Origin of the sequence: Ramlibacter algicola, assembly GCF_016641735.1 — a bacterium.
Taxonomy (GTDB): domain Bacteria; phylum Pseudomonadota; class Gammaproteobacteria; order Burkholderiales; family Burkholderiaceae_C; genus Ramlibacter; species Ramlibacter algicola.
This window is the reverse complement of the sequence record NZ_JAEDAO010000001.1, coordinates 4,098,792-4,198,519: the sequence shown is the minus strand read 5'-3', so window position 1 is coordinate 4,198,519 and position 99,728 is coordinate 4,098,792. Positions and strand designations below refer to the sequence as shown.

The 99,728-nt window shown below is 69.9% G+C and carries 73 protein-coding genes (1 of these 73 only partly in view); 54 read left to right on the top strand and 19 right to left on the bottom strand.

Translation table 11 applies throughout. From position 1 onward, the window contains the following. Positions 1–48 precede the first annotated feature (48 nt). A complete protein-coding gene (locus I8E28_RS20510; RefSeq protein WP_200790146.1) occupies positions 49–861 on the bottom strand; it encodes a hypothetical protein in 813 nt (270 codons plus the stop codon). Positions 862–1,132: 271 nt separating this feature from the next. Here I8E28_RS20510 and I8E28_RS20505 point away from each other — a divergent pair, with 271 nt between their 5' ends. The 8 genes from I8E28_RS20505 to I8E28_RS20470 are packed head-to-tail and all read left to right on the top strand — an operon-like array spanning position 1,133 to position 39,527. Continuing rightward, positions 1,133–29,350 (top strand): LEPR-XLL domain-containing protein, encoded by a 28,218-nt coding sequence (locus tag I8E28_RS20505; protein ID WP_200790143.1) that lies wholly within the window; start codon positions 1,133–1,135, stop codon positions 29,348–29,350. Between the two features lie 26 nt (positions 29,351–29,376). Next, positions 29,377–30,252: a SapC family protein gene (locus I8E28_RS20500; protein ID WP_200790141.1), complete on the top strand. Its 876-nt coding sequence runs from the start codon at positions 29,377–29,379 to the stop codon at positions 30,250–30,252. A 57-nt stretch (positions 30,253–30,309) separates the two neighbouring features. After that, on the top strand, positions 30,310–32,160 hold the full coding sequence (locus tag I8E28_RS20495) for a GAF domain-containing protein (protein WP_200790138.1): 1,851 nt from the start codon (positions 30,310–30,312) through the stop codon (positions 32,158–32,160). Positions 32,161–32,174: 14 nt separating this feature from the next. Next, complete coding sequence (locus I8E28_RS20490; RefSeq protein WP_200790135.1) at positions 32,175–34,328, top strand: zinc metalloprotease; 2,154 nt, start codon at positions 32,175–32,177, stop codon at positions 34,326–34,328. Then, on the top strand, positions 34,321–36,333 hold the full coding sequence (locus I8E28_RS20485; RefSeq protein WP_200790132.1) for a preprotein translocase subunit SecA: 2,013 nt from the start codon (positions 34,321–34,323) through the stop codon (positions 36,331–36,333). Before I8E28_RS20490 ends, I8E28_RS20485 begins: the two co-directional genes overlap by 8 nt. 5 nt (positions 36,334–36,338) lie before the next feature. Further along, a complete protein-coding gene (locus I8E28_RS20480; RefSeq protein ID WP_200790129.1) occupies positions 36,339–37,196 on the top strand; it encodes an efflux RND transporter periplasmic adaptor subunit in 858 nt (285 codons plus the stop codon). A gap of 2 nt (positions 37,197–37,198) precedes the next feature. Next, a complete protein-coding gene (locus I8E28_RS20475; protein ID WP_200790127.1) occupies positions 37,199–38,095 on the top strand; it encodes a methyltransferase domain-containing protein in 897 nt (298 codons plus the stop codon). Position 38,096: 1 nt separating this feature from the next. Beyond that, positions 38,097–39,527: a tetratricopeptide repeat protein gene (locus I8E28_RS20470; protein WP_200790124.1), complete on the top strand. Its 1,431-nt coding sequence runs from the start codon at positions 38,097–38,099 to the stop codon at positions 39,525–39,527. A gap of 10 nt (positions 39,528–39,537) precedes the next feature. Here the strand turns inward: I8E28_RS20470 and I8E28_RS20465 are convergent, their stop codons facing one another. Next, a complete protein-coding gene (locus I8E28_RS20465) occupies positions 39,538–41,223 on the bottom strand; it encodes an AMP-binding protein (RefSeq protein WP_200790122.1) in 1,686 nt (561 codons plus the stop codon). 49 nt (positions 41,224–41,272) lie between these two features. Next, the gene (locus I8E28_RS20460; protein ID WP_200790119.1) at positions 41,273–42,007 is read right to left on the bottom strand and encodes an FFLEELY motif protein; all 735 of its coding nucleotides are present in this window, start codon (positions 42,005–42,007) and stop codon (positions 41,273–41,275) included. Between the two features lie 67 nt (positions 42,008–42,074). On the opposite strand from I8E28_RS20460, the gene I8E28_RS20455 reads away from it, so the two are divergent. From I8E28_RS20455 to I8E28_RS20435, 5 genes are all read left to right on the top strand, one after another. Beyond that, on the top strand, positions 42,075–42,581 hold the full coding sequence (locus tag I8E28_RS20455; protein ID WP_200790116.1) for a hypothetical protein: 507 nt from the start codon (positions 42,075–42,077) through the stop codon (positions 42,579–42,581). Next, positions 42,582–44,177 carry a GMC family oxidoreductase gene (locus I8E28_RS20450; RefSeq protein WP_200790113.1) on the top strand — a complete coding sequence of 532 codons (1,596 nt, stop codon included), beginning with the start codon at positions 42,582–42,584 and terminating at the stop codon, positions 44,175–44,177. Further along, positions 44,177–45,082 carry an alpha/beta fold hydrolase gene (locus I8E28_RS20445; protein WP_200790110.1) on the top strand — a complete coding sequence of 302 codons (906 nt, stop codon included), beginning with the start codon at positions 44,177–44,179 and terminating at the stop codon, positions 45,080–45,082. The genes I8E28_RS20450 and I8E28_RS20445 overlap by 1 nt, the downstream gene beginning before the upstream one ends. A gap of 145 nt (positions 45,083–45,227) precedes the next feature. Continuing rightward, positions 45,228–45,878, top strand: coding sequence for a helix-turn-helix transcriptional regulator (locus tag I8E28_RS20440; RefSeq protein WP_239027278.1), 651 nt, complete (start codon positions 45,228–45,230; stop codon positions 45,876–45,878). A gap of 73 nt (positions 45,879–45,951) precedes the next feature. Further along, entirely contained in the window at positions 45,952–46,608 is a 657-nt protein-coding gene (locus I8E28_RS20435) for a Crp/Fnr family transcriptional regulator (protein WP_200790107.1), read from the top strand. 15 nt (positions 46,609–46,623) lie between these two features. Here the strand turns inward: I8E28_RS20435 and hppD are convergent, their stop codons facing one another. Then, the gene (hppD, locus tag I8E28_RS20430; RefSeq protein WP_200790104.1) at positions 46,624–47,760 is read right to left on the bottom strand and encodes a 4-hydroxyphenylpyruvate dioxygenase; all 1,137 of its coding nucleotides are present in this window, start codon (positions 47,758–47,760) and stop codon (positions 46,624–46,626) included. A 107-nt stretch (positions 47,761–47,867) separates the two neighbouring features. Between hppD and I8E28_RS20425 the strand changes: the two genes are divergently transcribed. The 9 genes from I8E28_RS20425 (at position 47,868) to I8E28_RS20385 (ending at position 57,119) form a co-directional block, all read left to right on the top strand. Beyond that, positions 47,868–48,350 carry an Lrp/AsnC family transcriptional regulator gene (locus I8E28_RS20425; RefSeq protein ID WP_200790102.1) on the top strand — a complete coding sequence of 161 codons (483 nt, stop codon included), beginning with the start codon at positions 47,868–47,870 and terminating at the stop codon, positions 48,348–48,350. A gap of 87 nt (positions 48,351–48,437) precedes the next feature. Continuing rightward, positions 48,438–49,094, top strand: coding sequence for a GNAT family N-acetyltransferase (locus tag I8E28_RS20420; protein WP_200790100.1), 657 nt, complete (start codon positions 48,438–48,440; stop codon positions 49,092–49,094). A gap of 89 nt (positions 49,095–49,183) precedes the next feature. Next, on the top strand, positions 49,184–50,068 hold the full coding sequence (locus tag I8E28_RS20415) for a CBS domain-containing protein (RefSeq protein ID WP_200790098.1): 885 nt from the start codon (positions 49,184–49,186) through the stop codon (positions 50,066–50,068). A gap of 35 nt (positions 50,069–50,103) precedes the next feature. Continuing rightward, positions 50,104–51,603: an apolipoprotein N-acyltransferase gene (gene lnt / locus I8E28_RS20410; RefSeq protein WP_200790468.1), complete on the top strand. Its 1,500-nt coding sequence runs from the start codon at positions 50,104–50,106 to the stop codon at positions 51,601–51,603. A gap of 10 nt (positions 51,604–51,613) precedes the next feature. After that, entirely contained in the window at positions 51,614–52,519 is a 906-nt protein-coding gene (gene glyQ / locus I8E28_RS20405; protein ID WP_200790095.1) for a glycine--tRNA ligase subunit alpha, read from the top strand. Positions 52,520–52,521: 2 nt separating this feature from the next. Next, positions 52,522–54,633: a glycine--tRNA ligase subunit beta gene (gene glyS, locus I8E28_RS20400; protein WP_200790094.1), complete on the top strand. Its 2,112-nt coding sequence runs from the start codon at positions 52,522–52,524 to the stop codon at positions 54,631–54,633. A gap of 7 nt (positions 54,634–54,640) precedes the next feature. Then, a complete protein-coding gene (gene gmhB / locus I8E28_RS20395) occupies positions 54,641–55,219 on the top strand; it encodes a D-glycero-beta-D-manno-heptose 1,7-bisphosphate 7-phosphatase (protein ID WP_200790093.1) in 579 nt (192 codons plus the stop codon). 4 nt (positions 55,220–55,223) lie between these two features. Continuing rightward, positions 55,224–55,958 carry a lysophospholipid acyltransferase family protein gene (locus I8E28_RS20390; protein ID WP_200790091.1) on the top strand — a complete coding sequence of 245 codons (735 nt, stop codon included), beginning with the start codon at positions 55,224–55,226 and terminating at the stop codon, positions 55,956–55,958. Positions 55,959–56,237: 279 nt separating this feature from the next. Continuing rightward, entirely contained in the window at positions 56,238–57,119 is an 882-nt protein-coding gene (locus I8E28_RS20385) for a M48 family metallopeptidase (protein WP_200790089.1), read from the top strand. Between the two features lie 97 nt (positions 57,120–57,216). On the opposite strand, the gene I8E28_RS20380 is transcribed toward I8E28_RS20385, so the two are convergent. Then, complete coding sequence (locus tag I8E28_RS20380) at positions 57,217–58,284, bottom strand: MBL fold metallo-hydrolase (protein ID WP_200790087.1); 1,068 nt, start codon at positions 58,282–58,284, stop codon at positions 57,217–57,219. 97 nt (positions 58,285–58,381) lie between these two features. Between I8E28_RS20380 and I8E28_RS20375 the strand changes: the two genes are divergently transcribed. The 12 genes from I8E28_RS20375 (at position 58,382) to I8E28_RS20320 (ending at position 68,653) form a co-directional block, all read left to right on the top strand. Then, entirely contained in the window at positions 58,382–58,804 is a 423-nt protein-coding gene (locus I8E28_RS20375) for a MerR family transcriptional regulator (RefSeq protein ID WP_200790085.1), read from the top strand. A 34-nt stretch (positions 58,805–58,838) separates the two neighbouring features. After that, on the top strand, positions 58,839–59,300 hold the full coding sequence (locus I8E28_RS20370; protein WP_200790083.1) for a PaaI family thioesterase: 462 nt from the start codon (positions 58,839–58,841) through the stop codon (positions 59,298–59,300). Positions 59,301–59,322: 22 nt separating this feature from the next. Continuing rightward, on the top strand, positions 59,323–60,501 hold the full coding sequence (locus I8E28_RS20365; RefSeq protein WP_200790081.1) for an isovaleryl-CoA dehydrogenase: 1,179 nt from the start codon (positions 59,323–59,325) through the stop codon (positions 60,499–60,501). A gap of 269 nt (positions 60,502–60,770) precedes the next feature. Then, entirely contained in the window at positions 60,771–61,424 is a 654-nt protein-coding gene (can, locus tag I8E28_RS20360; protein WP_200790079.1) for a carbonate dehydratase, read from the top strand. A gap of 16 nt (positions 61,425–61,440) precedes the next feature. After that, positions 61,441–63,270: a bifunctional isocitrate dehydrogenase kinase/phosphatase gene (gene aceK / locus I8E28_RS20355; RefSeq protein WP_200790077.1), complete on the top strand. Its 1,830-nt coding sequence runs from the start codon at positions 61,441–61,443 to the stop codon at positions 63,268–63,270. Next, positions 63,267–63,782, top strand: coding sequence for a hypothetical protein (locus I8E28_RS20350; protein ID WP_200790076.1), 516 nt, complete (start codon positions 63,267–63,269; stop codon positions 63,780–63,782). The genes aceK and I8E28_RS20350 overlap by 4 nt, the downstream gene beginning before the upstream one ends. Then, complete coding sequence (locus tag I8E28_RS20345; RefSeq protein WP_200790074.1) at positions 63,775–64,959, top strand: acetyl-CoA C-acyltransferase; 1,185 nt, start codon at positions 63,775–63,777, stop codon at positions 64,957–64,959. The genes I8E28_RS20350 and I8E28_RS20345 overlap by 8 nt, the downstream gene beginning before the upstream one ends. Before the next feature lie 134 nt (positions 64,960–65,093). Further along, positions 65,094–65,762, top strand: coding sequence for an SDR family oxidoreductase (locus I8E28_RS20340; protein WP_200790072.1), 669 nt, complete (start codon positions 65,094–65,096; stop codon positions 65,760–65,762). Between the two features lie 18 nt (positions 65,763–65,780). Next, on the top strand, positions 65,781–66,911 hold the full coding sequence (locus tag I8E28_RS20335) for an acyl-CoA dehydrogenase family protein (protein ID WP_200790070.1): 1,131 nt from the start codon (positions 65,781–65,783) through the stop codon (positions 66,909–66,911). Further along, positions 66,908–67,840 carry a glutaredoxin family protein gene (locus I8E28_RS20330; RefSeq protein WP_200790068.1) on the top strand — a complete coding sequence of 311 codons (933 nt, stop codon included), beginning with the start codon at positions 66,908–66,910 and terminating at the stop codon, positions 67,838–67,840. The genes I8E28_RS20335 and I8E28_RS20330 overlap by 4 nt, the downstream gene beginning before the upstream one ends. After that, positions 67,837–68,235 (top strand): YchJ family protein, encoded by a 399-nt coding sequence (locus tag I8E28_RS20325; RefSeq protein WP_200790066.1) that lies wholly within the window; start codon positions 67,837–67,839, stop codon positions 68,233–68,235. The genes I8E28_RS20330 and I8E28_RS20325 overlap by 4 nt, the downstream gene beginning before the upstream one ends. A 118-nt stretch (positions 68,236–68,353) precedes the next feature. Next, positions 68,354–68,653: a KTSC domain-containing protein gene (locus tag I8E28_RS20320; RefSeq protein ID WP_200790065.1), complete on the top strand. Its 300-nt coding sequence runs from the start codon at positions 68,354–68,356 to the stop codon at positions 68,651–68,653. Here the strand turns inward: I8E28_RS20320 and I8E28_RS20315 are convergent. Continuing rightward, entirely contained in the window at positions 68,650–69,216 is a 567-nt protein-coding gene (locus I8E28_RS20315; protein WP_200790063.1) for an adenylate/guanylate cyclase domain-containing protein, read from the bottom strand. The genes I8E28_RS20320 and I8E28_RS20315 overlap by 4 nt on opposite strands. A gap of 83 nt (positions 69,217–69,299) precedes the next feature. On the opposite strand from I8E28_RS20315, the gene I8E28_RS20310 reads away from it, so the two are divergent. Beyond that, positions 69,300–69,977: an HAD family hydrolase gene (locus I8E28_RS20310; RefSeq protein WP_200790061.1), complete on the top strand. Its 678-nt coding sequence runs from the start codon at positions 69,300–69,302 to the stop codon at positions 69,975–69,977. Positions 69,978–69,980: 3 nt separating this feature from the next. On the opposite strand, the gene I8E28_RS20305 is transcribed toward I8E28_RS20310, so the two are convergent. Then, positions 69,981–71,381, bottom strand: coding sequence for a sensor histidine kinase (locus I8E28_RS20305; RefSeq protein ID WP_200790059.1), 1,401 nt, complete (start codon positions 71,379–71,381; stop codon positions 69,981–69,983). After that, the gene (locus tag I8E28_RS20300; protein WP_200790057.1) at positions 71,378–72,067 is read right to left on the bottom strand and encodes a response regulator transcription factor; all 690 of its coding nucleotides are present in this window, start codon (positions 72,065–72,067) and stop codon (positions 71,378–71,380) included. The genes I8E28_RS20305 and I8E28_RS20300 overlap by 4 nt, the downstream gene beginning before the upstream one ends. 146 nt (positions 72,068–72,213) lie before the next feature. Between I8E28_RS20300 and I8E28_RS20295 the strand changes: the two genes are divergently transcribed. The 6 genes from I8E28_RS20295 (at position 72,214) to I8E28_RS20270 (ending at position 77,606) form a co-directional block, all read left to right on the top strand. After that, a complete protein-coding gene (locus tag I8E28_RS20295) occupies positions 72,214–72,702 on the top strand; it encodes a tripartite tricarboxylate transporter TctB family protein (RefSeq protein WP_200790055.1) in 489 nt (162 codons plus the stop codon). 16 nt (positions 72,703–72,718) lie between these two features. Continuing rightward, on the top strand, positions 72,719–74,230 hold the full coding sequence (locus I8E28_RS20290; protein ID WP_200790053.1) for a tripartite tricarboxylate transporter permease: 1,512 nt from the start codon (positions 72,719–72,721) through the stop codon (positions 74,228–74,230). Positions 74,231–74,294: 64 nt separating this feature from the next. Beyond that, the gene (locus tag I8E28_RS20285; protein WP_200790051.1) at positions 74,295–74,972 is read left to right on the top strand and encodes a response regulator; all 678 of its coding nucleotides are present in this window, start codon (positions 74,295–74,297) and stop codon (positions 74,970–74,972) included. Further along, the gene (locus tag I8E28_RS20280; protein ID WP_200790049.1) at positions 74,959–76,368 is read left to right on the top strand and encodes a sensor histidine kinase N-terminal domain-containing protein; all 1,410 of its coding nucleotides are present in this window, start codon (positions 74,959–74,961) and stop codon (positions 76,366–76,368) included. Before I8E28_RS20285 ends, I8E28_RS20280 begins: the two co-directional genes overlap by 14 nt. A gap of 94 nt (positions 76,369–76,462) precedes the next feature. Next, positions 76,463–77,167, top strand: a complete 705-nt coding sequence (locus I8E28_RS20275; protein ID WP_200790047.1) for a TerC family protein — start codon at positions 76,463–76,465, stop codon at positions 77,165–77,167. 10 nt (positions 77,168–77,177) lie between these two features. After that, positions 77,178–77,606, top strand: a complete 429-nt coding sequence (locus I8E28_RS20270; RefSeq protein WP_338050812.1) for a universal stress protein — start codon at positions 77,178–77,180, stop codon at positions 77,604–77,606. Positions 77,607–77,622: 16 nt separating this feature from the next. On the opposite strand, the gene I8E28_RS20265 is transcribed toward I8E28_RS20270, so the two are convergent. The 5 genes from I8E28_RS20265 to I8E28_RS20245 form a co-directional block, all read right to left on the bottom strand. Further along, complete coding sequence (locus tag I8E28_RS20265) at positions 77,623–78,900, bottom strand: hypothetical protein (protein ID WP_200790045.1); 1,278 nt, start codon at positions 78,898–78,900, stop codon at positions 77,623–77,625. 88 nt (positions 78,901–78,988) lie between these two features. Continuing rightward, positions 78,989–79,285 (bottom strand): Mut7-C RNAse domain-containing protein, encoded by a 297-nt coding sequence (locus I8E28_RS20260; protein WP_200790043.1) that lies wholly within the window; start codon positions 79,283–79,285, stop codon positions 78,989–78,991. Between the two features lie 9 nt (positions 79,286–79,294). Further along, positions 79,295–80,245 carry a tripartite tricarboxylate transporter substrate binding protein gene (locus tag I8E28_RS20255; RefSeq protein ID WP_200790041.1) on the bottom strand — a complete coding sequence of 317 codons (951 nt, stop codon included), beginning with the start codon at positions 80,243–80,245 and terminating at the stop codon, positions 79,295–79,297. 49 nt (positions 80,246–80,294) lie between these two features. Next, a complete protein-coding gene (locus I8E28_RS20250; protein ID WP_200790039.1) occupies positions 80,295–81,365 on the bottom strand; it encodes a tartrate dehydrogenase in 1,071 nt (356 codons plus the stop codon). A gap of 174 nt (positions 81,366–81,539) precedes the next feature. Beyond that, positions 81,540–82,634 carry a hypothetical protein gene (locus I8E28_RS20245; protein WP_200790037.1) on the bottom strand — a complete coding sequence of 365 codons (1,095 nt, stop codon included), beginning with the start codon at positions 82,632–82,634 and terminating at the stop codon, positions 81,540–81,542. A gap of 77 nt (positions 82,635–82,711) precedes the next feature. Here I8E28_RS20245 and I8E28_RS20240 point away from each other — a divergent pair, with 77 nt between their 5' ends. Then, positions 82,712–83,617 carry a LysR family transcriptional regulator gene (locus I8E28_RS20240; protein ID WP_200790035.1) on the top strand — a complete coding sequence of 302 codons (906 nt, stop codon included), beginning with the start codon at positions 82,712–82,714 and terminating at the stop codon, positions 83,615–83,617. A 105-nt stretch (positions 83,618–83,722) separates the two neighbouring features. Here I8E28_RS20240 and I8E28_RS20235 read toward each other — a convergent pair whose 3' ends face one another. Then, positions 83,723–84,604 carry a LysR substrate-binding domain-containing protein gene (locus I8E28_RS20235; RefSeq protein WP_200790033.1) on the bottom strand — a complete coding sequence of 294 codons (882 nt, stop codon included), beginning with the start codon at positions 84,602–84,604 and terminating at the stop codon, positions 83,723–83,725. A gap of 95 nt (positions 84,605–84,699) precedes the next feature. Between I8E28_RS20235 and I8E28_RS20230 the strand changes: the two genes are divergently transcribed. The 6 genes from I8E28_RS20230 to I8E28_RS20205 all read left to right on the top strand — a co-directional run bounded on the left by I8E28_RS20230 (position 84,700) and on the right by I8E28_RS20205 (position 88,942). Next, positions 84,700–85,863 carry a mandelate racemase/muconate lactonizing enzyme family protein gene (locus I8E28_RS20230; protein WP_200790031.1) on the top strand — a complete coding sequence of 388 codons (1,164 nt, stop codon included), beginning with the start codon at positions 84,700–84,702 and terminating at the stop codon, positions 85,861–85,863. A 183-nt stretch (positions 85,864–86,046) separates the two neighbouring features. Next, on the top strand, positions 86,047–86,781 hold the full coding sequence (locus I8E28_RS20225; RefSeq protein WP_200790029.1) for a CAP domain-containing protein: 735 nt from the start codon (positions 86,047–86,049) through the stop codon (positions 86,779–86,781). A 60-nt stretch (positions 86,782–86,841) separates the two neighbouring features. Beyond that, a complete protein-coding gene (locus tag I8E28_RS20220) occupies positions 86,842–87,180 on the top strand; it encodes a four-helix bundle copper-binding protein (protein WP_200790027.1) in 339 nt (112 codons plus the stop codon). Continuing rightward, positions 87,177–87,458, top strand: coding sequence for a hypothetical protein (locus tag I8E28_RS20215; RefSeq protein WP_200790025.1), 282 nt, complete (start codon positions 87,177–87,179; stop codon positions 87,456–87,458). Before I8E28_RS20220 ends, I8E28_RS20215 begins: the two co-directional genes overlap by 4 nt. Before the next feature lie 63 nt (positions 87,459–87,521). Beyond that, on the top strand, positions 87,522–87,785 hold the full coding sequence (locus tag I8E28_RS20210; RefSeq protein WP_200790023.1) for a YkvA family protein: 264 nt from the start codon (positions 87,522–87,524) through the stop codon (positions 87,783–87,785). 80 nt (positions 87,786–87,865) lie between these two features. Next, positions 87,866–88,942 (top strand): flavodoxin family protein, encoded by a 1,077-nt coding sequence (locus I8E28_RS20205; RefSeq protein ID WP_200790021.1) that lies wholly within the window; start codon positions 87,866–87,868, stop codon positions 88,940–88,942. 9 nt (positions 88,943–88,951) lie between these two features. Here I8E28_RS20205 and I8E28_RS20200 read toward each other — a convergent pair whose 3' ends face one another. The 5 genes from I8E28_RS20200 to I8E28_RS20180 are packed head-to-tail and all read right to left on the bottom strand — an operon-like array spanning position 88,952 to position 93,557. Then, entirely contained in the window at positions 88,952–89,968 is a 1,017-nt protein-coding gene (locus I8E28_RS20200; RefSeq protein WP_200790019.1) for a 2Fe-2S iron-sulfur cluster-binding protein, read from the bottom strand. Further along, on the bottom strand, positions 89,965–90,924 hold the full coding sequence (locus I8E28_RS20195) for a PdxA family dehydrogenase (protein ID WP_338050811.1): 960 nt from the start codon (positions 90,922–90,924) through the stop codon (positions 89,965–89,967). The genes I8E28_RS20200 and I8E28_RS20195 overlap by 4 nt, the downstream gene beginning before the upstream one ends. Next, positions 90,921–91,385: an aromatic-ring-hydroxylating dioxygenase subunit beta gene (locus I8E28_RS20190; protein WP_200790017.1), complete on the bottom strand. Its 465-nt coding sequence runs from the start codon at positions 91,383–91,385 to the stop codon at positions 90,921–90,923. Before I8E28_RS20190 ends, I8E28_RS20195 begins: the two co-directional genes overlap by 4 nt. Further along, positions 91,382–92,626, bottom strand: a complete 1,245-nt coding sequence (locus tag I8E28_RS20185; RefSeq protein WP_200790015.1) for an aromatic ring-hydroxylating dioxygenase subunit alpha — start codon at positions 92,624–92,626, stop codon at positions 91,382–91,384. The genes I8E28_RS20190 and I8E28_RS20185 overlap by 4 nt, the downstream gene beginning before the upstream one ends. A gap of 10 nt (positions 92,627–92,636) precedes the next feature. Next, the gene (locus I8E28_RS20180; RefSeq protein WP_239027277.1) at positions 92,637–93,557 is read right to left on the bottom strand and encodes a Bug family tripartite tricarboxylate transporter substrate binding protein; all 921 of its coding nucleotides are present in this window, start codon (positions 93,555–93,557) and stop codon (positions 92,637–92,639) included. Between the two features lie 199 nt (positions 93,558–93,756). Between I8E28_RS20180 and I8E28_RS20175 the strand changes: the two genes are divergently transcribed. From I8E28_RS20175 to I8E28_RS20150, 6 genes are all read left to right on the top strand, one after another. Continuing rightward, entirely contained in the window at positions 93,757–94,554 is a 798-nt protein-coding gene (locus I8E28_RS20175; protein WP_200790012.1) for an IclR family transcriptional regulator domain-containing protein, read from the top strand. Positions 94,555–94,679: 125 nt separating this feature from the next. Beyond that, positions 94,680–96,158, top strand: a complete 1,479-nt coding sequence (locus tag I8E28_RS20170) for an ATPase domain-containing protein (RefSeq protein WP_200790010.1) — start codon at positions 94,680–94,682, stop codon at positions 96,156–96,158. Beyond that, the gene (locus I8E28_RS20165; RefSeq protein WP_200790009.1) at positions 96,158–97,645 is read left to right on the top strand and encodes a hybrid sensor histidine kinase/response regulator; all 1,488 of its coding nucleotides are present in this window, start codon (positions 96,158–96,160) and stop codon (positions 97,643–97,645) included. The genes I8E28_RS20170 and I8E28_RS20165 overlap by 1 nt, the downstream gene beginning before the upstream one ends. Further along, positions 97,642–98,541, top strand: coding sequence for a YhjD/YihY/BrkB family envelope integrity protein (locus I8E28_RS20160; RefSeq protein ID WP_200790008.1), 900 nt, complete (start codon positions 97,642–97,644; stop codon positions 98,539–98,541). Before I8E28_RS20165 ends, I8E28_RS20160 begins: the two co-directional genes overlap by 4 nt. A gap of 37 nt (positions 98,542–98,578) precedes the next feature. After that, positions 98,579–99,178: a MarC family protein gene (locus I8E28_RS20155; protein ID WP_200790007.1), complete on the top strand. Its 600-nt coding sequence runs from the start codon at positions 98,579–98,581 to the stop codon at positions 99,176–99,178. A 323-nt stretch (positions 99,179–99,501) separates the two neighbouring features. Next, positions 99,502–99,728: the 5' end (the start) of a DUF4396 domain-containing protein gene (locus I8E28_RS20150; RefSeq protein WP_200790006.1), read on the top strand. 262 nt of this gene lie beyond the right edge of the window; the window shows 227 of its 489 coding nt (coding positions 1–227); the start codon lies at positions 99,502–99,504; the stop codon falls past the right edge of the window.

The window sequence follows — 99,728 nt, the reverse complement described above, 5'->3', positions numbered from 1 at the left end:
CGAAACCCCGCTCCAATGATTTGGAGCGGGGTTTTTGCTTTTTAGGGTTCAGGTCGTAGAGGGTCCGGGCATCGGTGCCAGTTCGGCGTAGATGCTCAGGAATTCCTGGCCCGTCCGGTCGAGGCCGCCGGAGAGGTGCCCGAGCGGAAGTCGGCCGTACCGGTCCAGCAGCGACCCAATGTCCGAGGACGAAACGCCGAGACGCAGGGCAGCGTCCAGCAATTGCTTTTCCACCGCGGCAACGTGGAGCGCAGCGGGGTACAGGTTGATGTCGAATGAGCGCCGCGGGTTGCCCTCTTCGTCGACCAGCTCGAACAGGAAGGCGGCATCCGGTGCCGCGTGCCACGCGGTCCGTACGATCGACGTCGAAGGCGCCGAAGCTGCGGCATCGCCGTAGATCTCCGTGATCCGCCGCAACGCATCTCGCGTCGATAGCAGCGGAAGCACTTGGTATCGCGCGAGTTCCCATCGACTTCCGGTGTTCCGCCACTTCACGCCCAAGTGGAGCAGCTGCGGCTCGCGAGTTCCGGTGCGCCGCACGGCAGCGCGCACGTCGTCCCAGAATTCCAGGTACACCTTGCGCACCTCGCCGCCTGGGCGCGGCTCAACGCCGAACAGAAGTGCGCTCGCCCGCTGGGCGTGACAATCGAGGAGCTGCCGGCCGTCCGGTGGCATTCCCCACGCGCTGGCAAGATCCAGCAGCGAAATTGCGAGGCCCTGAAGAGGCACTCCGAGCAGAGCCCTGTCTCGGAACAGCGCGCCAGAAGCGCCGAGCTTGAACGACACCTCCGCGCCGAATCCGATCTGGTGGCTCCGCAACGAGGCGACCACGTCGTCACAGGCGCTAGGCAACAGTTCCAACAGCTGACTCGGCAGTCTGTCAACAGGGATCGATCGGATCTCACACCCCCTTCGTGGACCAAGTTGTGCCCAAATGTAGTCGAGTGAACTCGACCAGTGTTTGGAGGTAGACGGAGCCTCGAGCATTGCCTATAACGCGCTTGGATACAAATCGAAGCAGGACGGCGAGTCTCGTTACTCGCGATCGATCACCGCCCCGCGCCGAAGCGGCGGGGACTCCAGTCAACGCAGTAATGCAGGGGGCTCGTGCACGAGCCTTCTGGAGGCGGTCATGCAAGCACTTCGTTCCATGGGCAAGTTCTTCGTGCCCACGTCGCTGTCCAAGACGATCACCGACGCCTTCCGGGCCAAGCCCGCCGCGGCACCGGGCCCGTGTCCTTCACCCAAACGTGCGTCCGCGGCCGACTACTCGCTGGAGGCGATCGAGCCGCGTCTCCTGTTGTCGGCGGACGTGCACTACCCGGCACCGACACTCGTCACGAACCTGACGATGAAGGTGGTCGACGCCGGCAGTGGCAACTTCAAGGTGCAGCTGGCACAGACATCCAACCCGTCGAACGTCGTCTACGAAACGGCGATTTCCCAGACCGAAAACCACATCGACATTGCGCGTGGAATCGACGGATCGCTTTTCGCGGACACGATCACGATCGACATGCAGAGCCTCGAGCTGCTGGATCCGGCAGGCGACGCGTTGAAGATCACGTTCTCCGGCGGCCTGCAGGACGTGCAGGAGGACAAGCTGATCCTCGCCGGAACGGCGGACCTGGATTTCAGCCTGGACGTGCAGTCGCAAGCGGACCTGCAGGTCACCGGCTCCATCACCCTGACGGACGCCGACGACGACATCAGCCTGTCGGTCGCAACCATCGACTCGGGGCTGCCGCCCGACAGCGTCGATCCGCGCAAGTTCTACGCCGACTCGGATGCCGACCTGGACATCAATGGCGTGCTGTCGGCGCAGGACATCACCCTGATGGCAACGTCCACCGTGCTGGTGGACAACTCCAGCCTCAGCCTGGGCGGCCTGCAGTTCGCGTTCCTCTACGTCAATTCGAAGGCCGATCTCTCCATCGGCAACGGCGCCCACGTCGTGGCGTCCGGCAATTTGACGGCGAGCGCGAGCTCGCGCGTGCAGGCGGTGGCGTCGATGGCGTCATCGGCGTCCAAGACGGACACCAGCACCGACGCCGCGATCGCCAGTGTGATCGTCACCAGCGAATCGTTCGCACGCGTCGAAGGCAGCGCCGATCTCGACGTCACCGGTGCAGTGCAACTGACCGCCGACAACGTCGTCGTTGCGGCCGCACTCGCGGATGGAACGACCGGCGGCGCGGGCGCGACGCTGGGCGTCGCGGTGCTCACGGGACGCACCGAAGCATCCATCGGCGGCGGAGCGCAGGTGGACGCCGCCGCGATCGCGCTCGACGCCAACTCGCAGCACACCGTCACGGCGCTAGCCAAGTCGACCACGGGCGGGGCGACCGACGATGGCAACGAAGCGACGCAGACCGATTCGCAGAGCGCACTCGCGAGCAACGGCGCGGCCACCGGCAATGGCGCCTCCGACAGCGTGAAGCTGGCGGGCGCGGTGGCCGTGGGCACCCTGACGTCGACCACCGAAGCATTCGTCGACACATCGGGGCACGTGACCAGCAGCGGCCAGTTGGCCGTGAATGCCAAGGCGGTGAACCAGGCCACGACGATGGCCGACGGCGGCAACACTGTCATCACGTCCGGCAATGCCACGGCCGTCGGCGTCGCCGTGGCCATCGGCGTGGACGTGCTGGACAACCACGCGTACATCGGCGGCTCCGGCGTGCAGGCCGGTGCGCTGGAGGTCGGTGCCACGATGGCCGACCGCGACCTGCTGGTCCAACCCGGCAATGTCGACAGTGCGCAGGATGCGATCACGCTCGCCGGCGGTGGGCACGGGCTCGCCAGCGGCGACCAGGTCACGTACCACAAGGATCCCGCGGCGACCGCCCTCGGCGGTCTCGTGGACGGCCAGGCGTACTTCGTGCACGTCCTGCCGGACGGCCGCATCAAGCTGTACGCAACGACGAAGGCGGACGCGATCGCGGGCACCGCGACCGGCCTCGTGAACCTCACGGGTGGCGGCTCCGCCAGTGGGCACCGCTTCACGGATGAAGGCAAGGTGAACCGCTTCGCCGTGACCGCCACAGCGGGCGCCAGCGGCGGCGGGACCGGCGTGGCAGGCGCCTTGGCATTGGGTGTGGTCCTCAGTGACACCAGTGCCACCATCCACGAGGACACCGTCGTGGCGCTCACGGGCTCCGGTGGCGTCACGCTGACGTCGCAGAACCAGGTCTCCAGCAGCGTCAATGCCACTGGAAAGCAGTCGGGCGGCGGCGACGTCGGGGTCGGCGGCAGCTTTGCCCTCAACATCGCCGAAACGGACACCGACGCGCGCCTCGCAAACGGCGCCAACATCACCGGCGCGAGCTCGCTGGCGTTGGCTGCCTCGTCCCGCAACGACGTGGTGACGACTGCCGAGGGTGGTGCCGCAGGCGGCTCGACCGCGGTCACACCAGTCCTCGCCATCACCGTCGCGAACAACGAAACGCTCGCGACCTTCGGCACGTCCGCTTCGGCGCTCTCGGCCAGCGGGCAGATCGGCGCGCAGGCGCAGCACCAAGGCTCCGTGAGCACCGTGGCGGAGGGCTCCACCGAGTCGGACGGCACGGGCGTGGGCATCTCGCTCGCCCTGGGCATCGGCACCGACCTGGTCGGCGCGGCCACCGAGCGCAGCCTGTCCGCGGGCGGCGCGATCACGCTGGCAGCACGCAACGTCAGCGGCAACACCGGCAAGGCCAAGGCCAGCGTCGCTGGTGGTGACGCCAGCGAGGAACCGACCACCGACGAAGGCAAGCAGGAAGGCGGCGTCAACAAGAAGACCAAGGACGCTCGCGACTTCGCCGCCGGCAAGGCCACCGCCAATGGCTCCGACTCGACCACGCCGACCACTGAAGGCGCATCGGCCGAAGGCCAGGGCGGCAGCAAGGTGCAGGTGGCCGGCGCGGCGGCCATCACGATCACCAGCGCGACCTCACGCGCCACGATCGGTGACAGCCTGACCATCACCGCGGGCACATCGACCAGCGACGGCATCGTCACCCTCAAGTCGGAGAACAACGCGGGCAGCGAAGCGATTGCCGACGCCAGCACGGTCCTCGAGAACGGCGCCGGCGGAGGCAGCAGCACCGGCGTCGGCGTGGCAGTGGCCGTCAACGTCGCGCAGGTCGTCAACGAAGCGACCGTGGGTGCGTCCACCGTGACCGCCGACGGCCTCGTCGTGCAAGCCCTGGTGCCAGCCTCTGGCGACGACCAGGTGCACGGGTTCAAGGCCGAAGCCAAGTCGGGCGCCAGTGGCGCGGAAACCGGCGTGGCCGGTGCCCTGGCGATCAACGTCGGCATCAGCCGTTCGCAGGCGAAGATCGACGAAGGTGCCGTGGTCACGCTGACCGGCAGTACGGCCGACGTCGACTTGAAGGCGCAGAACTTCGTCTCCAACGACGTGAAGGCGACGGCCAAGCAGGAAGGCGGCGGCAGCATTGGCGTGGGCGCCTCCATCGCGCTGAACATCGGAGAGACCGACACGGACGCCTTGGTGGCCGACACCGCCAGCGTCAGCGGCGCGCACGACCTCACCATCGCCGCCGAGTCGAAGAACACCATGGTCACCGCTGCAGAGGGCGGCTCGGCGGGCGAGACCGCCGTCACGCCGGTCGTGGCCATCTCGATCTCCGACAACGAGACCCTGTCGACCATCGGTTCCGGGTCCGCATTGGCGACGGCTGGCTCGATCACCGCGAGCGCCGCACACCTGGGCTCGGTGGCTACCAACGCGGAAGGCGCCACCGAAGCTGGCGACACCGGCGTCGGCATCTCGCTGGCGCTCAGCATCGGCACCGACCTGGCGGCTGCCTCCGTGGCTCGCGATCTGTCCGCGGGCGGTGCCATCACGCTGACCGCGCGCAACGTCAGCAGCAACAGCGGCAAGGCGAAGGCCAGTGTCGCGGGGGGCGACGCCGACGACGCGCCGACCACGGACGAGGGCAAGGAGGAGGGGGGGGTCAACAAGAAGACCAAGGAAAGCCGCGACTTCGCGTCCAGCCGGAAGCAGGCCAACGGTGGAGATTCGGCGACGCCGACGACCGAAGCCGCCTCGGCCGAAGGGCAGGGCGGCAGCAAGGTGCAGGTCGCCGGCGCTGCGGCCATCACGATCACCAGCGCGACGTCGCGCGCCACCATCGGTGACGGGCTCACCATCACCGCGGGCACGTCGACCGCTGATGGCATCGTCACCCTGAAATCCGAGAACAACGCGGGCAGCTCGGCGATTGCCGACGCCAGCACGGTGCTCGAGGACGGGGCCGGTGGCAGCAGTACCGGTGTCGGCGTCGCCGTCGCCGTCAACGTCGCGCAGGTCGCCAACGAAGCGATCGTGGGCGACTCCGTCGTGAACGCCGATGGCCTCGTGGTGCAGGCGCTGGTGCCGGCCGACGGCGACGACCAGGCGCACGGATTCAAGGCCGAAGCCAAGTCGGGCGCCAGCGGCGCAGAAACAGGCGTCGCGGGTGCGCTGGCCATCAACGTCGCGATCAGCCGCGCGCAAGCGCAGATCGGCGAAGGTGCCCAGGTGGCGCTGACCGGCAGCACGGGCGACGTGCAACTGAAGGCGCAGAACTTCGTCGCCAACGACGTGAAGGCGACGGCCAAACAGGAAGGCGGCGGCAGCGTCGGTGTCGGCGCTTCGATCGCACTGAACATCGGCGAGACGGACACGGAAGCGTTGGTGGCGGATACCGCCGCGCTCACCGGCGCGCGCAACCTGACGCTGGCAGCCGAGTCGAAGAACGCCATGACCACCACCGCGGACGGCGGCTCGGCGGGCGAGACCGCAGTCACGCCGGTCATCGCGATCTCGGTCTCCGACAACGACACGCGCGCCGCGCTGCTCGGTGCGGGCACCGTCAGCATCACGGGTGCACTGCAGGCAGGCGCTTCGCACGAAGGCGGGGTGCTCACCGATGCGGCCGGCGATACGGAATCGGGAAAGACCGGCGTCGGCATCACCATCGCCCTGGGCATCGTCACGGACTCGGCCCTGGCGACGACGGAGCGCAACCTGTCGGCGGGCGGCGCGATCGAATTCGATGCGCACGCCGTGGGCAACAACCGCACGACCGCCCGGGCGAGCGTCGCCGGTGGGCAGTCGGAGGAGGAAGACGGCAGCGCGTCCGAAGCTCCGGACGAGCAGGTGGGCCAGCAGGAGGACTACGCCAACCAGCGGTCCACCGCGGCCGGCGGCACGCCCAACTCCGGCCAGCGCCGCACCCAGGGCGCTTCGTCGTCGACGTCCAGCGGGTCGGTCAGCGTGGCTGGCGCGGTCGCGGTCACGGTGGCGAGTTCCACCTCGCGTGCGTGGATCCCGGAAGCCAGGACCGTCACGGCCGGCACCAGCGGTGCGGGCTCGCTGATCCTGAAAGCGGACAACCTGACGGAAGCAGTCACCACCGCCGACGGAAGCGCCGTGACGCAGGCGGGAGGCACAGGGGTGGGCGTCGCCGTGGCAGTCAACGTGGCGACGGTGCACAACGAGGCCTACATCGGTGCCGGATCGAACGTCAGTGCAGGGGGGCTGGTCGTCGAAGCCGGCATGGCGGAACGCGAGATCAAGCCCACCGTCCAGCAAAAGGACGTGGTCGACACGACCGCGGACACGATCCTGCTGGGCAAGGGCCACGGCATCAAGACCGGCGACAAGGTCACGTACGACAAAGGCGCGGGCACGGCGATCGGCGGGCTGACGGACGACACCGACTATTACGCGCGGGTGGGCGACGGCGGCACGATCTCGCTGTACGACACGGAGCAACACGCCAAGGACGGGGGTGCTCCCGGGCGCGTGGACCTGACCAGCGCGGGCAGTGGCACCGGGCACAAGTTCAAGTTCGGCGGCATCCTCGGGTTCGAGCAGGACGAAGCCGTCTTCGACACCGGCACGCGGCGCGAGCTCGAACTGGAAGCCGGGCACAACCTGCACACGGGGGACGCCGTGCGCTATGACGCCGGCGGCGGCGCGGCGATGGGCGGCCTGGCCGATGGCACCACGTATTACGTCATCGTGGTCGAGGGCGACCGCGCCGAGCTCGCGGCATCGCGCGAGGACGCCCTGGCGGGCAAGGCGATCAAGCTCACCGGCGACGGCAGCGCCAGCCAGTCCCTGGTCGACGCGACCAACACGCTCCGCGCATCGGCGCTGTCCGGCGCTTCCGGCGGCGACATCGGTGTCGCCGGCTCGGTGGCCATCAGCATCGGCAACGTGGACTCGCGCGCCGTCGTCGGCCTCGACGAAGACGCGCAGGCCCATCCCACATCCGCGCCGGTCGTGCTCACCCTGGGCGGCGGAGACGTCGACCTGCATGCGACCGCGCGCACCGAAAGCCTGGTCGACGCGGCCCCGTCCGGCGTCACCGGCGGAGCGGAAGGCAAGAGCGTGGGCGTCGGGGCGTCGTTCGCCCTGAACGTCCTGCTGTCCGACACCATCGCCGAGATCGAGGACGGCGAAACCGTGTCCGGCTCGGCGGGCCACTTCCTCGTCTCCGCAGACACGACGACCGCGGCCGTGACGCGCGCCGAAAACGGCGCCAGTGGCCCGGGCACCAACGTCGGCGGCTCCATCGCCATCGCCGTGGTGGAGAACACGACCAACGCCCATGTGGGCAGTGGTGCCGGTGGCTCGATCGGCTTGGACGGGGATCTCGGTGCGACGGCCTCGCTCACCAGCGCGGTGCTGACGGACGCCAATGGCGAGACCGCAGGCAAGGGCGCGGGCATCGGGGTGTCGGTGGCCCTGAGCATCACGACGAACGACACCCAAGCAGAGGTGGAGCGCAGTTTCAGCGACGCGCACGACGTGGACGTCACCGCGACGGCAACTCACGACACGCACGCGATCGCGAAGGCCAGCGCCAGCGGCGGTTCGACCAAGGACAAGGACGGCGAGGACACGGATTCGGAAAAGGAGACCAACGAGCAGTCGGCCTTCGCCACCAACCGCGCCGGCACGACGAACAAGCCGGCCACCGACGCGCAGAGCAGCAGCTCCAGCACGGCGAACAGCAACAGCACCAGCCAGAGCGGCCAGAGCGCGAGCAACGGCCCCAAGGTCGCCGCCTCCGTCGGCGTCAACTTCCTCGACGCGGACACGGTCGCGAAGGTTGCATCCAACGCCGTGATCACGGCCAGTGGCGACCTGACCGTCAGTGCAACCAGCACGGTCGCGATGGTCGCGCAGGGCGTGTCCACCGCGGTCGACACCTCGGCCGACACCGGCGTCGGTGCGGGCGTCGCCCTCAACATCGGCCTGCTCGACACCCATGCCAGCGTTGGCGCGGCAGCAAACCTCATGGCGGGCAACATCACGCTCACGGCCGGCACGGCCGAAGGCGAGGCCAACCTGTTCCAGAGCCGGGCACTGGCCGGCGCCGCGACGGGCAGCACGGCGGTGGGCGGTGCGGTGTCGATCAACATCGTCGACCAGGACACGGATGCGGCGGCTGGCAACGGCGCGGGCTTGCACGCCACTGCAGGTGACGTCGACGTTGCCGCGCGAAGCGACAACGAGATTCAGAACCTCGCCGGTGGCGCGGCGCTCAGCACCAAGAGCGGCGGGACCGGGGTTGGCCTGGCCGTCGCGCTGAACATCGTCTCCGGCCTGGACACCGACGCCACCGTCGGTGCCAACGCCGACGTGTCCGCCACCGGCTCGGTGGACGTGAGCGCGCACGCGCAAGTCACGCCCAAGAGCGAGACGCTGCCCGTGGTGGGCACCGTGGGAGTGACCAGCTTTGCTGCGGGCGCGGCCGGTTCCAGCAGCGGCAACGCAGTCGGCGGGTCCTCCAGCGTCAACGTGTTCCTGGTGAACACCGGCGCATCGATCGGCGCGAATGCGCAGGTGAGCGCTGGCGACCACATCGCGGCCACCGCGGACGACAGCATCGAGATCTTCAGTGCTGCAGGGGGACTGGCAGCTTCCACCGGCAACGCCGGCGTCGGCATCGGCATCGATGTGGGGGTGCTCACGCGGCACACCGTCGCCACCGTCGGCGCCGGCGCCGACCTGCAGGCGGGCGACGACGTGTCCGTCACGGCCACGTCGCATGACGACATCACCTCGATCGCCGGGACCTTCGGGCTCTCGACCAGCGGAGTGGGGGTGGCGGGCTCCATCGCCGTGCAGGTCGTCACGACCGAGACGCGCGCCGAGCTGCTCGATTCCGGTTCGACCAGCGTGACCGCGGGCGGCGACGTCCACGTCGCTGCCACGGGGACGTTCGAGTCGCTCATGGTCGGTGGTGCCATCGGCGGCGGCAGCAGTGCCGGCGTGGGCGTCGCCAACACCACCATGGTCCACACGGACACCGTCAAGGCGCACATCGGCAGCGGCAACGTGGTCAACGCCGCCGGCACCGGTGGAATCGAGGTGCTGGCCACCTCCAGCGAGGACCTGGTCGCCATCACCGCCGCGGGCGCCGCGGCGAGCTCGGTGGGCGTGGGCGTCGCGCCCACCATCAACGTGCTATCGGAGACCACCGAGGCGTCCGTCGGCCGCGGCGCCACGGTGAACGCCGGCAACGGCGTCACCGCGGGCCAGCCCGACCTGGTCGTCAAGGCATCGGACGCCACCAGCATCGTGTCGGTGGCCGGGTCCATCGGTGCGGCCGGCTCCGTCGGCGTGGCGGTCGGCGCGGACGTGCTGACCCTCGACAAATCGACCCAGGCGTTCATCGACTCGGGCGTGTCGTCGCAGGTCGAAGGCGACGTTGACGTCGGCGCCAGCTCCGACGAGGACATCACGTCGGTGGCAGCCGGCATCGCCGTGGGCGGCTCGGCGGGCGTCGGCGTCAACGCCAGCGTCCACGTCCTGGGGCTGAGCACCCGCGCGTTCATCGGCGACGACCCGACCGCGGGGCCGGCCTCGCTCGGCGCGGGGAATGTCCATGCAGGCGGCACCGTGCGGATCGCCGCCGATGACCGCACCGAGATGGACAAGGTGGTGGCCACCGTCGCCGTCGGCGGTTCTGCCGGCGTCGGCGCCGCGGCCACCGTGAGCGTGGTGACCAAGACCACCGAGGCCTTCGTCGGCGCCGGCGCGTCCGTCACGGGCGACGGCAACAGTGCGGGGCTGCAGGGCAGCACGGGCCGGTTCGGCGAGTCGTTCGTCACCGAAGCCGCGGTGCAGGACACCTTCAACGGCAGCGGCGTGGACCTGGTGAACGACCAGGTCAACGTGGGCAGCACTCCGCTGGCCACGGGCGATGCCGTCACCTATCGCAAGGGCGCCGACGAGGACAACGTCGCCGTGGGCGGGCTGCAGGACGGCGGACGCTACTACGTGCGCGTGGACGGTGGCCAGGCGAGCTTCTACCAGACCAAGGCGAACGCGCTCGCCGGCGACGTGCACGTCAATCCCGCCGGCAAGGTGGATGCGGCCGAGGACACGCTCGCGCTCGGCGCGGGCCACGGCCTGGACACCGGCGACCGCGTCGTCTACCGGCACGGTCCCGCGGGCAGCGACATCGGGGGCCTCACCGAAGGCGCTGCGTACTTCGTCCGGGTGCAAGGCAACCTGGTGACGTTCTACGACACCAAGGACCACGCGCGTGCCGGCGGTGCGACCGGCCGCGTGAACCTCACCGGCAGCGCAGGCGCGGGCACGGACCACCGGCTCGTGACGCGCGTCGACCTCACGGCTGGCCCGTCTGCATTCGGCGACGGCCACGTCCTCACCCGCTCCGACGTGCTGGAAGCGCAGGACGCGCGCAACGCCGACATTGGCTCGCTCAAGAGCAGCGGCGAAGTCAAGTCGCCGAACGTCGAGGCCGTCGACACCAACGGTGACGACGCCGGCGGCAGCAAGGCCATCCCGGGCGAGCGCGTCCTCACCCCGCAGTCCGTCAACGTGCAGGGCGTAGTGGTCTCGGCCACCAACCGCGACGACATCGAGACCTACTCCGCCGGCATCGGCGGCGGCACGGTGGGCGTAGCGGTCGCTGCGGCCGTGAACGTCATGGACGTCGACACCCGCGCGTTCATCGGCACCGGTGCGCAGGTCAATGCGGACACCAGCGGGGCTGCGAGCGGCCAGACCGTCGCGGTCTCGGCGGGCAGCGACTTCCACCACGTGGCCCTGGCTGCCGGCGCGGGCTTCGGCGCCGTCGGCGTGGCGCCGGGCGTCGACGTCACCGTGCTCGGCATGGACACCAGCGCGGCGATCGCAAGCGGCGCGGTGGTCAACGCCCGTGACGACGTCCGCGTCGACGCCCACGCGTCGGAGGACCTGCTCATGATCGGCATGGGCATCGCGGCGGGCTCGGTCGGCGTCGGCGGCGGCGTCGGCGTGCTGTCTGTCAGCAATACCACCACGGCGTCTCTGGGCGGCACGGTGGTCGCCGGCGGCGACGTCGTCGTGCGCTCGTCCGACGACACCCGGATGATGATGGTCAGCGGCGCTCTGGGCGCCGGATTCGTCGGTGTCGGTGCGTCCGTCGGCGTCGGCGTCGTCAACAAGGACACGAAGGCCTACGTCGCCGACGGCGCGTCCGTCAGCGCCAAGGGCACGGCCGGCAGTGCCACCGACGACGTGCTCACGGGCAGCCTGTCCGGCGGCGACGCTGCCAACGGCTTCAGCACGGCATCCCGCCGCGGCCTGGTCGTCCAGGCACAGTCCAGCGAAGACATCGTGCACATCGGCGTGGCAGCGGGCGCCGGCTTCGTCGGCGTGTCCGGCGCGGTCACGGTCACCGTCGTCGACTCCGACACCCAGGCCTGGATCGGGTCGGCGCAGGTCAACCAGGACGCCAAGGCGTTCAACGCGGGCGGGACGGTCGACACCTTCAACGACACGATCACGTTGGGCACCTCCATCGGCCTGTCGACCGGCGACGCGGTCATGTACCGCAAGGGGGCGGCAGGCAACACCGCCATCGGCGGCCTGCAGGAGGACGGCGTCTATTTCGTCCGTGACCTGGGGGCTGGCAAGTTCGCCTTCTACGACACGGCCGCGCATGCGATCGCCGGTGGGGCCACCGGCCGCATCAATCTCTCCAGCGCCGGCTCCGGCAACAACCACCAGCTGGTCAATCCGCGCGGCGGTGCGTCGCAGGGCGTGTACGTCAACGCCGCCAATTCGGCGCGCGCCACCACCTTCGCGGGCGCCGTGGCCGGCGGCTTCGTCGGCGTGGGCGCGGCGGTCAGCGTCGGCGTGTTGAACAACGACACCAGCGCGCAAATCCTGGACGGCGCCAACATCGCCGCGACTGGCGACGTCGAGGTGAACGCCGCCGGTATCAAGGACGTCGACGGCTTCGTCCTGGCAGGCGCTGGCGGCTTCGTCGGTGTCGCCGCATCGGTGTCGGTGTGGTCCGTGGGCTCGCCGCTGAGCCAGAACTACACCAACGACCATCCGGACAACCCGGATCCGGACAGCGAGGAAAGCGCCCCGGGCAGTGCCAACGCGCTGCAGATTGGCGACGCCCCGAAGACCGCGGACCAGGACGCCGCCGACCAGGGCGAAGCGGCGTCCAACCAGGTGAGTGGGCAGCTCGATGGAGCCTTCGGCGCGACGCCCAGCCCGACGGCCGACAAGACCAGCGACGGCCGCGTGGCGGGCATCGTCAACCGCGGCGCGGGCTCGGTCGGCTCCAGCAAGGTGACCGCCAGCAGCGTTGCCGGCGCGTTGACCGCCGGGCCGGCCGACATCAAGGGCACGGCTGCCCGGATCGGCAACGCCAAGGTGGCCGCCGGCGCTGCGCTGCGCGTGCAGGCCATCGACGACCTCGAGGTGGACCTCGTCGCCGGCGGTGTCGCCGGCGGCGTCGTCGGAGCCGGCGCGGGCATCAGCGTCGTCACCATCGCGGACAACGTCAGCGCCACCGCGGGCGGCACGCTCAGCAGCGGCGGTGTGCTGCAGGTGACGGCGACGCTGGACGAAGACATCGACGTGCTCGCGCTGGCGGGTGGCGCCGGCTTCGTCGGCCTGGGCGCGGCCGTGGCCGTCGTCAGCGATGCGAGCACCGTGAGTGCCGGCATCTCGGATGGCGCCGTCGTGCGCCGCGCCGCGGGTGGCATCGACATCGACGCCGTGACCCGCCAGAGCTACGAGGTGCTCACGCCCACCGTCACCGCCGGTGCGGCAGCGGTCGGCGCGTCCTTCGCCAAGCTGTCGGTGGACAACAAGGCGGGCGGCGTGAAGGAAACCTGGGCCTACATCGGCGCCGATGCGCAGGTGGGCCAGGGCACCGGCACGGTCGGCAGCGTGGCTGTCACGGCCGACTCGACCATCGACACCGACGTCACGGCCTTCGGGCTGAGCGTGGGCGCGATCGCGGGCAGCATCAACTTTTCGTTCGTCGACGTCACGCCCACGGTGCACGCGGAGATTGGCGCGGGCGCGGACATCCGCGCGACGGGCGACATCACCGTCGACGCCGACACGCACATGACCGCCGAGGCGACGACGCAGGGGTACTCGGGCGGCGCGGGCGCGCTGGCCGGCTCCTTCGCCTTCGCGACCCTCGCGCCGGACCTGGTCGGCAAGGTGGGCGCCGGTGCGACCGTCAACTCCACGAACGGCAAGGTCCGCGTACGGGCCCGCCACAACGACCCGCTGGGCGCCGGGGATGGCGCCGTGGCCACGGCCGTGGCCGGCTCCGGCGGGGCGCTCGTCGGCGGCGCCGGCGCGATCGCCATCGTGAAGTCGCAGGCCGACGTGACCGTCGCCGTCGACGGCACCATCACGGCTGCAGGCGAGGTCCGGGCGGAAGGCAACGCGAACAACGAGGCCACGGGCGACACCCTCGGCGTGGGCGTGGGCACCGTCGGCGTCGGCCTGAGCATCACCGACGCGCACTCGGGCGGCACCGTCGACGTGTCGGTGAACGGCACCGTGAACGCCGGCTCGCTGACCGTGCAGGCACAGGGCGACACGGTCGCGGACAGCGAGACGTATGCGTTGGCCGGCGGCCTCATCGGGGTTGGCATCAACTCGGCCACCTCCACGCTGGACGGCGCCGTGAAGGCGCACCTGGGCGGCAGCGCCACCGTCGCCACCAGCGGCGACGTCGCGGTCACGGCGACCGCCAACAACACGGGCTTCGCGACGGGCCATGGGGTGACGGTCGGCGGCATCGCCGTCGGCGGCATGAACACCAGCGTGGACATCGGCCGGGGCACGGGGACGATCGAGGTGATCGCATCGCTCGACGACGGCGCCGACATCACCACGGCGCGCTTCGTCACCCTCACCGCCACCAGTTCCGACACCGGCATTGCCAAGGGACAGGCCGCCGGCGGCGGGGCGATCACGATCACCGGCGCGCGCGCGGACACGTCAAGCGACCAGAGCACCAAGGTCAACGTCGGCGCGGGGTCCACGATCAACGCGCAGTCGGTCACGTTGCGGTCGATCAATGCCGAGGCGCTGGACACGCAGTCGGAGGCGCTGGCGTTCGGCCTGGCCACCGGCGGCGGTGCCCTGGCCTCGAACAAGGCGACCGGCGACGCGCTGGTGAGCATCGGCGCGAACGCGCAGGTCACCGCCGTGAACATCACCGTCTCGGCCAAGAACGCTTTCGAGAAAACGTACTTCCAGGACCTGGGCGAAGCCAACCTGTCATCGGCCTCCGTGTCCGTGGGCAGCGTGACCGCCCTGCTCAGCGACACCGTGATCGGCACCGAGGGCGACGAGTTCACGGCGCGCATCGACGTGGCCAGCGGCGCGAAGCTCACCTCGAACGGCACGAACGCCAACCCGGGCCAGCTCAAGCTGGAAACGCTCACCGACATCAACGCCCTGGACGGCGTCGAGACGCAGGCCTACGGGCTGGCGGGCATCTCCCTGGGCAAGTCGCAGATCGAATCGAACGCGCGGTCGAAAGTGAACGTCGACGGCGCATCGCTTCGCAGCGTGGCCGGCAACGTCGAGATCACGGCGCGTTCCAATTCCTACGCGCGCACCGACGTGGACACGACCATCGCGGTCGCGATCACCGGCGCCGGCGGCTCGGTTGCCATCACGGACCTCGAGACGCACAACGACATCGTCCTGAACAACGCCACGGTCAAGGGCCAGGACGTCAAGCTGTACGCCGGTCGCGACTCCGTCGGCCAGGTCAACGTCACCGACGGGTATGCCAACGCCAACGTGCAGGCCTATTCGCTCCTCCCGGCCATCGGCGTTCCGATCGCGGACGTGACGATCGACGAGAACAACACGATCCAGCTGAACGGCTCCACCAAGGTGCAGGCGCTGCAGAACGCGTACCTGGTCGCCCTGGAGGGTCTCGGCGGCGCGGCTCGCGGCCACGAGAGCGGCGACGTGCTGTCGCTGTCGCTCGTTCCCTACGGCGTGTCGGTCGACGACGACGCCAGCACCAGCAGCCACAACACGGTGACGCTGGGTGCCTCCGCCCGCGTGGAAGCCGGCATCAACAACCAGAGCCTGGTCTACATCAAGCCGCTGACGCTCAACAACGTCCAGCAACTCGATCCGGACCGGCTCGACACGCAACTCACGCAGGACGAAAAGGAAGACCTCGGCATCGATGCCGACATCGCCTACGAGTACGCGCGCCTGAACCTCGACGCGATCCCGTTCAACCTGAACACCGGCACCGTGATCCAGCTGGTGAACGGCTACTTCCCGGCCGGCAAGGGCATCGGGGGCGACTACTACCAGTTCATCCCGCAGTCGACGCTGTCGACGCAGGTGATCCTGGAGCAGGAGGACTACACCGACAGCACGCGCTGGCGCCACCTGAGCGGGCTGACCGACGCCCGCTCGGCGGACGGCACGACGCTGCTCAACCCCGCGAACATCGTCAAGTACAACAGCGACGTGACCAGCCTGGTGCGCAACGCGCTCCAGGACAAGTTCTACGTGATCAAGCCGGTGGAGCTGGACGCGCCGAAGCTGGTCTACAAGAACCTGGGCAACGTGCTGCTGGAGCAGCGCGAACTGGTGCTGGACTGGATCACCAGCCACGGCAACAACGCCGAGGCGGTGGCCCGCTACCAGGTACAGCTGGAGCTGATCGACGAGGCGCTCGAGCAGCTGGGCCTGCTGGAAGATGGCGACCCCGTCACCCCCGGCGTGCAGCCCACCGTCAAGCGGGAACTCGACATCATCATGATCGAGCTGCCCAACATCTACGCCGCGCCGGGCTCGGTGTTCGTCGAGGGCGACGCAGCGTCCAAGGCCGCCATCCAGTCGGCCACCGCCGCGGGCCGGGTCACGGCGCGCGCCGGCGCCAAGATCGACATCGTGAACAACACGCCGTTCACGATGACGGTCAATGACGTGGTGATCAAGGACAGCCGCGTCGTCACCTCCATCAACGGGCAGTACACGGTGCTCAGCCCGGGCAACGTCTACTACAACTACCAGGCGCTGACGAACAACGCCAACGATGCGGCCAAGACGATCTCGATCGTCCAGAACAAGCTGACGTCCAGCCCCACGGGGTACGACCTGGGCGGCCTGCCCGCGAGCAATCTCGACCAGGACCTGTACATCGTCGGCGACGTGATCAACGAGACCGGCAAGGTCACCATCAAGAACCTGGAAGACAGCATCACCGTCTCCGGCGAGGTGCGCGGCAACCCGGTGGAGATCTTCGCCAACAAGGACTTCACGCTGAACAGCGATGACTGGGTGCACACGGGCAAGGACCCGCGCCAGCTGATCGCGTATGACGCGTTGCGAGCCGCGGTCTACAACCAGGCCGGCTCACCGTCGTCCCTGTCCTTCCTGACGCCGCAGTCGGTGTCGGCGGGTGGGACCGACCTCGACCTCGACGGGGCCATCGCGGCTCCCGGGGCGCGCGTGGTCGCGCAAGGCACCGTCGCCATCACGGCGCGCTACCTGAACATCAACGGCCTGATCCAGAGCGGCGCGCAGAACGTCGAACTGCACATCGGCAGCAACTTCAAGCCGGGCCAGACCGAGGAGCTGGTCGACGCCAACGGCAACCCGCTGGCCGGCGTCAACTTCGGCAGCGAAGGCATCCCGGTGAAGGCGTACTTCGACGCCGCGCAGCAGGCGATCGTGGTCGACGACCTGGTGCCCGAGGGCGGCCGCGTCATCCTCGCCGGCCAGATCCTGAGCACCGGCGGCGGCGAGATCAAGGCCGCCTACGGCTACGCCAACGTCGACATCACCAACGACAGCAAGTACAAGCTGATCGTCAACCGGATCGACACCACGCGCAACCGCGAAGGCAAGATCACGCTGATCGACACCGGCCGCATCGTCGACGGCGTCGCCACCGGCAGCGCCAGCGACGGCGCGAAGACCGAGTACACGATCAGCGCGGACGGCATCACGCGCAAGATCTACGACGCCGACTTGGTCGCGGCCGTGGAGGCCGGCGCCGACGGCCTGAGCAAGATCGTCTACACGCTCACGTCCACCGACAACCCCGGCAACGACGTCAAGTTCTCGCCGCGCGCGGGCCTGTACTACGTCTGGACCGAGGGCCAGGAGTTCACGCAGACGACCGTCACCAAGTACGAGCGCAACACCTTCAACCTGTTCGGCGGCAGTACCGGGTTCGAGGACTGGCTGTCGGGCGACAACTCCTACGTGTGGCGCACCATCCAGTTCAAGGACGCGGCGCCGCTGCTGGAATCGGAATCGCTCTCCGGCCCGGGCACCGGCTCGGCGGTCCCGAGCTCGGCCGCCGGTGGCGGCGCGTACTCCATCGAGTACAAGCGTGTCGCGGACACCATGGTCGACGTGGTGCCGGGCGACATCATCTTCTTCGTGTTCGGCGACGGGTCGACCGGCGACCAGTTCCACGCCTACCAGGCGAAGTTCACGGCCGACGTGTTCCTGCCGTCCGAGAACTACAAGGACGCGGACCGCTGGACCGACCTCGGGAACAAGGGCCCGCTGTACCAGGCCTACACGCACAAGAGCGACTTCCAGAACCGCGAGGTCACGCCCAAGCAGTGGGAGACCGGTGGCGGCTGGCTGCGCACCAAGACCTACCACACCGAGATCACCGAGGTGCTGGGGCAGAAGGACTACTACACGCACGCGCTGCGCGCCGACTACGACATCAAGATCAGCTTCGCGGGCAACGCCAGTTCGACCATCAACCTCAGCTCGCGCAAGGACCTGCTGGTCCAGGGCAACGTGACGGTCGTCAACGGCGGCTCGATCATCCTGAAGTCGACCGAGCAGTCCGTGCTGGGCAGCGACACCGCCGCCATCTTCAATGACGCGCCGACCGTCACGGCCGGCCTGGACGTCAAGCTGGTCGTCGAAGGCGGTGTCGACACGCTGGAGGTGCACGCGGGCCGCGACATCAAGGTCACCGGCGTCGCCGACCTCGCCACGTCGCCCAAGGCGGTGGGCCAGTCCGAGAACACCAGCGCCCTGCGGCTCGGCCAGATCATCAGCTACTCGGGTGACGTGGTCCTGGTCGCCAGCGATGGCCTGCACACCGCGGCCGACCCGGCGCAGACGCTCGTCAAGGGCAACCGGGTCGAATTGCTGGCTGGCGCGGCAGGTGCCGACATCGGCGGGGCGAACGCCCTGCGCGTGGATTCGAACACCAAGGGCACCGGCGGCCTGGCGGCCAAGGCAGGCGACGCGATCAACATCGTCGAGACGTCCGGCGACCTCAAGCTGATCCGCGCAGCGGCGTTCACGACCACCGCCTCCGTCGAAGGTGGCGGCAACGTCACGCTGGTGGCCAGCAGCGGCGCCATCCTGGACGGCACCCTCGAACTGAAGCTGCTGGGCAGCGACAAGCCGCTGACGGCGGCGCAGCAGCAGCTGATCACGGACCTGGCCAACGACGCGGACCCGACCAACAACATCGACGCGAGCTTCTTCCAGTACCCGGTGTCCCCGGGCCTGTATGCGTCGCTGTTCCCGCACGCCGAGTTCAAGGGACTCAACCCGGTCCAGGGCGCCGTCGAGACGCCCAACGTCGTAGGCGCCAACGTGACGCTGGTCGCCGACGGCGGAGGCATCGGTCGTTCGGGCGCTCCGCAGGTCGTCTCGCTGGCCGGCGGCTTCAACGCGCTGGGCGTCGAGCAGAAGCAGTTGCTGTCGGTCGCCAACGCGAGCGACGTGTACGGCAAGCAGTACGCCACCTACAGATACATCGGCGCCAGCGGCGCGGACGGCACCGACCTGAAGTCGCAGAACTTCGCCGATGCGTCCAAGTGGGAAAGGGTCGGCTACGTCGCCACGGGCGTCGACAAGGGCGCCGCCCCGACGCAGCTGATCGCCAAGGACAGCTACGTGCTGGTCGAATTCACGGCAGGCAGCTACGGCCTCTACCGCTACAACGGGACCAGCGGCGTGCTGAGCCTGGGATCCGAGAACTTCGCCAACGGGTCGCGCTGGATCAAGGTCACCGCGCAGCGCGCGACGGACGACATCGGCACGGCGCCGCTGCAGAACGGGCAGATCGTCCTGAACAAATACGTGGTCGAGCGCGTCGCGCTGCAGTTGCAGGACGACATCGACGTCAAGGTGTCCGGCGAGCTCGATGCCCAGGCCCGCACCACGATCGCGCTCGAGAGCCCCGTCAACCTGGCCCTGGGCACCGTGCGCGCCAAGGGCGACGTGGTGCTGAAGGTGGCCGGCAACCTGACCGACGCCCACAGCGACTCCTTTGCCGCGATCGGCACGTTCGGCGACCTGACCATCTCGGCCAACGGGTTGGTGCGCGGCGTCACGGCGGCCGACGACATGCGCATCGCGGTCGGCGGCTCCGGCAAGCTGTACGTGAACGCGGGCGGCGACATCCAGCTGCAGCAGGCGCACGGCAGCATGGCCGTGTACGACACGACGCAGTCCATCGGCGGCCTGTACGTCGCCGAAGTCCGCACGCCGGCGCACGCCAACATCCAGGTCACCTCGGGCGACATGGTGGTCGAGCTGGTCGACGCCGGCCAGGGCGCCCGGCTCGTCGCGCAGGGCGCGATCAAGGACGCGTTCCTGGACGACTCCGGCCCGATCGTCAACGTCGACACGGGCGACCTGTACCTGCAGGCCGGCACCACCATCGGCGAGGCGGGCAACTTCTTCGACGTGCGCGTGGCCGGCGACCTGTCCGGCCTGGCGGGCGGCGACGTGTTCCTCAACAGCCCCGCGACGCTCAACATCACCACCTTGGCCTCGACCGCCGGCAACGTGACGTTGACCGTGCAGGGCGACACCAACGTAGGCCTCATCGACGCCAAGCAGGGGACGGTGAAGATCACCACCAGCGACAGCATCGTCGACCGCTACGCCGACGTGGCGGCGGACATCGTGGCGCGCAGCGTCGACCTGGAGGCGGTCGGCGGGACCATCGGCACCACGGCCAACCCGTTCGACATCGACACTTCGTTCGCGTCGCTGGGCACGGTGAATGCGATGGCCCTGTCCACCGTGTACCTGATCGAGACGGCGGGTGCACTGCGCATCGACAAGATCCGCAGCCGCAACGACGACGTCACGCTCAAGGCGTCCAACGGCTCGCTGCTCGATGCCAACGCGGACCTGGACAACAACGTCACCGGCCACACGATCAACCTGGTCGCCACCAACGGCAGCATCGGCACAGCGACCGACGCGGTGGAGATCGACTCCTCCAATCCGGGCAAGGGCGTGCTCAACGCGTCGGCGACGGCCAGCGTCAACGTGACGGAAACGGCCGGCACGCTGTACGTGGGCACGGTCACCGCAGGCACGGGCAACGTCATCCTGTCCGTGCGCGACGGTGCCGGCAGCGGCGACCACCTGGTGATGGAATCGGGCAGCTCCGTGGCCGCCAACGCCACCACGGCCGGCAATGGCGACGTGCTGCTGCAGGCGGGCGACAACGTGCACCTGCAGGCGGGCAGCACCGTCACGTCCGGGCGCCACCTCGTGGTGCACACCGGCTTCGGCGACACCGGGAACGTCGACCACGTCGGCACGCTCCTGCTGGTCGAAGGCAACCTCGCCTCCAACGAGATCGAACTCGCCGGCCAGCGCGAAAACGACGTCATCACGTTGCGCCTGCAGTCGCTGGCCGGGCACACCCGCGTGCTGGGTGCCACGGACACGCTGGCGGGTGGCGACGACGTGATCGTGGTCGACCGGCTGCCGACCCTGCAGGGCCTGCGCGACCGGCTCGACGACGGGGTCGTCGGCCTGGTGCGCGACAGCGTGGACCTGGATGGACGCGGCGGCACCGATACCTACGCGGTGTTCACGCATGGCAGCCAGGCTGCCGGGACGCACGACTACATCGTCAATGTGCTGGATTCGGGCGGCAAGGCCGACGGACTGGACACGCTCACCATCGACGGCAGCGAGCAGGCCGACGTGTTCCTGCTGCGCCGCGTCGACGCCCTCACCGAAGGCCTCTCGGCACTGGTGTCGGCCAACACACCGGCGTTCGTCGCGCTGCTGCACGGCAGCCTCGACGACGTGCGCAACCAGGTGCGCCAGGACGTCGAGCGGATCAACTACGACGAGAACATCAACTCCCGCCTCGTCGTTCGCAGCCTCGGCGGCGACGACTTTTTCGGCGTCGACGACAACGCCACGCTCACGACCCTCGACATGGGATCCGGCGACGACGAGGTCCAGGTCGGCCAGATGTACGGCGCCGCCCGCGTCTCCATCCCGGCGCCCGGCACGGTCGCGGCGGGCGACGCGTTCGACACCATCGAGACCACGGCCGGCTTCCTCAGCCGCGGCAACACCTTCGCGCTGACGGTCTACGGCGGCACCGGTGCCGACCAGTTCGCCGTCTACAGCAACAAGGCCGAAACCCGGCTGGAAGGCAACGACGGCGACGACGTGTTCGTCATCCGCGCGTTCGCGCTGAAGGACCAGCCGGGCCTGTCGACCGAGGGCACCAACCAGGCCATCGGCGGCGAGGGCTCGGACACGATCCTCTACAACATCAACGCGCCGGTCGACCTGGACGGCGGTGCCGGCTTCGACAAGGTGGTCGTCATCGGCACCGAGTTCGACGACAGCTTCACCATCACCAGCGACGGCGTGTTCGGCGCCGGGCTGAACGTCCGCTACAACAACATGGAGGCGGTGGACGTCGACGGCCTGGAGGGCAACGACCACTTCTTCATCCAGAGCACGCGCGCGGGCGTGGTCACCACCATCATCGGCGGCAAGGGCGACGACACGTTCGACGTCGCCGGCGACGTCACCGAGCCGATCGTCAGCCTGGACCTCGAAGGCCGCAGCGGCGCGGTCAACCACGCCGTCGCTTCCGGCGACACCGCGTACGACGGGCTGCTGGCCGAAGGCGTCGGCGTCAACGTCGCGGACGCCCAGAGCGGACAGGTGGTCATCGAGCAGACCGACGGCAGCACGTTCGTCAACGAGCAGGGCGAGACGGTCGACACGTACACGATCCGCCTGGCGGCAGTGCCCGAACCCGGCAAGCCGGTCTTCATCAACGTGTCCGCCGCGCGCACCACGCAGGAGGAAGAGGACGGCTTCCCGGCCGGCGACTCCGTCCTGGTGTCGACCGACGGTGTCCACTTCAGCCGCTATCTCACGCTGACGGTCACCGACACCTCGGTCCGGAAGATCTGGGTCAAGGCCGTCGACGACGGGCGCCTCGAAGGCGAGCGGGTCTACGCCATCAGCCACAGCGCGCAGAGCGAGGACGGCCGCTTCAACCACGCCGCGATCAAGAACGTGCGCGTGACGGTGCAGGACAACGACAAGCCCGAAGTCATCGTCACCGGCACCGGCAGCGGCAACCGGGTGCTCGAGGGCGACGCCACCATGCGCATCACGGACACCTACACCGTGCAGCTGGGCCAGGCAGTGACGTCCGGCACCGTGGTCGTGTCCGTCGCCACCGACTCGCAAGTGACGGTGTCCAGCGCGGACGCTCGGTACGACGCCGCGAACCACACGATCACCTTCGACAGCAGCAACTGGAACGTGGCGGTCGCGATGACCGTGACCGCGGTCGACGACGGCCTGGCGGAGAACACCCTGCTGTCCAGCATCGTCCACACCGCCGCCGGTTACGCGGCCGGCCGCATGGACATGCAGGTGGTCGACAACGACAGCGCCGGCATCCTGATCGAGCAGTCGGATGGCATCACGCTCGTCGTCGCCGACAACCCCGCGACGCCTGCCAACGAGGCGACGACCGACGGCTACACGGTCCGCCTGACCAAGGCGCCTACGTCGACGGTCACCGTCAACCTGCTGCCGTCGGACATCGTCGGCACGGCCCCGGCCGCGCTGACCTTCACCGCGGACAACTGGTGGATCCCGCAGACGGTCACTGTCAGTGCGGCGGACCCGATGCCGCCGGCACCTGTGCAGCCGCTGAAGTCGTTCCCGATCGACCCGCACGTGGTGACGGGCATCGCCGGGCCGCTGTTCATCGAAGGCTACGTCGATGCCGCGGCCGACCGCTCGATCCACACGGCGATCAAGCTGCCGCGCGAGACCGACACGGCCCTGCCCAGCCTGGGCGGCGCCAACGCGCTGGAAAGCACGTCCGTCGACACGCTGACCATCCACAACGATTCCAGCGTGGCCAACGACACCGGCGTCATGCGGGCGGGCCAGTGGTTCGACGGCGACACGGAGCACAGCACCAACATCTCCGGCCTGGGGCTGGCGGGTGACTTGACCTTCGGCACGAACGTCTTCCCGGCCGGTGCCAGGACCTTCGCCGGTGGCATCACCTACCGCAACGTCGAGGTCGCCGAAGTCCTGCTGGGGCAGGGCGACGACACCTTCACGGTCAGCTCGACGCTGACGACGACGTCCAGCCACGGCGGCGTGACCGTGATCCATGGCGGCGGCAACACGAGCGCCACCGCAGGCGACACCATCACGGTGACCGCGAACCAGTCGCCCCTGGTGATCTACGGCGATACGTCGCAGGACGGCGCCCGCTACAGCGGCACGTCGGGTGTCGCATCGATCAACGGCATCGCCTTCGACCACGCGGGCAGCGACACCATCGATGCGTCCGCCTCCGCGTACGGCGTCACCATCTACGGCGGCGCGGGCAACGACCGCATCACCGGCAGCCAGGCCGGCGACCACCTGTTCGGCGGGTCCGGCGACGACACCATCGACGGCCAGGCGGGCGACGACCACATCTACGGCGATTCGGGCCTCAACGTCGACCTCCCCACGCGCGTGATGACGGTGGTGACCAGCAATGCCGGTGGCCTCCCCAACCATGACGGCCTGCTGGCGGGCAGCGACGCCATCACAGGTGGCCTGGGCGACGACATCGTCTTCGGCGACCACGGCACGATCGACCAGGCGGCCGGCACGCTGCGGCTGCTGACCACCGGCTCGGTGACGCGCATCGCCACGGTGCAGCCCGGCAACGGTGCGACGGACACCATCCACGGCAACGAAGGCGCCGATCGCCTGCTCGGCGGCGCGGGTGCGGATGTGGTGACCGGGGATGCCGGCAACGACGTCATCCTGGGCGACCACGGCGTGATCGACTACGCGCTGGACGGCGTGCTGGCCACGCTCGACCAGGTCGCGACCAACGACCCGGACGACGGCGGCGGCGATGACACGCTGCGCGGCAACGACGGCGACGACATCATCCTGGCGGGCAGCGGCAGCGACAACGTCGGCGGCGATGCCGGCAACGACGTGGTCCTCGGCGACCACGGCGTCGTGCGGTTCGTGGGCGGCTCGCTGGTCGAGGTGAGCTCGGCGCAAGGGAACGTCGGCGGTGCCGACACGATCAACGGCAACGCCGGCAACGACATCGTGATCGGCGGCGCCCAGGGTGACTCCATCACGGGCGACACCGGCCACGACGTGCTGTTGGGAGACCACGGCTCGGTGCTGGTCAGCGGCGGCCTGCGCGTGCAGGTGCGCAGCACGCAATCGGGCATCGGCGGAGCGGACACCATCTCCGGCGGCGACGGCGACGATCTCATCGTCGGCGGCGCGGCGGGCGACCAGCTGGCCGGCAACGCCGACAACGACCAGGTGCTGGGCGACGAGGGCCAGATCGACTACCTGGGCGGCGTGGTGTCGACCATCGCCAGCACGAACTCCGGTGTCGGCGGCTCGGACACCATCACCGCGGACGCGGGCAACGACATCGTCCTGGGCGGAGCGGCTGGCGACCAGATCGCAGGCAATGCCGGCCACGACCTCGTCCTGGGTGACGAAGGTCGCATCGACTTCACCGCGGCGGGCGTGCTGTCAGTCGCCCGGTCCACCGGCAGTGGCGTCGGCGGCGCCGACACCATGAGCGGCGGCGATGGCGACGACCTGATCCTCGGCGGCGCGTTCGGCGACACGGTGACGGCCGATGCGGGCAACGACATCGTCCTGGGCGACGAGGGTCGGGTCGACTTCGACGCCACCGGCGCGATCCTGCGCGTGCAGACGCAGCAGGACACGGTGGGCGGCGCCGACACCTTGCGCGGCAATGCGGGCGAGGACGTGCTGATCGGCGGCGCCTTCGGCGATCGCATCGACGGCGGCAGCGAGCGCGACCTGATCTTCGGCGACAACGTCCTGCTGGACCGTTCCGTCGGCGACCAGTTCGCGAACGCCCGGTACCGCACGCTCGACGGCACGCAAGGGGGCCAGATCTACAGCACGGCCGCGGGCAGCGCAGGCAGCGTGCTGGTGACGGGCACTGCACGCGTGATCCCCGGCGGCGCACCGGTGTGGGAGAACTTCGACATCCAGTTGCTGGACCATGACGGCGCGACGGAAGCGGCCCGCCTGAGCAACTTCGGCGATGACTCCATCGCCGGCGGCGCAGGCAACGACCAGATCTTCGGCCAGCTGGGCGACGACACCATCCAGGGCGACGGCTCCATCGACATCGCGGTTGGCGCCACCCGGCTGCCGGACGGCACGTTGTCGGTGCAGGCGTCCATCGAGAACCTCGCCACCGACGGTGACGACTACATCGAGGGCAACGGCGGCAACGACGTCATCTTCGGCAACCTGGGCCAGGACGACATCATCGGCGGCAGTTCCAGCCTGTTCTCGCTGGCCACCCGCGACCGTCGCACCGACGCGTCCGGCCGCGACATGCTGTTCGGCGGCGCAGGCACCGACATCGGCCGCAACGATGCCGGCGACACCAGCGCGTCGGGCCATGCCAACGACGCCGACATGATCCTCGGCGACAACGGCAACATCTACCGCCTGGTGGGCACCAACGGCACGCCGGGGCAGGGTGCCGGCGCCAACGGCTACCTGCAATTCGGCTACGACCAGTCATCCGCCTTCGAGAACCGGGGCAGCGTGCGCATCGTCGTGCGGGCCGCCGACCTGCTCGACTACACGCCTGGCGGCGTCGACGTGAACGCCGCCTCGGCGGCGCTGGACGTGGGCAACGTGGACGAGATCCACGGCGAGTCGGGCGACGACTTCATCTACGGCATGAAAGGCGACGACGTCCTGTTCGGTGACGGCCAGGACGACGACATCGTTGCCGGCACCGGCAACGACTGGGTGTCCGGCGGCACGGGCCAGGACGGCGTGCTGGGCGACGACGGCCGCATCTTCACCAGCCGCAACGGCACGGCCGATCCGCTCGGTGGCGTGCTCACCGCCACCACCCAGGGCTTCATCAGCACGCCTGGCAACGCGCAGCAGGCCGACCTGGACGTGATCGGCCAGCTGAAGAAGGCGGTCGACATGTCGCCGTTCAGCACCGACACGGGCTTCACGGGAGACGCCGATGAATTCGGCGGTGTCTCGCGCCGCAACAGCAACGACATCATCTACGGCGGCCTGGGCGGCGACTGGCTGCACGGCGGCAGCGGCGACGACGCGATCTCGGGCGCCGAAGCGCTGGCGCCGTTCTTCGCCGCGCCGGCCAACAACGGCAATGCCCTGGCCTACGACCCGGTCACGACGGAATTCGCGCTGTACGACGAATACAACCCGCGCGCGCAGATCCCGAACTTCCTGCTGAACTTCGACCCCACCGAAGGCACGGCCGTCACCAGCCCCACGTACGGCATCGTGGTCTCCGACGGCGACGACAAGATCTTCGGCGACAACGGCAACGACTGGCTCGTCGGCGGCACCGGCCGGGACAACATGTACGGCGGCTGGGGCGACGACCTGATCAACGCCGACGACGACCTGCGCACCAACGGCGGCGCCAACGACGCCCCCGACACCCATCCGAGCTACGAGGACCGTGCCTTCGGCGGCGCCGGCCGCGACGTGCTGATCGCCAACACGGGTGGTGATCGCCTCATCGACTGGGCGGGCGAGTTCAACAGCTACATCGTGCCGTTCGCGCCCTTCGGCATGGGCACGGTCTCGCGAACGCTGCAGCCGCAACTCGCCGAGTTCCTCTACGCGCTGTCCGCGTCCGATGGCGCCGACTTCACTCGTGCGCAGACGGGCAGCAGTGCGACCCGCAACGGCGAGCCGGCGGGGGAGCTGGCCCTGATCCGGCAGCAGGACTTCGCCTGGCAGGACCAGACCGGCGGCCCGCGCGATCCGCAGCCGGGCAACATCGGGGGCGGCAAGCGCGACGTGCTGCGCAGCGCCTCGTTCGACGACCCGTCGGCGCCCCTCAGCGGCTTCGCGGCCGACAGCGGGAAGTTCACCGCGACCAACGGCGTGCTGAAGGTCTCGGCGGACTCGCCCCTGGGCGATGCGGTCAGCGTCTTCCAGATCGGGGACGCGTTGCCGACGTACTTCGAGCTGCAGGCGACCGTCTCGGCCGACAAGCCGACCGCGGGCTGGAAGGCCAACGCCTACCTCATCTTCGACTACATCAGCAAGGACGACTTCAAGTACGCCGGCCTCGACCTCTCGACCAACAAGCTGGTCATCGGGCAGCACACGGCCAGCGGCTGGCAGACCCTGGTGCAGACCCCGTTCTCGACCAAGGCGGGCCAGCAATACAACGTGCTGGTCGCGGTCAACGGGCTGTCCGTGACCGTGACGGTCGACAACAAGACCAGCCTGTCGCGCACCTTCTCCGCCCGCGTGGTCGACGGCTACTCCTACGGCCTCAACTGGGGCCTCACCGGCGTCGGCTCCGACAGCTCCCGCGGCACCTTCGACAACGTCGCGGTGAAGGTGATCGCGCCGGAGGCGACCACGGTCCGCACGGACAGCTTCAGCGCGCCGGGCGGCAGCCTGCTGGCTGGCCAGCCCTCGACGGGCGCCTGGTCCGTCGCCAGCGGCCGCCTGGACGGCGTCGTCGCGGCGGGGCAGGACACGGCGATGCAGATGCTCACGCTGGGCGTGCCGGCGCTGCAGTCCGGCTCGCTGCTGGAACTGCAGACGACGCTGCGCACGTCCGGCCAGGCCGGCTTCGTGTTCGACCAGTACGACGCCCAGACCTACAAGTTCGTGCTCGTCGACGCGGCCACCGACCGGGTGCTGATCGGGCACAGCACGAACAAGGGCATCGTCATCGACGCGTCCACGCCGCGCAGGATCGACGCCGGCGTGGACTACGCGGTCAGCGTGACGCTGAAGGCGTCCACCGTGTCGGTCGCGGTCGGCGGGCAGACGGTGCTGTCGCACGCGTTCAATGCGCTCACGGTCGACGGCCGCTTCGGGCTGCTCACGCGCGGGAGCGGGAGCAGCTTCGACGCGGTCACCGTCAAGACCAACGATGCGCAGGTCGCCACGGTGGCAGCCAACCTGGAGGCCCGCACCGTGCCGGTGCGGTCCGTCGCGGCGCCCCTGCAGGCGCAGGACGTCGCACCGGTGCTGGAGGAGGCGGTGCGCCGTTGGGGCGCAAGCGCGGGTGGTGAACTGGCCGCCTGGCTGCAGCAGGTCGACGTCACGATCGTCGACCTGCCCGGGGCGGAACTGGCGGCCTATGCCGACGGCCACATCCTGGTCGACGTCGATGCCGCCGGCGATGGCTGGTTCGTCGACGCGTCGCCGCAGGACGATCGCGAATTCGCCCAGGCCGCGGGCGGCCTGCTGGCACGCGGTGGCCAGGCAGGCGATGGCATCGACCTCCTGAGCGTGCTGGTGCACGAACTCGGGCACGCGGCCGGGTACGGGCATGACGAAGGCGGCGTGATGGCCGAGACGCTCGGCGTCGGCGAGCGCACCACGACGGCCCCGGCAGTCACCGTCACAGTGTCCGTGGCCCCGGCGCATGGCCGCGATGCGGCGCCCTCGCCAGCGCCTGCGCCGCGCGCGCAGGCGGCGGCGTTCGACCCGGGGTGGGGCTGGGCCGGCATCCCGATGCCGGCGGCGCCCAGCCCGCAGGCGCCGCTCATCGACTGGACAGCCTCACCTGCCACCATCGACGCACCCACTTCCCCCGTTGCGGCAGCCGCTGCCAACTGGCAGGATGAGTTCGTGAACCACATGGCCAAGACCGAAGCGCAGCGCAAGCCGAATGCCGCGATGCGCGTGCAGGTCGACGTCTCGCCGAAGCTGGGCGCCGCACGCGCGCCCGTCCTGTAAACGCCAAAGCACGAGAGGTCCTTCGCATGTCCACGCAGTTGCTGATCTACGAAACCGCGGTGCCCGTCTCCAGCGGCCGGCATGGCAAGGCCTGCATCGAGCCGGGGCGGGGCCACGCCTTCGCACGCAAGGCGAACTCCGTGCCGCTGATGGCGGTCGAGTTCCCGCAGGCGGCGGCGGAATACGCGATCGTGTTCGCGCAGGCCGGCGACGACGTGGTGCCGGTGGTGATCCTCGGTGCACGCCAGGGGGAGAACCTGTACCTGGGCACCGACGACGCCTGGTCGGCGAAGTACCTGCCCGCGTTCGTGCGCCGCTACCCGTTCGTGTTCTCGGGCTCGGCCGACGGCAAGACCTTCACGCTGTGCGTCGACGAGGCCTACCAGGGCCTCAACTACCAGGGCCGCGGGCAGCCGCTGTTCACCGAGGACGGCAAGCAGACGCCCTTCGTGGACAACGTGCTGAAGTTCCTGCAGGAATACCGCACCCAGTTCCTGCGCACCAAGGCCTTCGCGCGCAAGCTCGCGGAGCACCAGCTGCTGGAGCCGATGCAGGCGCAGTTCACCGTCACGGGCGGCACCAAGCTGTCGCTCGGGGGCTTCATGGCCGTCAACCGGCAGAAGCTCAAGCAACTGCCGGCCGACGTGCTCGCGCAACTCGCCGCCACCGACGAACTCGAGCTGATCTACCTGCACCTGCAGTCCATGCGCAACTTCGACGTGGTCAAGGACCGCCTGGTCTCGGCGCTGGCCCCCACCGACACGGCGCCCGCGACCGCGGTCACCGACCCCGGCAATGCCTTGGGCGAAGGCGCGGCGGACGGCAAGGCATCCGACGACAAGCCGGCGGCCAAGGCTGGCAAGAAGGCCACCCGCAGCGACCAGGGTGCGACGGCCAACTGAGATGCCGTTGCTGTTGCATGACCCGGGCCGGGCTCGCGCGCCGGCCCGGTCCGTTCCGTGACCGCCGCTTCGATCTACTCGCTCACCGAAGGCAGCCATGCCAAGGTGGAGGCGGCGGCCTGGGCCCGCTTCGCGGCGCCGGGCGACGCATCCGAGTTCTGCGCGAGCTGGCTGTCCATCCTGTGCTCCCAGGTCGACCGCGTCACCGGCGCGGTCGTGCTGCTGGAAGCCGCGGAAGCGGGCAGCTTCGTGCCGGCGGCGACGTGGCCGGACGCCAGCCACAGCGTGGTGCACCTGGGCCTCGTCGCGGAAGCCACGCTGAAGGAACGGCGCGGCATCGTGCATCCCGCCGAGGGGGCGCTCGCCACCCACGTCGGCTATCCGATCGAAGTCGATGGCCGCCTGCACGGGGCGGTGGTGCTCGACATCAAGCCGCGGCCCGATCCCGACGTGCAGCGCGTGCTGCGCCAGGTGCACTGGGGCAGCGCCTGGCTGCTGGACCAGTTCCGGCGCCAGGCGCAACACCAGGAGCGTGAACGTTCGACGCGCCTGGCCGCCGCCAACGAGGTGCTCGCCACCGCGCTGCAGGAGGACGAGGCCAAGGCGTGCGCGCTCGCCGTCGCCAACGACCTGGCCACGCGCCTGGGATGCGAGCGCGTCGCCCTCGGCTTCACGCGCAACGAGAGCTGCCATGTCGCCGCGATCTCGCACACCTCCAGCTTCGACGAGCGCAGCGACTTCGTGCGCCAGCTCGCCGAGGCGATGGACGAAGTGCTCGACCTCGAGCAGGCCATGGTCCATCCGCCGCTGCAGCAGGACGCCATCGGCGGGCTGGCGCACGCGGCCCTGTCGTCCGCGCGCGGTGACACCGGCGTGCTGTCGGTCGCCCTGGCCGACGACCGCGTGCCGGTGGGCGTGCTCACGCTCGAGCGCACGCGCGACCGCCCGTTCGGCGCCGCGGACCTCGCGCTGTGCGAGGCCATCGGCCTGCTGCTCGGCCCGGTCCTCGCGCTCAAGCTGCGCCAGGATCGCCCGTGGTGGCAGCGCTGGCTGGACGCGGGGCGCACCGGCGCGACAGCCTTGTTCGGTCCGCGCCATCCCGGCCTCAAGCTCGTGGCCGCCACGCTCGCCGCGGTCGTGGTCCTGCTGGCCGTCGTGGACGCGCCGTACCGCGTGACGGCCAAGGTCGTCATCGAAGGCACGGTGCAGCGGTCGATCGTCGCGCCGTTCCAGGGCTACGTGGCCGACAGCGCCGTGCGCGCCGGCGACAAGGTGCGGCAAGGCCAGGTGCTGGCCCGCCTGGACGATCGCGACCTCCGCCTCGAGCGCACTCGCTGGGCGTCCGAAGCCGAGCAGATGCAGCGCCGCTACCGGGCCGCCGCGGCCGCCCAGGATCGCGCGGCGATGACGGTTGCCGCCGCGCAGGAGGAGCAGGCCAATGCGCAGCTCGCGCTGGTCGAGGAGCGCCTGGCCCGTGCACGCCTGGTGGCGCCGTTCGACGGGCAGGTCGTCGCCGGTGACCTCAGCCAGATGCTGGGCTCGCCCGTGGAGCAGGGCAAGGTGCTGTTCGAGATCGCGCCGCTGGATTCCTATCGCGTGATCCTGAACGTCGACGAGCGGGACGTCGGCGACGTGGCACCGGGCCAGCACGGCGAGATCGTGCTGGCCGGCATGCCGTTCGACCGGCTGCCGTTCACCGTCAACCAGCTCACGCCGATCTCCAGCGCCCAGGACGGCCGCAACCTGTTCCGGGTGGAGGCACGCCTCGACGCAAAGGCCTCGGTGCGCCTGCGTCCGGGCATGGAAGGCGTGGGCAAGGTCGAGGCCGGCGAGCGCCGGCTGGCCTGGATCTGGACCCACAGCTTCGTGGAGTGGCTCCAGCTCGCTCTCTGGCGCTGGATGTACTGAGCCCGGGGCCGGCCGTGGGCGAATCGCTGCTGTCCAATTCCTGGTACCGGGTCGCGCATCTGCAGCCGCGCCTGCGCAGCCACGCGCGGCTGCACCGCATGCGCTACCGCGGTGCGCTGTGGTACCTGCTGCAGGACCCGGTGTCCAACCGCGTGCACCGGTTCACGCCGGCCGCCCGCTTCCTCATCGCGGCCATGGACGGCCGGCGCACGGTGCAGCAACTGTGGGAGCTGGCGAACCGGCAACTGGGTGAGAACGCGCCCACGCAGGACGATGTCATCCACCTGCTCGGGCAGCTGCACGCAGCCGACCTGCTGCAGAGCGACGCGATGCCGGACGTCACTGAATTGTTCGAGCGCGGCCGCCAGCAGGAGCGCGCGATGCGCCGGCGCTCGTACCTGAACCCGATGGCGCTGCGAGTGCACCTGTGGGACCCGGATGCGCTGCTCAACCGGCTCAAGCCGGCCATCGACGTGCTCTGGAGCCGGTGGGGCGCGCTGGCATGGCTCGCCGTGGTGCTGCCGGCGCTGCTGCTGGTCGCGCCGCACTGGGACCAGCTGACCAACAACTTCTCCGACCGGGTGCTGGCCACCGACAACCTGCTGATGCTGTGGGTCGTGTTCCCGCTGATCAAGGCCCTGCACGAGTTCGGCCACGGCGCGGCCACCAAGCGCGGTGGCGGCGAGGTGCACGACCTGGGCGTGGTCATGCTGGTGATGATCCCGGTGCCGTACGTGGAAGCGTCGGCGGCCACCGTGTTCCGGTCCAAGCTGCACCGCGCCATCGTCGCCGCGTCCGGCATGGGCGTCGAACTGTTCATCGCGGCGCTGTCGTTCTACCTGTGGCTGCTGGTGGAGCCGTCCGCGTTCCGTGCGGCGCTGTTCAACGTGATGCTGGTGGCCGGCGTGTCGACGCTGGTGTTCAACGGCAACCCGCTGCTGCGGTACGACGCGTACTACATCCTGTCGGACCTGCTGGAGATGCCCAACCTGGCGCAACGTGCGGCCCGGTACTGGGGCTACCTGGTGCAGCGACACGCCTTCGGGGCGACCGAAGTCACCACCGCCGAAGCACACTGGCGCGACAAGGCGTGGCTGATTGCCTATGGCCTGCTGTCGACCATCTACCGCGTGATGGTCACGATGGCCATCGCGGTCTTCATCGCCAACGAGTTCTTCTTCATCGGCGTCGTGCTCGCGCTGTGGGCGGTGGCGTCGATGGTGGTGCTGCCGGTGGTCAAGGCCATCCGCCACGTGGCCGCCAACCCGCAGTTGCGCACGCGCCGGCGACGCGTGATGACGGTCACGGGCGGCGCGCTGGCCGCCGCCGTGCTGCTGCTCTTCGTGGTTCCCGCACCGTTCCGCACCGTCGTGGAAGGCGTGGCGTGGCTGCCGGAAACGTCCATGGTGCGCACCGGCCAGGACGGCTTCGTCGAGCGCCTGGTCGCCCAACCCGGCGCGCGCGTGCGCACCGGCGACGTGCTGGTCGAGGTCCGCAACCCGGTGCTCGAGGCGCAGCACCGCGTCACGCGCGCCAAGGTGGCCGAGCTCGAGGCCACTTACCTGTCGCTGCTGCAGTCCGACCGCGCGCAGGCCGCCATCGCCCGCGACCAGCTCGCCGCCGAAGAGGCCGCGCTGGCGGCGGCCAGCCAGAAGCTCGGGCAACTCACGCTGCGTGCGCAGGCCGACGGCGTCTTCATGGCCAACAAGCCGCAGGACTTGCCCGGCCGCCACTTCCGCCAGGGTGACCTGGTGGCCTATGTCGTCGCCAGGCCCCAGCTCGTGGCGCGCGTGGTCGCCACGCAGGACTCAGTCGATGCCGTCCGCGAGTCGCGCAAGGACGTGCAGGTGCGCCTGGCCCACCTGCCCAACGTCGTGTGGCACGGCAAGCTCGAGCGCGAGGTGCCGGGCGGCGAGGAATACCTGCCCAGCAAGGTGCTGTCGGTCGAGGGTGGCGGCAAGCTGGCCGTCGACGCCCGGGACGCCAAGGGCCCCAAGACGCTGGAACGCACGTTCCAGTTCGACGTTGCCGTCGCCGCGGGCCAGAACCCGCCGCCCTTCTTCTTCGGCGAACGCGTGCACGCGCGCTTCGAGCACGCCCCCGAGCCGATCGGCCTGCAGTGGCTGCGCCAGGCGCGGCGTCTCTTCCTGTCGCAGTTCCATGTCTAGCCAGGCCGCGCTGTTCCGATCCATCCCGCTCGCGGGCGGCCGCCCCTACGTCGAGCGCGCCGACGAGGAGCCGGGCTGGCACGACCGCCTGGCGCTGTCGCTGGACGGCGCTGTGCTGTCGCCGCTGCGCACGCGCGTGGCCGGCTGGCGCGGCGAACTGCAGCGCGTGGTCGAAGCCACCGATCGTGCGGAGCAGGCCCTGCGCACGCTGCCCGACGAGCAGCTGCGCGAGCACGCTCGCGGGCTGCGCGCCAGGCTGCGTCGACAGGGGCTCACGCTCGCCAACGTGGCCGACAGCTTCGCCGTCGTGCGCTGCGCGGCCGAGCGCACGCTCGGCCAACGCCACTACGACAGCCAGCTGATGGCCGGCTACACCCTGCTGCGCGGGCGGCTGGCGGAGATGGCCACCGGCGAGGGCAAGACCTTCGCCGCAACGCTGCCGGCGTGCACCATGGCCCTGGCTGGCTACCCGGTGCACGTCATCACCGTCAACGACTACCTCGCGCAGCGAGACGCCGACAAGATGCGGCCGCTGTACGCGTTCTTCGGCCTCGACGTGGGCGTGGTGGTGCAGGGCATGGAGCGCCCCGACCGCCGGCGCGCGTACGCGCTGCCCATCACCTACGCCACCAACAAGGAGCTGGCGTTCGACTACCTGCGCGATCGCGTCGCGGTGCAGGGGCGCGGGAGCCGGCTGCACCACACGCTACAGCGCCTGGCGGGCCAGCCGGATTCGGGCGAGGGCACCGTGCTGCGCGGCCTGTACTTCGCCATCGTCGACGAGGCCGACAGCGTGTTCGTCGACGAGGCGCGCACGCCGCTGATCCTGTCGGCCAGCACCGACGGCGCCGAGGATGCGAAGCACGGCGCACTGGCGCTGGAGATCGCGCGCACCCTCGACGAGGGCGAGCACTACCGCGTGCGCGCGGACGAGCGCGCCGTCACGCTCACCGAGCTGGGCCGCGCGCGCGTCGAGTTGGCCGCGCGCGAGCGCACCGGCCCGTGGACGTCGGTGCGCGGGCGCGAGGAGATGGTGCGGCAGGCGCTCAGCGCGCTGCATCTGTACGTGCGCGACCAGCAGTACGTGGTGCTGGACGGGAAGGTGCAGATCGTCGACGAATCCACCGGCCGCCTGATGCCCGACCGGTCCTGGGAGCGCGGCCTGCACCAGATGATCGAATTGAAGGAAAGCGTGCCGCCCACCGCGCGGCGCGAGACGCTGGCGCGCCTGACGTACCAGCGCCTCTTCCGCCGCTACCTGCATCTGTCGGGCATGACCGGCACCGCCGCCGAGGCGGCTGAGGAGATGCGATCCGTCTACGGCCTGGACATGGCGCGCATCCCGTTGCACCGCCCCTCGCGCCGCATCGAGCTGCCCGCGGTGCTGTGCGCCACGCTGGCGCAGAAGTGGCGGTGCGTGGCCGACCAGGCACAGCAGCTTGCGGCGCAAGGGCGCGCCGTGCTGATCGGCACACGGTCGGTGCAGGCGTCGGAGGAGATCAGCGCCTTGCTGCGCGAGCGAGGCCTGGACCACGCGCTGCTCAACGCGAAGCAGGACGCCGACGAGGCGGCTGTGATCGCCGCCGCGGGACAGGCCGGCCGCATCACGGTGGCCACCAACATGGCGGGCCGTGGCACCGACATCGAACTCGATCCGGACGTCGAGCAGCGCGGCGGCCTGCACGTCATCCTCACCGAGTACCACGACACGGCCCGCGTCGACCGGCAACTGGTCGGCCGCTGCGCACGCCAGGGCGACCCGGGCAGTTGCATTGCCATCGTGTCGCTGGAGGACGAGATCTTCCAGGTGCAGGCGCCCTGGGCCACGGCGCTCGTCCAGCGCTGCGCCGCCACCGGCCACCGCGTGCCTGCCGTGGTCCACCACGCCCTGCGCGCGCTGGCGCAGTGGTCGTCCGAACGGCGGCAGGCGGCCATCCGCGTGCAGAACCTCAAGCAGGACCGCCAGCTCCACAAGGTGCTGGCCTTCTCCGGGAAAGGCGAATGACCTCCATGTCCCCACGCTCCGTGTCGCGCGGCCTCGCCGCCGCGTTCGCCGCCGCCGCCTGCGGCGCGCAAGCGAACCCGTACGACTGCCTGATCATGCCGAGCCAGACGGTCGAACTGCGCAGCGCGGTCGAAGGCGTGATCGAGAAAATCCACGTGCAGCGCGGCGATCGCGTCAAGGCCGGCCAGGTGCTGGTGCAGCTGGAATCCGCCGCCGAGCGGTCCGCGGTGCAGTTGGCCCGCTCGCGGTCGGAAGCGCAGGGGCGCCTGGCCTCGGCGCAGAACCGCCTCGACTACGCCAGCAAGAAGGTCGAGCGCACGCGCCAGCTGCAGGCCAACGCGTTCCTCAGCGCGCAGGCCAGCGACGAGGCCGAGGCGGAGCGGCGCATCACCGAAGCCGAACTGCGCGACGCGCGCGAGACGCGCGAGCAGGCGGCGTACGAGTACCAGCACGCGCAGAACCTGCTCGAGCGCCGCATCCTGCGCAGCCCGTTCGACGGCCTCGTGCTGGACCGCATGCTCAATCCCGGCGACCTGGCCGAGGCGGGCACCGGCCGCAAGCCGATCCTCAAGCTGGTGCAGGTCGAGCCCTTGCGCGTGGAGGCGGTGCTTCCGCTCGCCGCCTACGGCCGCATCAAGCTGCGCAGCACGGCCGACGTCGTGCCCGAGGGCCTCGGCGGCAAGCACCAGGCCGTGGTGACGGTCATCGACCAGGTGTTCGATTCGGCCAGCGGCACCTTCGGCGTGCGGCTGGACCTGCCCAACGCGTCCGGCAAGCTGCCGGCGGGCATCCGCTGCAAGGTGGACTTCCCCGGGCTGCGCGAGCAGGCCGCGCGCGCGGCGCGAGCGGCGGCCGACAAGTGAGCGTGGCGGCCGACACCGGGGCGGCGCGCCCCGATCCGGCCGACGTGGCTGGCAGGGTGCGCGCCGCGCCGCGTGCGGACGCCCACCTGGTCAACCAGTACTACACGCTCTGCATCCCGTTCTACCGCGAGTTCCTCGGCGACCACTGGCACACCGGCTGGTACGACGCGCAGGCGCCCATCGGGCCGAACGACCAGCTGCGCATGGAGGCCGTCATCGCGCGCAGCGCGCGCCTGGGCCCGGGCTCCGAGGTGCTGGACGTCGGCTGCGGCGTCGGCGGTCCCGCCTGCCACCTGGCGGCCACCACCGGCGCGCGCGTTCGCGGGCTCACGCCCAACGACGACCAGCTGGCCATCGCGCGCGCCTCCGCCGCCCGCCGGCAGTTGCAGGATCGCGTGCAGTTCGACCTCGGCGACGCCGGCCGGCTGCCGTACCCGGACGCGTCCTTCGACGCCGTGCTGTTCTTCGAATCGGCCTGCCATTTCCCCGATCGCGAACGCTTCTTCGCCGAGGCCTGGCGGGTGCTGCGTCCGGGCGGCCGGCTGGCGGGCGAGGACTGGGTCGCCGGCACCGCAGTCCCCGTGCCGCAGCAGAAGCACTGGAACCGCCTGATCGCCACGACCTGGGCGATCCCGGAACTGGACACCATCCACGGTTACGTGCAGGGCATGCAACGCGCGGGCTTCGCCGACGTTGCCGGGCGCGACCTGCGCGAGGAGACGGCGCTGTTGCGCGGCTTCCTGGTCGATCCGCAGGTACGCCGGCAGGTCGAGGCGGAGCGCGCGGCCGAGCCCGATCCGGTGCGCGCGCTCATCATGGAAGGCCTGCTGGTGCTGGGCGAGGCCGCTTCGTTGGGCGCGTTCACGGTCGGACGCTTCCTGGCCCACAAGCCGGCCTGACATGGGCGTCGCCACCGTCTTCGAGGAGCACGCGTCGGTGCTGCCGCACTGGCTGGCCCAGGGCGCTCAGGGCGCCACGCTCGTGTCGCTCGACGCCCACCTGGACCTGCAGTTCGTCGAGCCGGCGCGCATCGATCGCCTGCGCCACGCCCGAACGCCCGAAGCCTGGCGCGCGCTGCAGGCCGCGCATCCGCTCGACCCGGACCGCAGGGCCTGCTTCGGCATCGAGGACTTCCTGCATCCCGCCGCGCAACTCGGCCTCGTGCGGCACCTGGTGTGGGTGGCGCCGCCCCACGTGTTGCGTGATGGCGCGATGGGTGCGCTGGGTGCGCTCGCGCAGATGGAAGGCGTCACGCCGGAGCAGCTTGAATCGTTCTCGATGGGCCGCGGCGGCTGGCTGCAGGGCAGGCTGCTGGGGCTGGACATCGTCGCCGGCACGCTGGCCCAGCTGCAGGGGCTGCCGATCGAAGGCCCGCTGCTGCTCGACATCGACGCCGACTACTTCGTGGCGGTGCCGGGCGACACGCTGTGGTGCGATCCCCTGGCGGCCTGCCGGCAACTGCGCGACTGGCTCGGCCCGGCGCGGCCGCTCACCGTGGCGCGGTCGGTGGGCACCGGCTTCCTGCCGCTGCGGCATCGCTTCATCGCCGACCTGGTCGCGGCCGCGTGGGACGAACGCGCCGACCTGCCGCACTGGAGCCGCCTGGCCGCGGCCGAACGCGACCCTGCGCAGCGTGAAGCGCTGCTGCGCGCCGAACTCGCAGGCCATCCCGACTGCGCCGCGACACTGCACGCGCTGTCGCTGGCCTGCGGCGACCCGGCGGAGGCGCAGCGCCTGCAGGTTGCGGCCGCCGGGCGCGACGCTGCGTACGCGGACGATCCGCTGCGCACGCTGGGCGCAGCCCGTGCCCGCGGTGTGCGCGTGCCTGCAGCCGAACGCGTCGCCCTCGAGCGTATCGTCGCTGCGCAGCCGCCTTCGCCCGAGCGCCGCGCGGCCTGGGTGGCCCTCGGCCTGCTGCAGGCCGGCGAGGGCCGGCTGCAGGACGCCCTGCACTGCGACCAGCAGTCACGCCAGGGACCGGCTGGCCATCCCGACCTCGCCCTTGCCATCGCGCGCTTGTGCCTGGCCACCGGCGATGCGCCGCGTGCGGCGCCGTGGCTCGCGCGCGCCGCGGAAGATGACGAGACGCGCGTGCAGGCCTGGCTGCTCCTGTGCGGAGCTGCACTGCAGAAGGGCGACGCGGTGGCGGCGCTCGCGTGGGCCGAACGGGCGCACCAAGCGGCGCCCGCATGGCCGTTGCCCTTGCAATGGATGGAACAGGCCGCGCGGCGGGCGGGGCGCGCGGCTGCCGCCCATCAGGCGCAGGCGGACCGCTCGCAGCTGCTGCATCGCCTGGACGCCGTCGCGAGGCGCCTGGCGATCCCGGCCTAGCCAGCCGGCGTCACTTCCCGTTGCGCAGCTCGCGGCGCAGGATCTTGCCCACGTTCGACTTGGGCAGGTCCTCGCGGAACTCGATGTGCTTGGGCACCTTGTAGCCCGTGAGGTGCTGGCGGCAGTACTTCATGACGTCGTCCTCGGTGAGGATCGGGTCGTTCTTCACCACGTACACCTTGATCGCCTCGCCCGTCTTCTCGTCGGTGATGCCGACCGCGGCGCACTCCACGACACCCGGGCACAAGGAGATCACGTTTTCCAGCTCGTTCGGGAACACGTTGAACCCGCTCACCAGGATCATGTCCTTCTTGCGATCGATGATGCGCGTGTAGCCGCGCTCGTCCATCACGCCGATGTCGCCGGTGCGCATGAAGCCGTCTGGCGTGAATGCCTTCGCCGTTTCGTCCGCCTGGTTGTAGTAACCCGGCATGACGTTCGGGCCCTTGATGCAGATCTCGCCGGATTCACCCAGGGCGAGGCTGCTGCCGGCGTCGTCCTTGATCGCGACCTCGATCGAAGGAAGCGGCAGCCCGATCGTTCCGGAGAACTCGCGCGCCATCACCGGGTTGTTGGTCCCGATGGCGCAGGTCTCGCTCATGCCCCACCCCTCGACCATCGCGCAGCCCGTGACCTTCTGCCATTGCCGCGCCGTTCCTTCGGACGCGGCCATGCCGCCGGCCTGCGACACGCACAACTGCGAGAAGTCGACCGAGCGGAACTGCGGATGCTGCAACAGCGCGTTGAACAAGGTGTTCACCGCGGGAAGGATGTGGAACGGGCGCCGCTTGAGCACCTCGACGAACTTGCCGATGTCCCGCGGGTTGGGAATGAGCGTCAGATGCGCGCCCCACCGGATGCCGAGCAGGCACAGCGTCAGCGCGAAGATGTGGTACAGCGGCAGGGCCGCGACCAGGTTGCACTTGCCGACGTCGCCCACCTTGCCCAGCGCCGGCGTGAACCAGGCTTCCGCCTGCAGGATCGCCGCCACGATGTTGCGATGCGTGAGCACCGCCCCCTTCGACAAGCCGGTCGTGCCGCCGGTGTATTGCAGGAAAGCGACCGAGTCGAGCGTCTGCTGCGTCGGCTTCATCCCGAGCTGCCGGCCTTCGGAGACCGCCCGCATGAAGGGGACGACCTGGCGGCCTTGCGACAGCGGCAGCTTGTACGCCGGGACCATCTTGGCCAGGTGGCGGACGGCGAACGTGATCCAGCGGCCGTACCAGAACCCGAGCAGGTCACCCATCGACGCCAGCACGACGTGGCGCACCTGCGTGCGCTCGATCACTTCTTCCAGCGTGTGGGCGAAGTTCTCGAGGATGACGATGGCCGAGGCGCCCGAATCCTTCAGCTGGTGCTCGAGCTCGCGCGCCGTGTACAGCGGGTTCACGTTCACGCAGGTGTAGCCCGCGCGCAGGATGGCCGCCATCGTCACCGCGAACTGCGGCACGTTGGGCAGCATGATGGCCACCCGCGCTCCCGGCTCGAGCCCTTGCGCCTGCAACCAGCCGCCCAGGGCCGTCGACAGCTCGTCGAGCTGGCCGTACGTCATCCAGGATTCCATGCAGACCGAGAACGGCCGGCTGGCGTTCTTGCGGAACGACTCCTCCAGCAGCTGCGTCAGCGAGCGGTACTGGCCGACGTCGATGTCGTGCGGCACGCCATCGGGATAACTTCGCAGCCAGGGACGATCCATGCATGCTCTCCTTTTGAGAGCTATTGTGTGCATGCCGCCCGGCCGGCAGCTACGGGGCTTGTCCTAGGATGCGTGCGAGCTCGGTCTCGGCGGCGACAGGGTCGCCGGACCCCAGGGCACGCAGCAGGGCGCCTTCCCGCTCCTCGACGGTCGACAGGAACGCTTCGACCGCCCCACGCTGGCGAGCCATGGCCGCGAACGTGTCAAAGCCGGTCTCGAGGAACCGCTGCAACTCGCCCAGGCCGGCGGCACCGGCCGCGCCGCGCATCATGCGCAGCATCGTGCGCAGTCCTGGGGCACGCGTGAGCCGCGCCAATTCGCGCCCGAGCTCGACGACCGATCCCAACTGCCTTTCACGATCCACCGCCCGATCGATCGCCTTCCACGCCGCGGCATACCGGTGCACGTCGCTGCCGTCGATTCGCAGCCACTCCCGGGCCATCGCAAGATCGAGATCCTCCGTCAGCGCATGCAGCGCGGCCAGGTCCGCGGCGGTGCGCGCGACCTGCGCCGGGAAGAACCTGTCGATCGCGCCGGCGATGCGCGCGAACTGCGCATCGCGGTCCGAATAGTCACGGTCGCCGTAGAGTTCCTCGAGGAAGAAGCCCGCCGCTGCGGCGAACGTGCCGCCTTGCAGCAGGTCGGCGTAGGTGCCCGAGAAGCGCCGCGATTGCAGCCGCTTCACGGCGAGCAGCGCTGCATGCAACCGGGGATCGGCGGCCGCGAGTTCGCGCAGGCGCGCGACCTGCTGGACCGAATCACGGATCGTGCGAGCGGCTTCCATGCAAACCCGCAGTCTAACTAGGCGGCACCCTCTACCGGCTCCCACGCGCCCCCGGCATCATCGGTGCATGCGCAGGCGAAGCTGGCTCAAGCTCGGACTGGGAGCCGCGGTCGTCCTCGCCGTCGGTGGCGGCGCCGCCGCGCTCGTCACCCCGGGCTTGCGCGATGGGAAACTGGCGGCCGAATCCAAGCCGATGATGGCCGCCATCGGCGCGGCCATCCTCGATGGGGTCCTGCCGCAAGCACCTGCCGAGCGCGCAACCGCCTTGTCCGGCCTGCTCGCGCGCACCGACGCCGTCATCGCCACGCTGCCGCCGCACGCGCAGGCCGAGCTCTCGCAATTGCTCGCCTTGCTCGGCACGGCCGCGGGTCGCCGCGCCCTCGTCGGCCTCGACGCACCGTGGCCGGATGCCGCGGTGCAGGACGTGCAGGCCGCGCTCCAGGACATGCGCGTGTCATCGCTGTTGTTGCGCCGCCAGGCGTACCAGGGCCTGCACGACCTGGTCGGCGGCGCGTACTTCTCCGACGCCGGCACCTGGCAGGTGCTCGGCTACCCCGGGCCGGTGGCGGTGTAGATGCCTGTGCCCGATCCCATTCGCGAAGGACTCGCGCGCGGCTGGCGCGTGAGCGGCGGCCCGCACGGCCAACCGCCGCGGCGCATCGCGTGCGACATCGCCATCGTCGGCAGCGGGGCGGGTGCCGGCGTCACCGCCGACATCCTGTCGCGTGCCGGACTGCAGGTGCTGCTGGTCGAAGAAGGGCCGCTTCGCAGCAGCAGCGACTTCCGCCAGCTGGAGTCCGAGGCGTATCCGGCGCTGTACCAGGAGAGCGCCGCGCGCAAGACGCGCGACAAGGCCATCACCATCCTGCAGGGCCGCTGCGTGGGTGGATCGACCACCGTCAACTGGACCAGCTCCTTCCGCACGCCGCCCGCCACGCTCACGCACTGGCAGCAGCACTTCGGCCTGGCGGGCTTCGGCAACGACGATCTCGCGCCGTATTTCGAGCAGGCCGAGCGCCGGCTCTCCATCGGTCCGTGGCTCGCGGCGCCCAACGAGAACAACGACCTGCTGCGGCGCGGCGCCGCCAAGCTGGGCATCGCCGCCGCGGCGATCCCGCGCAACGTCAAGGGCTGCTGGAACCTCGGCTCCTGCGGCATGGGCTGCCCGACGAATGCGAAGCAGTCGATGCTCGTCACGACGATCCCGGCCGCATTGGACCGAGGCGCATCACTGCTGGTCGAAACGCGCGCCGAGCGCTTCGAGTTCGCGAACGGCCGCGTGCGTGCGCTGCTGTGCCGTGGCACCGGTCCGGACGGCGCCGAAATCCGCATCGAGGCGCGCCACTACGTGCTGGCCGGCGGCGCCATCAATTCCCCCGCGTTGCTGCTGCGCTCGCAAGCCCCGGATCCGCATGGCCGCCTGGGACGGCGCACGTTCCTGCACCCCGTCGTCATCTCGGCCTCGGTGATGCCGCAGCAGGTCGAAGGCTGGAAAGGCGCGCCGCAGTCGATCTACAGCGATCACTTCCTCGAGACGCAGCCTGTCGACGGCCCGATCGGCTACAAGCTCGAAGCGCCGCCGCTGCATCCGCTGATCTTCGCGTCGACCACCACCGGCATGGGGCAGCAGCAGGCGCAGGCCTTGCGCGATTTCCCGTTCACCCACGCGTTGCTGGCCTTGCTGCGTGACGGCTTCCACCCGCAATCGGAAGGCGGCACCGTGCACCTGCGCAGCGACGGCTCGCCCGAACTCGACTACCCCCTGAACGACTTCGTGCTGGACGGCTGCCGGCGCGCGCTGCTGAGCATGGCCGAACTCCAGTTCGCCGCCGGCGCCCGCCACGTGCTGCCGGTGCACGAGCTAGCGCAGCCGTACACCAGCTGGGCTGCGGCCCGCCAGGCCTTGCACGCCATGCCGATGCAGCCGTTGCTGACCAAGGTCGTCAGCGCGCACGTGATGGGCGGCTGCGGCCTGGGCGGGACTGCATCTCTGGGCGTCACCCGGCCTGACGGCATCCACTGGCAGGTCGACAATCTGTCCGTGCACGACGGATCGCTCTTTCCCACCAGCATCGGCGCCAATCCGCAACTGTCGGTCTACGGCATCGTCAACCGGCTGGCCCAGGGCCTGGCCAAGTCGCTGTCCGGCCGCGACATCTCCCTGGCTTGATGGCGCCGAACTCCAGCCTGGCGCGCCTGCTGCAGGGCGTGGTGCTGGCGATCGCGCTGGCCGCGGTCGCCTGGCTCCTGGCCTGGTGGCCCGATCGACCGGTGCTCGCCATCCTGGGCGCGGTTGCGATCGGCTCGATCCACAGCTTCTTCCTCGCCACCGAGTTCGTCCTGCTGGCCGCCACGCACGGCAATGATCCGGCGCCCCGCGCGTCGATCGGGCAGCTCGTCGCAGCCTGGTGGCGTGAAACGCTGCAAGGCTTCCGCGTCTTCGGATGGCGCCAGCCATTCGCCTGGCGCGCGGTGCCCGACGCCGTCCATGCCGGCGACAAGCGCGGCATCGTCTTCGTGCACGGCTTCATGTGCAATCGCGGCTTCTGGGCGCCCTGGATGCGGGAGGCGGCGCGGCGCGGCCATCCCTGCATCGCGGTGAACCTGGAGCCGGTGCACGGCTCGATCGATGGCTACGCCGACGTGATCGACGCCGCCGTCCGGCAACTCACCGACGCGACCGGCCGTGCGCCCGTCCTGGTCTGCCACAGCATGGGTGGCCTGGCAGCGCGCGCCTGGCTGCGCAAGGCCGGCACCGAGCCACGCGTCGCGCACGTGGTCACCATCGGCAGTCCGCACCACGGAACATTGCTCGCCCGCTTCGCGCGCCGCACCAACACCAGGCAGATGCGCGCCGGCAGCGCATGGCTGCAGCACCTGGCGAATGCGGCGACAGCGCCCGTGCCCTTCACCTGCTGGTACGCGAACTGCGACAACATCGTCTTTCCGCCCTCGACCGCCACGCTCGCAGGGGCGGACAACCGGCTGGTGCGCGGCGCCGCCCACGTCGATCTCGCGTTCCAGCCCGAAGTCATCGAGGGCACGTTCGCTCTCATCGCGCGGCGGCCAACGTAGGAGCGTTCGCATCGGCTGACTGGGCCCCATCGTCCATGCAGCCGATCCTTTGTGACGCAGGTCACAAGCGCGACGGTGGATAGTTCACTTCCTCCGCCGCCACCCGCTGCCTACCCTTGCTTCCTCACGAACAAGGGAGGCTTCCATGGAAGACACGAGACAGTTCGCCGGCGCCGCCGGCGCGGGCACCGACATGCGCTGGATGCCGGCGCCCGGCCTGGACCTGGTGCTGGACGAACTCGCCTACGGCATCGCGATCGCCAAGGCCGACGGGGAAGTCGTGCACGCCAACCAGGTCGCGCGCCATGAGCTGGCGAGCCAGCGCGTGCTGTGGGTGCAGCAGGGGCGCCTGCAGACGCACATGGTGGCCGATGGCCGCGTGCTGGCCGACGCGCTCGTGCGCGCCGCTTCGGGCAAGCGCAGCCTCGTCACGATCAGCGCGCCCAAGGGCACCCCGTTGACCCTCGCGCTGGTGCCGGTCGGCCGCGGCAACGGCGCGCAGCCGGTGCAGGCGGGCCTGCTGTTCGCGCGCGCCAGCGTCTGCGAATCGCTGATGCTGTGCTTCTTCGCCCGCACGCACTCGCTCACCCCGGCCGAGGAAACCGTGCTGTCCATCCTGTGCCAGGGCTACTCGGCGCCGCAGACCGCGCGCCAGCTGAAGGTGGCCGTCTCCACCGTCCGCAGCCATGTGCGCAGCCTGTGCGCCAAGACCCGCTCCAGCGGCGTGCGCGAACTGGTCAGCCGGGTGGCCATGCTGCCGCCCATCGCCCCGGCGGTCTTCGACAGCGTGCACTGACAGCACGGCGCTTGCGCCCGCGGGGCACCCGGTGCTACGGTGCCCGCAGAACAAGAATCCAGGGGGACGCGACATGAGATCGCTCATCGACGTGGGTCCGGACCGCCTCTACGAGGCCTTGGCCGAACCGGTACGCGCCCTCGCGCGCCGCGGCACCTACCGCCGCTACACCCGCAGCACCATCCTCGCCAACGAAGGCGAGCCGGGCGAGTCGCTGTTCATCGTCGTCGAGGGGCGGGTCAAGCTGTACTCGAACGACGCCGCGGGGCACGAGATCACGTACGAGACGGTCGGCCCCGGCGAGTGCTTCGGCGAGTCCTGCCTCGATGCCGGCCCGCGCCTGACCTCCGCACTGACGCTGGAACCGGTCGCGTGCTCGGTCGTCGGCCGCGCGGCGCTGCGCCAGCACCTGCTCGACGACCCCGCGCACGCGCTGGACTTCATCCTGCGCCTGCTGCACCGTGGCCGCAGGCTCACCGCGAAGGCGCGCGAGCTGGCGCTCAAGGACGTCTACGGGCGCGTCGTGAGCACGCTGGAAGGCCGCCATGGTCCCGCGCGGCCGGAAGCGCCGATCACCCTGTCACCCATCACGCACCAGACCATCGCCAGCCGCATCGGCGCGTCGCGCGAGATGGTCAGCCGCCTTCTGAAGGACCTCGAACGCGGTGGCTACGTGGAGCTCGGCGTGCGGCAGATCACGCTGATGCGCAAGCTGCCCGCGCGCTGGTGAACCGCCGTGGCCCGCTCACGCGGGCTGCTTGGCCGGCAGCACGCCGCGGCGCATCTGGTCCAGCTCCATGGTCTCGAACAGCGCCTTGAAGTTGCCTTCGCCGAAGCCGTCGTTGCCCTTGCGCTGGATGAACTCGAAGAAGATCGGCCCGAGCTGGTTCTCGCTGAAGATCTGCAGCAGCAGCTCGCCCGGCTGGCCGTCGACCAGGATGTTGCGCTGCTGCAGCGCCTCGACATCCTCCTGCAGGTTCGGGATCCGCTTGGGCAGCAACTCGTAGTACGTCTCGCTGGTCGACAGCAGCTTCACGCCGGCCATCTGCAGCGAGTCGACGGTGTCGTACAGGTTGATCGATCCCAGCGCGATGTGCTGGATGCCCTCGCCGCGGTACTTGTCCAGGTACTCCTGGATCTGCCCGGACTTCTCGTTGCCTTCCTCGTTGATCGGGATGCGGATCTTTCCGCAGGGGCTGGTCATCGCCTTGCTCTTGACGCCGGTGGCCTGGCCCTCGATGTCGAAGTAGCGGATCTCGCGGAAGTTGAACAGGCGCTCGTAGAACTCCGACCATTCCGCCATGCGGCCGCGGTGCACGTTGTGCGTCAGGTGGTCGATGTAGGTGAGGCCGTAGCCCATGGGATCCAGCGCGCCGGCGCCGGCGACGCCGGGCAGGGGCTCGAAATCGACGTCGTAGAAGCCGATGTTGCCGATGTCGCCTTCGTTCGCCCCGTTCTTGCCGCGCCAGCGGTCCACCAGGTAGATCAGGCTGTCGCCGATGCCCTTGATCGCCGGGATGTTCAATTCACCGGGGCCGGCCTGGCCCGCATAGCCCCACGCGCCCAGCGAGATCGCGCGTTCGTAAGCCGCCTTCGCGTCCTGCACGCGGAACGCGATCGCGCAGATGCTCGGGCCGTGCAGGCGTGCGAAACGCTGCGCGAACGAATCCGGTTCGGCGTTGATGATGAAGTTGATGCCGCCTTGCCGGTACAGCACCACGTCCTTGTGCCGGTGCTTGGCGATCGGCTTGAACCCCATGCGCTCGAACAGCTCGCCCATCGCCTTCGGGTCCGGCGCCGCGTATTCGATGAACTCGAAGCCGTCGGTCCCCATCGGGTTGTCCCAGGTGCGTTCGACGGTCTTGGTTTCGGGGGCGGTCATCGTGGGTCTCCTGCGGCAAGCGAATCGGGCACTGTAGCGTCGTGCGCGCGCAGTTTTCCGCCTGAGATCGGCTTGGAATTCAGCAATTGCTCAATAAACTTGCGTCCATGCCCGATGCCGCCGCACTCGACAAGCTCGACCGGGCGATCCTGCGCGCGCTGCAGGGCAACGGCCGGGAGACCTACGACGTGGTCGGCGGCCAGGTGGGCCTGTCCCCCAGCGCCGTGCTGCGCCGGGTCAAGCGGATGGAGGAGGCCGGCATCATCGACCGCTACGTGGCGCTGGTGCGGCCGGAGTCGGTGGGCCTGGGGCTGACGGCCTACATCAATGTCCGGCTGGAGAAGCACACCGAGCACCACAAGCGCACCCCGATGGACGCCTTCCGCACCAGCGTGCAGAGCTGGCCGGAGGTGGTCGAGTGCGACGCGCTGACCGGCGAGATGGACTTCCTGCTGCGCGTGGTCGTCGAGGACATGGCCCACTACAGCCGCTTCGTCATGGACACGCTGCTCAAGCACCCCAGCGTGCAGGACTGCAAGACCAGCTTCGTGCTCGACCGTGTGAAGGCGACCACGGCCATGCCGGTGTGAGCGCGTGAGCAAGCACTCACCCGGCGGCCGATGGTGCCGGCGCTCCGCTGGAGCGTCCTCCCTGGCGAAAACCCATACATTGCCGGCATGACTGCCGACCGCGACACCCGCGCGCCACCCGTCCTGGTGCCGATCCGCTCGCTGGGGCCGGCCCACCGCGGCCGCATCCTGCGGCACCTGGAGGCGCTCGACGCGGACGACCGGTACCTGCGCTTTGGCTACAACGCCACCGACGAGCAGATCGAGCGCTACGTCGGCGAGCTCGACTTCGAGCACGACGATATCTTCGGCATCTACAACCGCAAGCTCGAGCTGATCGCCATGGCGCACCTGGCGTACTCGCGCGATCCCAACGCCAGCCAGTGCGCGGAGTTCGGCGTCTCGGTGCTGGCCAAGGCGCGCGGGCGGGGCTACGGCTCGCGGCTGTTCGAGCGCGCCGTGGTCCACGCCCGCAACGAAGGCGTGGAGCTGCTGTTCATCCACGCGCTGTCCGAGAACACGGCGATGCTGAAGATCGCGCGCCGCGCCGGTGCCACGACGGAGCGCTTCGGCAGCGAAACCGAAGCGCACCTGCGCCTGCCGCCGGCGACGTTGGACACGCGGATGAGCGAGCTCGTCGTCGAGCGTTTCGCGCGTACGGACTACCAGCTCAAGCAGCAGGTCAAGAGCTTCTGGGACTTCCTCGCGGCGGTGCAGGAAACGCGGCAGGGCGTCCGCGAGGGCCGCCACAAGTCGGGCAGCTGAACCGCACGAGGGACGGCCCCCGGGGCCGCGCCATGCGATTCCGCTATCCTTGACGTCCCCCAACCACCGCACGTCCTGCTAACAAGGCTGTGTCCGACCCCCACCCTGCGCGCGAGAAGGAAGACCGCCGCACGTTCCTGCAGAAGGTCGCCGAGTTCATCCATCCAGGACCGGATTCGCGCGACGAGCTGATCGAGACCCTGGCCGAGGCCGAAGACAACGACATCATCGGGGCCGACTCCCGCGTGATGCTCGAGGGCGTGATCCGCATGGCGGACCTCAGCGCCGGCGACGTGATGGTGGCCGCGCCGCGGATGGACCTGATCGACATCGAGGCGCCCTACGACGAGATCCTGCACGTCGTCATCCAGACCGCGCACTCGCGTTTCCCCGTCTACGAGGGCGATCGCGAGAACATCATCGGCATGCTGATGGCCAAGGACCTGCTGAAGCTGCAGCGGGCGCCGGAGCTGAACATCCGCGCGCTGCTGCGGCCGGCGGTGTTCGTCCCCGAGAGCAAGGGACTGAACGACCTGCTGCGCGACTTCCGCGGCACCCGCAACCACCTGGCGATGGTGGTCGACGAATTCGGCCGCATCGCTGGCCTGATCACCATCGAGGACGTGCTGGAGCAGATCGTCGGCGAGATCGAGGATGAATTCGACATCGCCGAGGAGGAGGGCGACATCTTCGCCCTGGCAGACCGCACCTACCGCGTGAGCGGCGACACCAGCGTCGAGCGCGTCGACGAGTTCTTCCATGTCCGCCTTGCGCCGGACCTGGCCTCCGGCAATGACGGCGACCATCGCTTCGAAACCATCGGCGGCCTGATCGCGCATGCGATGGGCCACGTGCCCAAGCGCGGCGAGCGCCTGACGCTCGCCGGCCTGGACTTCGTCGTGCTGCACACCAAGGGTGGCGCGGTGCGCTGGTTCAAGGTCTCGTCCACGCCCAGCGACGACAACACCGGGTGAAGCGCCGCCCGCTCGCGTCGCTGGTCCCGTTCGCGATGGCCGCCGTGGCGGGGCTCGCGCATGCGGCGTCGCTCGCACTGCCCGGCAGCGGGCAGCCGGCCTGGTGGCTGCAACTCGCCGCGTTGGCGGTCCTCGCCGGGCTCGTGCAGCGGGCGCCGACCTGGCGGCGCGCGGCCCTCGCCGGCTGGGTGTTCACCACCGCGTGGCTGTGCGGCACCTTCTGGTGGCTCTACATCTCCATGCACTCCTACGGCGGCCTGCCGGCGCCGCTGGCCGCCTTGGCGGTGTTCGCGCTGGCGGCATTCCTCGCCTGCTACTACGCCGTGGCCGCCGGTTTGCAGCGCTGGCTGGCGCCGCAAGGCGCGTGGTGGGGCGCGCTGTCGTTCGCGGCGCTGTGGACGCTGGCCGAGCTGCTGCGGGCCCGCTGGTTCACCGGCTTCCCGTGGGGCGCGGCCGGCTACGCGCACGTCGACGGCCCTCTTGCCGGGCTCGCCCCTTGGGTGGGGTCGTTCGGCATCGGCTTCGTGGCGGCGCTGGTGTGCGCGCAGGTCGTGGTCGCGATCACGCGTGCCGGCGCGAGGGCAGGCTGGATCGGCCCCGTCGTGGCGCTGGCGCTGGCCGGCTTCGCGGCCGCGAAGCCGCCGGGCGGGCAGGACGAAGGCCGCCCGCTGTCGATCGCGCTCCTGCAGGGCAACATCCCGCAGGAGGAGAAGTTCCAGGGCAACACGGGGATCCCGCTCGCGCTGTCCTGGTATGCCGAGCAGCTCACCGCCAGCCGGGCCAGTCTCACCGTGGCGCCGGAAACGGCGATCCCGCTGCTGCCGCAGCAACTGCCACCCGGCTACCTCGAGCCGCTCGTGCGCCACTTCCAGTCGGGCGAACAAGCGGCGCTGGTCGGCATGCCGCTGGGCAGCTACGAGCAGGGCTACACGAATTCGGTCGTGGGGCTCAAGCCGGGCGCCCGGGACGCGTACCGCTTCGACAAGCACCACCTGGTGCCCTTCGGCGAGTTCATCCCGCCGCTGTTCCGCTGGTTCACCGACCTGATGAACATCCCGCTGGGCGACTTCAACCGCGGAGCCGTTGGGCAGCCGTCCTTCGAGTGGCAGGGCCAACGGCTCGCGCCCAACGTCTGCTACGAGGACCTGTTCGGGGAAGAGCTGGCGGCGCGCTTTGTCGATGCGAATCGCGCGCCGACGGTGTTCGTCAACGTGAGCAACATCGGCTGGTTCGGCGACTCGGTGGCGATCGACCAGCACCTGCACATCAGCCGCATGCGCGCGCTGGAGTTCGACCGCCCCGTCGTCCGCGCCACCAACACGGGCGCGACGGCCATCGTCGACCACCGGGCCAGGGTCGCCCAGGTGCTGCCGCGCTTCACGCGCGCCGTGCTCACCGGCGAGGTGCAGGGCCGCAGCGGCACGACGCCTTTCGCCTGGTGGGCGTCGCGCTTCGGCCTGTGGCCGCTGTGGGCGATCGGCCTTGCTCCTGTTTTGGGAGCGCTGTGGCGCTGGCGGCGAGGGGCGCGCCCGTAAAATCGGGCCAATGCTCTCCTTCCAGCAAATCATCCTCAAGCTGCAGGCGTACTGGGACGCCCAGGGCTGCGCCCTGCTGCAGCCGTACGACATGGAAGTGGGCGCCGGCACGTCGCACACCGCCACCTTCCTGCGCGCCATCGGCCCCGAGCCCTGGAAGGCGGCGTACGTGCAACCGAGCCGCCGCCCCAAGGACGGCCGCTACGGCGAGAACCCGAACCGCCTGCAGCACTACTACCAGTACCAGGTGGTGCTCAAGCCCGCGCCGGCCAACATCCTGGAGCTGTACCTCGGCTCGCTGGAAGCCCTGGGCTTCGACCTGAAGAAGAACGACATCCGCTTCGTCGAGGACGACTGGGAGAACCCGACGCTCGGCGCGTGGGGCCTGGGCTGGGAGGTCTGGCTCAACGGCATGGAAGTGACGCAGTTCACCTACTTCCAGCAGGTCGGCGGCATCGACTGCAAGCCGATCACCGGCGAGATCACGTACGGCCTCGAGCGGCTGGCCATGTACCTGCAGGGCGTGGACAACGTCTACGACCTGACCTGGACCGAAGGCCTGTCCTATGGCGACGTCTACAAGCAGAACGAAGTCGAACAGTCCACGTACAACTTCGAGCACAGCGACGCAGACTTCCTGTTCACCGCGTTCTCGGCGCACGAGAAGCAGGCCAGGCACCTGATGGAGCAGCAGCTCGCGCTGCCCGCGTACGAGCAGGTGCTCAAGGCGGCGCACACGTTCAACCTGCTGGACGCGCGCGGCGCGATCAGCGTCACCGAGCGGGCGGCGTACATCGGCCGCATCCGCAACCTGGCCCGCAGCGTGGCCCAGAGTTATTTCGACAGCCGCGAACGCCTCGGCTTCCCCATGGCGCCCCGGGAGTGGGTCGCGCAACTGCAGAAGAAGGCGGCGTGAGCATGGCCAGCAAAAACCTGCTCGTCGAACTCTTCGTCGAGGAACTGCCGCCCAAGGCATTGAAGAAGCTGGGCGAGGCTTTCGCCGGTGGCGTCGCGTCTTCCCTCGCGGCCCAAGGGCTGGCCGAACCGGCCACGGCGTTCGAAGCCTTCGCGTCGCCGCGCCGCCTGGGCGTGCTCGTGCAGGCCGTGCGCGCCCAAGCCGCCGACAAGGCGGTGTCGCACAAGCTGATGCCCGCCACCGTGGGCCTGGGCGCCGACGGCCAGCCGACGCCCGCGCTGTTGAAGAAGCTGCAGGCATTGGGCGCCGATGCGTCCGTGGTGCCGCAATTGCGCCGCGCCATGGACGGCAAGGCCGAAGCGCTGTTCCTGGACAGCACGCAGCAAGGCGTCACCCTCGCGGACGGCCTGCAGAAGGCGTTCGCCGACGCCATCGCCAAGCTGCCGATCCCCAAGGTCATGACCTACCAGCTGGCCGACGGCTGGACCGACGTGAAGTTCGTGCGCCCCGCGCACGGCTTGGTGGCGCTGCACGGCAATGACATCGTGCCGCTGCAGGCGCTGGGGCTGCAGGCCGGGCGCACCACGCACGGCCACCGCTTCGAAGCGAAGTCGCCGACGGTGGAGATTCCCGATGCCGACAGCTACGCCGCGACGCTGCGCGAGCAAGGCGCGGTCATCGCCAGCTTCGCCGAGCGTCGCGCCGACATCCAGCGCCAGCTGCAGGCGGCGGCGCAGGCCGTCGGCGGTGGCGCGACGCCGATCGAGGACGACGCCCTGCTCGACGAAGTCACCGCGCTGGTCGAGCGCCCGAACGTGCTCACGTGCACCTTCGAAGCCGAGTTCCTCGAGGTGCCGCAGGAATGCCTCATCCTCACGATGAAGGCCAACCAGAAGTACTTCCCGCTGCTGGACACCGCCGGCAAGCTGACCAACAAGTTCCTGGTGGTCAGCAACATCCGCCCGCAGGACCCGAGTGCGGTGATCGGTGGCAACGAGCGCGTGGTGCGCCCGCGGCTGGCCGACGCCAAGTTCTTCTTCGACCAGGACCGCAAGAAGCCGCTCGAGTCGCGCGTCGCCGGCCTGGCGAAGGTCGTGTACCACAACAAGCTGGGCACGCAGGGCGAGCGCATCGAGCGCGTGCGCGCTTTGGCGAAGGTCATCGGCGCCCAGCTGGGCAGCGACCAGCTCGCGCACCAGGCCGACTTGGCGGCCCGCCTGGCGAAAGCCGACCTGCTGACCGACATGGTCGGCGAGTTCCCCGAACTGCAAGGCGTGATGGGCGGCTACTACGCGCGCCACGACGGCCTGGGCGAGGACGTCGCGATCGCGATCGAGGACCACTACCGTCCCCGCTTCGCCGGCGACGCGCTCCCGCGCAACGACCTCGGCATCGCCGTGGCCCTGGCCGACAAGCTGGAGACGCTGGCGGGCCTGTTCGCCATCGGCCAGCTGCCCACCGGCGACAAGGACCCGTTCGCGCTGCGCCGCCATGCGCTGGGCGTCGTGCGCATGCTGATGGAAAAGCAGCTGCCGCTGGCGCTGAACGAGCTTGCCGCGCAGGCGCTCGCGCTGTTCCCGCAAGCCGGGCCCGAGACCACGGCGCAGCTCGCCGACTTCATCGACGACCGCCTGGCCGGCCTGCTGCGCGAGCAGGGCTACAGCGCGCAGGAAGTGGACGCCGTGCTGGCGCTCAAGCCGCAGCAACTGGGCGACGTCGCCGACCGGCTCGCCGCCGTCCGCGCATTCGCCAGCCTGCCGGAAGCGCCGGCGCTCGCCGCCGCCAACAAGCGCATCGGCAACATCCTGAAGAAGGCCGAGGGCGTGCAGCCCCAGGTGCAGGACGCGCTGCTGCGCGAACCCGCCGAGCAGGCGCTGTATGCCGCGATGCGCGACGTCACGCCGCGCGCGGGCCAGCAGTTCGATGCCGGCGATTACGCAGCGTCGCTGCAGACGCTGGCAGCCCTGCGCACACCGGTCGACAAATTCTTCGACGACGTGATGGTCAACGCGGAAGACGCCGACCTGCGCGCCAACCGCCTGGGCCTGCTCGCGTCGCTGCACGGCGCGATGAACCGCGTGGCCGACCTGTCGCGCCTGGCCGTCGAGAAGTGAGCGCGCGATGAAGCTCGTCATCCTCGACCGCGACGGCACGATCAATGCCGACAGCGACGACTACATCAAGTCCCCGCAGGAGTGGCAGCCGCTGCCGGGTGCGCTGGAAGCCATCGCGCGCCTGAACCACGCCGGCTACCACGTGGTGATCGCGTCCAACCAGTCGGGCCTGGGCCGCGGCCTGTTCGACGTCGCCTCGCTCAACGCCATGCACGCCAAGATGCACAAGCTGCTGTCCGCGCACGGCGGCCGCATCGACGCGGTGTTCTATTGCCCCCACACCGACGACGACAAGTGCAACTGCCGCAAGCCGCTGCCGGGCCTGTTCGAGCAGATCGGCGAGCGCTTCGGCATCGAGCTCAAGGGCGTGCCGGTCGTGGGCGACAGCGTGCGGGACCTGCGGGCCGGCGCCGCCGCCGGCTGCGAGCCGCACCTGGTGCTCACCGGCAAGGGCGCCGCGCTGCGCGGGCAGCCGCTGCCCGACGACTTCCCGCCCGGCACCCAGGTGCACGAGGACCTCGCCGCCTTCGCGGACGCCGTCGTCGGCCGCGCCGCGCCGCGGCCGCAGCATCAGCAGCAGGCCTGACCCGATGGCCATGCTGCGCTCGATCCTGCACGGGCTGTGGATGCTCGTGACGGTGGTGCCCTGGGGCATCTGGATGGTGACGTCCTCGCTGTGGTCCAACGGCGAGCAGATGTACTGGAAGGCCGCCCGCTGGCTGGGCTGGCAGATCGACGCGCTCAAGCTGCTGTGCGGCGTCGAGGTGCGCGTGCACGGCATGGAAAACCTGCCGGAGGGCAAGACCAGCCCGGCGATCCTGCTGGTCAAGCACCAGTCGACGCTGGAGACCTTCCTCATGCCCACGCTGATGCCGCACCCGCTGGCGTACGTGTTCAAGCGCGAGCTGATCTACATCCCGTTCTTCGGCTGGGCGATGGGCCGCATGGACATGATCCACATCGACCGCCGCCAGCGCGCGCAGGCCTTCAACAAGGTCGTGGAGCAGGGCAAGCGGCTGCTCGCGCAGGGCATCTGGGTGATCATGTTCCCCGAAGGCACGCGCATCCCGCGCGGCCAGAAGGGCAACTACAAGTCCGGCGGCACGCGGCTCGCGGTCGCGACGGGCGCGCCGGTGATCCCCATCGCCGTCAGTTCGGCCAAGGTCTGGCCGCGCAAGGCGTTCGTCAAACGGCCCGGCGTCGTCGACGTCGTGATCGGCAAACCGATCCCCAGCGTCGGCCGCGATGCGGAAGAATTGATGCGCGAGGTGGAAACTTTCATCGAAGCCGAGATGCGGCGCCTCGATCCCGAGGCTTATCGTTAGGGCCTGCGCGCCTCATTTTTGTCGGATGCGTTGCGAGTCAAAAAGGCCCAGTGCTAGGCACGCCGTTGCAGCCGCACTCACGTGCGGCAAGGCGGCGTAACGACGCAATGGGCCTTTTTGGCCGCAACCCGAAGGGAACGTGCTGAAAACCGCGCCACTCCGCGTTGTGCTCCTAGCCAAGGCGTCAAGCCTTGGCGTCGTCCCACGCCTTGATTGGCGCGGTTTTCAGCGCGTTCGCATCGACAAAAATGGGGCGCGCAGGCCCTAAACTCGGCCTCGATGTTCAAGCTGATTCAGCTGACGCTGGACCTGTTCGATGCGCCGGCCCCGCCGGCACCCCCGCCACCGGCCCCTGCGCCGGTCGCTGCACCGCCCGCCGAACCGCTCGATGCGGTTCTCGCCCCCGCCACCTTCCACCACCCGCGCGCCAACCGCAGCGCGCTGCTGGGCACCACGTTCGTCGCCTACGAGTTCAAGCGGGCGCGGCGCAAGAGCATCGGCTTCGTCGTCGGCCAGGAGGGCCTGACGGTCAGCGCGCCGCGCTGGGTGCCGCTGGGCGAAGTCGATGCCGCCGTGCAGTCCAAGGGCGCCTGGATCCTGTCCAAGCTCGATGGCGCGCGCCAGCGGCAGGAGAAGATCGAATCGGCCCGCATCGAGTGGAAGGACGGCGCCAGCTTCCCGTTCCTGGGCGAGACGGTCATCGTGGTGCTCGACTCGCGCAATGGCAGCGCCGTGCTGAACACCGATGCTGACGCCTTGCCGGGCGTGCCGCGCCTGACCTTGCACGTGCCGCTGCCGCAGCACGCGACCGCCGACCAGATCCGCGATGCCGTGCAGGCGTGGCTGATGCGGCAGGCCAAGCGCCTGTTCACCGAGCGCCTCGATCACTACGCCGGGCCGCTCGGCGTGCAGTGGCGCAAGCTGGTCCTGAGCAACGCGGGCACGCGCTGGGGCACCGCGCATTCGGACGGCACGATTCGCCTGAACTGGCGCCTGGTCCACTTCCGCCTGTCCGTGATCGACTACGTCGTCGCCCACGAACTGTCACACCTGCGCGTGATGGACCACAGCCCGCGCTTCTGGGACACGGTCGCGACTGTGGTGCCGGACTATGCGCAGCTGCGTGGGCAGTTGCGCGACGAGGCGCTGCCGCCCTGGTGATCACGACTCGCGGTTTGTCATTGCGGGGTTGACCCGCAATCCACACCAAGGGGCAGCGCCCCGCATGGATCCCGACTTTCACCGGGATGACAAACGTTCAGGCGCTGAACCGATACACCCCGTCGGCGCCTTGCGCGCGCCGCAACTTCCCCCGGAACCACAGCGCATGCAGGTGCGCCACCGCCTCGCCCATGGCGAAGGTGGTCTGGTGCAGGTCCAGCGTGCGCTTGAACAGCACCGGCAGCATCTCGGCCGCGGTGGAGGGGCGTTGCTTGCACGCTTCCAGCACGTCGGCCAGCCGGTCGCGGTGGTGCTCGTGCAGCTGCTCGATGCGCCGGTGCACGCCGCGGAACGGCTTGCCGTGCGAGGGCAGCACCAGCGTGTCGGCCGGCAGCGGGCGGAACTTGTCGATCGACGCCAGGAACAGCGCGAGCGGGTCCGACTCCGGCTCGATGTCGTAGACGCTGATGTTGGTCGAGATGCGCGGCAGCACCATGTCGCCGCTGATCGCGACGCCCAGGGCCGGGCACCACAGCGAGATGTGCTCGGGCGCATGCCCGTGGCCGCTGATGCAGGTCCAGTCGTGCTCGCCGATGCGCACCTGCATCCCGTCCATCAGGCGCCGGAACGTGCGCGGCACCGCCGGCACCATGCTCGGGTAGTAGCTCGCGCGGCCGCGGATCTTCTCCAGCGATGCTTCGTCGACCAGCCCGTGCGAGCGGAAGAACGCCGCCGCCGCCTCGCCGCCGAAGCCGGTCGTGCTCTGCGACGCCATGCGCGCGGCGTTGTAGTCGGTCGCGCTGATCCACAGCCGGCACGGATGCTCGGGCGTGCTCCAGCGCTCGCACAGCCAGTGCGCCAGGCCGATGTGGTCCGGGTGCATGTGGGTGACGAGCACGCGCAGGATGGGCAGGCCGTCGAGCGCCGAGGCGAACACCTGCTCCCACTGCGCCTTGGCTTCGTCGCGGGTGATGCAGCAATCGACCACCGTCCAGCCCTCGCGGCCGTCGAGGCGGTCGCGCAGCAGCCAGAGGTTGATGTGGTCGAGGGCGAAGGGCAGCGCCATGCGCACCCAGCGCACGCCGGGAGCGATCTCGAGGGCGGTGCCGGCGGCCGGGAGCGTGTCGCCGAGGGGGTACTGCAGTTCGGCTTCTTGCGGATTCATGCGGGGGTTCTCGCGCAATTGACGTTGACGTCAACGTCAACTCTAATCGGGTCATTCTAGGCAGGTCCGCCGCAGGGCCTGTCTCCCCCGCGTCCTCATGGCCACCACCTACACCATCAGCGACCTCGCGCGCGAATTCGACCTCACCACCCGGGCGATCCGGTTCTACGAGGACATGGGGCTGCTGCAGCCCGAGCGCAGCGGCCCCGGCGGCCGCAATCGCGTCTACAGCCCGCGCGACCGCACCCGGCTCAAGCTCACGCTGCGCGCCAAGCGCCTGGGCCTGTCGCTGTCGGAGGCCAGGGACATCATCGACATGTACGACAGCCCGCGCGACACCGGGCCGCAGCTGAAGAAGTTCCTGGCCGTGCTGGCGCAGCACCGCAAGCAGCTCGAAGAGCAGATGGCCGACCTGCAGGCCAACCTCGACGAGGTCAAGGTGCACGAGCGCGAAGCGCGCGCGCTGCTGGGCAAGTCGGAGAAGGACAAGGAAGGCGGGCGGCGGGCACGGCAGGCATAATTGACGTTAACGTAAACGTCAATCGAGCCCAGCCATGCCGCCGACCGAGTTCCAGCCTGCCGACCCGCGGTTCGCCGAGCGCGTGCGGGCCAGTTTCGCGCGGCAGACCGCGATGGCCACGCTGGGCTGCACCCTGGCGGAAGTGGAGCCGGGCCACGTCGTCATCGACCTGCCCTGGGCCGCGCACCTCACGCAGCAGCACGGCTTCCTGCACGGCGGCGTCATCGGCGCGGCGCTGGATTCCGCCTGCGGCTACTCCGCCTCCAGCCTGATGGCCGCCGACGTCGGCGTGCTGAGCATCGAATACAAGGTGAGCTTCGTCGCTCCCGCGAAGGGCCAGCGCTTCCGCGTCGTCGGTCGCGTGGTGAAACCGGGGCGCACCATCACCTTTTCCGAGGCGCACGCCTATGCCCTCGACGACGGCCGCGAGAAGCTGGTCGCCACCATGACGTCGACGCTGATGGCCATCGCCGGCCGCGACGACGTCAAGCACTGAACACGAGACACAGGAGACAGCCATGGACCTGCCGGGCCTGAACTTCCAGCTGGGCGAAGACATCGACGCGCTGCGCGACGCCGTGCGTTCGTTCGCCGAAGCCGAGATCGCGCCGCGCGCCGCCGAGATCGACCGCAGCGACCAGTTCCCGATGGACCTGTGGCGCAAGATGGGCGACGTCGGCGTGCTGGGCATCACCGTCGAGGAGGAGTACGGCGGCGCGGCCATGGGCTACCTGGCCCACATGATCGCGATGGAGGAGATCTCCCGCGCGTCCGCCTCGGTCGGCCTGTCCTACGGCGCGCACTCCAACCTGTGCGTCAACCAGATCCGCCGCAACGGCAATGCCGCGCAGAAGCAGAAGTACCTGCCCAAGCTGATCTCGGGCGAACACGTCGGCGCGCTGGCGATGTCGGAACCCGGTGCCGGCAGCGACGTCATCTCGATGAAGCTCAAGGCCGAGGACAAGGGCGGTTACTACGTCCTCAACGGCAACAAGATGTGGATCACCAACGGCCCGGACGCCGACACGCTGGTGGTCTACGCGAAGACCGAGCCCGAACTGGGGGCGCGCGGCGTCACCGCGTTCCTGGTCGAGAAGGGCATGAAGGGCTTCTCGATCGCCCAGAAGCTCGACAAGCTGGGCATGCGCGGCTCGCACACGGGCGAACTGGTGTTCCAGAACGTCGAAGTTCCGGCGGAGAACGTGCTGGGCACGCTCAACGGTGGCGCCAAGGTGCTGATGTCCGGCCTCGACTACGAGCGCGCCGTGCTCGCCGCCGGACCCATCGGGATCATGCAGGCGGTGATGGACAACGTCGTGCCGTACATCCACGACCGCAAGCAGTTCGGCCAGAGCATTGGCGAGTTCCAGCTGATCCAGGGCAAGGTCGCCGACATGTACACCATCCTGCAGGCGGCGCGCGCCTACTGCTACACGGTGGGCAAGAACCTGGACATGCTCGGCACCGAGCACGTGCGCCAGGTGCGCAAGGACTGCGCGTCCGTCATCCTGTACTGCGCCGAGAAGGCGACCTGGATGGCGGGCGAGGGCATCCAGGTGTTCGGCGGCAATGGCTACATCAACGAATACCCGCTGGGCCGCCTGTGGCGCGACGCCAAGCTGTACGAGATCGGCGCGGGCACGAGCGAAATCCGCCGCATGCTGATCGGGCGGGAGCTGTTCGCGGAGACGATGTGACCGTTGCGGCGCTGCCCACGCTCGCCGGCACGCGCTGGCCGACGCGCAGGCGTGGTGCGGTGGCGGTTGGCGCGAACGGGTCCCGTTCGCCTGGGGCATCGCCGTCGCCGATGAGGTCGTCGGTTTGCATCAGCGTCCGGACTCGATCAAGGCGGGACGCGTGATCGACCGAGTGCAGTACGCGCTCTACCGCAGGGGCGAGCTCCGTCCCATCCCGTAGGTAATTCGCCGGACCGCTTCCCGGAGGAGGTCCGCAGGAGAATGCAAGCATGACCACCATCCGCGATCTCTTCGAGCACAACCGCGCGTGGGCCGAGCAGATGGAACGCGACCGGCCCGGCTTCTTCAGCGGCCTGGTGCAGCAGCAGCGTCCCAAGTTCATGTGGATCGGCTGCAGCGACAGCCGCGTGCCGGCCAACCAGATCACCGGCCTGGAGCCGGGCGAGGTGTTCGTGCACCGCAACGTGGCCAACGTCGTCGTGCACTCGGACCTCAACGCGCTGTCGGCGATCCAGTTCGCGGTCGACATGCTCAAGGTCGAGCACATCATGGTCGTCGGCCACTACGGCTGCGGCGGCGTGATGGCGGCCCTGAACAACACGCGCGTGGGGCTGGCCGACAACTGGATCCGCCACATCCAGGACGTGCGCGACCGGCATCGCTCGCAGCTCGAGGAAGTGCCCGAAGCGGCGCGCGGCGACTTGCTGGTCGACCTGAACGTGATCGAGCAGGTGGTGAACATCGGCGTGAGCACCGTGATGACCGACGCGTGGGCCAAGGGCCAGAAGGTCACGGTGCACGGCTGGGCCTTCGGCGTGCACGACGGCCTGCTGCAGGACCTGGGCATGTCGGTGTCGTCGGGCGACGACCTGGAGCCGCGCTACCACGACGCGATCGACAAGGCGCTGGCCAAGCGCCGCTGAGCGGGACCGCAGCGCCATGTTCCCGCAGCGCCTGGACTCGCCGGTGGCCTACGCCATCGCGCAGGCGATGCTGGACGGCTTCGACCTGCACTACCGGCTGTTCCGGCAGGAATCGGCCGCGGCCAAACAGCGGTTCGAACAGGCGGACTGGCACGCGCAGCAACGCGCGCAACGTGAGCGCATCGCGTTCTACGACAAGCGGGTGCGCGAAGCGGTGGTGCGCCTGGAGCAGGAGTTCCAGGCCGGCAAGCAGCCGATGGAGGTGTGGCACCAGGCCAAGCTGCACTACATCGGCCTCCTGATCAACCACCACCAGCCGGAACTGGCGGAGACCTTCTTCAATTCGGTCACCACCAAAATCCTGCACCGCACCTACTTCAACAACGACTTCATCTTCGTGCGTCCCGCGGTGAGCACCGAGTTCATCGAGAACGAGGAGCCGGCCGCGGCGCCCACGTACCGCGCCTACTACCCGACGCGCGACACGCTGCTGGAGAACATCGAGCGGATCGTCACCAACTTCCAGCTGCGCCGCGAGTTCGACGACCTGCGGCGCGACGCGCAGGCGGTGCTGGAGGCGATGAGCGCGCGGCTGGTGGGCGTGAAGCTGCGCGCGAACTTCCAGGTCCAGGTGCTGTCGTCCCTGTTCTTCCGCAACAAGGGCGCTTACGTCGTCGGCAAGTTGATCAACGGCTTCAACGAAGTGCCGTTCGCGCTGCCGATCCTGCACGACGACCAGGGCAAGCTGGTCATCGACGCCTGCCTGTTCGGCGAGGACGACCTGCAGATGCTGTTCTCGTTCGCGCGCGCCTACTTCATGGTCGACATGGAGATCCCGGCGGCGTACGTGCAGTTCCTGCGCTCGCTGATGCCGCGCAAGCCGCGCGGCGAGATCTACACCGCGCTGGGGCTGGCCAAGCAGGGCAAGACGCTGTTCTACCGCGACTTCCTGTACCACCTGAAGCACTCGAGCGACCGCTTCCGCGTCGCGCCCGGCATCCCCGGCATGGTGATGCTGGTGTTCGACCTGCCGTCGTTCCCGTACGTGTTCAAGGTCATCAAGGACCACTTCCCGCCGCAGAAGGACACCACGCGCGAGCAGGTGCAGGCCAAGTACCTGCTGGTCAAGCAGCACGACCGCGTGGGCCGCATGGCCGACACGCTGGAGTACAGCGTGGTCGCCTTCGCGCGCAGCCGGTTCGACGACGCGCTGCTCGACGCGCTGCAGCGCGAGGCGCCCAGCCAGCTGGAGATCGGCGACCTCGACGGCGACGGCCACGAGGAAGTGGTGATCAAGCACCTGTACATCGAGCGGCGGATGATCCCGCTCAACATCTACCTGGCCGAGGCGTTCGACGCCATCGAGCACGGCGATCCGGCCATCGCCGCCGCGGCGCGCGAGCAGGTGGAGCACGCGGTGGTCGAATACGGCAACGCCATCAAGGACCTGGTGGCCGCCAACATCTTCCCGGGCGACATGCTGTGGAAGAACTTCGGCGTCACGCGCAACGGCAAGGTCGTGTTCTACGACTACGACGAGATCGAGTACCTCACCGATTGCAACTTCCGCGCGGTGCCCAAGGCGCGCACCGAAGAAGAGGAGATGTCCGGCGAGGTCTGGTACCAGGTCGGCCCGCGCGACATCTTCCCGGAGACCTTCGCACCCTTCCTGCTGGGCAACCCGTCGGTGAAGGAAGTCTTCCTGCGCCACCATGCGGACCTGCTGGACCCGGCGTTCTGGCAGACCCACAAGGAGCGCATCCGCGCCGGCCACGTGCACGACGTGTTCCCGTACGAGCAGGACAAGCGCTTCGAGCACCACGCGCTGCAAGGGGCGCCTGCATGACCGCGCGCGATGCGTGGGAGCTGGCCAGCTTCGTCGTCACGGCGCTGGGCCTGCCGTTCGCGATCGTGTTCTTCGCGTTCGAGCAGCGCAAGGAGCGCGACAACGAGGAAGAGGCGCAGTACCAGCTGCTCTCCGACGCGTACAACGATTTCCTCAAGGTCGTGCTGGCCCATCCGGACCTGCAGCTGCGCACCGCCACCCCACTGCCGGACCCGTCACCCGAGCAGCGCGAGCGCATGCTGGTGATCTTCGATATGCTGATTTCCCTCTTCGAGCGGGCCTACCTCGTGGCCTGGAAGCCCCGCATGGGCGAGGACGAGCGGCGCCGCTGGAACAGCTGGGACGACTACATGCGCGAATGGTGCCGCCGCGACGATTTCCGCAACGCCCTGCCGCTGCTGCTGCGCGGCGAGGACCCGCAGTTCCAGGACTACCTGCGCCGCCTCGTCGACGAGGAGCGCGGGGTCTCCCATTCCATCCTTTCGCCATCCATAGGAGCACTCAATGGCTGATTCCGTCGTCATCGTCAGCGCCGCCCGCACCCCGATGGGGTCGTTCCAGGGCGACTTTTCCACCCTCTCCGCGCACGACCTCGGCGGCGCCGCCATCAAGGCCGCCGTCGAGCGCTCGGGCATCTCGGCCGACGCCGTCGGCGAGGTGCTGTTCGGCAACTGCCTGATGGCCGGCCAGGGACAGGCGCCCGCGCGCCAGGCCGCGTTCAAGGGCGGCCTGCCCAAGAGCGCCGGCGCCGTCACGCTGTCCAAGATGTGCGGCTCGGGCATGAAGGCCGCGATGTTCGCGCACGACATGCTGCTGGCCGGCAGCCACGAGGTGATGGTCGCCGGTGGCATGGAGAGCATGACCAACGCGCCCTACCTGCTGCTCAAGGGCCGCGGCGGCTACCGCATGGGCCACGACAAGGTCTACGACCACATGATGCTGGACGGCCTGGAGGACGCCTACGAGGCCGGCCGCTCCATGGGCACCTTCGGCGAGGACTGCGCCGCCAAGTACAAGTTCACCCGCGAAGCGCAGGACGCGTTCGCCATCGCTTCGGTGACGCGTGCGCAGAAGGCCACCGAATCCGGCGCGTTCGCCAAGGAGATCACGCCCGTCACGGTGAAGACCCGCGCCGGCGAGACGGTGATCAGCAAGGACGAAGGCCCGGGCAAGGTCAAGATCGACAAGATCGCCACGCTCAAGCCGGCGTTCAAGAAGGACGGCGGCACGATCACCGCCGCTTCGTCGTCGTCGATCAACGACGGCGCCGCCGCGCTGGTCATGATGACCGAGAGCACCGCCAAGCGCCTGGGCTGCAAGCCGCTGGCCCGCATCGTCGGCCACTCGATGCACGCCCAGGAACCGAACTGGTTCACCACCGCCCCGGTGGGTGCCACGCAGAAGCTGCTGCAGAAGACCGGCTGGAAGGTCGCCGACGTCGACCTGTGGGAAGTCAACGAGGCCTTCGCCGTCGTGCCCATGGCGCTGATGGAGGAGCTGAAGGTGTCGCACGACATCGTCAACGTCAACGGCGGCGCCTGCGCGCTGGGCCACCCGATCGGCGCTTCCGGCGCGCGCATCATGGTCACCCTGATCCACGCCCTGCAAGCCCGCGGCGGCAAGCGCGGCATCGCCACGCTGTGCATCGGCGGCGGCGAGGGCACCGCGGTGGCGCTCGAGCTGCTGTAAGCAGGCGGATACCCGAACGCAGAGGGCGCAGGGCAAGCGCAGAGCACACAGGAGAATCCATTCCATGGTTTTCTTCTGCGACTTCTGCGCTTGCTCTGCGCCCTCTGCGTTCGGGAGTTCTTGAGGGCCTCGATATGGCAACAGTCCTCGTCATCGGCGCCTCGCGAGGCATCGGGCGCGAGTTCGTGCGGCAGTGCCGCGCGGCGGGGGATCGCGTCATTGCCACCGCGCGTGACGCGAAAGGGCTGGAAGCCATCGAGGCGCTCGGCGCGAAGGCGCTGGACGTCGACGTTGCGCAGCCCGCCAGCATCGGTGCCCTGGCGTCGCAGCTCGATGGCGCGAAGATCGACCTCGCCCTCTACGTGGCCGGCGTCTACAGCACGGCCGGCGCGCAGGAGGCGCCGTCGCAGGACGACTTCGACCGCGTGATGCACACCAACGTGCTCGGCGCGATGCAGGCGATCCCGGAGGTCGCCCCGCTCGTCGCGGCCGCGCATGGCAGGTTCGTGTTCATCACGAGCGAGATGGGCCACATCGCCGGCACGGGCTCCAGCTTCGGCTGGCTGTACCGCGCGAGCAAGGCCGCCCTGAACATGGTGGTGAAGGCCGCCAGCCACGAGTACCCGCAAGCCATCTTCCTGGCCATCAGCCCGGGCTGGGTGAAGACCGACATGGGCGGCCCGGGCGCGCCGTTGACGGTGGAGCGCAGCGTCGGCGACATGCGCCGCGCGATCGCCGCCGCGCGCCGCGCCGACTCCGGCGCCTTTCTCGACCACAATGGCCGCCCCTTCGACGGCTGGTGAGCCGGACACACGACACGCATGCTGCTGACCCAAGACCAGGAAATGATCCGCGACGCCGTCCGTGCGTTCGCGCAGGACCAGTTGTGGCCGAACGCCGCCCGATGGGACAAGGACCACACCTTCCCGCGCGAGGTGCACAAGGGCCTCGCGGAGCTCGGCGCGTATGGCATTTGCGTACCCGAGGAGTTCGGCGGCGCCGGCCTCGACTACGTGACGCTCGCGCTCGTGCTGGAGGAGATCGCGGCCGGTGACGGCGGCACCAGCACGGCGATCAGCGTCACCAACTGCCCGGTCAACGCCATCCTCATGCGCTACGGCAACGCGGCGCAGAAGAAGCGCTGGCTGGTGCCGCTTGCCCAAGGCAAGTTGCTCGGTGCCTTCTGCCTCACCGAGCCGCACGTGGGCAGTGACGCCGCGGCGTTGCGCACGACGGCCACGCGAGACGGCGACGGCTACGTGCTCAACGGCGTCAAGCAGTTCATCACCAGCGGCAAGAACGGCCACGTCGCCATCGTGATCGCGGTGACCGACAAGGGCGCCGGCAAGCGCGGCATGAGCGCGTTCATGGTGCCCACCGAGACGCCCGGCTACGTCGTCGCGCGGCTGGAGGACAAGGTCGGCCAGCATTCGAGCGACACCGCGCAGGTCAACTTCGACAACTGCCGCATCCCGGCCGACCACCTGATCGGCGAGGAGGGTGAGGGCTACAAGATCGCGTTGTCGGCGCTCGAGGGCGGCCGCATCGGCATCGCCGCGCAGAGCGTGGGCATGGCGCGCAGCGCGTTCGACGTCGCGGTGGCCTACGCGAAGGAGCGCCAGAGTTTCGGCAAGGCGATCTTCGACCACCAGGCCGTGGGCTTCCGCCTCGCGGACTGCGCGACGCAGATCGAAGCCGCGCGCCAGCTGATCTGGCATGCGGCCAGCCTGCGCGACGCGGGCCGGCCCTGCCTGAAGGAGGCGGCGATGGCCAAGCTGTTCGCCAGCGAGATGGCCGAGCGCGTGTGCAGCGCCGCCATCCAGACGCTCGGCGGCTACGGGTACGTCAGCGACTTCCCCGTCGAACGGATCTGGCGCGACGTGCGCGTCTGCCAGATCTACGAGGGCACGTCCGACGTGCAGAAGATCCTCATCCAGCGCGCCCTGGGGTGACTCCGCAGCCGCAGCCGCCCACCACCACGCCGCGCGAGCGGAACGCGCTGCTGACGCTTGCCCGTGCCTTCGAACGCGACGACCACGGCGAGCGCACGGTGCGCGCCGGCCGCATCGTGGTGCTGTTGGCGTGGATCGTGGCGGTGGCCGCGCTGCTGGTGCTGCTGCTCGCGTGGCCGGGCCGCAGCCTGCTGGAACTGGGGTTCCTGGGGCTCGCAATCGTGGGTGCCTGGCTCGCGGGGGTCGCGCGCTTCTTCGTGCTGGCCGGCGCGCAGTGGCCGGTGCTGTCTCGCTACGTCGACCGCGATGCGGTCCGGCGCGACGCGGCCGCGCTCGCCGCCGAAGCGCCATCCGCCGAGCCGGCCTCGCCCCTGGCACGGCTGTGGCGCTGGCACGTGCAGGCCGACCTGATGACGCGCCTCAAGCGCCTGTCGCTCGCAGGACTGGTGCTGTTCGCGGCCGCGCTGCTGGTGCAGATGCTGGTGCTGCCGCGCGCGCTGGCGATGTTCCATCCCGCGCGCGGTGCCGCGCCAGGGCAGGTGACCGTGCTCACGACCCGCTGGTGCCCCTATTGCGCCGACCTGCGCACGCGGCTGCGCGCGGCGCGGCTGCCGTTCGCCGAGGTCGACGTCGAGTCCGGCTGGCGCGAGTCGCTCGCGCTGCAGGCGACCGGCCGCCACGCGATCCCGACCACGCTGGTGGGTGCCGAGCTGCTGCCACGCGGGCTCACCAGCCAGCTGCAGGTGCTGCAGGCGGCCTGCCTGCAACACGTGCCGGCTGCCGGTGCGCCGGCGCCGGACTGCCGCATGCTCGATCCGCACGCGCTCGTGCGCGCGCGGCGCGAGAACGGGACGCGCACGTTCGAAGTGGTGCCTCGGCCCGCGACGGTGGACGTGGGCGACGAAACCGAATCGGGACTGCCGCGATGAAAGACACCGATCCCTGCCCCTGCGGCCGCACCGATGCGAAGGGCCGCGTGCGCGCCTTCGGCCAGTGCTGCGGGCCGCTGCTGGCCGGTGCGCCGGCGCCCGATGCCGAGGCGCTCATGCGCTCGCGCTACACCGCGTTCGTGCTGCTCGATGGCGAGTACCTGTGGCGCACCTGGCATCCGGACCACCGCCCCGACGTGCCCGAGCTCGAGGCACCGACCAAGTGGCTGGGCCTCGAGGTGCGCGAGCACCGCGTGATCGATCCGGACCACGCGGAAGTGGAATTCGTCGCGCGTTTCCGCGCCGCCGGACGCGGCGGCCGCATCCACGAGCGCAGCCGCTTCGAGCGCGACGCCGACGGCCGCTGGGTGTACGTGGACGGGGAGATGCGGTGACGGCGACAGTCCGTCGTCCCCGCGAAGGCGGGGACCCATCGCTTCCATTGCGGGCGCCATGGAAGGCGGAAGCGATGGATTCCCGCCTCCGCGTGAATGACGATCCTCGGAGGACCCCATGACCGCCAAGACCTTCACCTCCGGCCGCATCCGCGAAGCCGACTACGACGCCGGCTCGCAGCAACTGGACCTGCGCTTCGACAACGGCAGCATCCTCGCGTACAAGCACGTGCCCGCCGAGGTGTTCCGGCGCCTGTGTTCGGCGCCGAACCCGGCCACCTACTGGGAAGACCGCATCGCCGAGGAATACCCGAAGGGCGAGCCGCGGCTGAAGAAAGCCGGCGCGCCGGGCAAGTCGCTGTCGGACCTGTTCCGCGAAGCGGACGACACGGACGGCACGGACGGCAGCGGCTCCTAGCCGCGCAGCGCCACGCAGGCCACCGGCGCCGGAAAGCCGGCGACCAGCATCGGCCCGACGTCCTTCACGCCTTGGCGCCAGTGCGCTGCGTCGCGCACCGCGCTCGTCGCCAGCACCTCGCCGGCATCGGCCATCGCGCACAGGCGCGCCGCCAGGTGCACGGGGGCGCCGACCACGTCGGGCTGGCGGTGCAGGCCTTCGGGGCCGACCAGGCCGGCGAGCACCGGTCCTTCGGCGACGCCCAGGCCGAACGGCAGTTCGCAGTGCGTCTCGCCCGCGAGCGCCGTGGCGCAGCGCAAGGCCTGCCACGCACGCGAGGCGCCGCGAAACACCGCCAGCAGGCCGTCGCCGGTGTACTTCACCACCTCGCCGCCGCACGCGCGCACGACCGCCGCCTGCGCGCTCAAGGTCGCGTTGAGCAGGTGGAAGAACTCGTGCGGGGCGGTGCGCGTGACGAGGTCGGACGAGCCGCGCATGTCGGTGAACAGCACGGCCGCGTCGAACAGCTCCTCGCCACCGGCGTGCAGCACGGCGTCCGCGGTGGCGGCCTGCAGGTCGGGCATGGACCGCCATGCTAGCGGCGGGCACCACCGCCGTGGTGCCGCGTGCATGGCCCATCCGGGCCGCTTGGTAGGATGCCGCGCCCATGCCTGAACCCTCCCGTTTCGATGCCGTGCTGTTCGATTGCGACGGCGTCCTTGTCGACAGCGAATCCATCACCAACGGCGTCCTGCGCGACATGCTCGAGGAAGCCGGCTGGCGCCTCACCCCGGCCGAGTGCATGCGGCTGTTCCTCGGTCGCATGGTGCGCGACCAGCGCGCCCTGATCGAGAAGCACACCGGCCGCCCCTTGACCGAGGACTGGCTGGCGCAGTTCCGCGCGCGGCGCGACGGGCAACTGCAACGGCGCGTGCAGGCGGTGCCCGGCGCGGTCGAAGCCGTCGAGCGCGTGCACGCGATGTACGAAGGCCGCATCGCCTGTGCCAGCGGCGCCGACCGCGCCAAGGTCGAGCTGCAACTGCGGCTCTGCGGATTGATGCGCTTCTTCGAAGGCCGCATCTTCAGCGGCCACGAGATGCCGCGGTCCAAGCCCGCGCCGGACGTCTACCTCGCGGCCGCCGCGGCGCTGGGCGTGGATGCGCGCCGCTGCGCCGTCGTCGAGGACACCGTGCCCGGCACCACGGCCGGTGTCGCCGCCGGGGCGACGGTGTTCGGCTACAGCCCGCCCGAAGCCGGCCATGACGCGCCCGCCGCGCTGCGTGAAGCCGGCGCGCGCGAGATCCTCACGGCCATGGCCGACCTGCCGGCGCTGCTGGCGAGCTGACGGTCACGCCGCCGCGGGCGGGTCGCGGAACCGGATCTCGCACAGCCAGCCGCGGCCGGCGGGGCCGGAGCCCAGCGTCATCTGCGCGCCCATCAGCGTCGCGTACTGCGACACCAGCGCGAGGCCCAGCCCGGCGCCCTGGCCCAGCAGCTGGCCCAGCTGGCCTTGCCTGCCGCGGTGCACCAGCTGCGCCTGCACGTCGTCGGGCAACCCGGGCCCGTTGTCCTGCACCGAGAGCACGACGTCGCCGTCTCGGTGCTCGATCGCCACCGTCACCGCCGACGCGTCGTCGGCACCGGCAGAGCCGTAGCGCAACGCGTTGTCCAGCAGGTTGGTCAGGATGCCGTCGACCAGCGTCGCGTCGGCCTGCACCGTGCAAGGCGCATCGATGCCGACGGCGCCGAGGTCGACGCCGCTCGCGTCGGCGCGCGGCAGGAAGCGCAGCACCGCATCGCGCACCAGGGCGTCCAGCTGCACCGCTTCGAGCTTGAGCCCGGCTTCCGCCTCCAGCGCGAGCGCCAGGTCCAGCAGCTGGTCCACCAGCCGGCTGGCGCGTGCCTGGCTGGCCGCGATGCGTTCCAGCTGCTCGCGCCACGAGTGCGGGTCCGTCTGCTGCAGCCCGTAGTCGGCCAGGGCGCGGATGCCCGCCAGCGGGGTGCGCAGCTCGTGCGCGACGTTGCCCGCGAACTCGCGCTGCGCGCGCACGCTGCGTTCGAGCCGCGCGAACAGCGCATTCAGCGCCGCGGCCAGCGTGGCGACGTCGTGCGTCGTCGCCTCGACGTGGATCGCAGCGAGATCGTTGGCGCTGCGGCGCCCCAGCGCTTCCTGCAGCTGCGCCAGCGGCCGCAGGTCGCTGCGGATCGCGCGGTGCAGCCACCAGCCCAGCATGCCGAGCAGCAGCAATTGCGGCAGCAGCGAGAACACCGCGAGCCGCTGCAGCACGACGCTGCGGCCCAGCGTCGTTTCCGCCACCACGACGTCGAAGGGCACCGGCTCGTCCCGGTGCAGCGTGACGGCGCGCAGCTGCTGGCCGTGCAGTTCCAGGTCGGCGAAGCGGTACGTGACCGGCGGCTCCACCGGCCGCATCGCCAGCTCGCGCACGCCGGCGATGTGCGTGCCGTCCTTCTGCCGCACGCTGAAGTAGGTCGTCTCGACCTGGTCGAACAGCACGCGGTTGACTTCCCGTGTCGTCAGCCCGAGCTCCAGCAAGTCGCCGTGCTGCTGCACGTTGGACGCCAGCAGCGCGGCGTCGTCGAGCAGCGAGCGGTCGAACGCGCGCTGCGTGAACCAGTAGGCGATGCCCGCCGAGACCGCCGTCCCCGCGACCCACGTGAGTGCCAGCGGCACCAGCACGTGGCGCAGCAGGCGCGAGGCCAGCCGCGGCGGGTCCGGCGACAGCTTCAAGCCTCGGCCTCGAGCAGGTAGCCCAGCCCGCGCAGGGTGCGGATGCGCACGCCGCTGCCCACCAGTTTCTTGCGCAGCCGCGAGATGAAAGCCTCCAGCGCGTTGTCGCCCAGGTAGTCGTCGAGGTCGGACAGCTTGTTGGCCAGTTCGCGCTTGCTCACCACGCGCCCGGCGGGCGTCATCAGTTCCCACAGCACTTCGAATTCGCGCGCGGGCAGCTCCAGCGCCTGCCCGTGCACGGTGAAGCGGCGGTTCTGCCGGTCCAGCGCGAGGCCGCCGACGGTGACCTGGTCCTGCGTGCCCATCGTGCGGCGCACCAGCGCGCGCAGCCGCGCCTCGACTTCGGCGAGGTCGAACGGCTTGCCCAGGTAGTCGTCGGCGCCGGCGTTCAGGCCCGCGATGCGTTCGTCGGTGCGGTTGCGTGCGGTGAGCACCAGCACCGGCGTGCGGTCGCCGCGTGCGCGCGCGGCGCGCAGTGCGCTCAGGCCGCTGCCCAGCCCGCTGCGCGGGTTCGCGTTGTGCGGCAGGTTCAGGTCCAGCAGCACCGCGTCGAAGCCCGGGATCTGCCACAGCTGGTCGGCTTCCTCCAGCGTGCCGGCCACGTCGACGCGGTGGCCCGCGTCGTGCAGGCTGCGCACCATCACGTCGCGCAGCACGACGTCGTCTTCGATCAGCAGGATTCGCATGATTCAGGTGTAGCTGTCCCCGGCTTCGCGATGCTACGCACTTTTACGAACCGCACGGGTCAGCGGGCGGTCAGCGGGCGGCGGCGCTAATCGTCCGGGCCGGCGCCATCCCTTCCGGGGTGCGCCCGCCCATCGCAAGGACCCCCATGAGGATCAAGAGCCAGCAGGACTTTTTCGCAGGACTCATGTTCTGCATCATCGGCGCCGCCTTCGGGTTCGGCGCCACCACCTACAACGTCGGCGAGGGCGCCCGCATGGGCCCCGGCTACTTCCCGCTCGTGCTGGGCATCGTGCTGGCCATCCTGGGCGCGTTCGTCATCTTCGAATCGCTCGTGGTCGAGACCGAGGACGGCGAGAAGATCGGCAAGTGGGCCTGGAAGCCGCTGGTGTTCATCATCGGCGCCAACCTCGCGTTCGGCATCCTGCTGGGCGGGCTGCCGAAGATCGGCCTGCCTTCCATGGGCATGATCGTCGCGATCTACGCGCTCACCATCATCTCGAGCCTGGCGGGCAGCGAGTTCGAGTGGAAGAGCGTGCTGGTGCTGGCCACCATCCTGTCCATCGGCAGCTGGGTCGCGTTCATCTGGCTGCTCAAGCTCCAGATCCCGGTCTGGCCTTCGTTCATCGCGGGCTGAGGCGGGAGCACACGACATGGACCTGATCACCAACCTCATGACCGGCTTCGGCGTGGCCTTCACGCCGATCAACCTGCTGTACGCGTTCATCGGCTGCGTGCTCGGCACGCTGATCGGCGTGCTGCCAGGCATCGGCCCCGTCGCGACCATCGCGATGCTGCTGCCCGCGACCTACGCGCTGCCCCCGGTGTCCGCACTGATCATGCTGGCCGGCATCTACTACGGCGCCCAGTACGGCGGCTCCACCACCGCCATCCTGGTGAACCTGCCGGGCGAGTCGTCCTCGGTCGTCACCTGCATCGACGGCTACCAGATGGCGCGGCAGGGCCGCGCGGGTCCCGCGCTCGCGGCGGCCGGCATCGGCTCGTTCTTCGCCGGTTGCGTCGGCACGCTGATCCTGGCGGCGTTCGCCGCGCCGCTGACCGAAGTCGCGTTCAAGTTCGGTCCGGCCGAGTACTTCTCGCTGATGATCCTGGGCCTGATCGGCGCCGTGGTGCTGGCCTCCGGCTCGCTGATCAAGGCCATCGCGATGATCGTGCTGGGCCTGCTGCTCGGCCTGGTGGGCACCGACGTGAACTCCGGCGTCGCGCGCTTCTCCTTCGACATCCCCGAGCTCACGGACGGCATCGGCTTCGTGACCATCGCCATGGGCGTGTTCGGCTACGGCGAGATCATCAGCAACCTCGCCCAGCCCGACGACGAGCGCGAGGTGTTCACCGCCAAGGTGCAGGGCCTGTTCCCGACCAGGGCGGACTTCAAGGCGATGGCGCCGGCCATGCTGCGCGGCACGGCGCTGGGTTCGGCGCTGGGCATCCTGCCCGGCGGCGGCGCGCTGCTGGCCGCCTTCGCGGCGTACACGCTGGAGAAGAAGGTCCCGCTGCGTGCAGGCGAGGTCCCCTTCGGCAAGGGCAACATCCGCGGCGTGGCCGCGCCCGAGTCGGCGAACAACGCCGGCGCGCAGACCTCGTTCATCCCGCTGCTGACGCTGGGCATCCCGCCCAATGCGGTGATGGCGCTGATGGTCGGCGCGATGACCATCCACAACATCCAGCCGGGCCCGCAGGTGATGACCAGCAACCCGCAGCTGTTCTGGGGCCTGATCGCCTCGATGTGGATCGGCAACGCGATGCTCGTCATCCTGAACCTGCCGCTGATCGGCATGTGGATCAAGCTGCTGACGGTGCCCTATCGCTTCCTGTTCCCGGCGATCGTGCTGTTCTGCGCCATCGGCGTCTATTCCACGAACAACAACGTGTTCGACATCTGGATGGTCGCCATCTTCGGCGTGGTCGGCTACGTGTTCGTCAAGCTCGGTTGCGAGCCGGCGCCGCTGCTGCTCGGCTTCATCCTCGGTCCGATGATGGAAGAGAACCTGCGCCGTGCGCTGCTGCTGTCCCGCGGCGATTGGGGCGTGCTGGTCACGCGCCCGCTGTCGGCCAGCCTGCTGGCGGCTGCGATCGCGCTGATCGCCATCGTGGCGCTGCCCTCGATCAAGAAGAAGCGCGAGGAAGCCTTCGTGGAGGAGTGAGGGCGCGACCCTCTCCCTCGCGCACAATGGCGGGCACCAGCCCGCCATTTTTCATTCCGACGTCGTGCGCATCCTCCTCGCCGAAGACGACAAGGTGCTCGCCGACGCGCTCTCCCGCGCGCTGGCGCGTTCGGCGTACGCCGTCGACGTGGCCGCCAGCGGCGACGAGGCGGAGCGGGCGCTGATGGCGGCCAACTACGACCTGGTCATCCTCGACATCGACCTGCCGGGCATGAGCGGCCTGGAGGTGTTGCGCCGGCTGCGCGCGCGCCGCACCACGACCCCGGTGCTGATCCTCACCGCCCTGGACGCGTTGGCGGATCGCGTGGCCGGCCTCGACGCGGGCGCCGACGACTACCTGACCAAGCCTTTCGACCTGCCCGAGCTGGAAGCGCGCGTGCGGGCCCAGTTGCGGCGCGGCTCCGCGGCCGTGTCGCCCGTGCTGCAGCTGGGCAAGCTGGCCTTCGACACGGTGGGCCGGCGCGTGTCGTACGAGGACCAGCCGATCGAGCTGTCCGCGCGCGAGCTGGCGGTGCTGGAGGTGCTGATGCTGCGTGCCGGCCGCGTCGTCAGCAAGGAAACCATCGTCAGCCATCTCTATGGCTGGGGCGACGAGGTGGGCCTCAACGCCATCGAGGTGTACGTCTACCGCATCCGCCGCAAGCTCGAGCCGCTCGGTTGCGAGATCCGCACGGTGCGCGGCATGGGCTACCTGATGGAACGCAGCCATGGCGCGCCGTAGCCGGCTGCGCGACGTGCTGCTGGCCTCGCTGCTGGGGCCCCTGCTGGTGCTGTTGCTGGTCGACTCGGCCCTGAGCTGGTGGACGTCGGCGCAGCTCGCCAACCGCGCCTACGACCGCGGGCTGTACGAGATCGCGCGCGAGGCCGCGCTGCACGTGCACGCCACGCCCTCGGGGCCACGCCTGGACCTCACGCCGGCGGCCGAGCGCGCGCTGCTCGTCGACCAGGACGACCGCATGGCCCTGCGTGTGTGGAGCGCGCCGGGCACGCCGATCGGCGGCGATCCCGCGCTGGAGGCGCCCGCCCATGCGCCGCGCGATGCGCGCGGGCCCCGCTTCCACACCGGCATGCTGCGCGGCGAACCCGTTCGCATCGTGGTCGCCTGGTTGCCGTACGACGAGGCGGACCCGTCGCGCCAGGTGCTGGTGCAGGTGGCCGAGACCCTGGGCAAGCGGCACCGGCTCGCCTGGGAGATCGTGGCCAGCATCGTCGCCGCGCAACTGGTGCTGATCGGGATGGCGTGCGCGGCAGTGTTCTGGGGCGTCGGGCATGGGTTGCGCCCGCTGTCGGCGGTGGGGAGCGCCGTCGCCCGGCGCTCGCACCAGGACCTCAGCCCGCTCGAGACCGAAGGCGTGCCCGAGGAGGTGCGGCCGCTGGTCGACGAGGTCAACGCGCTCATGCTGCGCCTGGGCGCCACGCTGGACGCGCAGAACCGCTTCGTGGCCGATGCGGCGCACCAGCTGAAGACGCCCGTGGCGGGACTGAAGGCGCAGATCGAGGTGGCGCTGGGCGAGGACGACCCCGATCGCGTGCGCCACTCGCTCGCGCAGCTGTACGTCAGCGCCGAGCGGCTCTCGCGCATCGTCCAGCAGCTGCTCGCGCTGGCCCGCAACGAGCCGGGCGCGGTCGCCGCGGTGCACCTGCAGGCGGTGGACCTGGAGGCGTTCGCGCTCGAGATCTGCATGGAGTGGGCGCCGCAGGCGCTGCGCCGCTCGATCGACCTTGGCTTCGACGGCCACGGCAGCCCACTGGCCATCGACGCCGACCCGGACCGGCTGCGCGACCTGATCAACAACCTGATCGACAACGCGGTGCGCTACAGCCACGAAGGCGGCAAGGTGACGGTGGCCGTGCGCCTGCACGGCGACGAGCGCCTGCTGTCGATCAGCGACGACGGCCCCACCATCCCGGCGCAGGAGCGCACGCGGGTGTTCGAGCGGTTCCACCGGCTGGTGGGCGGCCGCACCGAGGGCAGCGGCCTCGGGCTGGCCATCGTCAGCGAGATCGCGGCACTGCACGGCGCCCGCATCACGCTGCAGGAAGACCACGACGGCACCGGCAACGCGTTCACCGTCCACTTCCCGCCGCCGGAGCCGCCAGGCCCGGCCCGCGTGTAAGCCTGCAGACAGCAGGGCGACAAGAAGGCGACAGCAGCGCTTCCTATCCTCGGGCGAGCCGCGCGCCGCGCGGCGCATCGAACGAGGAGACGACATGGACATGGTGTCCACCCCGGATTTCTGGATCGCCCTGGGCCAGATCATCCTGATCAACATCGTCCTGAGCGGCGACAACGCGGTCGTGATCGCGCTGGCCTGCCGCTCGCTGCCGGCCCACCAGCAGAAGAAGGCCATCATGTTCGGCTCCGTCGGCGCGATCGTGCTGCGGCTGGTGCTGACGTTCTTCGCCGTCTATTTGCTCTCGCTGCCGTACCTCAAGCTGATCGGCGCCGCGCTGCTGCTGTGGATCGGCATCGGCCTGCTCAAGGGCGATGACGACGACGAGGACCTGGAGAGCAGCTCCAACCTGATGGGGGCGATCAAGACGATCGTGATCGCCGACCTGGTCATGAGCCTGGACAACGTGATCGGCGTCGCCGCGGCGGCCAAGGGCCACGTCGGCCTGCTGGTGATCGGCCTGGTCATCAGCATCCCGCTGATCATCTTCGGCAGCACCATCATCCTGAAGCTGATGACGCGCTTCCCGATCATCATCACGCTCGGCGCCGGCCTGCTCGGCTGGGTGGCCGGCGAGATGGCGCTGTCGGACCCGGCGATCAAGGACCTGTGGGCCGCGCAGCAGCACACGCTGCACGTGATCGCCCCGGCCGCCGGTGCGCTGCTCGTCATCGCGGTGGGCAAGTACCTCGCGCGCATGGCGGCGCAGCGTTCCGCGCAACCCGACGGCCCGGCCGCCTGAGGACAGCGCGGTGGCCCAGATCCTGGTGCCGATCGACGGCCACGGGCCGAAGATGCAGCGCGCGCTGGCGGAGGCGATCCGCATCCACCGGCGCGAGGACGTCCCCGTGTACCTGCTCAGCGTGCAGCCGGCGGTCAACGGGCACGTGGCGTCGTACTTCCAGCCGTCCGAACTGGAACGGTTGCAGCACGACGCCGGCGCCGAGGAACTGGCGCCGGCCCAGTCGCTGCTCGAAGCGGCCGGCGTGCGTTACCGCACCGTCGTGCGCGTCGGTCGGCGCGCCGAGACCATCGCGCGCACCGCGCAGGAACTCGGCTGCGACCGCATCGTGATGGACGCGCCCACCGCGTCCGGCGGCGATCGCTGGTTCGGCTCGCTCGCGCACCAGGTCGACCACATCCTGGCCGGCGTGCGCGGCTGCCAGGTGATCGGCGCCTAGGCGCCGGGACGGCGGGTCACCAGCTCGCCGCCATCGAGTCCACCGACCAGCGCGGATCGTTGGTGACGTTGCGCAGGTCGACGAACTCCATCGCCGACATCGGGATCGAGCCCAGCTGGCTGAAGGTCGCGTCCTGCCACTGCGCGCTCGGTTCGCCCTGCACGTAGAAGTCCGAGCCGATGTCGGCCACGTACATCCCGTACTGCTTGGCCGCCGTCGCGATCGCCTTGGCCTGCGTGGTCCAGGTGGACGGGATCACGAAGTCCGCGCGCAGGCGCAGCAGCGCGCCGAACGGGATGCCCCCTGCCGTCGCATCGCCTGCGGCATGGCGCGCCGGCCAGGTGGAGGTGTTGGCCAGCACGGCGTCGCGGAACGTCACGCGCAGCGCGTGGTGGATCGCACCGCTGTTCGCCTCCGCCGCCTTCACCAGGAACGGCGTGATCGGCAGGCCGGCCGCGTCGCCGCTGGTCCAGGTCTGCGGCCGCAGCTGCAGCGACTTCAGGTCCCACGCAGCGGTGGACATCGCGTACCACTGGCCGGAGAGCTTGTACGCCGCATACGCCTCCCACAGGCGGCAGGCGCCCTGCTCGACGACCAGCACGTGGTGGTCGCCGCAGGTGTTGGGGTCGTTGCAGGTGCCGCCTTCGTTCAGCAGGTTGGTGCTTGGGAAGGGAAAGCGGCGCTGCGCCGTGGGCACCGCCGCGCAATTGTGCGTGAGCGTGTAGCCGCCGCCGCTGGCCACCGCGCAGTCGCTCTCGTGCGGCCAGCCGCTCTGGCTGCTCACGCCCGAGGCCGCGAAGTCATAGTTGAGGATGGGCCAGTCCGTGGTCGCGGCCGTGCCGTCGACGCTGTTGACCGGCATGCCGTAGTAGGCCGTGGGCTGCGTGGGATCGGTGCCCTTCCACCAGTCGGCGTGGAAGGTGCGGGTGGCGCCGACCGAGGCGATCCACTGCGCGCTGCTCGCATGCGCAGGGAAGCGTGCGGTGTCGTCGACGCGCGTGTTGAACACCGCCTGCGCCGGGAACATCTCGCAGTTGCCCAGCAGCGTCGTTCCGCCGGGCGTGCTGGTCGAGGGCGGATTGGCAGGCGTCGGCGCCGAGGGTGTGCCGGGAGCTGAGGGGGTCACTTGGGTCGCCGTCGTGCCCGAACTGCCCGCTTCGACACCGGTGCCGCCGGAGCCCACGCCCGTGCTTCCACCACCGCTGCCGCCGCTGCCGCCGCAGGCCCCCAGGCCCACGGCCACCAGCGAGGCCCAGGCCAACGCGCCGAGCGCCCATCGCTTGCCATCCTGCATGGATGCTCCTCTCGAAACTGTCGAGCGGGCATCTTGCGTGGCTCAGCCGTTACAGGCGGTGTCGGAATGCAAGAGCTGGGGGAAGGGCTTACAGCTGAGGCAGGCTGTGCAGCTCGCGCGGCGGCGCCAGCTGCAGCACCGTCACGACCTGCACCAGCTGCTGCAGCGGTGCGTCGTGCACGATCTCGAGCGAGCGCGCCGGCTGCAGCTCGCGCAGCAGCAGGCGGTCGCGGGTGAGGAGGAGGCGGCCCTCGGCGTTCGCGAGGGCCACCAGGTCGGGGTCGGGCAGCTGCGGGTCCAGCCGCGTGTCCCAGCCCAGCACGCGCAGCCAGCGTGCCAGGCGCGCCAACATCGCGTCGGCGGAAAACGGCGGGGCGTCGTGCACCCCCGCAGATTACTTCTTGCCCAGGCCCATGCGGGCCGCGCCCTCGGTGTACAGCTTGGTCTTCTCCGCCATGAACGCGTCCATCTGCTCGACGCCGACGTTCACCAGCTCGAAGCCGGACTTGGCGGCCAGTTCCTTCATCTCGGGGTCCTTGTTCAGCGCCATCCACATGTCCGAGATCTTCTTGCGCTCGGCCGCCGGCGTGGACTTGGGCACGCCGATGCCGCGGTAGGCGCCGTCGACCCAGTCGACGCCCAGTTCCTTGAACGTGGGCACATCGGGCATCAGCGGGTGGCGCTTGTCCATCGCGACGGCGAGCGGGCGCACGCCCTTGTCGCGGTTGGCGATGGCGAACGGCGTGTACGTCATCGCGCCGTCGACCTGGCCGCCGATGACGGACGTCGCGAGGTCGCCCGTGCCCTTGAACGGCACGTACAGCGTCTTGATGCCGAAGGCGGCGTCGAGCCGCTCGTGCGCGGCATGGTTGGCGGAGTACTGGCCCGAGCCGGCCAGGCTGACGGTGCCCGGCTTCGCTTTCGCGGCGGCGAGGAATTCCTGGAAGTTCTTGATCGGGCTCTTGCCGCTGACCACCAGGATGTCGGGCGTGAAGTGGAACCAGAACACCGGCGTCACGTCGGCGGTCTTGTACTGCACGTCGCCCTGGATCGGCTGGAAGACGATGTGCGGCAGGTTCACGCCGACCACGTTCGTGCCGTCGGCGGGCAGCTGGTTCATCTGCGTCCACATCAACGCGCCGCCCGCGCCGGCCTTGTACTGGACGATGGTCTCGATGGCCGGGCACTTCTTCTTCAGCACCAGCGCCTGGTGGCGCGCGGACAGGTCCGACTCACCGCCCGGCGGGAACGCCTGCCAGTAGTTCAGGTTCTTGTCGGGGCAGGCCTGGGCGAAGGCGAGGGGGGCGGCGAGGGCCAGTGCGGCCGCGGCGAACAGCTGTCTCATTGCATGTCTCCTTTGTGCTTGTCTGGGAACGACGGACAGTGGCAGGATTTCAGGCGGCGAGCAATCGGTGGCACACCGCATCCGTGACCTGCCTGGTCGTTGCGGAGCCGCCGAGGTCGCCGGTGTGCAGCTTGGTGTCGGCGGTCACCGCCTCGATGGCACGCATCAGCTTCTGCGCCGCGGCCTGCTCGCCCAGGTGCTCGAGCAGCATCACGCAGCTCCAGAAGGTGCCCACCGGGTTCGCCAGGCCCTTGCCCATGATGTCGAAGGCCGAGCCGTGGATCGGCTCGAACATGCTGGGGAAGCGGCGCTCGGGATCAATGTTGCCGGTCGGCGCGATGCCCAGGCTGCCGGCCAGCGCCGCCGCCAGGTCGCTCAGCACGTCGGCGTGCAGGTTGGTCGCCACCAGCGTGTCGAGCGACGCGGGGCGGTTGACCATGCGTGCGGTGCAGGCGTCGACCAGCTCCTTGTCCCACTTGACGTCCGGGAACTCCTTGCTGACCTGCAGCGCGATCTCGTCCCACATCACCATGCCGTGCCGCTGCGCGTTCGACTTGGTGACCACGGTGAGCTGCTTGCGCGGGCGCGACTGCGCCAGTTTGAAGGCGAACCGCATGATCCGCTCGACGCCGGCGCGCGTGAGGATGCTGACGTCGGTGGCGACTTCGATCGGGTGGCCCTGGTGCGCGCGGCCGCCGACGCCGGCGTATTCGCCTTCGGAGTTCTCGCGCACGATGACCCAGTCCAGGTCCTTGGGCGTGCAGCGCTTCAGCGGTGCGTCGATGCCGGGCAGGATGCGCGTCGGCCGCACGTTGGCGTACTGGTCGAAGCCCTGGCAGATCTTCAGGCGCAGGCCCCACAGCGTGACGTGGTCCGGGATGTCCGGGTCGCCGGCGGAGCCGAACAGGATGGCGTCGTGGTGGCGGATCTCGTCCAGCCCGTCGGCCGGCATCATCACGCCGTGCTTGCGGTACCAGTCACCGCCCCAGCCGAAGGACTGGAAGTCGAAGTTGAACTTGTCCTGCGAGCGCGCGAGCGCCTCGAGGGCTTGCTGGCCGGCCGGCACGACTTCCTTGCCGATGCCGTCGCCGGGAATGCAGGCGATCCTGTAGGTTTTCATGCGCGCACTGTAGGTGCGCGCGGCGCCGCCGGATCGGGGCCGGTGGCAAGGCTTGGTTCACCGGGGGGTGAAGAATCCTTGCTCGTCATTCCCGCGAAGGCGGGAATCCACCGCTTCCATGACAGCCGGTGAAGACGGAAGCGATGGGTCCCCGCCTCCGCGGGGACGACGAAGTTACACAGCCTTGTTCATGTCCACATCCAGCCCCGACCTGCGCATCTCGCGCGCCAGCAGCAGGCGCCACAGGTCGCTGGAATCCATCGGCAGCACGCGCACGATGCCTTCGAGGTCGGGCGCGACGTTCGGCTGGCCCTGCACGAGGAACAGCACGCGCTCGCGCGACAGGGCGCCGAACAGGTAGCCGATCTCCAGCAGCGCCTGCGTCGTCAGGCCGGCGCCCGCCGCCAGGCCGGTCGACGGCAGCAGGACGAGCGCGAAGTCGCTGCCGCGCACCGCCTCGAGGCGGTCGACCAGCGCGACGTCGTCGCTGACCGGCGCGTCGGTGCCGATGACGAAGCTCTCGAAGCCGAGCTGGCCGAGGAACTTGGCGAGCACCGCGCTGGCGGTGCCGCCGAGGCTGTTGACGATGGCGATCTTGGCATCGGCGGCGGGGGCATTGGTGGGCATGGCGTTCGATTTCGGGGGGCGGGAGGTCGGCTTGCCCGCGGCGGCACGCGCAGGCTCGGGATCTGGCGCCGGCGCAGGCGCCGGTGCGGGTTCAGGGTCGGGCTCGGGCTCCGGTGCAGGAGCCGGTGTCGGTGCAGGGGTCGGCGCGGGCGTGGGCGCTGGCGTCGCCTTGGGCGTGGGTGCTGGCGTCGGCGCAGGCGTCGGGGCTTCGGTCGGCGCCGGGGTGGGCGCTTCGGTCGGCGCTGCCGTCTGCTTCGGCGCCGGAGCCGGCGCGCCACCGCCCTTGCCCAGGGCCTGCACCTGCTTCTCGAGCGTCTTGCGGGCGATGTTCAGGTTGCTGATTGCGGCGTCGAGCCCTTGCCGGACGGCGTCGCGCAGGTCGTCGGACGAATAGCGATCGTCGAAGCCGCCTTCGAGCGACGCGGTGAGCGTGCCGATCTTCAGGTCCTTGTAGTCGGCGGAGGCGTGGCCCAGGACGTCGGAAAGCGCCGTGTTGACGCGCTTCTGCAAGGCCTCGATGCGGTCGTCCCAGCGGTCCCTCAGGCCCGTGAGGTCGGTGCCCTTGAGGTCCTTGGCCAGACGCTGCAGGCGGTCGATGCCTGCTTCCAGAGTGTCCTTCTCGCTGTTCTTGCCGCCGCCCATGCCCGCTCCTCGACGAGTTGCCACTGTAGCGCTTCCGGCCTGACTTCCAGCCGGCGCACGCGACAATCGGTGCCGCCATGCCGACACCTGTTGCAGCCGCGTCGTCCGAGATGCAGTTCTTCACCTTGCTGGTGCGCAGCGGCAGCCTGACCGCCGCCGCCCGCGAACTGCAGGTCACGCCGCCGGCGGTGAGCAAGCGGCTCGCGCTGCTGGAGCAGCACCTGGGCGTCAAGCTGCTGCGCCGCTCGACCCGCCGCATGGCGCTGACCGCCGAAGGCGAGGCCTACGTGGCGCATGCCCGGCGCATCCTGGCGGAGATCGCCGCGGTCGAACGCGAACTGCGCGGCGCCAGCGAGCAGCCGGCGGGGCTGCTGCGCGTGAACGCCACGCTGGGATTCGGCCGCACGCATGTGGCCCCGCTGATCGCCAGCTTCGCGCGCACGCATCCGCAGGTCGAGGTGCAACTGCAGCTGTCGGTGAACCCGCCGGCGCTGACGCAGGACGCGTTCGACGTCTGCGTGCGCTTCGGCGAACCGCCCGATTCGCGTGTCGTCGCGCGCCGCCTCGCGCCCAATCGCCGCCTGCTCGTCGCGTCTGCCGCCTACCTGCAACGCCAGGGCGTGCCGCGCACGCCGGCCGACCTGGCGCAGCACCAGACCATCGGCATCCGCCAGGGTGACGAAGGCGCCGGCGTCTGGCGCCTGCAATCGGGCAAGCGCACGGAGACGGTGAAGGTGCATCCCCGCCTCGCCACCAACGACGGCGACATCGCCGTGCAGTGGGCGCTGGCCGGCCACGGCATCGTCATGCGCGCCGAGTGGGACGTCGCGCGCTACCTGCAGTCCGGGCGGCTGCAGCACGTGCTGCCGCAATGGCAGACGCCGCCGGCGGACATCTACGCCGTGTGCCCGGCGGAACTGCAGTCCGCCGCGCGGGTGCGGGCGTTCGTCGAGCACCTGGCGGCGCACTTCGCGAAGGGCTAGGTCTCTTGCCATTCCGGCGAAAGCCGGAATCCATGCGGGGCGGAGCCCCTTCGTGTGGATTGCGGGTCAAGCCCGCAATGACAGCGAGAGGCTGTCCGCAGACACCTAATGCGCGGCGTCCCAGAACGCTTCCGCTGCCCGCGCTGCAGACCCTCGCTCGCGATACAGGCGGATCTCCAGCGGCACGCGCCACTTGGCGCCCCCCGCTTCGACCAGCCGCCCAGCCGCAAAGTCCTCGGCAATCAGCGACTGCGGCAACCACGCCAGCCCCGCGCCCTGCAGCACCATCGTGCGCAGCACCGACGCCAGGTGCGCCGTGAGCACTGGCTTGAGCGCGACCGGCGCCAGCCCCGGTCCGAGCACGGCGCGCGTGATCCGCCCCAGCCCCGATTCGTCCGAATACTGCAGCACCGGCAAGGCCCCGCGCCCCTCCGCATCGAGCGAGAACGGTGCCCCCGGCGCCTTGACCGGCACCAACGTGTCCTCGCCGACCCGCAATGCTTCGTACACGTCGACATCCAGCGGTCCCGGCACGTCCGCATGCGCATGGGCCAGCACGAACTGCACCTTGCCCTGCGCCATCAGCGCCTCGCAGCGCTGCAGCACATCGGACACCAGTTGCAGCGGCCCGAGTTCGACGCGGCCGTCGAAGCCGCGCAGCCAGCCGGGCAGGAACGTGAACGACAACGCGTGCGTCGAGGCGATGCGCAGCGTCCCGGCGCTCGACTCGGCGACGGCGGCGGCTTCGGCCGGCAGGCGGTCGGCGCGCGCGAGCAGGTCGGCGGCCACGGTACGAAACCACTCGCCGACCTCCGTCAGCCGCGCGGGTTGCGAGGAGCGATCGACGAGGTCATGGCCGATCCACTCCTCGAGCGCGCGGATCCGGCGGCTGAACGCGGGTTGCGAGCTGTGGCGCTGCTCGGCCGCCCGGGAGAAGTTGCCGGTGGACGCGAGCGCGAGGAAGTCCTCAAGCCAGGTCAGGTTCACCGCGGTTCTTCCGGTGCATGGAACGAGCGAAAAAGAACATTGGACGGTGCGTGGCGCGGGCGCGAGGATCGGCCATCCCATTCGGACCCAGGCCCATGAAGATCGTCGACATCCGCGAGACCACCTGTCCCATCAGCTCCCCGATCCGCAACGCGTACATCGACTTTAGCAAGATGACGCTGAGCCTCGTCGCCGTGGTCACCGACCAGGTGCGCGACGGCCGCCGCGTGGTGGGCTACGGCTTCAACTCCAACGGGCGCTACGGGCAGGGCCCGCTGATGCGCGAGCGCTTCATCCCGCGCGTGCTGCAGGCCGACCCGGCGTCGCTGCTCGACGAGCGCGGCGTGCTCGACGCGCACAAGGTGTGGTCCACGATGTTCACCAACGAGAAGCCCGGCGGCCACGGCGAGCGCTCGGTGGCCATCGGCACCATCGACATGGCCGTCTGGGATGCGATCGCGAAGATCGAAGGCAAGCCGCTGTACCAGCTTCTCGCCGAGCGCCATGGCACCGGCACGCCGAACCGCAAGGTGTTCGTGTATGCCGCCGGCGGCTACTACTACCCGGGCAAGGACGACGCGCAGCTGAAGGACGAGATGCGCAACTATCTGGACCGTGGCTACAACGTCGTGAAGATGAAGATCGGCGGCGCGTCGCTCGACGAGGACCTGCGCCGCATCGATTCCGTGCTGTCGATCCTGCAGGACGGCCAGCGCCTCGCCGTCGACGCCAACGGCCGCTTCGACCTCGACACCGCGATCGCGTACGCCAAGGCGCTGTCCCGCTACAACCTGTTCTGGTACGAGGAAGCCGGCGATCCGCTCGACTTCGAGCTGCAGGCGACGCTGCGCAACTACTACGCCAACCCGATGGCCACCGGCGAGAACCTGTTCTCGATGCAGGACGCCCGCAACCTGATTCGCTACGGTGGGATGCGGCCGGACCGCGACTGGCTGCAATTCGATTGCGCCCTGAGTTACGGATTGGTGGAGTACCTGCGGACGCTGGACATGCTCGAGCAGCACGGCTGGTCCGCCAGCCGCTGCATCCCGCACGGCGGCCACCAGATGTCGCTGGCCATCGCCGCCGGCCTGGGGCTGGGCGGCAACGAGTCGTACCCGGACTTGTTCCAGCCGTTCGGCGGCTTCCCCGACGGCGTGAAGGTGGAGGGCGGCCACGTCGTGCTGCCGGAGCTGCCGGGGATCGGGTTCGAGGGGAAGGCGGACCTGATCAAGGTGATGCGGGAGTTGGCGCAGTAGGCAGGTTGTCATTCCGGCGAAAGCCGGAATCCATGCCCGCACCCGCGCTGCCAGTGGATTTGGGCGAGTCCGCAATGACACGTCAGGCAGTCCCGCAGTCAGCCGCGTCCGACGTGAACCGTCGGCGGCTGGGAACTTCGCCCAGCCTCGACGGCGCTCATCCTGTTCGCACAGGGAGCAAGCATGAGCAGGACAACACGCATTGCAGCGCTCGCGGCCGCCGCCGCACTGGCGCTCGCGGGCTGCGCGACCAGCGAGCCGACCACTTCCACGGCCACCACGAGCACCTCGTCCGCACCGGCGCCGGTGGCGCAATCGGCGTTCGGTTGCTCGGCCAACGGGCAGCAAGCCATCCTTCGGCGGATCAACGAAGCGAGGCAGGCGGGGCTTTGTGGCGATGCCCGGCTCGGCGCCGCGCAGCCGCTGACGTGGCAGCCCGCGCTGGCGGCGACGGCGTCGAAACGCGCCAGCGAGATCGCGCAACGCGGATCCTTCGGCCGCATCACCGACGTGTCCCCGCGCCTGCGCCAGGACGGCTACGTGCCGAGCGCGGCCCAGGAATGGCAGGCCGCGGGCGACTACAGCAGTGACGGCGCCGCGGCGGCGCTGCTGGCGCAGCAGAAGCAATGCACGACGCTGCTGAATCCCAGGTTCACCGACATCGGCGCTGCGTGCGTGACGCGCCCCGGCAGCGAGTTCAAGCATTACTGGACCGTCGTCGTCGCCAACGGCAAGGCCACGCGCAGCGAGATGGGCGCGAACGCGGCCAAGAAGCCGGTGGCGAAGAAGAATGCGGCCAAGTCCACGCCGCGGAAGGCCAGCAAGGCCGCTGCCACGCGCAAAAGCAGCGCCAAGCCGACGAAGAGCAACCGCAAGCCGGCGGCCAAGTCCAAGGCTTCCACCGCGCCGGTCCGCTGACGCACCGCCCGCGGGCGGGCACGAACGTTGCCGGACGTGGGGCTCTCCCTGGAGGTCCCCATGGCCCAAGCCCTGCCGAAGAACGTCCTCGACTGCATCGCCGCCTGCAACGCGTGCGAGGTTGCGTGCCTGCACTGCGCCTCCGCCTGCCTGCAGGAGCCCGACGTCAAGATGATGGCGCGCTGCATCGCCCGCGACATGGACTGCGCGCAGCTGTGCCAGACCGCGGTCGCGCTGATGGCCGGTGGCAGTGACCTGGCGCCGGCCCTGTGCAAGGTGTGCGAACAAGCCTGCCGCGCGTGCGCGGAGGAATGCGTCAAGCACGACATGGACCACTGCCAGCAGTGCGCCGAGGCGTGCCGCCGCTGCGCCGACGCGTGCGCTAGCATGGCTGCGTGATCGTCGTCTATTGGCTCGAAGGGCAACCGCCGCAATCGCGCCACCAGGTGTTCGCGCCCGGTGAGCTGAACCAGGCGCTGACGTTCGCCGAGTCCGTGCGCATGCGCCGGCGCGAGGGCGAGCCGATCAGCCACGTCACCCTGCAATCCGAGCTGGCCGAGTCGGTGGGGCAGGCGGGCGTGTCGGATGCGTCCGCCGACTACGCCCACTACAAGCGCCGCATCGACCCGGCCATCCCGCTCGGCCGTCCTTCCGGCAGCACAAGCAAGGAAGAGTAACGACGCTTGTGCAGGCCGCACGTGACCCCATCATGGGAACTCTCTTCGAAAGAGGCCAAGGCGATGTTCAAGCGGATGACCCTGTTGTGGAGCGTGGTGCGTGGCGACGCGCGCCGGCTGTGGTTCGCGCTGCGGCACCCGGCCGCGCCCGCGTGGCTGAAGGTGGGCACGGGGCTGCTGATCCTGTACGTCGTCTCGCCCATCGACCTGATCCCGGACGTGGTCCCGTTCTTCGGCGTCGTCGACGACCTGGTCGTCGTCCCGCTGGCCATCCGCTGGATGCTGCAGCGGTTGCCGCCGCACATCGCGACCGACCTGCGCCGGTAGGGCTCGCGCGGCGGCCCAGCCGTGGGTGCTTGCGCCGCCGCTGCACCACGGCGTGTGCGGATGGCGCGAGACTGCCGTGCATGACCACGACCGTGCGCACGGGGCAGGCGCCCCCGACATTCACTCGCGACGAATTCGGCCAGCGCTTCCGCGCCGCGTTCTTCGACCCGGCGTACCGCGCCGAGGACGCCGCGATCTCACGGCTTGAGCAAATCGCGTGGGAGGCGTACGAGCAGGGACGCAAGGCGCCCATCACGCGCAAGGCCGGCCCCGGCTTCGCCGATCCCGACTACGACCTGTCGGTGGAGTGGTACGAGGCGAGCCAGCGCCTGAAGGCGGCGCAGGAGGAGTGGGGCAAGCCCGAGACGCGTTCGCGCGTGCTGCTGGTGTGCTGCTCGTCGCGCAACGACGGCACCTGCCCGGGCGAGATGAGCAAGACGTTCCGCCTGACGCAGCTCGCGAAGGAAGTGATCGAGAAGGAAGGCGGCGTCGAGGCCGACGTGCTGGACCTGAGCCGGCTGGTGAGCGACTACGACCGCCACATCCATCCGTGCAAGGGTTGCGCGTCGACGGCCATGCCCTTGTGCCACTGGCCCTGCAGCTGCTACCCGAACCACGCCGAGCGCCAGACCGGCGACTGGATGAACGAGATCTACGAGCGCTGGGTGCGTGCGCATGGGGTCATCCTGCTGACGCCGGTCTACTGGTACCAGGCCGCCAGCCCGCTGAAGCTGATGATGGACCGCATGGTCTGCGCCGACGGCGGCAACCCCGACCCGACCGCGACCCACGGCAAGAAGCCCGCGGAAGCCAAGGCGCTGGAGGAAAAGGGCTGGACCTATCCCAAGCACCTGCAGGGCCGCGTGTACGGCGTGGTGGTGCACGGCGACGTCGCGGGCATCGAGGGCGTGCGGCGCTCGCTGTCGGATTGGCTGGACTGGATGGGCCTGATCGAAGCGGGCATGCAGGCGCGCCTGGACCGCTTCATCGGCTACTACGAGCCGTACTACAACAGCCACGAGGCGTTGGACCGGGACGAATGCGTGCAGGAGGAAGTGCGCAACGTCGCGCGTGCCGTGCTGCGCGGCGTGGCCGAAGCGCGCGCCGGCAGATTGCAGCCGCCGGACTGGCACGTGCAGAGGCCGCGGCCGAAGTAGCGGCCCGTCTCAGGGCGCCGGCGAAGCCGGTCCAGGCACGAACACGTCGGCATGGAAATCGGACGGGGCCAGCCCCACGTCGAGTGCGGCAGCGCGGACGGCCGCCACCATCGCTGGCGAGCCGCAGCAATGCAGCACGTGGCCGGTGAGGTCGGGACATTGCGCACGAAGCGCCTCGTCCACCCGCCCGTCGAAGGCGCCGGCGACGCCGTGCGTGGGTGCGTCCGAGATCGCTGGCACATAGCGCAGCTGCGGCCACTGCTTGCGCCACTTGTCGATCGCGGCCGGCAGGTACAGGCCGGCGGCGTCGCGTGCGCCCCAGATCAGCGTGACGGCGCGCTGCACGCGCCGCTTGGCCATGTCGTCGAGGATCGACTTGACCGGCGCGAAGCCCGTGCCGCCGGCGACGAACACGATCGGGCGTGCATCGTCCTGTGCCAGGGCGACGTTGCCGAAGGGGAGCTCGATGTCCAGCAGGTCGCCCTGCTTGAGGCCGGCGAGCACGTTGGTGAACCGCCCGCCCGGCACGTGCCGCACGTGCAGCGTCACGGCGTCGCTCTCCTGCGGCGGGTTGGCCATCGAGTAGCAGCGCGCGCTGCCGTCGTCCAGCTTCACTTCGAGGTACTGGCCGGCCTGGAACTTCGCGCGCTGGCCCGCAGGCAGGCGCAGCCGCAGCACCGTCACGTCGGGCGCCGCGAGGTCGAGGGCGTGCACCTTCGCCCGGAAGGTCTTGCGGGCGCCGCGGTCCACGTGCTTCCAGCTGGCCGGGCGCAGGACGAGGTCGGTGCGCGGCGCGCAGGCGCAGAACAGCACCTGGTCTGCCGAGCATGTCTCGTTGCGCAGCGCTGCGCCGTCCAGGGCGTCGACCTCGCCCGCGACGACGTTGCCGGCGCAGTTCCCGCAAACGCCCTTGCGGCAGGAATAGGGCAGCTCGATGCCGGCGCCGAGCGCAGCGTCCAGCACGCTGGTGCCCGGCGCGCAGGCGAACGCGACGTCGGAGCCTTCGATGCGGATGGTGTGGGTCATGCAGTGCGTGCTTCGATGCCGGACAGCAGCGCGATCGTGCGCAGCAGCGCCGCCGGGTCGGCGACCCCGCGGCCGGCGATGTCCATGGCGCTGCCGTGCCCCACGCTGGAGAGCAGGACGTCGGCGCCGATGGACAGCGCGCTGGCGGCGTTGGGGGCCAGCAGCTTGACGGGGATGTGGCCCTGGTCGTGCAGCATCGCGACGTACAGGTCGTGGCGGCGCTGCGAGAGCACCATGTCCGCGCCCATGGGACCGTCGACGCGCAGGCCTGAGGCGCGCAATGCATGCGCCGCCGGCACGGTCACCGCTTCGTCCTCGGGGCCGAACAGCCCGCCTTCGGACGCATGCGGGTTGATGCCGAACAGCGCGATGGACGGCTCGGCGACGCCCAGCAGGGCGCATGCACGCACGCCGGCGCGGACCGCGGCTTCCACCAGCGCGGGCGTGAGGCGGCCCAGCGACGTGCGGACGCTTTCGTGCAGCGTGGCATGCACGATGCGCAGCCCGCCGCCCACGAGCATCAGGAACACTTCGCCTTCGTCGAGCCCGCACACGCGCGCGACCAGCGACGGATAGCCGCTGAACGGGATGCCCGCCTGGTGGATGGCGGTCTCGTGGTGCGGGCAGGCGATCACGGCATCGACCTCGCCACGCCGGCAGGCCTGCAAGGCAGCAGTCGCCGAGGCGATGGTGGAGGCCCCCGCAGCAGGATCGACCACGCCGAAACGCGGCCGCCCCGCGAGCGTGCCGGCTTCCACGTGCGACAGACGCGGCAGCAGGGGCTCCAGCCCGCAGAGCGCAGCGACATGTTGCAGAACGGCCTTCGGCCCGTACACGGTGATGCGGTCACGGTCGAACGCGGGCAGTTGTGCCAGTGCCTTCAGCGCGATCTCGGGACCGATGCCGTGCGGGTCGCCGACGGCCAACGCCAGGCGGCGTGACGCGGTGGCGTTCACAGGGGCAGGGCCAGCAGCGTGTCGGTGACGGTGCTGTCGCACACCGCCACGCGTTCGGCCAGCAGCAAGCGGCCGTCGCGGCGCACGAAGCGGTCGTGGTACTCGCCGGTGGCGAACACGTCACTCTCGCCGGTGTGCATCGTGCGCACGACGACGAAGGGCGTTCGCGCGCGGGCCGTGCCCTCGTCGGCGGCTTCCACCAGGGGCATGCCCAGCAGGTGGCGGTAGCGCTGGCGCTCGTAGATGTTCGCCTCGCGCAGCGCCGCGATGCGGTCGCTGAGCATGTCGCGCGAATCGGCCCACACGATGCCGGCGGGCAGGCCCTGCGCCTCGTTCTCGACGTGGGTGATCCGGTAGTGGCAGTCCTCGGTGAAGAAGCCGGGCCACTGCTCCAGCGAGTCACTGTCGATGGCCTGCGCGTACGCCGCGTTGAAGGCCGCGAGTTGGAGAAGGTCGATCATGCGTCTGCCGCCTGCTGTCCCATGTGCTGCCGGTAGGCTTTCCAGAAGCCGCGCACCGAGGTCTCGGTGGCGCGCCCTTCGCTGGAGCCCGCGTGGTCGCCGCCCATCTCGACGATCGCGTCCATGTCGGTCGCACCGGCGATGCCGCGCTGGACGAACCCGCCCACGGCGCCGTCTTCCATCGAGATGAAGCCGGCGGGGCCCACGAGGTTCAGCTGCTTGAGGCGCACCTTGCGCTGCTCGGGCGTGTCGTCGGCGTAGCCGATGTAGGTCCAGTTCAGCTCGGTGGCCGCGATGCCCTTGGGCAGCACCTGCCGCACGGCCAGGCAGTTCTGGATCTGCTGCAGCACGAACCCGGGGAACACCGAGAGGATCTGCAGCGTGATGCCGTCGTCGTACTCGCGAAAGCCTGCCAGGAGGCTCGGGTCCTTGAGCCGGTAGCGCTCGTTGTCCGAGCGCAGCGCCTGGTTGCGGTACGAATCGTCCTTCGCCGCCGGGTCGATCATCGAGTAGCTCACGTGGTGGCCACCCGTGTCGTCGACGATCACGCCGCCCCTCTGCGACAGCCGATTGAGCTCGAACGTCGTGAAGAACATGTGCAGCAAGCTTGCGTGGTAGCTGTCCTTGACGTTCTCGACGTACAGCTTCCAGTTGTTCGGCAGCTTCTGCGTGAACCGCCCGATCACTTCCACCGGCTTGTGCAGCACGCGTTCGATGCGCGCGCAGATCTCCTCGCCCAGGTACTCCTCGATGTCCGGCACGTCCTCGGAGAAGCTGCCGAACACGAGCCCGCAGAAGGTGGCCACGCGCAGCTTGCGCGGGCCATGCTCCTGCTTGCAGAAGGTCTCGGGCATGCCGCCCTGGCCCTTGACGCCGTTCTCGAAGGCGACGCCGGTGAGGTCGCCCTGCCGGTTGTAGCTCCAGGCGTGGTACACGCACTGGAAGTCGTCCGCGCGCCCGGCCTTGTCCAGCACGATGAGGGCGCCGCGGTGCGCGCAGCGGTTCTCGAAGGAATAGATCTCGCCGTCGGCGTCGCGCACCACCACCACCGGCGTCGAGCCGGCGTACGTGGCGCGGTAGCTGCCGGCGTCCGGCAGTTCCGCCTCCAGGCACAGGTAGTTCCACGTGTTGCCGCGGAAGATGCGCTCCTGCTCGAGGGCGCTGGTCGCCTCGTCGACGTAGAGGCGGTAGGGAATGCGCGTGTTGGCCGCGCTTTTCCAGTGAATGGCCTGCTCTTGCATCCGTCGTGTCTCAGTCCAGTGTCACGTTCGCGGTCTTGATGACCTTGGCCCACTTCTGGGTCTCGCGCTGGATGAACGCGCCCGAGTCCTCGGGCGTCCAGCCGCGCGGCTCGGCGCCCTGCTCCAGGAACTTCTGTCGCACGTCCGGCGCGGTCAGCGCCTGCGCCAGCTGCTTCTGGATCGTCGCGGCGAGCGCCGGCGGCGTGCCCGGAGGGGCGACGACCGAGAAGAAGGTGACCGCCTGCATGCCGGGCAGCTTCTGTTCGACGAAGGTGGGCACCTGCGGCAGCACGCGCGAGCGCTGGTCGTCGGCGACGGCCAGGATGCGCAGCTTGCCGGCATGCTGGTGCGGCGCCGACGAGCTCAGGTTGTCGAAGAACACGTCCACGTTGCCGCCCAGCAGGTCGACGAGCGCCGGCGCCGTGCCCTTGTAGGGGATGTGGTTCATCTCGGTGCCGGTCAACTGCATGAACATGGCCGCGGTCAGGTGCGACGTCGAGCCGTTCCCCTGCGAAGCGACGCTCACCTTGCCCGGGTTGGCCTTCAAGTGGGCGATGAGCTCGCCGACGTTCTGCACCGGCAGCTTGTTGCTCACCGCCAGCACGTTCGGCACCGTGGCGATGACGGTCACCGGGACCCAGCGCGCCGGCTCGAAGCTGAGCTTGCGGTACAGGTTCTGGTTGATCGCGACCGGACCGGGCGGGGAGGCGAGCAGGGTGAATCCGTCGGGTTCCGAGCGGAAGACGAAGTCGGCGCCGATGTTGCCGCCCGCTCCTGGCTTGTTCTCGATGACGACGCCGCCCGGGTACGCCGTGCGCAGCTTTTCGCCCAGCAGGCGGGGCAGCACGTCGGCGGTGCCACCGGCCGAGAAGGGGACGATGAGCTTGAGCGGGCGGTCCTGCTGCGCGGCGGCCGGAAACGGCAGGGCCATCGCTGATGCCGCAAGGCCCAGGAGCGCGTGTCGACGTGTCACCAGTTCGGTCATGGGTTTGCTCGAGAGTTGAAGCGCGCACTCTGCGCTCCGGCCGCGGCGAAGACAAGGCGGTTTTGCGCGATGCGCAAACTGGACCCGGCGGGGTTGCGCTGCATCAAGGCGCGGATCGGCAATCCGGTGTTGGCAGAATCGACCGATGCGCAAGCACGTCGAGACGGTCGACACCGCCAGCCAGTCCGCTCCGAAGGACTTCGTGACGGCCCTGCAGAAGGGGCTCGACGTGCTGACGTGCTTCCGGCGCGGCGCCAGCAGGCTGACGCTGTCCGAAGTGTCCCGGCTCACCGGCAGCTCGCCGGCGTCGGCGCGGCGTTCGCTCCGCACCCTGCACACGCTGGGGTATGTCGAGAGCGACGGCAAGCGGTTCTGGATCGCGCCGCGCGCGTTGCTGGTCGCCAATGCCTACATCACGTCGCGCCCGATCCCGCAGCTGGCGCAGCCCCTGCTGGTGTCGCTCTCGGAACGCACGCGCGAGTCGGCGTCGCTAGGCCAGCTCCTGGACGACGACGTGATCATCGTGGCGCGCGCGACGGCGCGCCGCAGCCTGTCCACCGGCCTGGCGATCGGGTCGCGGCTGCCCGCCTACTGCTCCGCGATGGGACGCGCGTTGCTGGCCAGCCTGCCACCGGACGTGGCCAGGCGGCGCATCGAGGCGAGCCACGGCGCGGCCCTGACGGCGCGCACGCGTTGGCGCGTCGCGGATGTGCTGGCGGAAGTGGCGCTGTGCCGTGAGCGGGGCTGGTCCGAGTCCGACGGCGAGCTGGAGCTGGGAGTGCGCTCGATGGCCGTGCCGGTGTTCGATCGCGAGGGGACCACCGTGGGGGCCATGAGCATCGCGGTGCAGGCCGAGCGCATGGAGATGGCGGAATTCCGCGAGCTGCTGCCGGCCCTTCGCAAGGCGCGCGACACGCTCGCCACGCGGCTGCCGCCGGAGTGACCCAGGGCCGGCGGATCGGCCGCGGTCCGACCCCACCGCCGGGAGGGCAGCTTTGCTAGGATGACCAGTCCCCATTGCTCCTTGCCCGCTCCCCCGCTGGGCCTGCGGCGCGGGAAGGAGATGCGATGCGTGATCCAAACGAGCCGGAACAACTCTTGTCCACCGGCATCCAGGGCCTGGACGCCCTGCTCGGTGGCGGGCTGACGCCGCGCCGCATCTACCTGATCGAAGGCGAGCCGGGCGCCGGCAAGACCACCGCCGGGCTGCAGTTCCTGCAGGAAGGCGTGCTGCGCGGCGAGTCGGTCGTCTACATCTCGCTGGCCGAGACGCTGGAAGAACTGACGGCCGTCGCGGCGTCGCACGGCTGGAGCCTGGACGGCATCCACGTGCACGAGGTGTTGCCCGACGAGGACCTGCTGGCAGGCGTCGGCCAGTATTCGATGTTCCACCCGTCCGAGGTCGAGCTCGCCGACACCATCAAGATGGTGCTGCAGGTCGTCGACGACCGGCAGCCCACGCGCGTCGTGCTGGACTCGCTGTCCGAATTGCAGCTGCTGGCCGAATCGCCGCTGCGGTACCGGCGCCAGGTGCTTGCGCTCAAGCAGTTCTTCTCGCGCCGCAACTGCACGGTGCTGCTGCTGGACGACCGCACCGCGTCGGCCACCGGCGACCTGCAGGTGCGCAGCATCGCCCACGGCGTCATCCAGCTCGATCACGCGGTCAAGGATTACGGCGCGGAACGCCGCCGCGTGCGCGTGGTGAAGTTCCGCGGCCGCCGTGTGTTCGGCGGCCTGCATGACTACAACCTGGTGCAAGGCGGCCTGGTCGTGCATCCGCGCCTGGTGGCCGCCGACAGCCGCAACATCGGTTCGCGAGGCCAGTTGAGCAGCGGGCTGCCCGAGCTGGACCAGTTGCTCGGCGGCGGCATCGAGGAAGGCACCAGCACGCTGGTCATGGGGCCGCCCGGTACCGGCAAGTCGTCGCTCGCGGGGCAGCTGGTGTCCGCCGCCTACAAGCGCGGCGAGGGCGCGGCCATCTTCCTGTTCGAGGAGTCGATCAACAACGCCCTTCACCGGGCAGACGGGCTGAAACTGCGGCTGCGCGAAGCCATCGATGCGGGCCTGCTCACGATCCAGCAGATCGACCCCGCCGAGTTGTCGCCGGGCCAGTTCTCGGCGGCCGTGAGGGAAGCGGTCGAGCGCGGCGTGAAGATCGTTGTCATCGACAGCCTGAACGGCTACCTGAACGCGGTGCCGGATGAGCGCTTCCTCACCACCTACCTGCACGAGATGCTCACGTACCTGGGGCAGCACCGCGTCGCGACCATCCTGGTGGGCGTGCAGCAAGGGATGCTGGGCGCGATGACCACCTCGATGGACGCGAGCTACGTGGCCGACAACGTGCTGATGCTGCGGTACTTCGAACTGGACGGCGAGATCCGCAAGGCGATCTCGGTGTTCAAGAAGCGCGGCAGCGCGCACGAGCGCACTATCCGCGAGTTCAGCCTGACCCCCGGCGGCATCGAAGTGGGCAAGGTGCTGCGCGGCTTCCATGGCCTGCTGACGGGCGTGCCCACCAAGACGGGCACGGCCACCGACGACTGATGGAACGGCGCATCCTCCTGCACGTCTCGACGCACGACGGCCCGCTCGCGCAGCGGGTGCTGCAGTCCGCCGGGCTCGACGCGGTGGTGTGCGAGACCGTCGGGGACGTCGCCACCGAGTTGGAGCACGGCGTGGGCGCCTTGCTTGTGGCCGAGGAGGCGCTGGGCGACATGCTGCTCGCCGAACTCGGTCGCTACCTGGCGGCGCAGCCGCCCTGGTCGGACCTGCCCGTTCTCGTGATGGCCAAGCGCGGCGCCGATTCGCTGGAAGCGCAGCGCGCCATCGAGCATCTGGGCAACGTCATGATGCTGGAGCGCCCCGTGCGCACGCTGTCGCTGATCACGGCGGCCCGGTCGGCGTTGCGCGCGCGCGCGCGCCAATACGAGATGCGCGCGCTGAGCCGGCGCAAGGACGAATTCCTGGCGACGCTGGCGCATGAGTTGCGAAACCCGCTCGCGCCGATCAGCAATGCCACCGCCATCCTCCAGCGGCTGCATCCGTCGCCGCAGGTGACGTCGCTGGTCGGAATGGTCGACCGCCAGGTGAACCACCTGACGCGACTGGTCGACGACCTGCTGGACGTCGCGCGCATCACCAGCGGCAAGCTCGAGCTGAAGCTCGCGCCGACGACGGCGCACCACGTCACGGCGCACGCGCTGGAGATCGCGCAAGCCACGCTGGACGCGCGCCAGCACAAGGTGGACGTGAGCGAGCCTGGCGACGACGTGCCGCTGATGGCGGACCATGTCCGCCTGGTGCAGGCGATCGCCAACCTGCTGGTCAACGCGGCCAAGTTCACGCCTCACGGCGGGCAGGTGGTGCTGGAGGTGCGCGAGGACGCCGGCGACGTCGTCTTCACCGTGCGCGACACGGGGCGTGGCTTGGCTGCCAGCGACCTCGAGCGCATCTTCGAGATGTTCGAGCAGACCCGCGTCATCGGCGAGCCGAGCGGCGGGCTGGGGCTGGGCCTGCACCTCACGCGCGCGTTCGCGCAACTGCACGGTGGCAGCGTGCGCGCGAGCAGCGCCGGCCCGGGCCAAGGCAGCACCTTCGAGCTGCGCGTGCCGGCCGCGCGCGACCGGGCCCCGATGGCCGCGAGCACGCAGCAAGCCGCCGCCGCACCCGGCACCGGCCGCCGCGTGCTTGTCGTCGACGACAACATCGATGCCGCCGAGACGCTGGAGGCGCTGCTGTCGATGCACGGCCTGGCGGTGAGCGTCGCCCACGACGGCGCAGCTGCCGTGCGCAAGGTGGAGGCCGAGCGCCCCGACGCCGTGGTGATGGACATCGGCATGCCGGTGATGAACGGCTACGACGCCGCGCGCCACATCCGCAGCCGCCTCGATGGCAAGCAGCCGATGCTGATCGCGCTGACCGGCTGGGGCCAGTACGCCGACAAGGAGCGTGCCGCGGCAGCGGGCTTCGACGTGCACTTCGTCAAGCCGCTGCACATCGAGGACCTGCTGGGGTGCCTGGCGCGGTTGTGAGCAGTTCTTCCCGCCGCGCCTGGCACCGCATCCGCACTGCCGCCCTCTCCACGCCCGTGCTGGGCGTGCTGCTGCTGGCCATCCGCAACTACGTGATGCACCAGAGCGCGAACCAGGCCGGCAGCATGGCGTTCTCCTGGGTGCTGGCGATGTTCCCGCTGCTGGTGCTGGTGTCGGCTGCGGCGGCCTACTTCGGGCAACCCGGCGACGCCGCGGCGCTGGTGCGCCGGGTGATGGAGTACACCCCGCAACTGGTGCGCGACGCGCTCCAGCCCGTCGTCGACCAGGTCATCGCGCAACGCAACCAGGCGCTGCTGACCGTCGGCATCGTCGCGACCCTGTGGACGGCGTCGTCGGGCATGCAGGCCGTGCGCACGGCGCTCAATCGTGCGTATGGCGTCGAGCGGGGCCTGCCGTTCTGGAAGGCCCGCATCAAGGTCACGCTGTTCACCGTCACCGTCGGCGCGTGCGTGCTGGTGGCGTTCAGCAGCGTGGTGATCCTCCCCTACCTGGTCCAGCTCGCGGCCTCCAGCGCGAGCACGCCCGCCGACACGATCTGGTTGACGCACACCATGCGCTACGGGCTGGCGCTGGTGGTGCTGGTGGTCATGTATGCGATCGTCTACGGCTGGCTGCCGGACACGCGCCAGCGGCTGTCCACCGTGCTGCCCGGCGCGGTCGTCGGCGCGGTGCTCTGGGTGCTTGCTGCCGCGGCGCTGTCGTACACGCTGCACAGCGCCGGCAAGCTGGCGCTGCTGTACGGCAGCTTCGCGGGGGTGGTCGGTACGCTGGTGTTCCTCTACATCAGCGCCACCACGCTGATCTACGGTGCGGAGGTGAATGGGGTGCTGCACCAACGCCGGGCCGCGAGAGGCCACGCGCCCTCTGGCTCCTAAGGGATGCCAGCTCGACCGGCCACAATACCGGTCGCTCATGGACCACTCCTTCCTCTCCGCGCTGGTGCTGCTGCTCCTGGTGCTCGACCCGTTCGGCGCGCTGCCGGTGTTCATCTCGGTGATGGGCGATGTCGACCCGGCGCGCCGGCGGCGCGTGGCGCTGCGCGAAAGCGCGATCGCCTTCGCCGTGCTGCTCGTGTTCATGCTGGCCGGCCAGGCGTTCCTGTCGGCCATGCACCTGTCGCAGCGATCGCTGGAGGTCGCCGGCGGCGTGATCCTGTTCGTGATCGCGATGCAGATGATCTTCGGCCACGGCGACGCGACCGGCGTGGCCAGCCGTCAGATGAGCGAGCCGCTGGTGTTCCCGCTGGCGATTCCGCTGATGGCGGGCCCCTCGGCCCTCGCCACCGTGCTGCTGCTGGCGTCCCGCGAACCCGGCCGCATCCACGTGTGGGTCGCGGCGCTGGTGGTCGCCATGCTGGTGTCTTGCACGGTGCTGCTCACCGCCGATCGCCTGGGTCGGTGGCTGGGGCCGTCGGTGGTCGCCGCGATTGAGAAGCTGATGGGGCTGTTGCTGACGGCCGTGGCGATGGAGATGACGCTGGCGGGGTTGCGGCGGTATTTCCTGGAAGGGTGACGCCCCGTCATCCCCGCGAAGGCGGGGATCCATCGCTTCCGCCTTCCCTTGCGTCCAGCGCCCGCCGCGAGCACTCCCTGCGTCGCGCTGAGCAGGACCAGTCCAACGACCGGGGCCCAATTGACGTTCAGACGGACCATGACGACCCCCGAATGGCGACGGCTGGATTCTGCGGCACCGGGCGGCGCTGGAGTGGACGGTTGGCCTTCGTCGATTCAGGGGTCGGGGCGGATGGGATTGCGCGACAGCGGGAGCTTTCCCACCTTGACACTCCCATCGTGGCAGGCTTGACGATCGCGGCTCCCATCCAAAGGAACTCCACCATGCCCATTGCGAACCACGCTGCCCCAGTCGCGGCCAGCAGCCTCAAACGGACGGCCCTGCAGGCGACCTTGCACTGCCTCTCCGGGTGCGCAGTCGGAGAGATCCTCGGCATGGTGATCGGGACCGCCTTCGGCTGGTCCAACGGAGCCACCATCGCGATCTCGGTGGCGCTCGCGTTCGCCTTCGGCTACGCGTTCACGATGCTGCCGCTCCTGGCCGCGGGCAT

What these genes read in the sequence shown, in the direction of transcription:
- I8E28_RS20300 (WP_200790057.1), bottom strand. Translation starts at nt 72,067, where the DNA reads ATGCGAATCCTGCTGATCGAAGACGACGTCGTGCTGCGCGACGTGATG.
- I8E28_RS20210 (WP_200790023.1), top strand. Translation starts at nt 87,522, where the DNA reads ATGTTCAAGCGGATGACCCTGTTGTGGAGCGTGGTGCGTGGCGACGCG.
- gmhB (WP_200790093.1), top strand. Translation starts at nt 54,641, where the DNA reads ATGAAGCTCGTCATCCTCGACCGCGACGGCACGATCAATGCCGACAGC.
- I8E28_RS20185 (WP_200790015.1), bottom strand. Translation starts at nt 92,626, where the DNA reads ATGCAAGAGCAGGCCATTCACTGGAAAAGCGCGGCCAACACGCGCATT.
- I8E28_RS20200 (WP_200790019.1), bottom strand. Translation starts at nt 89,968, where the DNA reads ATGACCCACACCATCCGCATCGAAGGCTCCGACGTCGCGTTCGCCTGC.
- I8E28_RS20455 (WP_200790116.1), top strand. Translation starts at nt 42,075, where the DNA reads ATGCGCAGGCGAAGCTGGCTCAAGCTCGGACTGGGAGCCGCGGTCGTC.
- I8E28_RS20220 (WP_200790027.1), top strand. Translation starts at nt 86,842, where the DNA reads ATGGCCCAAGCCCTGCCGAAGAACGTCCTCGACTGCATCGCCGCCTGC.
- I8E28_RS20365 (WP_200790081.1), top strand. Translation starts at nt 59,323, where the DNA reads ATGGACCTGCCGGGCCTGAACTTCCAGCTGGGCGAAGACATCGACGCG.
- I8E28_RS20205 (WP_200790021.1), top strand. Translation starts at nt 87,866, where the DNA reads ATGACCACGACCGTGCGCACGGGGCAGGCGCCCCCGACATTCACTCGC.
- hppD (WP_200790104.1), bottom strand. Translation starts at nt 47,760, where the DNA reads ATGACCGCCCCCGAAACCAAGACCGTCGAACGCACCTGGGACAACCCG.
- aceK (WP_200790077.1), top strand. Translation starts at nt 61,441, where the DNA reads ATGTTCCCGCAGCGCCTGGACTCGCCGGTGGCCTACGCCATCGCGCAG.
- I8E28_RS20500 (WP_200790141.1), top strand. Translation starts at nt 29,377, where the DNA reads ATGTCCACGCAGTTGCTGATCTACGAAACCGCGGTGCCCGTCTCCAGC.
- I8E28_RS20470 (WP_200790124.1), top strand. Translation starts at nt 38,097, where the DNA reads ATGGGCGTCGCCACCGTCTTCGAGGAGCACGCGTCGGTGCTGCCGCAC.
- glyQ (WP_200790095.1), top strand. Translation starts at nt 51,614, where the DNA reads ATGCTCTCCTTCCAGCAAATCATCCTCAAGCTGCAGGCGTACTGGGAC.
- I8E28_RS20340 (WP_200790072.1), top strand. Translation starts at nt 65,094, where the DNA reads ATGGCAACAGTCCTCGTCATCGGCGCCTCGCGAGGCATCGGGCGCGAG.
- I8E28_RS20310 (WP_200790061.1), top strand. Translation starts at nt 69,300, where the DNA reads ATGCCTGAACCCTCCCGTTTCGATGCCGTGCTGTTCGATTGCGACGGC.
- can (WP_200790079.1), top strand. Translation starts at nt 60,771, where the DNA reads ATGACCACCATCCGCGATCTCTTCGAGCACAACCGCGCGTGGGCCGAG.
- I8E28_RS20385 (WP_200790089.1), top strand. Translation starts at nt 56,238, where the DNA reads ATGTTCAAGCTGATTCAGCTGACGCTGGACCTGTTCGATGCGCCGGCC.
- I8E28_RS20265 (WP_200790045.1), bottom strand. Translation starts at nt 78,900, where the DNA reads ATGCAGGATGGCAAGCGATGGGCGCTCGGCGCGTTGGCCTGGGCCTCG.
- I8E28_RS20445 (WP_200790110.1), top strand. Translation starts at nt 44,177, where the DNA reads ATGGCGCCGAACTCCAGCCTGGCGCGCCTGCTGCAGGGCGTGGTGCTG.
- I8E28_RS20240 (WP_200790035.1), top strand. Translation starts at nt 82,712, where the DNA reads ATGCCGACACCTGTTGCAGCCGCGTCGTCCGAGATGCAGTTCTTCACC.
- I8E28_RS20420 (WP_200790100.1), top strand. Translation starts at nt 48,438, where the DNA reads ATGACTGCCGACCGCGACACCCGCGCGCCACCCGTCCTGGTGCCGATC.
- I8E28_RS20435 (WP_200790107.1), top strand. Translation starts at nt 45,952, where the DNA reads ATGAGATCGCTCATCGACGTGGGTCCGGACCGCCTCTACGAGGCCTTG.
- I8E28_RS20465 (WP_200790122.1), bottom strand. Translation starts at nt 41,223, where the DNA reads ATGGATCGTCCCTGGCTGCGAAGTTATCCCGATGGCGTGCCGCACGAC.
- I8E28_RS20175 (WP_200790012.1), top strand. Translation starts at nt 93,757, where the DNA reads ATGCGCAAGCACGTCGAGACGGTCGACACCGCCAGCCAGTCCGCTCCG.
- I8E28_RS20245 (WP_200790037.1), bottom strand. Translation starts at nt 82,634, where the DNA reads ATGGGCGGCGGCAAGAACAGCGAGAAGGACACTCTGGAAGCAGGCATC.
- I8E28_RS20155 (WP_200790007.1), top strand. Translation starts at nt 98,579, where the DNA reads ATGGACCACTCCTTCCTCTCCGCGCTGGTGCTGCTGCTCCTGGTGCTC.
- I8E28_RS20335 (WP_200790070.1), top strand. Translation starts at nt 65,781, where the DNA reads ATGCTGCTGACCCAAGACCAGGAAATGATCCGCGACGCCGTCCGTGCG.
- I8E28_RS20480 (WP_200790129.1), top strand. Translation starts at nt 36,339, where the DNA reads ATGTCCCCACGCTCCGTGTCGCGCGGCCTCGCCGCCGCGTTCGCCGCC.
- I8E28_RS20460 (WP_200790119.1), bottom strand. Translation starts at nt 42,007, where the DNA reads ATGGAAGCCGCTCGCACGATCCGTGATTCGGTCCAGCAGGTCGCGCGC.
- I8E28_RS20380 (WP_200790087.1), bottom strand. Translation starts at nt 58,284, where the DNA reads ATGAATCCGCAAGAAGCCGAACTGCAGTACCCCCTCGGCGACACGCTC.
- I8E28_RS20275 (WP_200790047.1), top strand. Translation starts at nt 76,463, where the DNA reads ATGGACATGGTGTCCACCCCGGATTTCTGGATCGCCCTGGGCCAGATC.
- I8E28_RS20350 (WP_200790076.1), top strand. Translation starts at nt 63,267, where the DNA reads ATGACCGCGCGCGATGCGTGGGAGCTGGCCAGCTTCGTCGTCACGGCG.
- I8E28_RS20180 (WP_239027277.1), bottom strand. Translation starts at nt 93,557, where the DNA reads ATGGCCCTGCCGTTTCCGGCCGCCGCGCAGCAGGACCGCCCGCTCAAG.
- I8E28_RS20230 (WP_200790031.1), top strand. Translation starts at nt 84,700, where the DNA reads ATGAAGATCGTCGACATCCGCGAGACCACCTGTCCCATCAGCTCCCCG.
- I8E28_RS20315 (WP_200790063.1), bottom strand. Translation starts at nt 69,216, where the DNA reads ATGCCCGACCTGCAGGCCGCCACCGCGGACGCCGTGCTGCACGCCGGT.
- glyS (WP_200790094.1), top strand. Translation starts at nt 52,522, where the DNA reads ATGGCCAGCAAAAACCTGCTCGTCGAACTCTTCGTCGAGGAACTGCCG.
- I8E28_RS20325 (WP_200790066.1), top strand. Translation starts at nt 67,837, where the DNA reads ATGAAAGACACCGATCCCTGCCCCTGCGGCCGCACCGATGCGAAGGGC.
- I8E28_RS20450 (WP_200790113.1), top strand. Translation starts at nt 42,582, where the DNA reads ATGCCTGTGCCCGATCCCATTCGCGAAGGACTCGCGCGCGGCTGGCGC.
- I8E28_RS20425 (WP_200790102.1), top strand. Translation starts at nt 47,868, where the DNA reads ATGCCCGATGCCGCCGCACTCGACAAGCTCGACCGGGCGATCCTGCGC.
- I8E28_RS20250 (WP_200790039.1), bottom strand. Translation starts at nt 81,365, where the DNA reads ATGAAAACCTACAGGATCGCCTGCATTCCCGGCGACGGCATCGGCAAG.
- I8E28_RS20190 (WP_200790017.1), bottom strand. Translation starts at nt 91,385, where the DNA reads ATGATCGACCTTCTCCAACTCGCGGCCTTCAACGCGGCGTACGCGCAG.
- I8E28_RS20170 (WP_200790010.1), top strand. Translation starts at nt 94,680, where the DNA reads ATGCGTGATCCAAACGAGCCGGAACAACTCTTGTCCACCGGCATCCAG.
- I8E28_RS20345 (WP_200790074.1), top strand. Translation starts at nt 63,775, where the DNA reads ATGGCTGATTCCGTCGTCATCGTCAGCGCCGCCCGCACCCCGATGGGG.
- I8E28_RS20225 (WP_200790029.1), top strand. Translation starts at nt 86,047, where the DNA reads ATGAGCAGGACAACACGCATTGCAGCGCTCGCGGCCGCCGCCGCACTG.
- I8E28_RS20295 (WP_200790055.1), top strand. Translation starts at nt 72,214, where the DNA reads ATGAGGATCAAGAGCCAGCAGGACTTTTTCGCAGGACTCATGTTCTGC.
- I8E28_RS20165 (WP_200790009.1), top strand. Translation starts at nt 96,158, where the DNA reads ATGGAACGGCGCATCCTCCTGCACGTCTCGACGCACGACGGCCCGCTC.
- I8E28_RS20370 (WP_200790083.1), top strand. Translation starts at nt 58,839, where the DNA reads ATGCCGCCGACCGAGTTCCAGCCTGCCGACCCGCGGTTCGCCGAGCGC.
- I8E28_RS20375 (WP_200790085.1), top strand. Translation starts at nt 58,382, where the DNA reads ATGGCCACCACCTACACCATCAGCGACCTCGCGCGCGAATTCGACCTC.
- I8E28_RS20255 (WP_200790041.1), bottom strand. Translation starts at nt 80,245, where the DNA reads ATGAGACAGCTGTTCGCCGCGGCCGCACTGGCCCTCGCCGCCCCCCTC.
- I8E28_RS20505 (WP_200790143.1), top strand. Translation starts at nt 1,133, where the DNA reads ATGCAAGCACTTCGTTCCATGGGCAAGTTCTTCGTGCCCACGTCGCTG.
- I8E28_RS20280 (WP_200790049.1), top strand. Translation starts at nt 74,959, where the DNA reads ATGGCGCGCCGTAGCCGGCTGCGCGACGTGCTGCTGGCCTCGCTGCTG.
- I8E28_RS20390 (WP_200790091.1), top strand. Translation starts at nt 55,224, where the DNA reads ATGGCCATGCTGCGCTCGATCCTGCACGGGCTGTGGATGCTCGTGACG.
- lnt (WP_200790468.1), top strand. Translation starts at nt 50,104, where the DNA reads ATGGCCGCCGTGGCGGGGCTCGCGCATGCGGCGTCGCTCGCACTGCCC.
- I8E28_RS20290 (WP_200790053.1), top strand. Translation starts at nt 72,719, where the DNA reads ATGGACCTGATCACCAACCTCATGACCGGCTTCGGCGTGGCCTTCACG.
- I8E28_RS20440 (WP_239027278.1), top strand. Translation starts at nt 45,228, where the DNA reads ATGGAAGACACGAGACAGTTCGCCGGCGCCGCCGGCGCGGGCACCGAC.
- I8E28_RS20485 (WP_200790132.1), top strand. Translation starts at nt 34,321, where the DNA reads ATGTCTAGCCAGGCCGCGCTGTTCCGATCCATCCCGCTCGCGGGCGGC.
- I8E28_RS20320 (WP_200790065.1), top strand. Translation starts at nt 68,354, where the DNA reads ATGACCGCCAAGACCTTCACCTCCGGCCGCATCCGCGAAGCCGACTAC.